This is a genomic window from Streptomyces sp. ACA25 (assembly GCF_028200735.1).
GTDB lineage: Bacteria > Actinomycetota > Actinomycetes > Streptomycetales > Streptomycetaceae > Streptomyces.
Genome location: NZ_JAQKPV010000007.1, coordinates 113,478 through 227,799, shown reverse-complemented (window position 1 = coordinate 227,799; position 114,322 = coordinate 113,478). Strand labels below are relative to the sequence as shown.

The following is a 114,322-nucleotide window of genomic DNA, read 5'->3' as shown; positions in this document are numbered from 1 at the left end:
CCTGGACGCCGACGGCGACTGGGACGGCAAGTTCGGCGTCATGCCGGTACCCGGCCCGTCGGGCGGCGTCAGCCCGTCCTTCATGGGCGGCTCCCTCGCCGGAGTCATCGAGGGCACCGACGAACCCGACCTCAGCTGGGAACTCGTCAAGCTCATGACCACCGGTGACTTCGCCGACCGCTGGTCCACGGAGACCGGCTTCTTCCCCGGCCAGCAGACCCTCCTGGAGACCTACACCGAGCGGGACGACCCCTACATCGCGCCGTTCGCCGAGCAGATGGCCGAGGGCGGCAAACTCCTCCCCATCACCGACCGGTTCGGCACCGTGCAGGCCGAGGAGATCCCCCAGCAGATGATGCTGTCCATCCTCACCGGCAGCAAGGACGTCCAGACCGCCGCCGACGACGCCGCAGCGGCCATGGACCGGATCTTCCAGGACTGACGGCGGGCATCCGTCTCATGAGCACCGACACCCGTGCCGGGGCGGCCTCCGCACAGAGGCCGCCCCGCGCCCCGCACACCCCGGACCCCGGAAGCGGCCACGACCGCGCCGCCCGCCGCGCGGCCATCGGCCGACGGCTGCGGCCGCTGCGTCCCTGGCTGCTGCTCGCCCCCGCCCTGACAGTCCTCGCGGTCCTGCTGCTCTGGCCCCTCGTGCGCGTCGTCCTGCTGTCCTTCCAGGACTACGGACTGCGCGAGATCCGCTCCGGCGAATCCCACTACACCGGACTGGACAACTACCGGACCCTGCTCGGCGACTCCTACCTGTGGACCACGGTGCTCCCCAACACCGTGCTGTTCGCCTTCGCGTGCGTCTCGCTCACCGTCATCCTCGGCACCCTGGTCGCACTGCTGCTCCAGCGGCTCGGCCCGGTATGGCGGGTGGTGTGCTCCACCGCCCTCATGATGGCCTGGGCCATGCCCGCAGTGACCGGCACCTACGTCTGGATCTGGATCTTCGACCCGCTGAACGGCGTGGTCAGCGGCGGACTGGACACCCTGGGGCTCATCGAACCGCGGGAGACCAACTGGTTCACCGACCGCTGGTCGTTCTACGCCATCGCCACCCTGAACGTCGTCCACCACGGCTTCCCGTTCGTCGCCATCACCGTCTTCGCCGGGCTGCTGACCATCCCCAGGGAGCTGACCGAGGCAGCCGTCGTGGACGGCGCGAACGCCTGGCAGCGCTTCTGGCAGGTCACCGTCCCCAGCATCAAACCGGTCTTCACGGTCGTCACCATCCTGTCGACCATCTGGGACTTCAAGGTCTTCGTGCAGATCTACCTGATGCCGGGCGGCAGCGGCTCCAACCGCGACGTGCTCAACCTCGGCGTCTGGTCCTACGTGCGCTCCTTCGGGCGCAACGACTACGGCTCCGGCGCGGCCATCGCCGTCCTCCTCACCGTGCTGCTGCTGACGATCACCCTCGTCTACGTCCGCACCCTGTTCCGAGAGAAGGACGAGCTGTGACCCGCACCACCCCCCTGCGCCGGGCCGGCCTCGCTCTCGCGGTCACCGCCCTGCTCGTCTTCGCCCTCTTCCCCGTCTACTGGATGATCAGCTCAGCCGTCGACCCCGGGGCCTCCGCCCGCGGCTCCTCCGTGCTGCCCAGTGGCTTCACCTGGGACCACTTCCGCTTCGTCCTCGACCGGGGCGGCTTCGCCCGCTACCTCGGCAACTCCGCGCTCGTCGGCCTCGGCACCGTCCTGGCGGCCGGCGCCCTGTCCCTGTTCGCCGCCGTCGCCGTCGCCCGGTTCCGCTTCAAGCTGCGCACCAAGGTGCTCATCATGATCCTGGTGGTCCAGATGGTGCCTCTGGAAGCCCTGGTCATCCCCCTTTTCCTGCAGATGCGCAGCCTGCAGATGCTCAACACCCTGCTCGGCCTGACCATCGTCTACGTCGCGCTGTCCCTGCCCTTCGCGATCTGGACGCTGCGCGGCTTCGTCGCGGCCGTCCCCCAGGAGGTCGAGGAGGCCGCCTACCTCGACGGCTGCGGCTGGTGGCGGATGTTCCGCTCCGTCCTGCTGCCCCTGGTGGCCCCGGGACTGGTCGCCACCAGCATCTTCGCGTTCATCGTCGCCTGGAACGAGTTCATCTTCGCGTTCGTCTTCATGCAGGACCAGAGCAAGTACACCGCCGCCGTCGGACTGCGGTACTTCTCCGGCCCCTACGCCACCGACTGGGGCGCCATCATGGCCGGCTCCACCCTCATCACCCTGCCGGTGCTGATCTTCTTCGTCCTCGTCCAGCGCCGCCTCGCCACCGGCCTCGCCGCCGGCGCCGTCAAGGGCTGACGGCACGTCAGCGAGGCGGCGTGCTCAGGTGTCGCAGTCCAGCTCGGTCCGGCACAGCCCGCACCGGGCCCGGACCCGGCCCCGCACCGGAACCCGGATCCGCTGGAAGCACACCGGGCAGGGAAACGTCACCCTCGGCGGTGTCCCCGCCTCGAAGACACAGTGACCCGGCTGCACCGAGGACGGCGCGCCCCGGACCGCCAGCGCCCGCTGCACCGCGTAGCGCTGCCTGCTCGCCCAGCCGCCCCCGGCCAGCGGCGGGCGCGTCTCGTCCTCCTCGGCGAGCCGCAGGCCCTTGGCGTACGCGTCGTACGCCTGCGGGCTGGTGAACCACACCCGCGGGTCCTCCCCGAACACCGCGGCCCGCTTCGCCAGCACATAGCCGTATTCCTCCGGCGTCAGGTACCCGAGCTTCTGCGAGGACACCGCGTCCTGCCGGAACGCGTCCAGCAGCAGCCAGCCGGCCCCCAGATACGCGGCCGCGGTGTCCGTGAGAATCTCGTTCGCCGCCGTTCCCTCCAGAGCCAGCCCCGCCCGGTGCAGGAACACGTGCATCACCTCGTGCGCCAGTACCGCGCCGATGTCCCGCCGGTGTCCGTCGAACCGCGGATGCAGCTCCACGTGGTACTCCGGGCCGTCCGTCAGCTCCACCCACGCCGCCTCGTCCATCCGGCGGAAACTCACCACGATCCGTGCCTCGGGCAGCCCCAGGTGCCGCACCATGACCCGGGCGATGCGCTGCACCCCGGCCGACAGCTCCTCGTCGTCCCCGAACCCGACGTCCACCGGCAGCACGCTCAGCGGGAAACCCCGCACGGTGGCCGGGGAGAGCCCCCGGTACAGCGCGGTGACCGACGCCCGGACCTCCGCCAGCCGGGGAAACCCCCGCTCGACCGTTCCGCCCGCCGCCATCGCCGCCCCCGCTCCGCGTTGCCGCGCTCCGTTCCGCCTCACCGCGGACCCGTGGTCACTCTACGGGCGCCCGGGAACGGGACCGGCCCGGCCGCCTAGAGTCTGAAGCGTGACGAACAGGGAGATCGACGAGTCCGTCCGCGCGGAACTCACCCGGCTGCGGGAGAGCATCGACAACATCGACGCGGCGGTGGTGCACATGCTCGCGGAACGCTTCAAGTGCACTCAGCAGGTCGGGCGCCTCAAGGCCCGGCATCAGCTGCCCCCGGCCGACCCGGCCCGCGAAGCCCGGCAGATCGACCGGCTCCGGCAGCTCGCCGAGAGCGCCAACCTCGATCCGGCCTTCGCGGAGAAGCTGCTGAACTTCATCATCGCCGAGGTGATCCGCCACCACGAGACCATCGCCAACGGCACCGCGTCCGGCGAGGGCAGCGGCACGACCCCGGCGGACCCTTCACCCGAGCACGACTGATGCCGGGCAGGGCTGCGTACCCTGCCCGGCATCAGCGCACCGGCGGCGGCCCGGCACCCCTGCACCGGCCACCTGCCCGGCCGAGCGCCCCCACAGCACTCCACCGGGCCTGTGCTCCCACCTCCCGGGTGGCCCCGGCCGTCCCCGGGAGACGGCGGAGCGCCCCCACAGCACTCCACCGTCTCCCGGAACCGGCCGGGCCGTCCGTCAGGCGGCGGACCCGAATCCCGCCCGCACCGCTGCCCGCCATACCTCGTACAGCTTCTGCAGCTCCGCGCGCTCTTTCGCGCCCCACGGCCGGGTGCCGTGGGCGCGTACGTAGACGCGGATCGCCTGGTTCGCCTGCCCGGCGTCCAGGCCCGGTGGTTCCTCTTCGAGCGGGTTGGACATGGTCTGCAGCTTACGGCGAGCCACTGACAGTCACGCAGGGCCATTCGGCCCTCACTTCCGTCCCGCCCGGCCCGGCCCGCTCCCCGCCCCTCCGCACGCGCCCCGGCCGCCCCGGCCGGGCCATGAGGCAGCATGGGGATCATGGCCACCCTGACGCGCGACGAGGCGCGGACCCGCGCTCGCCTCCTCGACATCCACCAGTACACGATCGCCCTCGACTTCACCCGTGGCGAAACGGTCTTCGGGTCCCGCACCACCGTCGGCTTCACCGCGCGCCACGAGGGCGACACCTTCATCGAACTGCGCCCCACCACACTCCACCGGGCCGTCCTCGACGGCCGGGACCTCGCCCCCGCCGACCTGGCGGACGGGCGGCTGCCGCTGCCCGGCCTCACCGCCGGAGAGCACGAGCTGCACCTCGAGGCCGACATGCCGTACTCGAGAACCGGCGAGGGCATGCACCGCTTCACCGACCCCGCCGACGGCCTCACCTACCTCTACAGCATGTGCTGCATGACCGAGGGTCCCCTCGTCTACGCGGCCTTCGACCAGCCTGACCTCAAGGCGACGTTCTCCGTCTCCGTCACCGCCCCCGAGGGCTGGACGGTCCTCGGCAACGGCATCGCCACCGAAACCGAGGGCAGGCCCGGGCACTGGAAGTGCGCCACCACCCCGCCGCTCAGCACCTACCTGATGGCCGTCGCCGCCGGCCCCTGGCACTCGGTCCGCACCGAACACGCCGGGCTGCCCTTCGGCCTCCACGTACGGCGCTCTCTCGCCGAACACCTCGACCACGACGCGGACGAGATCCTCGACATCACCCGCCGCTGCTTCGACCGCTACCACGAGATCTTCGACGAGCCGTACCCGTTCGACTCCTACGACCAGGCGTTCGTCCCCGAGTTCAACGCCGGCGCGATGGAGAACCCCGGCCTCGTCACCTTCCGCGACGAGTTCATCCACCGCTCCGCCGTCACCGACACCCAGCGCCAGGTCCGCGGAATGGTCATCGCCCACGAAATGGCCCACATGTGGTTCGGCGACCTCGTCACCCTCCAGTGGTGGGACGACATCTGGCTGAACGAGTCGTTCGCCGAGTACATGGGCTACCAGGTCCTCACCGAAGCGACCGGTTTCCAGCCCTGGACCGAGTTCTCCGTGTCCCGCAAGGCCTGGGGTTACGACGCCGACCAGCGTCCCTCCACCCACCCGGTGGCACCGGCCGCCGACGCCGTCCCCGACACCGCCTCCGCCTGGCTCAACTTTGACGGAATCTCCTACGCCAAGGGCGCCTCCGCCCTCCGGCAGCTCGTCACCTGGCTCGGTGAGGAAGCGTTCCTTGCGGGCATCAACGACCACTTCGCCCGCCACCGCTTCGGCAACGCCACGCTCGCCGACTTCATCGACTCCCTCGGCCGGGCCTCCGCCGACCGCGACGTGCACGCCTGGGCCGACCAGTGGCTGCGCACCTCCGGCCCCGACACCCTCACCCCCGAGCTGCGCACCGCGGACGGCGAGTGGGAGCTGCACCTCACCCACACCGGCGGCCGGCCCCACCGCATCGGCGTGGGCGTCTATGACCGGGCGCCCTCCGACCCGGACACCGCCGTCCTGCGCGAACGCCCCGAGCTCGACGTCCCCGCCGGGGAAGGCACCAGCACCTACCTCTTCGACGGCTCCCGTCCCGACCTCCTCGTCCTCAACGACGGTGACCTCAGCTACGCCAAGGTCCGCCTGGACGCCCGCTCCTGGGACACCGCCCAGCACGTGCTGGGCAGCCTCCCGGAGCCGCAGAGCCGCGCGGTCGTGTGGAACGCCGCCCGCGACATGGTCCGGGACACCGAACTCGACCCCCTCGGCTACCTCCAGGCGGCCCGCCGCCACCTGCCCGCCGAGACCGACAACGCGATCCTCGAAGGAGTCCTCGGCTTCTGCCGCTCCCAGATCGCCGACCGCTACCTCAACGACCGGGAACGCGACGACGCGCTGGCCACCCTCACCGGCCTGGCCCGCGTCCTCCTGGAACGGACCGACGACGGCGAGCACCCCACCCTCCGCCTGACCGCAGTCCGCTGCCTCATCAGCAGCGCCACCGCCCCCTTCGAGCTGCGCGGCTGGTGGGACGCCGGCACCGTCCCCGGCGGCCCCGAACTCGACCCCGAACTGCGCTGGCGGCTTCTGCTGCGCCTCGCTGTCCTGGGCGACGCGAGCGAGGACGACATCCGCGCCGAGGCCGAACGCGACCCCGGCTCCACCGGCCAGGAGGGCGCGGCCCGCTGCCGCGCCGCGCTGCCTGACGCCGCCGTCAAGGCAGCCGTCTGGGAGGACATGTTCGGCAAGGGCTCCGAACTCTCCAATTACCTGTTCATCGCCTCGGCCCAGGGCTTCTGGCAGCCCGAGCAGCGCACCCTTCTTGAGCCGTACCAACAGCGGTACTTCCCCGCCGCCGTCGACCTGGCGGCCCGCCGGGGGCACGCCCTGACCGAGGCCGCCTGCCGGCATGCCTTCCCGCGCGCCACCGTCGACAGCGCCACGCTGCGCGCGGGCGAGGACTGCCTCGCCCGCGAGGACCTCACCCCCACGCTGCGGCGCGGACTCACCGACCAGCTCGACGACCTGCGCCGGGCCCTCCGCATTCACGAGGCCACCGACCTCGGCACCGCCGGCAGCTGACCGCCGGGGGCGGGGGCGGCGACGGGTTTCGTCACCGCCCCCACCGGCGCCCGCCCCGCGGGCGTCCGGTGGGAGCGGCCCCCGGGCAGGGCGGGGGCCGGCGGGCACCGCCGAGCGGTGGAGGGACACCGGGCCGGGCACGCGAGCGTCCGGCCCTTGCGTCGCCGAACGTCAGGAGGTGGGGAACCAGGCCAGGAGGCGCTTGGCGATGACCGGTACATCGACGAGGTCCTGCGCGACGTCCTCGACGAACGGGCCGGCGAGGGAGGCGGGCGGCGGGGCGGTACCGGAGCTGACGCCGTTGAGGCGCAGGAAGACGCGCATGGCGAGCCAGGCGGAGGGCTTGTTGCCGTCGATCAGTGCGTGATGGCGGGCCACGGAGTGCAGTAGTGCCGCCGCCTTCTCGTGCAGCGTGGGATACAGCTCGGTTCCGAACACGTGGGTTCGGGGCCGTTCGATCGCTGACACCATGAGTCCCAAGTCACGCACGCTGTGCTCGGCACCGTTGACCTTGCGGGCGATGGTCAGGATTTCGTCGATCTGGATGTACCGCACGTCGGTCACTTCAGGTGGTCCAGGATCTCCGCATCGCTGTCCATGAGTTCGGCCAGGACGTCATCGACTTTCGGCTCGGCCCGATCCTGAGCGTCGCGGATGGCCTCAATGGCGAGTTCCTGCTTGCTGCGGCCCTCACGACGCGCACGTTCGGTGAGCTTCGCGTCAACATCGTCGGGGAGCCGGAGTGTCATCGCCATACCGCGATGATGCCTGACTGGTATCTGGTGGGCGAGGCGATACCAGCCCTGGGGCCCAGGACCAGGATGCCGCCCCCTCAGATCCGCTCAGGTTGCCTCCCGGGACAGTACTCCGCGGCAGCCGCACCGGCGGCACCTCCATGGCCCACAACAGACTCACCAGAAGCACCACAGCCTACAGCGCCCAACTCAACCAGCAGCGCATGAACGACAAAGCCAAAGCTGTCGCAGCCGCCGAGAAACGATGCCAAGCAGACAAGCCCAGCAACAGAAAGCCCAGACCGAGAAAGAAGAATCTTCCTTCTTCGGGCGACAGCTCAGCAAACTCGGCGACGTCCTCGACTTCAACAAGGTCGGGTGTTGTGTGAACCTCTCCGGCTGCGGGTGAGGGCTGAAGCAACAGAAGCTTACTATCTGGCCGTCCACGCTTCCTACGAGTTTGCATATCAGATGTTGGCTCTATACAGATGGCAATAGGTGCGGGATGGGGCGCCGAGGCTGCTGTCATTGCAAGTGAGACATGCGTTACTAGATTTTTCACCCTCGGCAGGTACAGGAGAAGTACCAGCAACAACTCTAGGGCGACAAAGAAAAGGAATGGACAATGATCATGCTTAAAATCGCACTTTCTCTCTTCTTGGCAATCGGATTCGGGTTGGCGGCAATGGATTACCGCGGATCAATAGAGCGCTTCGCGAGCGTGATATCATTCGCAGCTTTTGTTGACAAGGACAATATACACAGGGGGGTCGTGAAACAAATAGCAGTCGTTGCCTGTCTAATTTTTTGTGTCATAACTCTAGCGTCTATCGCGGCTTGGCTATTCCCAGATAGATAGCAACCTCAGTTGATTGTGCCTGTCCAGATTTCTTGTTGGCCGCCTCGGTTGTTTCATCTGCCCGAGCCGCCCAGCAGGAGATGGAGGTCCTTCACAACCGGCTTGCGCCGATAGTCCTGGAAGAGTCCGATGGCTTCAAGCGCGCGAAATGTGCCGGAACCCGCCAGTGGCCAGGCTGTCGTCACGAATAGTGCTATAGGGCCTCATTCTCAATCGTTCCAGGCCGGGAGCAGGAGAGCGCAAGGAAAAAATATCTCGACCATCAAATGTTTGATGGCCTTCTCGAGCTCGTCGGAGGCAACAACCCCCGAGGAATCTGCATGTCTGGTCGGGGAGGAAAAGGTACCGGTGTAAACTTCTCTGGCTGCTATTTGGAAATCCGGCTCAGGGCTGGTTCGGTGCCGGCTAACGTGGGTGAGTAATGCATATAGAAGACATTGTACTCTTTCTTCTTTCCCTTGTTGTGATTTGGGTAGGATTGAAGGTGCTTTTTAATGTCGGAGGAATGGCTGATCGATGGAATGAAAGCCAACGTCGTAGTCTTGCTGGTCTGATGCCACCCCACTTGCTAGCTAGGATCAATGTACGATTTTATGTGGCAGGGATTACGCTTATCGGTTTCGGCATGTTTCTGATGAGTGTTCTTAGGATTTTGGGTATCGCAGAGGCCAAGAGGCGTGGGATGGGGTGAGCATGCGAAGCGTCAACAATGTCCTGGCGCAGGAACCGCATTGATCGCCCTCGGGTGACCTGTTCAAGAGGAGAGTCGTCAGAAACAATTGCAGGCATGAGCCAACTGGGTTTTTTGCCTGACGCTCTTGCTTACCTTGGTTTGGCCACCCCCCGAGGACACTGACCTCCATCTTTCGTGATGGGCCACCGACCGAAGTCGGTGGCCCATCACGTTGAGGGGGCAGGGTGAAGGCTGGTAGTGGCGGTTGCGCTGGCGCCGGACTTCGTCACCCGCTCTGGAAATTTTCACCGGGTGGTCATCGGCTGAGGGCTGAGGGCTGAGGGCGGTTCGATGTGCGGCTCATGTGCGCATCCTTGAATCACGTTACTTCATGCAGATCATCTCGCTGAAATTCTCAGTGGTAGGCGCAGAACAAGAGAGAGCAAGTACGTGAATGAAAGAGGGATGCATTATGGCCGTATTTGAGATCGCATTTTTTCTGTACTTGCCAGTGTGGCCGGGCTCACGGTCAGGGACTACCGCAATTCACTTGACCGATTCAGTAGGATCATTGCCTTCATGGCGCTTATTGCCCCCGAAAAGGTGGACCGAGCCGTCGTGAGAGTGATGGCGGGAGGAGCAATGGTCACCTTCAGTGTTTGGGCTCTACTAGCTGTCGTGCGGTTGATATCCCCTGGCGCCATGAGCATTGACTGAGGCTACGGTGGAATGATATGCAACCAGTGGTGTGAGCTATACATGCGCGAAACGGTCCAGGCTCGTGAAATGGCGCCGCTATTGTGCCGAGACATCGGGGGCGTCATTTTCGGTGCGGCGGTTCGTTGTGCTGGTCGTGCAGGACGACATGCGGCCTGTGTGTGGTCGGTGGAGCTGGAAGGTGCTTGTGCGGGTCGGTCACACCGGCCGGCTCGACCTGCGGCGGCGGATGCGTGCCTACGTGCGGGGTCTGCTCGGCCAGGTGGGCAGGAAGAACAGCTCCCAGTTGGCTGAGTACGCGGGGCACAGCACGCCTACGGGGTTGCAACACTTACTCGACCGGGCTTGCTGGACCCCTGACGAGTTACGCGATCTGTGGGGATATGTCGCCAAGAGGCTCGGGCCACCGCTGGCGTGCTGATCATCCATGACACGGGCTGCATGTAGAAGGACCGGTCGAGAGATGACCCCGATCGGCTCTCGCGCAGCCGGTCACCGGGTGAACGTGTCCGCCCGGACCGCGCGGAGGAAGGCGGTCCAGGCGCCGGGGGAGCAGTGCTGGACGGCAGAGGCGCTGCACTTGCTGTCCCGCACTGCCCGCCCCCCGTCCGACGTCCGAGCCACCTCAACGCAGTCGTTGACCGCCCCGCCGGAGTAGGAGGACTTACGGAAAGCCGAGACTATGCATGGCGGGTTCATGGCGTCGTGTCTCCCGAAGCAAGTTGGGCCCTCGCCTGTTCGAGGAATGCGGTGGTGTCGTTGGGTGTAAGAGCTGCTGACCTCAGGGCGTCAAACGCGTGCGCGTAGTTTGTGACCTCGTCAGGATCCTCGATCATGGCGGTGTTCGACAGAGTGTCGCTGGCCACTACCTCAGGTGCGTGATCCCTGCCGAAGGAGAAGGCCACGAAGGCAGGGGACACCCGGGCGGCGGCCCACTCGTGCAGAGGAAGCACCTGCACGGTGACGGTCTGCTCGTCGGCTGCATGCAGCAGATGCGTCAGCTGGTCGCGGTGCACGCGGGCGGACGGCATCGGCGTGGTGATCGCCGGCTCCCAGATGACAGCGGCGTAGCGGATACCCCCTTCCACCAGCGCCTGTCGGCGTTCCTGTCGTACGCGGACCACCTCTTCGGCTGCCTCCGGCGGCGGTGACGCGGGGTTCGTCGCGAGAAGAGCCCGGGTGTAGTCGGGAGTCTGTAGCGGGCCGGGGATGACGGCGTGCTGCCACGTACGGATGTATGTTGCGTCAGCTTCCATCGAGATGAAGTCACCGAGCTGGGTCCAGCTGTTGGTCTCGTAGTCCAGCCACCAGCCGCGCTTGTTGCTCTCCCGGGCCAGTTTCTCCAACCAGCGGCGCCTGTCGGGGTCGGTGACCCCGTAGAGGTCGAGCAGGATCCGAACATCTCCCACCCGGGCCTTCACTGCCCCCGATTCGACGCGGCTGATCTTCGGTACCGAGCAGTCAACCGCCCGGGCGGCAGCCTCCTGCTCCAGTTGAGCCGCCAGTCGTAGTCGCCGGAGGGTGGCGCCGAGGCGCCTGCTGCGCGCCGTCGGCATCCCGCCTGGGGGCATCGAGCCTCCTCAATCCATGCGTTTCTTGGAGCAGTCTCCTGCCGCAAGGGTAACTGTACCGGGTTGCTAAATCGAAAATGATTAGGACAGAATCACTTTCTAAGTGCAAGACTTGCACAGATTGGAGAGAGGTGACTAGCGTCCGTCACAGATGGTCGCTGGAGCGCTACGGGAAATAAGTGCCTCACTTCGGCCGTCCCCGACAGAAGAGAGGGTCTTTGTGTCCGGTTGCAGTCATGTCATCCGCCTGCCGATCGAGTCGGCGTCCGTGCCCACTGCCCGCCGCCATGTGCGGACGCTGCTGCAGGTGTGGCGGCTGGGCCACCTGACCGAGGCGGCCGTGCTCATCACCAGCGAACTCGTCACGAACGCCGTCCAGCACACCGCCGACGGAATCGGTGACCTGCTGGAACTGACGGTGCGCAGCGACGGTGAGGCGCTGAGTATCGAAGTGGCGGACTCCTACCAGTGGGCGATGCCGCTGCTGGGCAAGCCGGGGCCGGAGGACATCGGTGGCCGGGGCCTGGTCCTCGTCGACCTTCTCTCGGACGCCTGGGGGGTCTGTCCACGCCGGATCGGCAAGACGGTGTGGGTCCGGCTGCTGATCGCCGGCCGGGCGGTTCCTTCATGCTGACCGTCGCGCCGAGCTTTCCCTCGCCCGTTCCCCTGGTCCACCGTCGCTTCGCGTGCGAAGGCGTCGCCTATGACCTCCCCACCCGGAAGCTGTTCCTGCTGAGCAGTGGCCGCACCGACTCCGCCTGGAGCACTGTGTTGTGGCTGTCCTGGCGGGCCGCGCACGTTGCCGATCAGCTCGACGCGCCGGTCGCCCGTCCGGTCCGCGCGTGGCTCGCGGACCGGGACGAACGCTGCCGGATCCTTGCCCGGCTCGAACGAGGGGCTCCCTGCTCCCTGGTGATTCGTGACGGCCCCGTCCGCTACGTCCTTTCTGCCACCCCCCTCACCGCTTCGGGCGGGACAGCGCGGTGTCGCCCTACGGCGTCTCCTTCTCCGGGGCCACTTCGTCCAGGTGGCTGAGGAACTCCTCCGCCGCCCGGCTCGCCTGCCGGGCGAGACGGGCCAGTTCGCCGGCGTCGAGGACGTAGGTGACGGAGGGCGCCATGCGGTTCTCGTCACTGACGGAGGACAGGCCCATCCGGGCGTGCAGCGCGGCCGTCTGGGTCGACGCGGCCGTGGCGAGCAGCGCGTGCGTGAAGTGCCGCAACGCCCCCAGTGTCTCCTGGCGTTCCCGGCCGCCGGGCAGCGGGCCGTACAGCGCGTGCAAGTACTGCACCGACAGGCCCAGGTGCGTGAGCAGGTGCTGGTGGACCGGCTCGTACGGATCGTCGGGGCGGCCTTCCACCTCCTGCACCGCGTCCGCGAACACCGCCGGTTGCCCGCAGACCGCCGGATCCGCGGCACTGTCCACGTACGGCTCCATGGCCGCTGCCAGCAGCAGCGCCTGCTGTGCCCGGCAGTCCTCCTGCGGGTCCACGTCCCGCTGCGGGGTGTGCCCCAGCATCACCAGCACGGCGGCCAGCTGATCCGCCCGGGCCCGTGGATGCTGCTCATGGTGGGAAGCATTCATGCCATCAGCCTAGGAGTGAGGAAGTGGGCACGGGGAGTGTTCGCCGGGATTGCGCAGGGCGCATTCCCTTCCTTTCCACGCCGGTGTGCAGGGTGTGGGCATGCCGGAGCAGCACGGGTGCGCGGGAGTGCCCGGTAGCCGGTGGTCGACCGCGCCGAAGTCCTCAAGGGTGCTCATTCGAGCAGAGCTCCGCCCATTTATTAAATGTCAACAAGGTGCAGGGTGAAAGACACTGCAATGACATGTAGGCGTTGTTCCGTACCCATCGGTAAGACTTAGGGTCTACGCCATGCGCCGAGCCAAAATCGTCTGCACACTTGGTCCCGCCACTGACTCGTACGAGCAGATCACCGGGCTTGTAGCGGCCGGGATGGACGTCGCGCGCCTCAATCTCAGCCACGGTACGCACGCCGATCACGAGCGCCGCTACGGGCATGTCCGCCGCGCCGCGGAAGGATGCGGGCGCTCGATCGGGATTCTCGCCGACCTTCAAGGCCCGAAGATTCGCCTCGGCAGATTCCGTGAGGGCCCGGTTCTCCTCGAACCCGGCGATGCCTTCACTCTCACCACGGAGGAAGTCGCCGGGGACCAGCACCGCTGCTCCACCGGCTATGCCGGGCTGCCCGGCGACCTCACACCTGGTGAACGCATTCTCATTGACGACGGACGTGTCGCCCTCGACGTGACCGCGATCGAGGGCACGGAGATCCGCACCCTCGTGGTCGAGGGCGGCGTGGTCTCCGACCACAAGGGGCTCAACCTCCCCGGCGTCGCGGTGTCCGTCCCCGCGCTGTCCGAGAAGGACGCCGGTGACCTCCGCTGGGCGCTGCGTACCGGCGTGGACATCATCGCGCTGTCCTTCGTGCGCACGGGCGACGACATCAAGGCCATCCACCGGATCATGGCCGAGGAGGGCTGTTTCCGTCCCGTCATCGCCAAGATCGAGAAGCCGCAGGCCGAGGCCAACCTCCAGGACATCGTCGACGCCTTCGACGGCATCATGGTCGCCCGGGGCGATCTGGGTGTCGAAGTGCCGCTGGAGGACGTGCCGTTCGTCCAGAAGCGGGCGGTCGCGCTCGCCAAACGCAACGCCAAGCCGGTCATCGTCGCCACGCAGATGCTCGACTCCATGATCGACTCCTCCCGTCCGACCCGCGCCGAGGCCTCCGATGTCGCCAACGCGGTCCTGGACGGCACCGACGCCCTCATGCTCTCCGGGGAGACCAGCGTCGGCCGGTACCCGGCCGAAACCGTCCGCACCATGAGCAGGATCATCACCGCGGCCGAGGACGATGTGCTCGCGGCCGGACTGCCGGGACTTCCCGACGGCACCAAGCCCCGCACCCAGAGCGGGGCGGTGGCCCGGGCTGCCGCCGAGATCGGCGACTTCCTCGAAGCCACGCTCCTCGTCGCCTTCACGCAGTCCGGTGACACTGCCCGCCGGCTCTCCCGGTACCGTTCACCGATCCCCATCCAGGCCTTCACCCCGGATCCCGCCACCTGCAACCAGCTGAGCCTCACCTGGGGCGTGCATGCCCAGGTGGTGCCGATGGTGGAGTCCACCGACGCCATGACCGCGCTGCTCGACGAGCAGTTGCGGAAAGTCCGGGACTGCTCGGACGGCGAGACCGTGGTGATGACCGCGGGGTCACCGCCCGGCACAGCGGGCACCACCAACCTGGTGCGCGTCCACCACATCGGCGAGAGCTGACCCACCGGGCTCCGTCCCCGGACGGGTGACAACGGGGTGCCGTCGGCGGCCATCGGCCGCGGTGGCACCCCTCTTGCGTGTCGGCGACCGGGCGTGATTGGGTCGGGGAGAAAGCGCTTACTCCGTTCTCTCCGTTGCCTCCACCCGCTGCACGTCACCCGTCCGGCCCGCTGCTCCGGCCCCGCGCCGCCGGTCGCCCCACGCACTCGGGAGCCGCCCTCATGACCGCACCACCCACTCGCCTGCGGACCGCCGTCGTGGGCACCGGTGCCATCGTCACCGGCGGTCATCTTCCCGCCCTCGCCGCACACTCCGACGACCTCGCACTCGTCGCCGCGGTGGACATCGACGAAGCCCGCCTCGACGCCTTCCGTACCACCGCTGCCGCCCAGCACCCGGAGCTCGGCAAGCCCACCGGATACACCAGCCTGTCCGCCATGCTGGCGGCCGAACGCCCCGACCTCGTCCTGCTCGGCACCCCGCCCGCCCTGCACCGCGAGCAGGCCCTCACCGCCTTGCGGGCCGGCGCCTGGGTGTGGTGCGAGAAGCCCCTCTGCCTCAGCCTCGCGGAGTTCGACGACATCGCAGCCGAGGAACGCCCCGGCGGCCCGTACGCCGCCGTCGTCGCCCAGCACCGCTACGGCTCCGGGACGACGCACGCCCGCGCCCTGCTGCACGCCGGGGAGCTCGGCCCGCCCCGCGTCGCCCACTGCCAGACGACCTGGCACCGGGACGCCGCCTACTACGCAGTGCCCTGGCGCGGACGCTGGGCCACCGAGGGCGGCGGCCCCACCATGGGGCACGGCATCCACCAGACCGACCTGCTGCTGCACCTGCTCGGCGACTGGACCGAGATCCGTGCCATGGCCGCCCGCCTCATCCACGACGTGGAGAGCGAGGACGTCTCCACCGCCCTGGTGCGCTTCGCGGACGGAACGCTCGCCACCGTCGTGAACAGCGTCCTCTCCCCGGACGAGGTCAGCCGTGTGCGCATCGACTGTGCCGAGGCCACCGTCGAGCTCACCCACCTGTACGGGCACCGCAACGAGGACTGGACCTACACCCCGCGCCCCGGCCTGGAGGACACCGCCCGCGTCACCCGCTGGCGCACGCCCTCCGCTGACGTCCCCAGCTCCCACTCCGCTCAGCTCACCGGCCTCATCACCGCGCTGCGGGCCGGCACCCGTCCGCCCGGCAGCGGCCATGACGCACGCCGCACCCTGGAGTTCAACGCCGCCCTCTACAAAGCCGCCTTCACCGGCCTGCCCGTCTGCGCCGGCGAGATCGTCCCGGGTGACCCCTACTACGACGCCATGCACGGCGGTCATCCCGACTGGGCCCCCGAGGAGAGCCAGTGACATTCCCCCTCACCGTCACCCACACCCATGGCGCACGCGTCACCGTCGCCGCCGGCGGCACGGAGATCCTCTCCTACGTGTACCGTCCGGACCCGGAGGCCTACGAGTCCCGGAAGCCCTACGCGCACCCGGTCCGGACCCTGAGCGGACGCACCGTCACCGGCTACCGGCCCAACGACCACCGGTGGCACAAGGGCATCCAGATGACGGCCAGTCATCTTTCCGGACAGAACTTCTGGGGCGGCAGCTCCTACCTGACCGGGACGGGATACCAGCGCGTGCCGGAGCGCATCGGTTCGATGCGGCACGACGGTTTCTCCCGGGTGGACGCCTCCGACGACCGCGCCGACATCGCCGAGGATCTCACCTGGCTCAGCCACGGCGGCGAGGAGTGGGCGCGCGAACGGCGCACCCTCTCCGTTCACTCCGCGGACCCGGAGGAAGGTGCCTGGACGCTCGACTGGTCCCTCCACCTCACCAATGTGCGGGGCGAGCCGCTGCACTTCGGCAGTCCCACCACGGCCGGCCGGGAGATGGCCGGCTACACCGGACTCCAGTGGCGCGGCCCGCGGGACTTCACCGGCGGTCAGGTCCTCACCCCCGAAGGGCCCGGTGAGGACTCCGACATCATGGGAACCCCCGCCGCCCGTGCCCCGTGGCTGGCCTTCGTCGCCGAACACGACGACGTGGACGCGCACTCCACCCTGGTCTTCGCCCACGCCCCGGCGAATCTCGAGGAATCGGCGATCCACCCCTCGCACTGGTTCGTCCGGTCCCGGCCGGTGCCCGTCGCCGCTCTCTCCTGGGCCTTCTTCGAGGAGTTCGAGCTGCCCCCGGGGGAGTCCTTCGCCTACGACTACCGGGTGATCGTCGCCGACGGTGCCTGGGACGGCGAGCGCATCGCCCGCTATCTGCAAGCCCACCCCAGGGAATGGTGACCATGTCCGCACCGCAGCCCGGACCGCCCTCCGGCTCACTCCCGGAGCCGCTCCCCGGAGCCGTCGGCCTCTCCCACATCAGTGCCTACGACTGGCTCGCCACCGACGGCGTGTGCGGGGGGAGCCCGCACATTCATCTCGCCTGCACGGAGGCGTACGTCGTCACCGCCGGCGAGGGAGCGGTGCAGACCCTCACCCCGGAAGGCTTCACCGAGACGCCGCTGGAGCCGGGCACGATCGCCTGGTTCACCCCGGGCACCGTGCACCGCATGGTGAACGGCCGGGACCTGCGCGTCACCGTCCTCATGCAGAACAGCGGCCTGCCGGAGGCCGGTGACGCGGTGTTCACGTTCCCGCCCGAGATCCTCGCAGACCCCGCCCGCTACGCCGAGGCCGCCGCGCTTCCCGCACGGGAGGGCCCGGAGGCCGAAGCCGCCACCCGGCGCCGCCGTGACCTGGCCGTCGAGGGATACCTGGTGCTCCGCGCCGCGCTGCGGGCCGGGGACGCCGATCCGCTGCGGGCCTTCCACGAGGCGGCGGCCCGGCTGGTGGCACCGAAGGTCGCGCTCTGGCGCGAACGCTGGCGGGAGGGGCCGCTGGCCGCGGCGGAGGCCACCGGGCGTCATCTGGACGCCCTGGCCCGAGCCGACGGCTCGCATCTGGCGGAGGCCGCGGTGCGCAGCGCGGGGCCGACCCGTCAGGCCGGGTACGGCATGTGCGGACGCCGGCAGGAGTACGAGCTGCCCGGCACCACGCTGCCCCGTACCAGCGGGTAGCCGCGCTTCGCGGGAAGGAAACGGCAACCGGGCGGGGGATGCCCGGTTGCACTCGAAAGAGAACCAGGTGCCGGGTGCGGGACTCGAACCCGCATGTCCTTTCGGACAGATGTGTTTGAGACATCCGCGTCTGCCTGTTGCGCCAACCCGGCCGGTGTCGCCGGGAGCAGTGTACCGGTTCTCTGCCGGTAGTAGGGAGTGGGTACCCTCAGGGGTGCCCCGCCTGGCAAGAACCAAGGAGCCCCGTGAGCAGCGCCGATGTCCCCGAGGAGCCGACACCGACCGACCCGGCCGGTGCTGTGAGTGCAGCCCACACACCCCCGCAGGTCACCCGGGTGGTCATCGCCGAGGACGAGGCGCTCATCCGTCTCGACCTGAAGGAGATGCTCGAGGAGGAGGGCTATGCCGTGGTGGGTGAGGCGGGGGACGGCCAGCGGGCCGTGGAGCTGGCCCGTGAACACCGCCCCGACCTGGTCGTACTCGATGTGAAGATGCCGGTGATGGACGGCATCTCGGCAGCCGAGAAGATCGCCGCGGACCAGATCGCTCCGGTGCTGATGCTGACCGCCTTTTCGCAGCGCGACCTGGTGGAGCGGGCGCGGGACGCCGGCGCCATGGCCTACCTGGTGAAGCCGTTCAGCAAGAGTGACGTGATCCCGGCGATCGAGATCGCCGTGTCCCGGTTCGCCGAGCTGCGCACGCTGTCCGAAGAGGTCTCCGACCTCGCGCAGCGGCTGGAGACCCGGAAGCTGGTCGACCGGGCGAAGAGCGTGCTGCAGACCCAGTACGGGCTGACCGAGCCCGCCGCCTTCCGCTGGATCCAGAAGACCTCGATGGACCGGCGGCTGTCGATGCAGCAGGTGGCGGAGGCCGTGATCCAGGACGCCGAGGAGAAGAAGCAGAAGTAGCGAGGGCGGCGCCGGCGGCCGGGCTTCTGCCCCGGTTGTCCGGTTGTGCTGGTTGTCCCGGTGGGGGTGAGAGTCCTCCCTGACCCGCCCGGACGGGCCTTCCGGACAGCCGGCCGACGGGAATCAGCGGGGCGCGGGGAACGCCGCAGCGGACGCGTGCGGCGGCTGCTTGAGGGCGTGGAGGCGTTCGGCCAGCGGTCCAGCACGTTCTGTTTCCGGAGCGTGACCCAGGTTACGAGGCCATCACACTTGGCCCAGGCGTCTATCTGCGCAGCTCGGAGGGCAATAGATTCCGCTGCACGCCGCACCCGTGTCCGTCCGAGCACGAGTCCTGTGCGGTGACGCAAAGAACTGGGCTCGCTCCAGGGGGTTTACGAAGTGCTCAACAAGACAATCATGAGACTCGCGATACCCATCGCTGTCGGCGCACTCGCTCTCACTGCCTGTGGCAGTGACGACGGCGGTGGCGGCGGCAACGGGGCCGACGGTCCAACTTACAAGATCGCTTTTCAGGGACCGCTGTCGGGGCCGAACGCGGCTCTGGGCGAGAACATGGGAAATGCCGTCGAGCTCGCCATCGATGAGGCGAACGAATCCGGTGACTACGAGTTCACCCTGGAGTACATGCGCAGTGACGACCGGGGCGAGGAGGGCGAAGCCAGCTCGGCCGCCCAGCTCGTGATCGATGACGAGGACGTCATCGCGGTCGTGGGCCCGGCCTTCTCGGGAGCGGCGGCCGTCGCCGCACCGCGCTACGGGCAGGCGGGCATTCCGGCGGTCACCTCCTCCGCCACCCGGGCCGACCTGACGCAGCAGGGCTGGCCGACGTTCCTGCGCGCGGTGCCCAACGACAGCGCCCAGGGCGCCGGTATGGCGGCCTACCTCGCGGCGCAGGCCGGGGTGGAAAAGGTCGTCGTGATCGACGACACCCAGCCCTACGGTGTGGGTCTCGCGGACGTGGCCCAGGAGGGTCTGGAGGACGCGGGTCTGGAGGTCGTGCGGCAGAGCGTGCCGAACGAGACGCCGGACTACACCAGCGCGGCCCGCAACGTGGTCACGGAGGACGCGGACGCCCTGATCTACGCGGGCTACTACTCCGACGCCGGCCCCTTCGCGGTGAAGCTGGAGGAGCAGGGCTTCGAGGGTATCCAGCTGGCCGGTGACGGCGTGATGGACGGGGAGTTCCTGGACCTGGCCGGATCCTCGGCCGCCAACTGGTTCTTCACCTGCCCCTGCACCTCTGCCGAGGACGACGAGGCCACCCAGGGCTTCGCCGAGCGGTTCGAGGACAAGTACAGCCAGGCCCCGGGCGTGTACTCGGCCGAGTCCTACGACGTGACCTCGATGATCATCGCGGCCATCGCGGCGCTGGGCGACGACGCGGAGAGCGGCGCGCTCTACGACCACCTGGTCGCCAACGAGTACGAGGGTCTGACGAAGACCTTCGCCTTCGACGAGCAGGGGGAGTTCACCAACCAGACGATCTTCCTCTACGAGGCCGAGGGCGAGGGCTTCGACTACCTGGGCAGCGTTGAGGACCTGACCACGGGCTGACACCAAGTCCGGGCACGTTCGGTGCACCATCGGCGGGGCGCGGTGATTCCGCGCCCCGCCCCATGCCTACCTGTCGCCCTGCTCCGGTGAACGCGGATCGCGCACCGCGGCGGCCTGTTCCCACAAGGAAGACTGCTCGATGTCCATCAATGATGTCTGGGACGTATCTGTCCTGGGTCTGATTCTCGGCTCGCTGTACGCCGTGATCGCGATTGGATACACGCTCGTCTACGGTGTGCTCCAGTTGCTGAACTTCGCACACAGCGAAGTGTTCATGATCGGTGGCTTCGGCGGACTGATCATCCTCACCATCGTGGTTCCGGTCGCCGCCCCGTCGGGTATGCAGTCGGCCGGATACGTGCTTCTCGGCCTGACCGCCGGCGCGCTGCTCGGCGGTGTGCTGGCCTACTTCCTGGAGAAAGTGGCCTACCGGCCCCTGCGTAAACGCAACGCTCCACGGCTCGTCTATCTGATCGCCGCGATCGGTGCCTCGTTCTTCCTCTACAACCTGGTGGGGAAGATCTTCGGGCGGAACCATTCGCGGATGCCGAGCATGTACGAGAACAAGGTGCTGTTCACCGTCTTCGACACGCGGGTCCGGGTGACCGAACTCCTCATCGTGGTCTCGGCCGTGGTCATGCTGGTCGGCGTCGACTACGTGGTGAACCGCACCAAGCTCGGTTCGGGCATCCGTGCGGTGGCGCAGGATCCCGAGGTCGCCTCCCTGATGGGCGTGAACATCGACAAGGTCGTGTCCCGCACGTTCATCATCGGCGGTGTGCTGGGCGGTGCGGCGGGGTTCCTCTACGGAACCTACGTGCAGGTGTGGTTCACGATGGGCTTCCTGCCGGGCATCACGGCGTTCGCCGCGGCGGTCCTCGGCGGGATCGGAAACGTCCGCGGGGCGATGCTGGGCGGGCTCGTGCTCGGCCTGGTGGAGGCGTTCACCGTGGAGATCTGGGGTGATGCCTGGCGGTACGTCGGGGCGTTCGCGGTGCTGGTGCTGGTGCTCATGTTCCGGCCCACCGGCATCCTCGGTGAGCGGGTTGCGAGGACGGCATGAGTACACAGACTTCGATTCAGCGGGCTGCGATGCTGCGCAAGGTCGCCTGGTACCAGCAGCCGCGGTTCAAGCGCCTGGTGGCGCTCCTGGCGACCGCGGTGGTCCTGGCGCAGGTGACGGGGGCGGATCCCAGCCGCCGCGACATCTTCCACGCGCTGCGGGAGAACTTCACGGGTGTGGCCATCTGGGTCTGGCTCGCGCTCGCCCTGCTGATCTGGGTGGTGCGGGAGTTCGCCCACGAGCAGGCGCGCACCGTCTGGGGCAGTACCCGGTCGGCGGCCGGGCGACCGGTGGGCGTCGTGCGCCGCACCTGGGAGTCGGACGCCCGGCTGCGGTACGGCGCGCTCGCGGTGCTGCTGGTCTTCGTGCTGGCGGTGCCCTTCCTGGTGTCCAATCACTGGCAGACCGTGATGGTGCACAAGATCGCCATCTTCATGCTGCTGGCGATCGGGCTCAACGTGGTCGTCGGCTGGGCCGGCATGCTCGACCTCGGCTTCATCGCGTTCTTCGCGATCGGCGCCTACTCGGCGGCATTCTGGACGGGAGCGCTGCCGGTGCAGCCTCCCGTGGAGCTCAACAACTTCCTCGTCATCCCGCTCGCGATCGTCGCCTGTCTGGTCGCCGGGGTGCTCCTGGGAGCGCCTACTCTGCGGCTGCGGGGTGACTACCTGGCGATCGTGACCCTGGGCTTCCACGAGATCGTCTACCTGACGGCGAAGAACTGGACCGCGGTCACCAACGGTTCCTCGGGCGCGGTGGTCGACGGGTTCGAGATATCGCTGAGTTTCTGGCAGTACGAGTTCGGCCTCGACAACAAGCCGTACTACTACTTCCTCGTGGCCAGCATCTGCCTGGTGGTCTTCCTGTTCCTGCGGCTGGAGCACTCCCGGGTGGGACGTGCCTGGACCGCGATCCGGGAGGACGAGGTGGCCGCCGCGGCCACCGGCATCAACACGGTCCGGATGAAGCTGCTGGCCTTCGCCATCGGCGCCTCGACCTCCGGGGTGGCGGGCGTGGTGTACGTGAGCGCGCTCGGTCACATCGGTTCCGAGCTGTTCATCATCCTGACGTCCGTCCTGGTCCTGTCCTATGTGATCTTCGGCGGTATGGGATCCATCCCCGGCGTGCTGGTCGGGTCGGCCCTGCTGCTGTGGCTGCCGGAGCGGCTGCGCGGCATGGTGAGCGAGGAGGACCGGTACATGTACCTCGGAGCACTGCTGGTGATCATGATGATTTACCGGCCCCAGGGCATGCTGCCGTCCAAGCGCCGGCAGCGCGAGCTGCGGCTGGCGGAGGAAGGGATCGTCGAGGGCGACGGAACCGGTTCGCAGCCGGGAGGTAAGCAGGCATGACGACCGAAATGCAGCAGACCGGCGGAGAGCCGCCGGCCACGGCGGACGAGCATGTGCTGGAGACCTCGGGGGTGACCCTCCGGTTCGGCGGGCTGACCAGTCTCGACCGGATCGCCCTGCGCATGCGGCGCGGTGAGATCCTGGCCATCATCGGCCCGAACGGTGCGGGCAAGACCTCACTGTTCAACTCGCTGACCGGGGCCTATGTGCCGCAGGAGGGCACCATCACGTTCCGGCCCCGGGCCGGGGGCGAACACGAGCTGCGGGGCCGCAAACCGCACGTGGTGAGCAGGCTGGGGCTGGCCCGCACCTTCCAGAACATCCGGCTCTTCGGCGCGCTGACCGCTCTGGAGAACGTCAAGATCGCGGTGGAGACCCGGCAGAAGACGGACGCCGTCTCGATCATGCTGGGGCTGCCGAACGCCCGGCGGGACGAGCGGGAGAGCGACCGCAGGGCGCACGAGGTGCTCGCGTTCGTCGGGCTGGAGCACCGGCTGAACGAGCTGGCCGCTTCGCTGAGCTATGGCGAGCAGCGGCGGCTGGAGATCGCCCGAGGGCTGGCGACCGCGCCGGAGCTGCTGCTGCTGGACGAGCCGGCGGCGGGCACCAACCCGACGGAGAAGCACGACCTGGAGGAGCTGATCCGGCGGATCAACGAGGACCTCGGTGTCAGCGTGCTGCTGATCGAGCACGACATGCGGCTGGTGATGTCGGTGGCCCACCGGGTGGTGGTGCTGAACTTCGGTCAGAAGATTGCCGAGGGCACACCGGCCCAGGTGCAGCGGGAACCTGCCGTCATCGAGGCATATCTGGGGGCGTCGCCCGAGGAGGACTCCGCGGCGGTGGAGGAAGCGGCCGCGGTACAGGCCGAACACCGGGAGCGGGAGGAGCGGGCATGAGCGCGCCGCAGGTGGAGAAGGAGCCGGCCGGCGCCGTTGTGGCGGGCGGGGAACCGGCGCTGCTGGAGCTGAGGGACCTCCGGGTGTCGTACGGGGCGATCGAGGCGCTCAAGGGCATCGATCTCACGGTGGGCCGGGGTGAAGTGGTGGCACTGCTCGGGGCCAACGGCGCCGGGAAGTCCACGACCCTGAAGACGGTGTCGGGGATGCTGACGCCGAACACCGGTCAGGTGCTGCTGCACGGCGAGCGCATCGACGGCATCAAGTCGCACGAGCTCGTGCAGTTCGGGCTCGGTCACGTGCCGGAGGGGCGCCGGGTGTTCGCCCGGATGACCATCCTGGAGAACCTCCACATGGGGGCCTACCGGCTGCGGCGCCCCGATCCGGCGGACGTGGAGCGGGTGTTCACCCTGTTCCCGGTGCTCGCGGAGCGCCGCAAGCAGATCGCCGGGACGCTGTCCGGCGGTGAGCAGCAGATGCTGGCGATCGGCCGTGCCCTGATGGGCAAACCGGAGCTGCTGCTGCTGGACGAGCCGTCGATGGGGCTGGCGCCGCTGATCGTGCAGCAGATCTTCGAGATCCTCCGCGAGGTCAACGAGCAGGGGACGACGCTGCTGCTGGTCGAACAGAACGCCTCTCAGGCCCTGCAGCTGGCGAACCGCGGCTATGTGCTGGAGACCGGTTCGGTGGTGATGTCGGACGCTGCGTCGTCGCTGCTGTCGGATCCGCGGATCAGGGCGGCGTACCTCGGGGAGCATGTCGAGGCGGAGTGACGCGTGGGCCCCCGTGCTTCGGCACGGGGGCCCCGCCACGCAGGACCTGCGGGGTTCAGCCGGGCTGGTTCTCGCGGAGGGCGCAGGTGAGGCGGGCGGTGCAGACGCGGCGGTCGTTGTCGTCCGTGATGGTGATGTCGTAGGTCGCGGAGGTGCGGCCGGTGTGCAGGGGGGTGGCGGTGCCGGTGATGAGACCGGAACGCAGCCCCCGGTGATGGGTGCAGTTGAGATCGACCCCGACGGCCAGCTTGCCGGGGCCGCCGTGCAGCATGGCGCCGATGGACCCCAGGGTCTCGGCCAGGACGGCGGAGGCACCGCCGTGCAGCAGGCCGTAGGGCTGGGTGTTGCCCTCGACGGGCAGGGTGCCGGTCACCTTGTCGGGGGCGGCGTGCAGGACCCGCAGGCCCATCCTGGTGCCCAGGTTCCCCGCGGAGAACAGCGCGGGCAGGTCGATGCCGAGCCCGGACCACTGGTCGAGGATCTCCTGCGGGAAATGCGTGCTGGCCTGCTCGCCCATGAGGCTCCGGCTCCGATCGTGCTCAGTCGGGAGGATGACACCGTTCCTATCACCGGCCGGGTGGCCACCGGTGCTCAGGCGGGCGTGAGGCGGATCACCACGGACTTGCCGGCGGGGGTGTTGCTGGTATCGGCGGTCGCGTCGAGCGGGACGAGGACGTTGGCTTCGGGAAAGTAGGCGGCGGCGCAGCCACGGGCGGTGGGGTAGTGGACGACGCGGAATCCGGGGGCGGTGCGCGTCGTGCCGTCCGTCCACTCGCTGGTGAGGTCCGCGTAGGCGCCGTCGGCGAACCCGAGAGCCCGGGCGTCCTCGGGGTGCACGAGGACGACCCGGCGGCCGCCCTTGATGCCTCGGTAGCGGTCGTCGAGCCCGTACACGGTGGTGTTGTACTGGTCGTGGGAGCGCAGCGTCTGCAGCAGCAGCCGGCCCTCGGGCACATGGGGGTGTTCCACGGGGGCGGCGGTGAAGTGGGCCCTGCCGCTGGGGGTGGGGAAGCTCCGGCTGTCGCGCGGGGCATGCGGCAGGGCGAATCCGCCGGGGGCGGTGATGCGGTGGTTGAAGTCCTCGAAGCCGGGGATGACCCGGGCGATCCGGTCGCGGATGGTGGCGTAGTCCCGTTCGAACTGCTCCCAGGGGGTGCGCGAGGCCGGGAGCACGCGGCGGGCGAGGCGGCAGACGATGGCGGTCTCGGAGAGCAGGCCGGGGTCGGCCGGTGCCAGGCGCCCGCGCGAGGCGTGCACCATGCCCATGGAGTCCTCGACGGTGACCACCTGGTCGCCGCTCGCCTGGGTGTCGCGTTCGGTGCGGCCGAGGGTCGGCAGGATGAGGGCGCGGGTGCCGGTGACGCAGTGCGAGCGGTTGAGCTTGGTGGAGACGTGGACGGTGAGCCGGGCCCGGCGCATGGCGTCCTCGGTCACGGCGGTGTCGGGGGAGGCCGCGACGAAGTTGCCTCCCATGGCGAAGAAGACCTTCACCCGGCCGTCGCGCAGGGCGCGGATGGAGCGGACGGTGTCGAGCCCGTGCTCGCGCGGCGGGTCGAAGCCGAACTCCGCCCCCAGGGCGTCGAGGAAGGCGGCGGCCGGCCGTTCGAAGATGCCCATGGTGCGGTCACCCTGCACGTTGCTGTGGCCCCGGACGGGACATACTCCGGCGCCGGGGCGGCCGATGTTGCCGCGCAGCAGGAGGAAGTTGACCACTTCCTTGACGGTGGGCACGGCGTGCTTGTGCTGTGTGAGGCCCATGGCCCAGCAGACGATGGTCCGCTCCGAGGCCAGGATCATCGCCAGGGCCTGCTCGATCGCCTCGCGGTCCAGGCCGGTGGCGCGCAGGGTCTCGTCCCAGCCGGTGGCACGGGCGGCGTCCGCGAGAGTCTCGTAGCCGAGGGTGTGGTCGCGGACGAAGTCCTCGTCGACGGCGCCCGGGGTGTCGATGAGGAGCTTGTTGAGCATCCGGAAGAGGGCCTGGTCGCCGCCGAGCCGGATCTGCAGGAAGAGATCGGTCAGGGCGGTGCCGCCGCCGGCGAGGCCGCGGGCCGTCTGCGGGTTCTTGAACCGCTCCATGCCCGCCTCGGGGAGCGGGTTGACCGTGATGATCCTCGCCCCGGACTGCTTGGCCCGTTCCAGGGCGCTGAGCATGCGCGGGTGGTTGGTGCCGGGGTTCTGCCCGGCGACGATGATCAGATCCGCCCGGTGGAGGTCCTCCAGGAGCACGCTGCCCTTGCCGACGCCGAGGGTCTCGGTCAGGGCCGATCCGGAGGACTCGTGACACATGTTGGAGCAGTCGGGCAGGTTGTTGGTGCCGAACTCGCGTGCGAACAGCTGGTACAGGAAAGCGGCCTCGTTGGACGTGCGCCCGGAGGTGTAGAAGACCGCCTCGTCGGGGCCGGACAGGCTCCGCAGCTCCTCGGCGATCAGGTCCAGTGCCGCGGACCAGCCGATCGGCCGGTAGTGGTCGTCGCCCTCGGCCAGGTACATGGGGTGGGTGAGACGGCCCTGCCGGCCCAGCCAGTATCCGGAGCGGCCGGCCAGGTCCGGCAGCGGGTGCTCCTCGAAGAAGGCGGGGGTCACCCGCAGCCGGGTGGCTTCCTCGGCGACCGCCTTGGCGCCGTTCTCGCAGAACTCCGCGGTGTGCGGCTTGCCGGGCTCGGGCCACGCGCAGCCGGGACAGTCGAAGCCGTCGGGCTGGTTGACCCGCAGGAGGGTGCGCGCGGCGCGGGTGACGCCCATCTGCTCGCGGACCATGCGCAGGGTGTGGCCGACGGCGGCCGGCCCGGCCGCGGCGTGCTGGGGCCCGGAGACCTCGGGGGCGTCCTGCACGGGGTCCCCGGAAGGCGGTTTGCTCGGCATGGGGCGGTACTCCTTCGGGTGCACGGCACTCCTGGCATCGTCGCACGGGGCGCCCTGCCACGGCACGAGCCGGACTGTCGGAGGTCCGTGAAAGGATCGCCCCGTGGCTGACAACGCACCGAAGACGACGACCGCGCCCCGCCTGATGCTGCTCGACGGGCACTCCCTGGCCTACCGGGCCTTCTTCGCACTGCCCGCGGAGAACTTCACCACCGCGGGGGGCCAGACGACCAACGCCGTCTACGGCTTCACCTCCATGCTGGTGAACACTTTGCGCGACGAGGCTCCCACCCACCTGGCGGTCGCCTTCGACGTCTCGCGCAAGACCTGGCGTTCGGAGCGCTTCTCCGACTACAAGGCCACGCGTTCCAAGACCCCTGACGAGTTCAAGGGGCAGGTCGAGCGGCTGGGCGAGCTGCTGGACGCGATGAACGTGCGGCGTTTCGCGGTCGACGGGTTCGAGGCGGACGATGTGATCGCCACCCTGGCCACCCGGGCGGCTGCCGAGGGCTTCGAGGTGCTGATCGTCACCGGTGACCGGGACTCCTTCCAGTTGGTGAGTGACCGGGTGACCGTGCTCTACCCGACGAAAGGCGTCTCGGAGCTGACCCGCTTCACCCCGGAGAAGGTCACCGAGAAGTACGGCCTCTCGCCCGAGCGGTACCCCGACTTCGCCGCGCTCCGGGGGGACCCCTCGGACAACCTTCCCGGGATCCCCGGCGTCGGGGAGAAGACCGCAGCGAAGTGGCTCAACCAGTTCGGCACGCTGGAGGAACTGCTCTCCCGGGCCGATGAGGTCAAGGGCAAAGCCGGACAGAACCTCCGCGACCACCTGGAGTCGGTCCGCCTCAACCGGGTGCTGACCGAGATGGTGCGGGACATGGACCTGGAGGCCGGCCCCGCGGACCTGGAGCGGGCCGCCTACGACCGGGAGGCACTGGCCGGGCTGCTGGACACGCTGGAGTTCCGGAACCAGAGCCTGCGGGACCGGCTGTTCGCGGTCGACCCCGGCTCCGCCGCCGAGGAGGCCGCGGCCCCGGCGGAAGGGGTGCGCGTCGAGGGAGTGGTGCTGGCCCCGGGTGCCCTGACACCCTGGCTCGCCGAGCACGGCAACGGGCCGCTGGGCCTGGCCTGCCGTGACACCTGGGCGCTGGGCTCCGGGAGTGTGCAGTCCCTCGCGCTGGCCACCGGCGAAGGGCCCGCCGTGTGGTTCGACCCCTCCCGGCTGGACTCCGACGACGAGCAGGCGTTCGCCGCCTGGGTGGCCGACCCGGCCCGACCGAAGACGCTGCACGGCGCGAAGGGTGCCATGCGGGTCTTCGCCGAGCACGGCTGGACCGTCGACGGCGTGACCATGGACACCGCGCTGGCCGCGTACCTGGTGCAGCCCGGGCGCCGCTCGTTCGCCCTGGAAGGGCTGAGCGTGGAGTTCCTGGGCCGCGAGCTCCCCACGGCCGCCGACCCCGGCGGCCAGCTGACCCTCGGGGTGGACGAGGAGTCCGAAGCGGCCGAGGCCGATGCCCTGATGGCCGAGGCCCGCACGGTCCTCGACCTCGGGGAGGCGTTCGAGGGCCGGCTGGCGGACGTGGGCGCGTCGGATCTGCTGCGCGACATCGAGCTGCCCGTCTCGGCGCTGCTGGCCCGGATGGAGCGGGCCGGTATCGCTGCCGACCGCGGCTGGCTGGAAGGGCTGGAACAGCAGTTCGCCGCAGCCGTCCAGCAGGCGGTCAAGGAGGCGCACGCCTCGGTGGGGCACGAGTTCAACCTCGGTTCCCCCAAGCAACTGCAGGAAGTCCTCTTCAACGAGCTGGGCCTGCCGAGAACGAAGAAGACCAAGACGGGGTTCACCACGGACGCCGACGCGCTGGCCTGGCTGGCGGGGCAGACCGAGCACGACCTGCCGGTCATCATGCTGCGCCACCGCGAGCAGGCCAGGCTGCGCAGCACGGTCGAAGGGCTCATCAAGACGATTGCGACCGGCGGGCGGATCCACACCACCTTCCAGCAGACGGTCGCCGCCACCGGCCGGCTGTCCTCCACCGACCCCAATCTGCAGAACATCCCGGTGCGCACCGACGAGGGGCGGGCGATCCGGCGCGGCTTCGTCGTCGGTGAGGGCTTCGAGTCGCTGATGACCGCCGACTACAGCCAGATCGAGCTGCGAGTCATGGCCCACCTGTCCGAGGACGCCGGGCTGCTCGAGGCCTTCACCTCCGGTGAGGACCTGCACGACACGGTCGCCTCCCAGGTCTTCGGGGTGCACCGTGAGCAGGTCGACCCGGAGATGCGGCGGAAGACCAAGGCGATGAGTTACGGGCTGGCCTACGGTCTCTCGGCGTTCGGGCTCTCCCAGCAGCTGTCGGTCACCCCTGACGAGGCGCGCAAGCTGATGGACACCTACTTCGAGCGCTTCGGCGGGGTGCGGGACTACCTGCGCCGGGTCGTGGTCGAGGCCGGCTCCCTCGGTTACACCCAGACGATGCTGGGCCGCCGCCGGTATCTCCCCGACCTCACCAGCTCGAACCGTCAGCGCCGCGAAATGGCCGAGCGGATGGCCCTGAACGCGCCCATCCAGGGCACCGCCGCGGACATCGTGAAGCTGGCGATGCTGCGGGTGGACGAGGCCCTGCGCAGGGAGCAGCTCTCCACCCGCCTGCTGCTCCAGGTGCATGACGAGATCGTGCTGGAGGTCGCACCCGGGGAGCGGCCACGGGTCGAGGAACTGGTGCGCCGCGAAATGGCCGGGGCGGTGTCGTTGCGCGCGCCGTTGGATGTGTCGGTCGGCTCCGGCGACAGCTGGGAGACCGCCGCCCACTGACGCCTGCCCGGTGAATGTTCGGCGGAGATCCGGCGGGGAGGGTGAGGAAGCGCCGATCAGCCTTCTGCGGAACCCTGACGTGTCGTAATGTCTTCCAAGCTGCCGCCGGTTGAAGCCATCGGCGGCACCGGGCGGCTGACGAAGGGGAGCGCGCAGGTGGCATTGCGTCGAGGCAGGGTTCGCAGGGGAATCTCAGGGTCCGCGGTCGCCGCAGTGGCGATGGCGGCGCTCACTGCCTCGCAGGCTTCCGAGCTGGTGGCCGGCGATCCCTCGGGACAGCGGGACGCCCGGGAGTCCGTCGCCCGGCAGGAGCCGACTCCGCCTGACCGCCCCCACCACACCGAGCTGCCGCCGCTGGACACCGGGCAGGACCCGGCCGAGGACGGTCCCGGTGAGCCGGCGGAGGGCGGATCGGACGTCGTCACGGGCCCGGCCGAGGCCGGCATACCCGCCACGGTGCTCGACGCCTACCGCAAGGCCGAGGCGGCGCTCGCGCAGTCGACCCCGGGGTGCAATCTGGAGTGGGAGCTGCTGGCGGCCATCGGCAAGGTGGAGTCGGGGCACGCCCGGGGTGGGGCGGTGGACGGGAACGGGACCACCCACCGGCCGATTCTCGGCCCCGCGCTGGACGGCAACGGGTTCGCCCTGATCAAGGACACCGACGGGGGCCGCTGGGACGGGGACCGGACCTTCGACCGGGCCGTGGGACCGATGCAGTTCATCCCGTCCACCTGGGCGGTGTGGGGCGCGGACGGCAACGGGGACGGGAAGAAGGACCCCAACAACGTCTACGACGCCACGCTGGCCGCAGGCAACTACCTCTGTGCCGCCGGCCGTGACCTCTCCCGGGCCGGCGACCTCGACCGGGCCCTGCTGAGCTACAACCCGTCGCGCGAGTACGTGCGGACGGTGACGGCCTGGCTGGACTACTACCGCAAGAGCAGCCATGAGGTGCCGGACGGCACCGGGCAGCTGCCCGGCAGCCCGGGGGCAGGCAGCGGCACCGGCGGCGGGCACCAGGCGGACAGGAACGGCAAGGACAGCAGCAAGGACCGAAGCAGGGACAGCGTCCAGGCCGGGGAGAAGCCCGGACACCGGGACCGGGCGGACCAGGACCCGGCGGGCGGTCCGGACCGGGACCGGGGCCGTTCCCCCGGGGCGGTGCCGGCGGAGCCCACCCCCACGCGGCCCGGACCCGGCCGGTCCGAGCCGGGCGCCCCGAAGCCCACCCCCAGCCCCGCCCCCACGCCCAGCGCCCCGGCGCCCTCTCCCACACCCACTCCGGAGCCGACGGAGCCCGAGCCCTCGCCGACGGAGCCCAGCCCGGAGCCGACGGAGCCCGAGCCCTCGCCGACGGAGCCCAGCCCGGAGCCGACGGAGCCCGAGCCCTCGCCGACGCCTCCGGACTGCCCGGTGGAGCCCGAGCCGGAGCCGAGTGGGACACCCGGCCCGAGCGAGTCGCCGGACCCGACCCCGTCGGGATCCCCCTCGCCGTCGTCCACGCCTTCTGCCACCGCTTCGCCCTCACCGTCCGCCGGCAGCAGCTCCGGCGCAGCCGGGGACGAGGAGGCAGGGGACGAGGAGGCAGGGGATGAGGGGGAGGAGCCGGGCGAGGTCTGTCCGGACCCGGACGACCCGGACGACCCGGACGAGGGTGAGAGCGAGGAGAAGGGCAGCACCGGGGACGCGCCGGAGGACGAGAAGGATTCGGCTTCCGGTGCGGCCGTGCTGTCCCGGCGCACCGGCTGAGGGCTGAGCAGCGCCTCCAGCCCTCGAGGGCTCCGCGGACGCAGGTACGCGGGGCTCTCGGGCGGCCAGGAGACATGAGGCACGTGCCGGCTGTTGCCCGGTTTGGGTGGATTGGGTTGGTGCTGGGGGGAAGCGCGCATTGACCCGGCTCCGAACCCCCCGTATGCTATAAGACGCGTTGCGGGCCTGCGCGCCTCGGACGGAGTAGGTCGCGCTCGCATCTGTTGTATGTCCCCTCGGTTCTCGGGGCGCCCCGCTTTCCGCACGGCAACGTGAGGGTCGGGCGAGCGTCTCTCAGGCTGTCCGGCTTCGGCGGTGCGACTCAGGTCTGTGGCGTGGTAGTGCCTACGACAACTGTCCGTTACCGGAGCCCTTTACCACATGACGAGCAGCACCGAGACCCCTGTGACCACCCCGCAGGTTGCGGTCAATGACATCGGTTCCGAGGAAGACTTCCTCGCCGCGATCGACGAGACGATCAAGTATTTCAACGACGGCGACATCGTCGACGGCGTCATCGTGAAGGTCGACCGGGACGAGGTCCTGCTCGACATCGGCTACAAGACCGAGGGTGTCATCCCCTCGCGAGAGTTGTCGATCAAGCACGATGTCGACCCCAACGAGGTCGTCGCTGTTGGCGACGAGATCGAGGCCCTGGTCCTCCAGAAGGAGGATAAGGAAGGCCGGCTGATTCTCTCGAAGAAGCGTGCCCAGTACGAACGTGCCTGGGGCACCATCGAGAAGATCAAGGACGAGGACGGCATCGTCACAGGGACGGTCATCGAGGTCGTCAAGGGCGGCCTCATCCTCGACATCGGTCTCCGTGGCTTCCTCCCCGCCTCCCTCGTGGAGATGCGCCGGGTCCGCGACCTTCAGCCGTACGTCGGCAAGGAGCTGGAAGCCAAGATCATCGAGCTGGACAAGAACCGCAACAACGTGGTCCTGTCCCGCCGCGCCTGGCTGGAGCAGACCCAGAGCGAGGTCCGTCAGACCTTCCTCACCACCCTGCAGAAGGGTCAGGTGCGCTCCGGCGTCGTCTCCTCCATCGTCAACTTCGGCGCCTTCGTCGACCTGGGCGGCGTGGACGGTCTGGTTCACGTCTCCGAGCTGTCCTGGAAGCACATCGACCACCCCTCCGAGGTCGTCGAGGTCGGCCAGGAGGTCACGGTCGAGGTCCTGGACGTCGACATGGACCGCGAGCGCGTCTCGCTGTCGCTGAAGGCCACGCAGGAAGACCCGTGGCAGCAGTTCGCGCGGACCCACCAGATCGGACAGGTCGTTCCCGGCAAGGTCACCAAGCTGGTGCCGTTCGGTGCGTTCGTCCGGGTGGACGAGGGCATCGAGGGCCTGGTCCACATCTCCGAGCTGGCCGAGCGCCACGTGGAGATCCCCGAGCAGGTCGTCCAGGTCAACGACGAGATCTTCGTCAAGGTCATCGACATCGACCTGGAGCGTCGTCGGATCAGCCTCTCGCTGAAGCAGGCGAACGAGAACTTCGGCGGCGACCCGATGGCCGTCGACTTCGACCCGACCCTGTACGGCATGGCGGCGTCCTACGACGACCAGGGCAACTACATCTACCCCGAGGGCTTCGACCCCGAGGCCAACGACTGGCTCGAGGGGTACGACAAGCAGCGCGAGGAGTGGGAGCGCCAGTACGCCGAGGCGCAGACGCGCTTCGAGCAGCACCAGGCGCAGGTCATCAAGTCGCGTGAGGCGGATGCCGAGGCCGAGGCCGAGGGTCCCGCAGCCAGCCCGGCAGCCCAGTCCGGCGGGGGCTCCGGTTCCGGCGGCGGTGGCGGTGGCGGCTCGTACTCCTCCGAGTCGACCGAGGACTCGGGGGCCCTGGCTTCCGACGAGGCGCTGGCAGCGCTTCGCGAGAAGCTGGCCGGTGGCCAGAGCTGATCGCTCGCTCGATGCCCGGGTTGGCGCCCGGGTGACCGGTGGAAGTTGTCGACCGAAGGCCCGTCCCTGCGAAGGGGCGGGCCTTCGGGCTGTGCCGGTGCTGCGGCCCGGGAGGGAAAGCACCCGTGCGGAGGTCAGGACCGGGGTACTCGTCATGGTGCGCGCGGCTCCCGCCGCGGGCCGTCCGGGGCCGTCGGCGAAACATGTCCGACCTCACGGTGTCCGGAGCGAGTCGGGACGCGGGGAGCGGGCACCGGACACAGCGGAGGACGGTTGTGCAGGGCAGGAAGCGTGAGCAGGCGCGAGAAGTTGGACCGGCCGGGGAATGTCTTGATCACTTCGGGCGTTGACAACGCTGCACACCAAACGGCGGAAGGGGTGCGTCAGTGGTACACAACACGCAGGGCATGTACGAGTGGGAGCCGGAAGGGCTGGCGGAGGCCGAGGCGATCGCCGACGGAGCCGGCGGCACGGGTCCGGTGCTTCTCTACCACTTCGAGGGCTTCATCGATTCCGGCGAGACCGGGACCCAGCTCGTGGAGCAGTTGCTGGAGAGCAGCCCTTCCACCCTGGTCGCGCGCTTCGACCACGACCGGCTCGTCGACTACCGGGCCCGCCGCCCGACGATGACCTTCCAGCAGGACCGCTGGGCGGACTACGAGACGCCGCTGCTGGAGCTGCGGTTGCTGCACGACGCGACCCACCAGCCGTTCCTCCTGCTCTCCGGCCCGGAGCCCGACGTGGAGTGGGACCGCTTCGCACGGGCGGTGCAGGAGATCGTGGAACGGCTGCGGGTCCGCATCTCGATGAATTTCCATGGAATTCCCATGGGCGTTCCGCACACCCGCCCCGTGGGGCTCACTCCGCACGGCACCCGCACCGACCTGGTGCCGGGTGACCACCGGGGGATGTTCGACGAGGCGCAGGTGCCCGGCAGCGCTGCCGCACTCACCGAGCTGCGGCTCGTCGAGGCGGGCCACGAGGTACTGGGCGTCGCCGCTCATGTGCCGCACTACATCGCCCGCTCCCGGTACCCGGACGCGGCGCTGGTCGTGCTCGAAACCATCACGGCCGTCACCGGGCTGGTGCTGCCCGAGGCGGCACATGCTCTGCGGGTCGAGGCCCTGAAGACGCAGACCGAGATCGAGCGGGAGCTGGCCGAGGGGGATGCGGAGCTGGTCGCCGTGGTGCGAGGGCTGGAGCAGCAGTACGACGCTCTCGCCGGTGCCGCCAGTCGCGGCAGCCTGGTGGCCGAGGCGGCGGAGCTCCCCTCGGCGGAGGAGCTGGGCGCGGTGTTCGAGCGCTTTCTGGCCGAGCGTGAGGACGGCGACGGCTCGAAGTGACCGGTGTCCGTCCGGTCGCCTCCGCAGCCACCGAGGGCCCTCCGGGAGCCCTGGAGGTGACGGAGGTGACCGGACGGGAGAACGGGTGCCCGTCGACCGCGGCGCCGGCGATACCACTGCGGAGGCGGGCCGTCGCGTGGCACCGGGGCGGTGCACGGTAGCCTGCCCGCATGCTCACTGTGGGACTGACCGGCGGGATCGGCTCGGGGAAGAGCGAGGTGGCCCGGCAGCTGGCCGCGCTGGGAGCGGTGATCATCGACGCCGACCTGATCGCCCGCGAGGTCGTCGAGCCCGGTACTTCCGGGCTGGCAGCGGTCGTCGCCGAGTTCGGCGAGGGCGTTCTGACGCCGGAGGGAGCCCTGGACCGGGAGCGGCTCGGCCGGATCGTGTTCGCCGACTCCGAGCGGCTCGGGGCGCTGAACGCGATCGTCCATCCGCTGGTCGCCGAGCGGGCCGCCGAGCGGCAGGCCGCGGCGGCGGAGGACCCCGCGGCGGTCGTCGTGCACGATGTGCCGCTGCTGGCGGAGAACGGCCTCATGGACCGGTACGACACGGTGGTCGTCGTCGATGCGCGGCCCGGGACGCAGCTGGACCGGCTGGTCCGGCTGCGCGGGATGGCGGAGGACGAGGCCCGGGCCCGGATGGCCGCCCAGGCCTCCCGGGAGGACCGGTTGGCCGTCGCCGAGGAGGTGCTGCACAACGACGGCTCGCGGGAGGAGCTGGCCAGTCAGGTCGAACAGTTGTGGCACCGGTTGCGCGGGCGGGCTGCGGCCGGAATGCGCGGATAGCCCACGGCCCCCTGCCCCGGAACGGTCACATGTCCTTCTGGGCCCGGCGGATCTCGCCCTCAGGGTCCTGGAGGTACCGCCGGGTCTCCCGCGCGACGAGGGGTGCGAGCACGAACAGGCCGACCAGGTTCGGCAGGGCCATCATCCCGTTTGCCGCGTCGGAGAAGGTCCACACCAGGCCGAGGTCCGCAGTCGCACCGATGTAGATCATCACCACGAAGGCCAGCCGGTAGACGGTGGTGGTGTTGAGGTCGAATCTCCCGATCGAAAAGAAATGGCGAATGCCGAACAGGCTTTCCACGCATCGGTCGCCGTAGTAACTCCAGCCGATCAGGGTGGACACCGCGAAGAACACGATGGCGAGTACGACCAGGTGGGTGGCCCAGCCGCCGAGACCCTCCTCGAAGGCGGCCAGCGTCATCGTCGCGCCCTCCAGCGCCTCGTCGCCGGTGTCCCAGACGCCGGTGACGACGATGGTGAGGCCGGTGAAGGTCACCACGACCAGGGTGTCGAGGAAAGTCTGGGTCATGGACACCAGGCCTTGCCGGGTGGGGTGGGTGGACTTGGCGGCCGCCGCGGCGATGCCGCCGGTGCCCAGGCCTGACTCGTTGGAGAAGATGCCCCGGGCCACGCCGTAGCGGATCGCCGTCATGATGCCCGCGCCCGCGAAGCCGCCGACGACCGCGTCGGTGCCGGTGAAGGCATCGGTGAAAATCAGCCGGAAGGCACCGGGGAGTTCTCCGACGTTCAGGGCGAGCAGGGCCGTCGCGCCGAGGACGTAACCGACGGCCATGACGGGTACCACCGCGGCCGTCACCCGGCCGATCACCTTGATGCCGCCCAGGATGACCGCTCCGGCGACCAGCACCAGCACCAGGCCGGTCAGCCAGGTGGGAATGCCCCATCGGTCGTCGGCGGAGTTCGCCACGGTGTTGGCCTGCACGCCGTTGCCGATGCCGAAGGCGGCGATGGCCCCGGCGATGGCGAAGAAGACGCCGAGCACCATGCCCCAGTGGATGCCCCAGCGGGCCGGGATGTGGCGCAGATAGCGCTGCGGCCCGCCGCTCATCAGCCCGCTGGCGTCGGTGAGGCGGAAGCGGACCCCGAGGAACGCCTCGGAGTACTTGGTGGCCATCCCCAGCAGTCCGGTCACCCACATCCAGAACAGGGCGCCCGGCCCGCCCAGGAAGAAGGCCGTGGCCACGCCGGCGATGTTGCCGACGCCGATGGTGGCGGCCAGCGCGGTGGTCAGCGCCTGGTAGTGCGTGATGTCCCCCTGGACCCGGGGGTCCGTCTCCTTGCGCTGGATGAGCGCCAGGTGCAGGGCGGGCCCGAGCTTGCGGAACTGCAGCCCGCGCAGCATCACGGTCAGGTACAGGCCGGCCGCCAGCAGCAGCGGAATCAGCAGGTAGGGACCCCAGATGAAGTCGTTGGCCTCCGACAGGCCGTCGTCGAGCCAGTCCACGGTCTTCCTCCTCAAGGTCCGCGAAAGCGGCAGGCCGGGCACCGGAGGGAGCCCGAAATAAATGAGATGAGAGAAAAGTAGTCTTATGGTGTTCCGTGTTCCACTACCGCGTCAGCCGTGGCGGGTCCGTCTCACCGGGGGCGTGAGTGGTGCGTCAGATCTCGGCGTCAGATCTCGACCCTGCGGTCGATGGGGGCCATCAACCGCTGCATGGCGCGCCGCGGCAGCGAGGGGTGCTTCGCCTGCTCGCGGGAGTGCCGGTCCAGCTCGTCCGCCAGGCGCATGGACCGTCGCTCGACGTCGAGCTCCGCAAGCATCCGGTCGATGTCGGAGAGCAGCGAGCCGTGCAGCTGCCACTGGCGGGGGTGCCGTTGCACGTTGGCCAGCAGCAGCCGGGCGACCCTTTCCCGGCCCGCGTGGCCGGCGTCCAGCTCTTCGAGCAGCCGCTTCTCCGCCGCGTCGGCACTGGAGCTGACCTGTGTGGTGATCAGGACGGCGAAGCTGTCGAGGGCTCCGGCCAGGTGGGTGAACAGGGCCTGCAGCGCGTCGGCCAGCTCCGGGGTGTACAGGGATTCCTCGGTCCGTTTTCCGGCGAGGTCGGTGAGGGTCCGGGAAGTCGTGCGCAGGATCACGGCGCAGATCTCCAGGGTGTCGAGCCCGGTGCGCAGCACGATCCTCGTCAGCAGCCCTTCCTTGACGCGGGGATTGAACCGCAGACTCTCCTCCGCCTCGGAGAGGGAGGCGTCCACCTGGGTGATGTCGCGGTCCAGCTCCCGGGCCTCGTACAGCTTCGCGGCGGCGCGTTCCACCGGGGTGTGTCCGATGACCTCGTCACCCATCCGCTGCAGGAGTCGCTGCATCCGCCGCCCCAGATCCTCGATGGCCTCCTCGGCCGGGCGCACCCGGACCGGAGGAACGAAGATGACGTTGAAAAGCAGCCCGACAGCGGCACCGATGAGGGTTTCCACCACCCTCGCGACCCCGACCTCCGCCGCCCGGGTCACGCTGAGCACGAGCATCGCGCTGATCGCGACCTCGGGCACGAACTGCCCGGCCCGCACCACATGCCCCAGCGTGAGAGAGGCGAAGATGAGCAGCGCGAGGCTCCACCAGCTGAGGCCGACCAGCGCGCTGAATCCGACGGCGAGAGTCACCCCCGCCACCACCGCGTTGACCCGGCGCAGGCCGCTGGTGAGCGTGGCGTAGAGCGTGACCTGGACAACGAGGAGCGCTGTCAGCGGCGCCAGCAGCGGCGCCTGGGAGTCGGTCAGCCAGAGCGCGGCGAGGTAGGCGAGGGTGGCGGCAACCGTGGAGCGCAGCGTCTGCGTGACCACGCGTTCACGCCGCTTGGCCAGGTCGACCATCTGTTCTGGAACAGCGGGCACGGAGAGGCCTTCCCGTCGGGCCGGAGCCGGAACACGGAGGAGCCGCGGTGGTACCCGAGTGGCCCACCGTCCGGTTCTCACACCCCGGGTCGTTCCGCCGGGCTCCCGCAGCCACGGGTCGGCGGGCCGGGCCGGCCGGTGCGACCCGGTGCGGGCGCGGGGCACTCCGGTACTTCGGCCACTGGCTGCCGCGGATGCGCTGTTCTCGTTTTGGCACGGGCACCCCAAGATCCATAAGATCCGCCAATGATCATAGGAAGATGGCCCGCGGCCGCCCTGTGCGGTGTGCTCGCGGCCCTGATGACCGGCGCTCTCCCGGCGACCACCGCCGCGGCCGAACCAGTGGGTGAACAACGGGAAACCGAACCGCCGAAGGTGCAGCTGGTCCTCGATGTCAGCGGCTCCATGCGGGAGCGGGACATCGACGGCGGCTCCCGCATGGCCGCCGCGAAGCAGGCCTTCAACGAGGTCATCGACGCCATGCCGGAGGAGGTCCATCTGGGCATCCGCACGCTGGGCGCCAACTACCCCGGTGACGATCTGGCCAAGGGCTGCGTCGACAGCGAACAGCTCTACCCGGTCGGGAAGGTCGACCGGACGGAGGCCAAGACCGCGGTGGCCACGCTGAGCCCCACCGGCTGGACCCCCATCGGTTACGCGCTGCGCGGGGCGGTCGAGGACCTCGGGGAGGGGGACGGGACCCGCCGTATCGTACTCATCACCGATGGTGAGGACTCCTGTGGGCAGCCCGACCCCTGCGATGTGGCCCGTGAACTGGCCGCCCAGGGAACCCACCTGACGGTCGACACGCTCGGTCTGACGCCCGCCGATGCCAAGGTCCGCGACCAGCTCAGCTGTATCGCCGAGGCCACCGGCGGCACCTACACGGCGGTCCAGGACACCGACCAGCTCACCGCCCGCCTCAAGCAGCTCGTGGACCGCACGGCCGAGGTCCAGGTGGAGAACCCCACCGTCATCGAGGGCTCCGCGGCGGACTGCGCCGACGCGCCGCAGCTCGGCGCCGGGGTCTACCGCGACCGTGAGGAATTCGACGAGCACCGCTGGTACCGGGTCCAGGTCGCCCCGGGACGCGAACTGCGCGCCTCGGTCAGCATCGCCGACGACCGGGCCGTGGACCGGGACTACGGGGTGCTGCTGCGCGCACTGGACGAGGACGGGCGGGAGCTCGTCCGGGGCAGCGAGGCCGGGCACGGCCGTACCGATGTCATCTCCACCGGGCTGCGCTACCCCTCGGACGCCGAGGAGGAACGCCTCGTGTGCCTGGAGGTGAGCAACTCCTTCTCCGCGCCCGACTCCGTCCAGCGCACCCCGGGGATGCCCCTGGAGCTCACCGTCGACCTGGTGGCCGCCCCCGACACACCCCCGGATGTGGCGGCCTTCGGGCTGGCCCGCGGATGGGTGCCGCTGGGGCTGCTGACCTTGACCGGTCTGCTGGCCGGCCTGCTGTGGGGCGCTATCCGGAGGATGGTCTGATGCCGAACCGTACGACACGCCTGTTCACCACCACGCTGCTGGCCGGCGCGCTGCTGCTCGCCGGTGCCGGCTCCGCCGCTGCCGAGGACCCCGAGGAGCAGGGCTCCGGGGAGCAGGACTCCGCTGCCGAGCCGACCGAGGCCGGCACCACCTTCCGTACCGCCACCGCGCTGGAGCAGGAGCGCCATGCCTCCGCGGCCGCCGCCGTGGGCGACTACCTGTACTGGGTCGTCCCCGTGGGCGCCGGTCAGGACGCGACCGCGGAGGCCACCGTCACGCTCCCGGACAGCGGCAGCCGCAGCGGCCCGTCCACCTGGCAGCTGGACCTTTACGACGGGCTGCGCCGCCGGCAGGCGTGCGTCGCGGGGGAGGCCACAGCCGTCGCCGAACGGGAGGCCGAGTCCGTCACGCTCAGCTGCACCCTGCGGACCGTCCGGCCCTGGGCCGAGCCCTGGGCGGACGACCCGCTGCCCGGTGCCTATTACGTCCGGCTGACCTCGGTCGAGCTGGCGGAAGAGGACCTGGGCCTGCCGCTGCGGGCCGAGGTGATGGTGACTGCCGCTCCGGCCGGCGGCGCACGCGCGGCCGGCGGCGAGCTGGCGGCGCCGCTCGTGCCCACCTCCCGGGCCGGCAGCCTCGAGACCGGGGCCGGGACCGCCACGGATGCGGATGCCGGCACCGAGGACGACGCGGACGGTGAGGCGGCGGCCGGCGCGCTGTCCGCTCCCGAGGGCGGTTGGACGGACGGCTGGTGGTCCGACCGCTGGCTCTGGACGGCGGCCGGGGGCATCCTCGCCTCCCTGGCCGCGATCGGCGGCTACTCCCTCACGCGCCGCCGCACCTAGGCGCACTCTTCCTCCCCATCCTTCACCCCGGCCAAATGTCGTTATTGCGGTGATGTGACTGTTTGGCCGGGGTTCGGGGGGGTCACCCGGCAGTCAGGTGAACAGACAGCGGAACCGGCTCCGGAGCGGAGCCGGTCCCGCACGGTGCGAGGAGGCCCCCGGTGAAAGCCGTCGTATACCAAGAGCCGTTTTCCGTCGCGGTGGAGGATGTCGAAGACCCACGTGTCCAGAACCCCACCGATGTCGTCATCAAAGTCACCACCTCGGCGATCTGCGGGTCGGACCTGCACATGTACGAGGGCAGGACGGGCGCCGAGCCGGGCATCGTCTTCGGTCACGAGAACATGGGCGTCGTGGAGGAGGTCGGCAGCGGCGTCGCCACCGTGAAGAAGGGCGACCGGGTCGTGCTGCCCTTCAACGTGGCCTGCGGCTTCTGCAAGAACTGTCTCGCGGGGAGGACCGGCTTCTGCCTCACGGTGAACAAGGGATTCGCGGGCGGCGCCTACGGCTACGTCTCCATGGGCCCCTACACCGGTGGCCAGGCCGAGTACCTGCGTGTTCCCTTCGCAGATTTCAACTGCCTGCAACTGCCCCGGGGGGAGGAGCACGAGGACGATTTCGCCCTGCTCGCGGACATCTTCCCCACCGGCTACCACGCCACCGAGCTCGCTCAGGTCAGCCCGGGGGAGAGCGTGTGCGTCTACGGCGCCGGACCGGTCGGTCTGATGGCCGCGTATTCCGCCATGCTTCGGGGCGCCTCTCAGGTCTTCGTCGTCGACCGGCAGCCGGACCGTCTGCGGCTGGCCGAGCACATCGGCGCCGTGGCGATCGACTACAGCCAGGGCAGCGCCGCCGATCAGATCAAGGACCGCACCGATGGTGAGGGCACCGACAAGGGCATCGACGCGGTCGGCTACCAGGCCACGGTGCAGGAAGGAGAGGAGCAGCCGGCGATTGTCCTCAACAATCTCATCGACTCGGTGCGTCCCACCGGCATGCTGGGGGTCGTGGGCCTGTACGTCCCGGAGGACCCCGGCGGCCCTTCGGAGTCGGCGCAGAAGGGCGAGCTGCTCATCAAGATCGGCAAGTTCTTCGAGAAGGGCCTGCGGATGGGCACCGGCCAGGCCAACGTGAAGGCCTACAACCGGCATCTGCGTGATCTGATCATCGCCGACCGGGCGGAGCCGAGTTTCGTGGTCTCCCAGCGTCTCCCGCTCGATGACGCCGCGGACGCCTACGAGCGCTTCGACAAGCGTGAGGACGGCTGGACCAAGGTGCTCCTCAAGCCCGCCATGGCCGCCGCCTGACGGACGGTTCGGGGCACCGCCGCCGGGGCGGGAGGTGTCTCCCGCCCCGGCGGGCCGATCCGCCCCGTGCCTCGCGTGCCCAGGAGCGGACCGGCCGGGACCTCCTGCGCAACGTCAGCCGGGAAGGCGCCTGAACTTGAGGGTGTAATCCGTGTGGATGACCGTCCGTCCGTCGCGACAGGCCCGGCTGCGCTCGTGCCCCTCGTTCACGAGAAGTTCCCACTCCCGGGAGTGCAGGCCGAGGGTGTGGACGACTTCCCCGGCGGTGCGCAACGGCATGTCCGGGCGCGGACCGGTGTCCCAGGGCGGGGGGCCGGAGTGCCCCACCACCAGCAGCACCCCGCCCGGGGAGACGGCCGCCGCCGCGGTCCGCAGGATCCGCTCTCCGGGCAGGTCGACAGGGGAGTGCAGGAAGTGCGCGGACACCAGGTCGAAGCGGCCGGGAGGGAAGGACTCGGCCAGGTCGTGGCGCTGCCAGTCGATCCGGTCGGCCACACCCGCCGCCCGTGCCTGTGCGGCGCCGCGGGTGAGGGCGGTCCGGGAGATGTCGACCGCGGTGACGTGCCAGCCCTGTTCCGCGAGCCAGATGGCGTCCGCTCCTTCACCGCAGCCCAGGTCCAGCGCCCTTCCCGGAAGCAGTCCGGTGGCCTCACGGAGAAGGTCGGCATTGGGCCTTCCGCTCCAGACCCGCTCGTCCGAGCGATAGCGGTCCTCCCAGAACTCCTCGGCCGTCCCCCTGCGCGTCGCTTCGCCGGTCAGCAGCGTTTCCCCCTGCTCCTGGTTTTCTCCCGTGTCGCGCCGTGGCAGCTCTGGTCCCTCCTCGGCCGCGTGCGGTGCCGGGGCAGCGCGCCGGGCGGCGACGGCCCGGCGGACGTCCTCGGCGGTCAGGTCGGCGTTGATCGCCGCACCCGCACGTACCCCCGCGGCGGCCGCACCGATGACCTGATCGGTCACATTGGAGACGTTGCCGGCCACCCACACTCCGGGCACCGATGTCGCGCCGGCCGGATCGGCAGCGACACAGCTGCCGATCACCTGACCGTTCCGCTCCTGCTCGGTGGCGTGCAGGCCGAGGCCGGCGAGCAGGCCGGTGCGTGCGGTGAACCGGGGAGCGACCACCACGGCTTCGACGGGAACGACCCGGCCACCGGCCGACACCACGCCGGTGAGGCGGCCCCCGGTCACGTCCAGGCGGGCCACCTCTCCTCCAACAATGGCGACCCCCCGGGCGGTGAGCTGCTCGTACTCCTCGTCGGTCGGTTCCGGCGCGGTGTGCAGGAAGAGAGTCACGTCCTCGCTCCACTGCCGCCACATCAGGGCCTGGTGAACAGCGAGAGGGGTGGTCGCGAGTACGCCGATTGCCCGGTCCCGCACCTCCCAGCCGTGGCAGTACGGGCAGTGCAGCACCTCGCGTCCCCACCGCTCGGCCACGCCGGGTACCTCGGGCAGCTCGTCGGCCAGGCCGGTGGTCACCAGCAGCCGGCCGGCCAGGACGACTGTCCCGTCCTCGAGACGCACCCGGAAGCCTCCGTCCTGGCAGCGCTCGGCGGCCACGGCAGTGCCGGCCAGAACCTCACCACCGTAGCCCGTCACCTCCGCCCGGCCCGCGGCAAGGAGTTCACCGGGCGGCATGCCCTCCCGCGTCAGATACGTGTGGACGCCGGCCGCCGGCGCGTTGCGCGGCTGCCCGGCGTCGATCACTGTCACCGAACGGCGCGCCCTCGCCAGGGTCAGTGCCCCGCTGAGTCCCGCTGCGCCACCGCCGATGACCACCACCTCGCAGCGCCGCTCCTCGAGCGGGACGGCGACGGCCGGAATCTGCCGGTTCTGTGTCGTCATAGCGCTTACCTCCTTTTCCGGAGATCATCCTCCCGCGCACCTCAGCTTGACAAAGTTTCTTGCTGAGGTGGCAAATAGAAACATGGCAGACGACGACATCACGGGTGTGCTGACCTCCGTGGGCCCGCGCCTGCGGGCTCTGCGCCGGGACCGTGGCACCACCCTGGCCCAGCTGAGCGCGACGACCGGTATCTCGCTCAGCACACTCTCGCGTCTGGAGTCCGGTCAGCGGAAGCCGACGCTGGAGCTTCTCCTGCCGCTGGCGAAGGCCCATGGCGTCCAGTTGGACGAGCTGGTCGGCGCGCCGCCCACCGGAGATCCGCGCATCCACCCGCGCCCCTTCAAGCGGCACGGCCAGACCTTTGTCCCCCTCACCCGCCACCTCGGCGGCCTCCACGCGTACAAGCAGATCTTCCCTGCCTCGCCGAGCCCGGACACACGCCCGGAACAACGAGTGCACGAGGGCTACGAATGGCTCTACGTACTGTCCGGCCGCCTGCGCCTGGTCCTGGGGGAGCACGACCTCGTCCTGACCGCCGGTGAGGCTGCCGAGTTCGACACCCGCACGCCGCACGGATTCGCCAACGCCGGGGCCGGGCCGGTCGAGTTTCTCAGCCTGTTCGGGGCGCAGGGCGAGCGGATGCACGTCCGGGCCCGCCCGGCCGGCAGCTGACGCCGAACCGCCGCTCACGCCGCAGGCCGCTCCACGGGTTTGCGAGGTACGCGGCCGCACCGGTGTCAGCCGTCAGCGGTGCCGGAAAGCCGACAGCGCTCCCCGGTACCGCGGAATCTGCTTCGGTGGCAGGGTGGCAGCCCGTTCGATGCGCCGGAGGCCGTACCCAGCGGCGGTCCGGCCCTTCTGGAGGTGGCCCGGATGCTACGTGGCCGGATCCCCGTACCGACACTGCTCGCGGGCGCGGCGGTCCTGATCACCGCCGTGGTCGCACTGTGGCTGGCGAACGCGGGCACCGCGGAGGGGCCGGAGACCCCTCCGGGCGGTCCCGTCCTTCAGGAGCAGAGCCAGGACCCCGGGAGCGGCCACGGAACGGACCAGCGCGGGGAGGGCGCCGACCCGGCTCCCGCGTCCCCCGGCGACTGACCGCCGTCCCGGCCGCCGGCCCCTGACCAGTTCCTGCCGTGTCGGAACGCCCGGCAGCACAGATCGAGCAAGTGACAAACCCACATTGCTCGTTGTGACAGACGAGAGAACCATCACACCGCCGGTGCCCGCGGCCCCGCGATCAGGAGACGAGTCCCTGCCCGGTTGCAGAGGCGATGCGGCCGGGCCATGCCGCCGGAGCAGGCGCCTGAGTCGGCGTGTGCGGTCGCCAACTCACCGAGGCAACGCGCGGTGTGTGATGCGCGCGTGCGCCGGTGCGCCCCGATGTGCGCCATGGCCCTGACGACCGTTGCTCAACACGCTGGGTCACGGCTCCCTTCCCCGGTTGTCCCCACACCGGTAAAGGGAGCCGTCCACGTGCGGAACCTCTGCACGCAGACAACAAAGGGAGCACTCAGTGAAGAAGAAGCTGACCGGTCTGGTCGCGGCTCTGTCGGCCGTGCTGTTCATGCTGGGCACGGCGACGCCCGCGAACGCGGTTCCGCCCTCGGCCGCCTGGCAGCAGATCGTCACCCTGCAGACAGGCATGTGTGCCACCGCCGGCGGCAACGGTGAGCTGATCCAGTACCGGTGCGACAACAAGCGGAACAAACAGTTCTCCTCGGCCTGGGCCGGCACCGACGCGTACTTCCTGCGGGTCTACTCCAGCTTCCAGTGCGTGGCCCCCAGTTCGGCCGCTGAGTACGCCAACATCGTCCAGGTGACCTGCTCCAACACCGACCTGCAGGTGTGGGAGGCCGAGTTCCAGGGCAACGACAGTTACCGGCTGCGGAACCGGGCCACCGGAATGTGCCTGACGGTCGCCTGGGACGTGACCGCCAGTGGCCAGCCACTGAACCAGTCCCGCTGCGGCGCGTTCGCCGCGCAGACCTGGCGCTTCCGGAACATGTGACCCCCGCCTGGTGAGGCGCCGCGGGGAGGGCACCGCCCCTCTCCGCGGCACCTGGACCCGCCCGCGGTGCCCCTCCCTCAGCCGCGCGGCCGCCGGGGCTCAGGCCAGCCCCAGGTCGGGGCCGAAGACCTCGTAGTGAATGTCCTGGGCGGGCACTCCGGAGCGCAGCAGAGACTCCCGCGCAGACTTGAGGAAGGGAACCGGACCGCAGAGATAGGCGACCAGTCCGGCCGGCAGAGCGCCCAGCTGGGAGAGGTCGCAGAGACCGGGGCGAGCGGTTGCGCCGGGCGCGCACTCTTCATACCAGACGTGCAGTTCTCCGCGGGGGAGCGTGGCGACGAGCCGGGCCTGGTCGTCCCGCAGGGCGTGGACGGACTCGTGGCGGTCGGCGTGCGCGGCGATGACGCGGCGGCGGGAGCCGGTCTCCGCCAGGTGCTCCAGCATGCCGATCATGGGGGTCACACCGATGCCCGCCGAGGCCAGCAGGACCGGCCCGGGACCGTCCTCCAGAGCGACATCGCCGAAGGGCGGCGAGAGTTCGAGTACATCACCCTCGGCGACGTTGCGGTGGAGGTGGTCGGACACCTCGCCGACCGGCTGCCCGCCGCCGTGCACCCGCTTGACCGTGATGCGGCGCTGTGTGGCCTGCGGTCCGCCGGAGAGGCTGTACTGGCGCAGCTGACGGATACCGTCGGGAAGGTCCACAGCGACGCTGACATACTGTCCGGCCCGGTAGGCAGGCGCCGGGGCGCCGTCTGCGGGGGTCAGGACGAAAGACACGGTCTCGGCCGTCTCGGCGACCCGGCGCTCCACCCGCCAGGTCCGCCAGTGGCCGTAAGCGTCGACCTCGGCCTCCTCGTACAGCCGCTGCTCCAGGGCGATGAGAGAGTTCGCCATCAGCCAGTAGACCTCGTCCCAGGCGGCCTCCACCTCGGGGGTCACCGCGTCTCCGAGTACGTCCTTGAGCGCGGCGAAGAGGTAGCGGCGGACCAGGGGGTACTGGTCGGCGCGGACGCCGAGTGACGCGTGCTTGTGGGCGATCCGGCCGAGGATGGCGTCCGGTCGCTCGTCGGGCCGTTCCAGCAGCACGGTGGCGAAGGTCGCGATCGATCCGGCCAGTGCTTTGCGCTGCTCACCGTTGGCCTGGTTGCCGCGGTTGAACAGGCCGTCGAGCAGCTTCGGGTGGTCGGCGAACATCTGCTGGTAGAAGACCCGGGTCACGTCCTCGATGGCCGCGCCCACGGCGGGGAGTGTCGCGCGGACTGTGGTGGCGGAGCGGGCGGACAACATGTGATCTCCTTTAATGCGATTGTGAGATGCCACTTTTGGTGCGGGTTGAAGGCGGCTCGGAGCGGTGTTCGTCAGTCGGGAAGGGTGGTGGGGGGTCCGGTGGCGGCGGGTCGGGTGACGGTGGGTTCGAGGGAGAGCAGTACCGCACCGGTCGGCGGGGCGGCCAGGTCGGCGAGGGTCAGTGGATCCAGGGATGCGAAGAAGGCTTCCTGGGCGCCGCGGAGGGCGCCGCGCAGCCGGCAGGCGCGGCGCAACGGGCAGGGTGGGTCGTCGTCGCAGCCGACGACCTCACCGCTTCCTTCCAGTTCGCGGACGAGCCAGCCCACGGAGATGCCTTCACCGCCCGCGCCGAGGGACAGTCCGCCGCCCCGGCCGCGCCGGGCCTCGACAACGCCGAGGTGCTGGAGCCGGCTGACGACCTTGGCTGTGTGTGAGTGCGGTACCGCCAGCGCCTCGGCCATCTCGCGGGTGCGCAGCACCTCCGCGGCGCCGGGACGGGCGGCGAGCAGCATGGCCACCCGCAGGGCAAGGTCGGTGAACTTCGTCAGGCGCACGGGAGCACATTATCAAAGTGGCATTTGGTATGCCTATTAGGGTGTCGTGTGCCGACGCGCGGGACGCCGGGCGGGCAGGCCGGACTGCCACCCGGCGCGCCCTCTCACCGGTCCGACACGGGTTCTGACGTACCGGCGGGGCCGGTGGCCCCGGCCCCGCCGGGCCCGGGAAAGGCGGCCGGTGCGAGATCACTCGGCCGGCCGGGCGGACGCGGTGGTGTCGCGGTGCTGCCGGCCGAAAGAGCGCGCCGCAGCAGCCGGAGGCCGTTGCCGGTCCGACGCGCCTCTTCCGAGTCCTGCCGGAAATACTGGACGAGGCCCACCTGCCGTCCCGTGACCCTGATGGGGACATCATGGCGGGCGAGCGCGGCGCGGTTGAGTGCCTGCACCTCGGGACCGCGCAGCCGTATCACCCGTTCCCCGCGCTGCAACTCCACCCCCGGGCCCTCGGGCAGGCCGGGAACCTGGAGACTCGGCAGGAAGCGCGCCTCACCCAGGGTGGCGCCGCTCTCCTCGATCGGGACCCTGGTCCGCACGGCGAAGGCGAGCTGAGCCGCTTCCAGTTCCGGCCGGCGCAGCCAGGCCGTCGTACGGAAGCCGGCCGGCGGCGCGGGCTCCTGGGCAATTCCCCGGGCTGCGGAGGCGGCCGGAGCCCTGCCGGCCGACCGCCGCCGCTCGGCCGCACGGCGCCGGTACCCGCCCCCTGTTCCGGCGCTCTCCGGCTGCTCCGGCGCCCGCGCCGCGTTCTCCCCGGCGCCCGCGCCCGCCCGGCGGCCGGTCGTCCCGTGCCGTTCGCCCCCGGCCACCTCGACCGGGCCGGACCCGTCCAGACCCTTGGCGATGTCGAGGAAGCCGACGGAAGGGCCGAACAGGTCGCGGCGGAAAGCGGGGAGGGCGCTCAGCTGACGGTTCCGCAGCCGGCGGAAGTCCCCGTGCTCCCGATCCGTGGTCACCGCTGACTTCTTCCGGTCGTCACCGATGACCACGATCTGCGCGCCCAGCCAGGCCAGTAGCAGCGCTTCGGGGCCCGACCGGTCCGCCTCGTCGAGGATGACGACATCGAACCGGCCCGGCTCGTCCATCGGCACCGTCTCCACCACCTGGTGCATCGGCATGATCCACGCCGGGAGCACGCTCTGACACGCCTGCAGCCCGGGGCCCCGGGAGGACGGAGCCCCTGCCTCGCCCTCGGCCAGGCGCCGCACACAGCTGTCCCGGGCCCGATCCGCGGCGAGCTGCGCCAGCAGCACCGGGATGTCGCGGTCCGCCTCCTCCAGCAACCTGCGCTGTTTCTCCTCGGCGGCCGGGTCGGTGACGTCCTGGATCCAGGCCCGGCACGCCGACCAGGCCCACGCGCGCTCAACATCCGGAAGCCGCTGCTCCCAGGAGGGGTCCTGGGGCGAGGCACTGAGGGCACCGGCGAGGCCCGGGACCACAGCGGCCACCGCGCCGTGCGCCTCCTCGTACTCTGCCTGGAGCCGCAAAGCCTCCCGCACGGCGCCGAGCTCACGGTAGGCGGCGGCATACGCCCCCGGGTCCCGGTCCGCGACGGCGCGGTGAGCCCGCCGCAGCGCGGGGGAGTTCCCGCCAGGGGCCTCCCCGCAGGAGCGAAGCGTTTCTGCAAGCCGGGAGAGCAGGACTCGGGGCTCCTCGGCGGTACCCGCCTGGGTCTGCGCCCGCAGCAGTCTCAGCGCGCCGGAGCACACCCCGGCGTCCTGCCACGCGAGGGCTGCCAGCGCCGGAACGCCGGAGGCGGCTTCGCGCAGCTGTTCCAGGCGGTCGGCGAGGGCGGTGAGCACCTGCAGCACATGGGACTCCTCCCGCAGCCGGGCCAGCCGCCGCACGGGCGACTGCCAGCGCTCCGCCCCGGCGCCCCATTCCTCCTCCATGTCGTGCAGGTGGCGCTCCAGCGTGACCCGGTGCACCACCGCCGCCGCAGCCGTGATGTCCTCCGGCGGCCGGCCGTTCACCCGCACCGTCTCCACGAGCTCCCCGACGGACTTGCACAGCCCGGTCCGCAGGCCCAGCGGCCCGCGGAGTTTCTGTCCGTCGAGCAGCCCTTGGTAGAGAGTCCAGGCCTGTCCCATGGCGGTGCTCAGCCGGTAGCCCTCCAGGCCGGTGACCACCGCGCCCTCGAGGGACCGGTGAGCGAGCGCGGCACCTCCGAGCGCGGAGGTGCAGGCCGCCAGCCGGCTGTTCAGCGTCCGCGTCCGCCCGGCCAGCACCTCTGTCCGCAGCCCGGCGACCCAGTCACCGCACTCCGCGTCCGCCCTGGCACGTGCGGTCAGGCAGGCTTCGAGCGCCTCGGTGAGCCGCAGCCGGTCACCGGGCGGTACCTCGTCGAGCGCCTCCCCGAGGCCGCCACCCGGACCCGGGGTTCCCGCACGGCGCCCATCGACAGCCGTCTCGGCGTCCCGGACCGCCCGCACCGCCTCGGCGAACACCGCAGGGGCGGGCAGTCCGGCAGCCGGGGGCACCCGGGTGACGTCCTGTGCCAGCCGGCGCCGCGCAGCGGTGAACGCCCGAGCCGCGTCCCGCAGCGCCCGCAGCCCGGCTGCCGTCACCATCGGCTCGGGCCCGGGCACCGGCCCCAGCCAGTCCAGCCGGGCACGTTCCTCCGCCAGCCGCTGCGTGATCTCCCGCAGGGTGCCCCGGTAGTCCCCGGGGCCCTCGAAGTGCTGGAACGTCTCCGGCTCCCGGAGCGCCTCCAGCGTGTCCAGAGCGCTCTGCCGTGCCGCGCGAGCGGTCGTCAGCCGCTGTTCCCACTGCCGGATGCGCCGAGCCTGGGCCTGCGGCGGGTCCGCGGTCTGCCACTGCACGACTGCCCGCAGCACGCCGTCCAGTTCCCGGCAGGCCGCCGCCACGCCGCCGGTACCACTGACACACAGCTCCCGGACCGGCGGCGGAAGCCGCTTCTCGAGGGCTTTCAGCGCGCTCGTGCTCCGGCTGGTGACCAGCACCCGCTTCCCGTGGGCCAGCAGATCGGTCACGAGATTCGCGAGGAGAAGCGTCCTTCCCGTGCCGGGCGGCCCCTGGACGGTCACCAGGCCACTGGTGCGCAGCCGCTCGGCGAGCGTGTGCTGCTCCCGGCCTGCGGGCAGCGCGAAGTGCCGCTCGTCGCTGCCCCGGACCGGCTGCCCGACAGGGCCGGAGTGCTCCGGTGACGAGCACGTGGCAGGTCCACCGCCAGAGCTGCTCGCGGCGATCGCCCGCAGCAGGGCATGCGGCTCGGCACCCTGCTCGACGCGGTCCGCGATGCGGTGCAGCGCGGCGACGGTGCGGCACCGGGAGCGTGCGGGGGCCGGGCGCGGCCCCCGCAGCCAGGTTCCCGGAACGTCGTCCCGCTCCGCGTCGTCCGCCGTTTGCCCGCCGGGAACGGCCACCGGCCCGGGGGGCACTTCGGACAGCCACAGTAAGTCCTGTGTGCGCTCCGGCTCACTGCGGGGTTCTGCCGCTTCCGCCAGGAAGCGGAACAGTTGCCGGACCCCGGCAGCCTCTTGCGCGGACGGCTTCTGCCGCACCTCGCAGCAGGTGCGCGGAAGCGGTTCTATTGGTCCAACCATTGGTGATGAGACCCCCAAGAGCGGTACGGAAAGAGTGAGTTGCGGTGTGACGGGCGCCACGGGGGCGCGGAAGCGGCATCGTAGTACGGGTGTCACCCTGTGACGCACGGATCGGACGGAGTGTGGCCGAACCAGAACACCACGGAGAAATGGCCACGGGCCCCAGCACCTGAGGTCCCGTTCCCGGCCCGGTACCTCCCTCCCGGGCCTCCCGGTCAACCGTTCCAGGCAGGACGCCGGGGATCGTCCATGCGGACCACCACGTCGGCGGTCTCCCCCGGCCCGATCTCCTCCCGGTAGCGGGCGAAGGCGGGCAGGGTCCAGCGCTCCGCCGGGGGAGTGCGACGGGCCAGTGCCCCGGAGCTCAGGCTCAGGTGCACGGCAAGGTCCACCGGGAACCAGCGGCCCAGCAGCAGCGCCCCGTGCAGCAGGAGGACGCCTCCGGGCGGCAGTGCCTCCCGGGGGGAACGGGTGGCCCGGTCCCGCACCGGGTCCCACAGGTCCGGCAGCACCTGACCGCTGCCACCGGGATCCAGCGGCGCGAAGACCTCACGCCACAGAGCTCCGGTGTCCAGCCACCGGTCGTAGTAGGCGTCCGGGTCCTCTCGCCCGTACTCGAACCGCAGCGAGGCCGCCCGCAGAAAGTCGTGTGCCGCCACCACCCGGGTCGGACGGCCGCGCACCCGCAGAGCCTCCGCCACATCACGCGCCAGCTCACCCGGAAGGGCGGCGGGAGCTCCGTCGAGCACGACCCGCAGCCACGGGCTGCCGTCCTCGGCCCGGCTGCTCGCCACGCGCTCCGCGAGTGCCTCCGGCAGCCGCGACGGGCTGATGGCCTGGAGCTGCATGCGTTCATCATGCCCGGAACGGGAGTCTTCGCGCGCACGGCGGCGCGCTCACCGTTCCCGTACCTCCCTGGCCAGCCGCTGGGTGAGGTCGACGAAGCGTTTCGGGTCCCCTACCGGCACGGACTCGTGGGCCCTCTTGTCACAGGTGACGAACAGCCGCGCCGCCCAGGCTCCGCACTCCCGGGTGAGGAGCGCCAGGACCTCGGACCGGTCGAGCGGGCGGTCCCTGCCCAGAGCCAGGGAAGCCCGTGGGGTGAGCCGCTTGGCCTGGGCGAGCTCCCGCTCGGCGGCGGCGTGTTCCAGGCCGCTGCGCAGCAGTCTCCGACGCGCGGCCTCACCGAAAGCGGCCTCCAGGACGGTACGGCACAGGCCGGGGAGGACTCTGTTCATCACTTCCGCGGGAACCTGGCGGTCAAGGGCCACAGCGCGGGCGTCCTCCAGAGCCCGTGTGACCGGGCTGTGCACCTCTCCCACCCGGACGCCCGAGTGCGTGTGCCTCCGCACCTCCAGCACGGTGGCGGGGAAGCGCAGGTAGGTGAGGGCCTGCTGCAGCCTGCTGTCGTGGGTGAAGACCACGACCTGGCGGTCCAGGGCGAGCACCGACAGCACCCGCGCCAGGCCGTCGACCTTCGCCGGGTCCCTCGACCGCACCGGGTCGTCGATGACCACGAAGCGGAAGGGGTTGTCCGGCAGGAGGGCGCGGGGGAGTGCCAGTGCCATGGCCAGCGCGTGCAGTTCGCTCCGGCTCAGCGCTGCGGCGGTGGGCGAGCCGGGGCCGTCGCCGGGGAGGTCCAGTACCACTCTGCGGCGGGTTGCCGAGCCGTCCAGCTGCACCGGTCCCAGGGAAACGCTGCTCTGCTGCCGCAGCGTGCTCCATATGGTCTGCGCATGCTCGGCGATGGGCCGCAGTCGCTCCGTACGCAGCTCCGCGTGCAGGTCCAGCAGCCAGCGGCGGGCAGCCTCGGCCCTGGCCCGCTGCCGCCGGCCGGCCTCGGCGGGAGCGGTGCCCGGCCCGTCCGACCGGGTGAGCTCTTCCGGCGGGGAGAGCGGCTCTCCGGTGCACCGCCGGGCCGGGTCGGATGCCTCCCCGGCACGCTCGAGGAGCTTCTTGCCGGCCGCCGTGAGCTCTCCGAGCCCCAGGGCACCGGAGACCGCGTCGCACCCCCGGCCGGGCCGGCCCTCGGGCAGATCCCTCAGCCCGGCGCAGGGGAGGAAAGGCCGGTAGGTGGTGAGTGCCGGTTCCCACCCCGGCAGGTCGAACGGCTGCGGCTCCTGGCCCGGACGGCGCAACTCCGCCCGGGACTCGTGGAACTCCGGGCCGCTCCAGGTGCGCACCAGGGTGCTGGGGGCCTCGTCCCCCTCGATCAGGAGCTCGACCGCGACCTGCGGGGCACCGCCGCCGTCCCGGTTGTGCCAGTGCTGCCGCCGGCCGGCGTGGCCACCGGTGAGAGCGGCCTCAAGACCCTCCGCAAAACTCGACTTGCCCGCGCCCTCGCGCCCGATGACCAGGGTGAGCCCCGGGCCCGGGGCAAGCGGAAGCCCGGCGGCCGGCCCGATCCCCCGGAACCCCCGGACGGTGACGGACTGCAGATAGAGGGAGGGCACCTGGAAAGGAGAGCCGTGCGCGGGGCCTTCGCCCAGGCAGTCCCGTACCAGTGCCTGGGTCTCCCCGTCCAGTGCTGAGGCGCTGAGCCGCTCCTCCACCACCTGCCATAAGGCCGCGGGCCCGCAGCTGCGGCGGCCGGAAGCGGGTCCGGGGGTGCCGGGAGCGGGGGACTCCGGCTGAGACAGGGTCACATGGGCCTCCTGCGCGGGGACGGGCTCGGAACGAGCCGGACACTGAGCACCGCCCGTGTGCTCAGGCGGCACGGGCGAAGAGAACACCACGATCGGTGAACACGGTCAACCAGAACCCGTGAAGAAGGTGCGGCATGGTACAGGGGAGTTGCTGGAGGGGCGTGGGACGTGTCCCTCCAGCGAGGCGGCAGGGCTCAGGAGGAGGGTTCGGGCTCCGCTGCCACCGGCCGGACGGCTACCCTGCGGCGAGCTCGCGGACCGTCGCCATGTCGCTGAACGGAAGCAGCCGTTCGCCGACGATCTGGTACGTCTCGCTGCCCTTGCCCGCCACCAGAACGATATCGTCCGGGCCGGCGGCGGCCAGTGCGCAGGCGATGGCCCGGCGCCGGTCGGCGAACCGTTCGACCGGGGTGCCGGTCGAGGCGATGCCCGGGGCGATCTGGTCCAGAATCTTCTCCGGGTCCTCGTCCCGCGGGTTGTCCGAGGTGAGAACGACCAGATCGGAGTGGGTGCCGGCGAGCTCGCCCATCTCCACGCGCTTGGTGGTGTCGCGGTCCCCGCCGCAGCCGAACACGGTGATGATCCGGCCCGTGGCGAAGCCCTTGATGGTGCTGAGCGCTTTCTCCAGGGAGTCCGGGGAGTGGGCATAGTCGACGATCACCGAGGTACCGCTCGGGGTACGGAAGCGCTCGAACCGTCCGGGAACCGGGGGCATTCGCTCGAGTGCGGCGACCAGCCCTGCCAGGTCGTGACCGAGGAGGTGGCAGGCTGCCACGGTGGCCAGTGCGTTGGACACCGCGAACCGGCCCGGTACGGGAATCGCGGCCGCGTACTTCCGGCCGCCATGGTGCAGGACGAACCGGGTGCCGGAGGCGTCCACCGACAGGTCGGTCGCGCGGTAGTCCGCCTCGGCGTCGACGGCGTAGGTGGTGACCGCGCCGGGCATCAGCGCCGGAATCGTGGCCCCCACCGGGTCGTCGGCGTTGACCACAGCCAGCCGGCACCGGCCCTGGAAGAGACGCAGTTTGGCGTCCCGGTAGCTCTCCATGGTGCCGTGGTCGTCCAGATGGTCCTGCGTCAGGTTGGTGAACACGCCGACATCGATGAAGGACCGTTCCAGCCGGTGGTTGAGCAGGCCCATCGACGTGGCCTCCAGCACCACCGTGCGGGCACCCTGATCGCGCATGCGGGCCAGCAAGTACTGCAGGTCCGGTGCCTCGGGTGTGCTCAGCCCGGTCCTCGGCATCGGGAGCTGTTCGTCCCCGATCCGGCTGCCGGACGTTCCGATCACGCCGACGTCGGCGCCCTCGGCGAGCCGCAGGACGGCTTCGACCATGTACGACACCGAGGTCTTCCCGTTGGTTCCGGTGACCGCCACCATGTCCAGCCCACGGCCCGGCTCCCCGTGGCAGCGGGACGCGGCGACCGCTCCCGCGATGCGCGCGTCCGGTACCCGCAGCACGCACGCCCGGGGGTCCACGGCCCACACCTGGGCGGGTAGCTCCGGTTCCCGTGCATCGACCAGCACCGCCACCGCGCCCCGGGCGAGCGCGGGCCCGACTGCCTCGGGGCCGCCTTCCCGGTGACCGGGCACCGCGACGTACAGCGATCCGGGAGACACCCGGTGGGCGTCGAAACACACGCCCGAGGTGATGCGCGTCGCCGCGCTGCCCAGCAGTACCTCGTAGGGATGTCCGGCCAGCAGCTCGCTGAGTTTCACAGTGGTCCTCTCGAAGGCGGGTCGGGCCGAGGGGAGGCCGTCGCCGCAGCGGCAGCGCCGACGGCGTGCCGGAAGCTGCGATGGTGAGCGAAAAGGGCGGGACGCCGGGCCGGGGGCGGAACGCGCCGACTCACGCGCGGTGGTCAGCGGTTCCGGGGTACCCGGGCGGGAAACGGATGCGGAGCAGGTCCGGGCAGATCGAGAGCTACGGGTACGGCGGCTGAGCTCGTCAACCGTGGCCGTGCAGGGCCTTGCGGCCGGTCTCGGGCGCTTCGGCATCGGCCGCGGTGGACGGGCCGACCGCAGCCGGAGCCCCGGCCGCCGCCCGCGGGGCGCGGGTAGCCTGCCGCAAACCCTCCCTCATCGCACGCGTACAACCCATGTACCGAGTGTACGGCCGTCCCGGCGCTCGCGGTCCCGCTGCCCGTCCGGCCCTCGCCGCCCGGCGACAACGGCCCGCGCCGACTCAGGCGGAAGGGGCGGGGGCCGGGGCCTGCACGGGGTTGCGGCGGAGTGCCAGGACGGCGATGTCGTCGCGGGCCTCGCCCCCGGTGTGGTGGTGCAGATCCGAACGGATCTGCGAGGCCAGCCGACCGGGCGAGGTGTTGCCCCACGCGGTCAGGCGCTCGGCCAGCGGGTAGAAGCTGCCCGAGGCGTCGCGCGCCTCGGTGATGCCGTCGGTGCAGAGCAGAAGGGTGGCGCCTTCGGGGAGCATGAACCAGCCCGAGAAGCGTGATTCGGAGGTGAGGTGGTCCAGGCCCAGCGGCACGCTCGGATGAGCGAGCACGACAGCCTCCACCCGGTCGTCGGCGAGCAGGTACGGCGGGACGTGTCCGCAGTCGACAGCCTGCACCTCACCGTCGTCACCGAAGCCCAGGACCAGCGCAGTGACGAAGCGTTCCGGTTCCCCGCTCTGCCGTGCGAACTCGTTGTGCCGCACGACGGCATTCTCCAGCGAAGCCACCACCGAGGTGAGAGCGGGTTCCCGGTGGGCAGCCTCCCGGAAGGCTCCCAGAACGGCGAACGCCGTACCCATGGCCGGCAGCCCCTTGCCCTGCACATCCGCGATCAGCACCCGGGTCCCATAAGCAGAGGTCACGACCTCGTAGATGTCCCCGCCGACCATGCCGTCCTCCTCCACCGGCTCGTAGATGCCGTGCACCGTGAGCTGGTCGGTGAGCATCGGCAGCGGACGCAGGATCTGCCGTTGCAGAGCGGCGGCCGCGGAGCGCAGCCTGGTGATCTCCGACTCCCGGCGGATCCGCAGCACGCACCCCACGATGCTGAGCGCACCGAGCAGAGCGGTGAAGGTGATCAGCGTGACGTTGGACGTCACGTCGTCCAGCGGATTCGCGATCAGCGACCCGGTGGCGACGGCGGTGACCCACACGGCGGCGAACGCGGTCTGCCGGACCGTTCCCACACCGGCGGCGAAGGCCGGGAGAAAGATCAGCAGGGGCACCAGTCGCCACTCCCGGTCGGTCACGAGGCCGGTCACGACGATGGCTGCGGTGAGCCCGATCAGCCCGTACAGCAGCGCGCGTCCGGTGAACTTGGCGGGCGCCCTCCTTCCCGCCGGCCGTCCACCGGGCGTTTCCGTACTGTCAGGACTCTCAGAGCCGTGCACCGCGTCGCTCCATATCGTTCCTTGCCTGCCGAGCGCTGTCCGCGCCCGCTCTCCGTCGCCTGCCGTGCAGGCTCCCACCCGTACCCTGGAACGGCTCCGCGCCCGGGCGGGTTCCAGCGCGCCGGACCCTGACCTTCGGGTGTCCTCGTCCGCCTGCCGGACGGGCGCGGGCGGCGCTCAGAGCCGGATGACGACCAGCGCGACGTCGTCCGGCGCGCCACTGGCGACGCCCAGACGGTCGAGCAGGGTGTCGGCCAGGGCCTGGGCGCCGAGCCGGCGGTGCTCCGTGAGCACCTCCGTAAGCCGTTTCAGCCCGAGGTCGATGTCCTCGCCGCGTCGTTCGACCAGGCCGTCGGTGTACACCACCAGCACATCTCCCGCACTGCAGGGCAGGCTCACCTCCGGGCTGGGGGACGGCTCCGGGCTCGTCCCCAGCGGCGGGGAGGTGGCCTGGTCCAGCCGCTCACTGCTCCCGTCGGCGCGCACCAGGATGGGCGGGAGGTGGCCGGCACTGCTGTACGTGATCCTGCGGGTCTTCTTGTCGACCACCACTTTGGTGACCGTGGTGGCTGTGGCCTCCTCGATGGTGCGGGCGTACCGTTCCAGTACGTCCAGCGCGGCGGCCGGGCCCTCCACCGCCCGGATGGCGGCGCTCGAGGCGCTCCGCAGCATCCCCATGATGCTGGCGGCCTCCAGCCCGTGGCCGACCACGTCACCCACCGCGACGGTGAACCGGCCCTCGGACAGGTCCACCACGTCGTACCAGTCGCCGCACACGTTCAGTGTCCCCACAGCGGGCAGGTAGCGCACGGCGATGTCCTCGTGCGCTTCGAGGTCCGGCGAGCGCAGCATCGCGCTCTGCAGGGTGAGGGCCACGTGGCGCTCCTTCGCGTGAGCGTCGCGCAGCCCTTCGTTCAGCCGGTGCACCTCGACGGTGCGGGCAAACAGCTCCGCTTCCAGCGCTTCGTTCGGGCCTTCCAGCACGGCCTCCGCTGTTCCGTCCGGGGCGAGCGGGCGGGAGCGGCGGGCCCGGACGAACTGGGTGGCGTCCTTCACCCGGTGGATGATCCACGCGAGGGTGCCGTCCGCGCGCACGACGGGCGCGTTGACAGCGGCCCACCAGCGTTCCTGGAACTCGCCCGGACGCTGCGTGTCCGGGATGTCGTAGCGCTGCAGGGCCACGGCGTCGCGTTTCCCCGTTTCCAGAACCCGTTGCAGGGAGGCGCTCAGCACGCGTGCCCCGTCACCTCCGGAGAGAGTGGGACCGGCCGGGAAGGCATCGAATATGTGGCGCCCGATCAGCCCGTCCCGGGTCTGCCCGGTCGCCCCCAGGTATGCCTGATTGACATCCGCGATGATGAGGTCCGTGCCCAGCAGCAGGTGCGCGCTCGGAGTGGCGTCGAACACCGATGCGTAATCGATCTCCGAAGTGCTCACCGGCTGTCTGCCTGCCTCTCCTCGACTCGAGAGTCCCTTATGTGTAATTTTACGAGATCCTGGGTGGTGCTGCAGAAAGAGATCAGTCCGAGGACAGGTCGTTCGAAAGCCCGTGGTGTGCCGGGGTTCCGCCGCGCTTGCCGGCCGGCGGCACGGCGGTGTGCAGTGGAGTCGGTCCCCGGACAGGAGGCGATGACCTTTGACGCAGATGGAGATCGTTCCGCTCGGTGACCGGGAGTTCCGGGTCCGGCTGCGGGAGAGCGGGCAGGAGACGGTGCACCGGGTCACTGTCCCGGGCGGCTTGGGCGACGGGAGCGAGGCGCCGCACGACCTTGAACGAGTGGTCCGGGAATCCTTCCGCTTCCTCCTTGAGCGGGAGCCGCCCTCCGCCATCCTGGCGCGCTTCTCACTCAGTGACATTTCCCGGTACTTCCCCGAGTACCCCGACGAACTGGAGCGGCGGCTCCCCTGAGCGGGCCGTCCCGTGCCCGCCCTGCCGAGGGACCGGATCCGTGGACGAAGCGGTCAGCCGGAAGGTATCGACCGGGGCCGTCCGGCTGTGTCGCTGGAGCTCAACCCCTAGAGTGAGAAGGTGTGTTGTCACATCCGACGGTGGGGGGACGGCTTTCATGGCAGCAGAAGTGGCCGCGCTGGCGGCGGCCGGGGCGAGCACCTTGGTCAGTGTGATGGCCACGGACGGATGGGCGGCTCTGAAAGCGAGAGTGGCGCAGCTGCTCGGGCGTGGTGACGGGGGCGCCGAGGCGGTCGAAGCCGAGCTGGAACAGTCGAGTCGCGAACTGGCCGCGGCACGTCAGCACGGGGAGGAAGCGCTCGTCGTGGACATCGAGACCGAATGGCGCATGCGATTCCGGCGCCTGATCCAGGAGGACCCGGCGGCCAGGAACGCACTGCGTGAACTGCTCGCCGAGGAGCATTCCGCCCAGCAGGGGACGACCACGACACACAACACCGTGAGCGGAACCGTCGACGGACCGGTTGTGCAGACCGGCAGTATCCAGGGCGGCCTGCACTTCCAATGACGCGGCGGGAGCGCCCGAAGGGAGAACGAATGGCAGGCTTCCCCCTCTCGGTGAATGAACAACGGAAAGGGGGAGCCGTGCCCCACACTGGCCGCTGCACCCCCTGCCGTACATGGCGCACGCCAGGGCGCACCGATGCACACCGACCGGACTCGGGCGCAGAACCTGTCCTCAGGCCGGAAAGCGGAGTACAGCGGCCCCATTGACGCGGTCGGCGGCGAGGTCGTCGAGGGCATCGGCCGCACGGTCGAACGGGTAGAGGGTCACCGTCGCCGTGACGCGAAGGTCGGCGGCCAGGGCAAGGAACCGCCGTCCGTCGTCCCGCGTGTTCGCGGTGACACTGCGCAGCGTGCGCTCCCGGAACAGGTGCCGGTGGTAGTCGAGCGCCGGGACGGTGGACAGGTGGATGCCGGCGACACTGAGCGTCCCGCCCGCGTCCAGCGCTTCCAGAGCCACCGGCACCAGATCACCGACGGGAGCGAACAGGATCGCCGCGTCCAGCGGTTCGGGCGGTGTGCCGTAGGCGTCGCCGGCCGAGGCGGCACCCAGCCGGAGCGCGAGTGCCCGCGCCGCCGCCGAGCGAGTGAGCACATGCACGACCGCTCCGCCGCCCAGGGCGGTCTGCGCGGTCAGGTGGGCGGAGCCTCCGAACCCGTAGATGCCCAGCCGCCCACCCGGTGGCAGTTCGGCGCGCCGCAGCGCCCGGTGACCGATGATCCCGGCACACAGCAGCGGCGCGGCGTGGACGTCGCTCAGCGCGGCGGGCAGCGGGTAGGCGTAGGACGCGGGGACGGTGAGGTACTCGGCGTAACCGCCGTCCGCGTCCCACCCCGTGTACTCGGAGGCGGGGCAGAGGTTTTCGTCACCCCGCAGGCAGTAACGGCAGGTCCCGCAGGTGCGACGCAGCCACGGGACTCCCACCCGGGTGCCGACGGGATGGATGCCGGCCTGGGATCCGGCGGCGACCACCACGCCGACAGCCTCGTGGCCGGGGACCACCGGCGAGCGGTGAGGTGCGAGATCGCCGTCACGGACGTGCAGGTCCGTGCGGCACACACCGCAGGCCCGTACCCGGACGAGCAGCTCATCCGGCGCCGGGCGCGGCACCGGCAGCTCCACGGCGTCCAACTGCCCCGGTGCCCGCACCACCCAGGCCCGCATGGCGCGGGGAATGTCCTCCTTCATGCTGACAAGCTATCGGTGCCGGACGCCGGATGCCTCAGAAGGCGGGCATCCCTTTGGCGTCCTTGGTGTGCGGCTCGGAAGCTCCTTCCGGCAGCCGCGTGCAGGGTGAGGAAACGGTCAGCCCGATGCGATTCATGTGCGTGATCGTCTCGACATCCACGGAGTATCCGTCGGTATGGTTGCTGGCCCGGAGAGTGGACCAACCGCTTGACCACTCCTTCCTTGGCAGTAGTTCGGCTCTGTCGATGTCCCAGCCCTGACTCCTGAGGTAGTCGTGCAGGCGATGCACCGCCAGATGCTGTTCGCTCAGTTCGACCTCATCGAGCATCCACAGGAGCGTCAGGGAATAGACACTCTTGTTATTCCAGTCGCCGCCGCAGGGGGAGGCAAGAATCCGATCGTGTCCCCCGCTTCTTCCCTGCGTGGCCAGACCGTCGTATATGCGACTGGCATAGATATAGAGCTCTTCCTCGACCTGCTGGGGATGAACGACAGGAACGATCTTGCCTGAGAGGTTGCGCTCACTATCCATGGCTTTCTCCGTCCCGCAACCAGTCGCTATCAGAAGGATAACGACCAGGAGAGCCTTTGACCGGTGCCTCTTCACTGCGCTGCCTTCCACTGGAGGCGTACCATGTCGTGCTGGCCGGTGATGATTTTTGCTTGATTCTTGAGATCTACGGTGTCCTCTTCCCAGTAGTTGCTGTGTCCGGTGGTTTCTGTCGTGATGCGGTTCGCGCCGAATCCTTCGACGGCCGGATGGTTGACTTCCCATCGGCCCCACCCCTTGTACTCGCTGCCTGCGTGGAAGGACTGGCCTGCGGCCGGGACGTGGTCGCCGTCCGCCTGGGCCGCCCACACCCGATCCGGTGCCATGTTGAGCTCCGAGGCATGGTTGACCTGCATGCCGGGGCTGCCTGCCACGATGATGTCGTCCACCGGAATACCGGTGCCGGTGCGTGCGGCATTGCCGAGCACCGTGGATCCGTAACTGTGGGCGACCGCTGTGAGGTGGGCGTCTCCCGCCTCGTGGGAGATGCGCAGTCCCTCGACGTACGACGCCAGAGCAGGGCCGCCACGGTTGGCGTAGCTCCTTTCCGTCGCGTGGGGAACGACGCTGTCCGGTGCGTCATAGCCGAGCCACATGACTCCTGCTGTCTCCCCGGCAGGTGCGTACAGGGCACCGGCGTTCACCAGGTTTTCCACCCGGTCGATGTCTCCGCTGACGCTGCCGAGGCGGGCGCCGGTGCCGGGAATGAAGACGGCGGTGTTCCTCGCTGTGTCCGGGTTGCCGAGGGAGACGATGGCCTTGCCGTCGCCTTCGGTGTCCAGCCCGATGAGGTAAGGGCGAAGGTGCTCGCCGCTGCCGTGGCTGCGGTCCATCCGGTCACGGAGTCGGGTGAGGTCGGCAAGTTCCTCCGCCGTCCCCGCAGCACCGCTGCGTGCCAGCTCGGCGATCCTGCCGTCGAGCACGGATCGGTTGGCGTGGTCGCGGGCCGCGACCGGTAGTCCGTCGGCCCGGCCGATCTCTTCCGGGTACGCCGCCAGGTGCAGTGCCTGGTCCTCCTCGGAGAGAGAAGCCCACCACTTTGCCGCTCGTGCCGGGGACATGCTGTCCGGCAACAGGGTGCAGACGGATCTGGCCTCCAGCACGGCCCGGGCATCCGCCAGCGCGTCCGCCGCCGCGCCGCGCCTGTCGAACTGAGCGGGCACGAACTCGCGCAGCAGCCGGGCGGCGGTGTCACTGGCCAGCTCGGCCTGTGCCACCGCGCTGTCGATGCGTGACTGGTAGCCGGTGCGCTGAGCCCCGATGGTGACGGCATAGTCCGGGTCGTGCTGTGCGGCTGGTCCGTAATCCGCGGTGACCCGACCGCTGTCGTGCACTGTGAAGCCGCTGCTCTCGGCCTCGCGCACGACGGCCCGTAGGAGTTTTCCGGCTTGCTGCATCGCGGTGCTCAGGGTCTCCACGACCGCGGCGATGGAGGTGGCCTGGGAACGGATCACCCCGAGTTGAGCCTCCGTGGCGTCGAGGGCCGCCAGCCCGGCGTCGGCCGCTCTGCCCTGCCACTCCGCTGCCCGAAGTGCGCCGGTGATGCTGCTGCCGTGCCGCTCCTGTTCGCTGTCGCACTGTCCGGCCAGCGCGCGCCACGCGGCCGCTGCACTCTCCAGGTCGGTGCACGGCTGCCGGAGCAGCGTGAGGAAATCAGCCATGAAGGCGGATCCGGCGGAAGGCTTCGGCGATGTCTGCGTCAGTGGCCTCGCTACTGCTGCCGGTGATGCGCAGCGCCTCGGCATGTGCGGTCATGCGCCGGTGGAGGGCATGGAGAGCCCCGCTCCATTCGTGGGCTACGGCGGCCAGGGCGGCGCCGGCGCTCCAGTTGCGCACTTCGAGGGCGGCTCGGGTGGTGTCCCGCGCAACGGTGATCACTCGCGGTGACAGCTCCGAGTCGACCTCCTCCACGACCCCTGCGGCGACTCGCAGCACTCTCCCTGAGACATGCAGGTCTGCGGACATTGCTCCCGCCCTCTGTGATCGGTGCGATGGTGCTCTCGGTGACGGTAACAGTGCGGAAAGTGAGGGCGCCTGAGTACTCGTACTCAGGAGGCGAAGGCAGGCAGGTGGGGTTCCGGGGCGCGGGGAGGGCCCGAGATTGCGCTCCGCCCCGGCACGGAGCGAGCAGGGCCGATCCGGGCCGGGGTGGAGGCACGTCCACCTGCGCCCCGGGATCTCACTCCATCAGGTGAAGCGCTGCGGCCGGTGTCACGCGGGCGCCACAATGCGTGCATGAGTGATGACAACGAGCAGCATCCGGTGTCGCACCCGGGCGTTCGGGGGCAGCGGTCGGAGGGTCCGGGATCAGCTGCTGCCGAGGCGTGGGAGGTCAGGGCCGCCTATCCCGAGGTGAGGGGGTACGGGCCGATGTTCGCGCTGGTCGGTAAGGAGCCCGCCGGCCGCTGGCGGGTGTGGTCGGCGGAGGGCGAGACCCCGCAGGCGTGCCGGGAGGAGCTGGCCCGGCAGTGCCGGTTACGTGCGCAGCGCGGAGCGTACGCGGGCGAGCGGGCGGCGCAGCTGCAGTGGCTGGCCGGGGCGGACCGGGCGGAGGCGGAGGTGCTCAGTGAACTCTTCGTCGAAGGCTGCCGGTTCCGCGTGGCCCGCGGAGACTTGTTGCTGCGGATGGGGCCCGACGGTCCGGAGCCGCCTCGCTCCGGGGACCCGGACCCGGACCCGGTGCTCGGGGCCTGTGGCGGTGCGGTGCCGGTGTCCTCGCGGACCGTCGGCTTCCTCCTTGACCCGGCCGCCGGGAAGGGAAGCTCCGCCGGCATCCTCCTGGCGGATCTGCTGAGCTTCATCCCCCCGGTTTCCGTTGCCCCGCCCGAAGTCCGGGCGGAAGCCCGGCTTGCCCTCCATACCCACCCCGGTGGTGTGCTGCTGCCTCCGCTGTTCGTGGCGGCCGAGGAGGTGGACGGCGGGGGATGGACCCCGATCACCGGAGGTTCGGAGGAGCCTCAGGGCAGCCGGAACAGCCTGGCGACCCATCTGCGGCTGGGTGTTCGGCGGACGCAGGAACTCTCCGGCAACGCGGTCGCTCTGCTGGCGCAGGCCGCCGACCTGCTGGCCCGGGAGCGCCGCAACGAGATCAGTGTGCTCGGTCGCCGGTACCGGGTGATGCGCGTGGAGCGTCTCCTTCGGGTGGGCCCGGACGGTCCGGAGTCTCCGCGCCCCTCCGAAGCGGAGCCGGAGTTGCCCGCCGGTGTGCAGGGGTAGGGGGACGGCCAGGACGGCACCGGGTGACCGGCCTCGTGTGCCGGAGACAACGACGAGCCTTCTTGTGGGCTGGACCGGGGAGGGGTGTGCGGCGGGCGGTTTCTCCGGTCCGTATGCTCGGGGCGGGCCCTGGGACCGTTCCGGAGTCGGCTTGCGGGGGTGCTCTCCCGCCCCGTTGCGTACACCGGAGTCATTCACCAGCACGGCGGTTGTACCGAAAGGAATCACAAGATGGGCAGCACCACCACGGTTGTCGAGCAGCCTGCCGGGACGGGGAGCCGGCTGTTGCGCTGGTTCACCGTTGTCGCGGTCTTCGAGGCTTTCACCTGGGCAGGGCTGCTGATCGGGATGTACTTCAAGTACATCCCGGAGACAACCGAGCTAGGGGTCCGCATCTTCGGAAGCCTCCACGGTGCTGCCTTCATCGCCTACCTTGCGGTGACCTGCCTGGTCGCGTTTCGCCTGCGCTGGCCGATCCGCTGGACGGTGCTGTTCGCCCTTGCCGCCTCGGTGCCCCCGTTCATGACCGTGGTGTTCGAGATGTGGGCGCGGCGTAAGGGCTACCTCGACGCGCGCCGGGCCGTGCGCGAGCCTTCACCCGCCTCCTGACCGACGCCGCGCCGCCTGGCCTCTCCGTGCCGGCTTCGTCAGGTCCAGGCGGTGCGGAGGGTGGTGGTGAGATCCAGCGGGGAGTGACCGGTCTGGGCGGCTAGCAGGCCGACGCCCTCCGGGCTGCGGGTGAAGACCGGGCGCCCGGTGCTGACCCGGGCGTTCCAGGCGCGGACGAAGGAGTTCACCCGGCGCCGGTTCTCGCCGAGCACCGTGGGGACCGCGTGGTACACCACCGGATTGGGGGCGGGGTGCCGGGCCGCCCGCCGGGTGGTGTCGGTCAGGACGTACCTCGGCAGGAGGTAGCGGGGGTCGGTCAGCGGGGAGACGACTTCGTCGAGGGCGGTGGCGAAGCAATGCGACGCCGCCACGGGTACGCCGTCCAGCTCGGCCCGGTACGCGCCGGTCTCGTCCGGCTCGAAGGAGACCGCTTCCGCCCCGCGCGGCACCAGTCCTGCGGAGTGCAGACCGTCGGCCACCGCCCAGGCGAGGGCGGGCAGTACCGGTTCGGCAGCCACGGTGCGCAGGTGGCGCGCGGCAGCGGAGGTCCGGGCCCAGCGGTACGCCGCCCAGCCCCCCGCGCCCGCGACGAGCAGCGGGAGTGGCCACAGTTCGAGGGGTGACAGGGCTGCGCCCGGGAGCAGCGCCCCCGCCGCAGCGATGCCGGGCTCCCGGCCGACGGGGACCCCGTCGGGGAGGTAACCCCGGGCGGCGGGAACCGCCACGGGGAGCCGGGCCGAACCCTGCGGCCGGCGCAGGTCCCCGCGGGAGGCGGTGGGCGGGCCGGTCAACCGGAGGGTGTGGACCAGGCGGTCCTCGTACGGCGTACCTACGCGCCACAGCGCGCGCACGTGGTCCCGGTCCGCTGCCCGGCGCAGCATCAGGGCGTTGAACCGGTCGAAGTCCGCTTCCGGTGGTGGCGCGTAGGGGGAGAGCTCCGGGTGGACGTGGGCGACGCCGGACATGATCTCGCCGGCCTCGGTGATCCCGAGGTGGCCCTCGTGTTTGCGGACGAAGCGGTCCCAGTCCCCGTTTCCTCTGGGGTGGCTTTCCGCGACGCACACCACCGACCAGGTGTGGGCGACCTTGCCGGGCCAGGAAGGGCTGGTCCGCAGCCCTCGGCCGCGGATCTGTACGACGGCGGTGGCGGTGGTGGCCTCGGTGAGGTCGACAAGCGTGTTGACCGTGCGGGCGTCCCATCCCTCGCCCAGCATGCCGCGGGTGCCGATCAGCGTCCGGCAGCCGCCGGACTCGAAGAACCGGGTGGCCAGCGCAACCCAGCGGCGGCTTGTCCACCGTCCGGTGATCTCGACGGTGTGCCCCGATCCGGGCGGACCCGGCGGGGGGTCCGGGGGAACGGGGTCGAGCAGCAGGTCAGGGGCCGACGCGGTGCAGAAGGCGACGAAACGCCGGGCCGTGTCCGGTGCGGCGGCCACTGTGCGGCCGGTGACCAGCAGCGGCCCCAGAGACGCGGTCCTGGGGTCGGCGGCCAGTTCCTCGAGCACCAGCCGGGCGGATCCCGCCTGCTCGCCCAGGACACCGGTGAGCCGTGCGGGCAGGGTCGCGGACGCCCGCTCGTGGTCGCAGAGGACGACGGCTCGCAGCTGGTCGCCGAGGGTGGAGTCCTCGGCTGCGAGGATCTCCCGGACCGCGGTCGTCTTGGCCGCGCTGCGAGCCAGTACCCGGTCCACGGGGGAACGGCCGCCCCGGATGCCGCGGGCGGTCAGCTGATACCCGACGGAGGGCAACGCGGCCCGGATGCCCGCTAGAGCGGGCACGTCGCGCGGATCACCGCTGTGCCGGAGGCACCGGCGGATGTAGTCGTCCAGCAGGCACACCCAGTCGGCAGCGTCCGGCGGGCGGCGGTGCTCCTCCTGGAGCCGCGCCCCTTCGGGCAGCTCCAGCAGGCCGGCGTGGTGGAACCGGAGACCGGCGGTGGCGAGGCCGGGCCGCTCACGGGCGAAGCGTGACCAGGGCAGTGGTGTCTCGTCCGAGTGCTGTCCGCGGCGCTGCACGATGCGCCGGTCGAGCCAGTGCAGGAAGGGGACGGAGGCGAAGCCGGGGTCGAGGAGACCGGTGGTCAGCTCGGTGAACCGGACGCTTTCGGAGGCCAGCCACTCCGACTCCACCGTGGTCGGCGCGGTCAGCCAGGACAGTTCCGCGTAAGGGGCGAGATACCCCTCCCGCACGGCAGCCGGTATCGAGGGGCCGCGGACCGCCGGGCCGAACAGCTCCCCGACCAGCTCCGCCTGGGCCGACGTGAGTCGTTCGGGCGGGGTGGCGGTGAGGCCGATGACGGTGGCTTCGGGGAGTTCCCGCAGCAGCTCGGCGAGCAGTTCGCCCCAGGTGTCGAGCAGGTGATGGCACTCGTCGAGGAGCAGCGTGACCTCTCCGGCCTTCCGCAGCGCACCGACCAGCTCTCGCCCCCGGGGGCGCAGCCGGTGGAGGTGCCGGGTGCCGTCCCCCTCACCCGTCGCCGGTTCGCCGTCCTCCGCCACTTCGGCTTCCGGATCGAACGAGGCCAGTGCCTGGTAGGTCAGCACGGTGACGGGAGACCGCAGGGAGCGGCCGGTGCCGGCGGGCAGGGGGTCGGGGCCGAAGCCCGCCCATTCCCGCAGCCACTGCCCCTGGATCGCGGTGTTCGGGCCGAACACCACCACCTTCCGGCCGCGTCGCCGGGCGGCCTCCAGCCCGGTCACGGTCTTGCCGGCGCCCGGCGGCAGCACGACCCAGGCGCGCCGGTGTCCGTGCGCCTGCACCTCGGCCAGCCCGGCGAGCGCCGCTTCCTGATGCGCGCGCAGCTTCACGGGCGGCCGGAGCCGCGCCATCCCCTGCGCGGTGTCCGTATCGGCTGAGGGCCCCGTCATCGTCACACCGTAGCGTCGGCCGGGAGAGGGGGGACCGGCAGTCCTCGTTCCCGCCGGACGGGAAGCCATCCCGGTGGCAAGCGGTGCGGGAAGGCATGCGGCGCGCTCCTCTGTGGCAGTGGTGGTCACGGGTGCGACGGCCGGTCAGTACGCGGACTGTCCGGCCAACGGACCCATGGAGGGGTGGACGGACCGGCGTGGAGCGATGAGTTCCGCCGGTGTGACCGGTCCACCGGAGACAGACCCCGGCCGGCTCCGAGCGAGGAGAAAGACGTCGTGCAGAAAATCAGGACCTGCCTGTGGTTCGCCCACGAGGCGGAAGAAGCGGTGCGGCACTACACCTCCGTCTTCGAGGGCTCCCGAGTCCTCGACGTCCAGAGGTACGGAGAGGCCGGGCCGGGAGAGCCGGGGTCGGTCATGACTCTCACCTTCGAGCTCGCGGGCCAGCAGTTCATCGCACTCAACGGCGGTGTGGACTTCCCGTTCAGCGAGGCGGTCTCGCTCTCCGTGGACTGTGCCTCGCAGGAAGAGGTGGACGAGCTCTGGGCGAAGCTCGGCGCCGGCGGGGAGGAGCAGGAGTGCGGCTGGCTGAAGGACAGGTTCGGGCTGTCGTGGCAGATCATTCCCGTGCAGCTGAACGAGCTGCTGAACGACCCCGATCCCGCGCGGGTCAAGCGGGTGACCGAAGCCATGCTCACGATGAAGAAGATCGACGTCCAGGGACTGGTGGACGCATACGAGCAGTGAGCGTGGTCTCAGTGCAGCGGCCCGTCCCCACACCAGCCTTGGCCCGGGCCGTAGGTGCGGGTGTGGCGGGGCGGCCGACCGGGGGAGACAATGGGACCATTGGTCATTATTAGCCGTAGATGTCGATTTCGTGTGTGCGACATGATCACGGTGCGCGGAAGCGTGCCCTTTGGTGGGTCAGATGGAAGCTATGGACAGCGGAGAGGCCGCCCGCGACGGCCTGTCCCTGGCCCTGCTCGACTCCGCCCCGGTGGCGATGGCGGTCACCTGGGGCAGCAACCACGTTCTCGCGTACCGGAACATCCTGTACGGCCGCATCCTCCCCGGCCCCCTGCCGGGCAGCCCGATCGCCGAGGGATTCACCGGCCAGGTACGCGAGGACGCCGAGAAGTGGTTCGGTCACGTCTACCGCACCGGCGAGACGGTGCTGCTCAAGGGCTACCCGATCGCCGCGACGACCCCGGGGGAGGGGCCGGAGGACCGGTCCTTCGACTTCCGTCTCACGCCGATCAATGCGGAGAGCCGCGGCCGCGGAGTGCTGGTCGTCGGTGTGGAAGTGACCGAACAGGTCCTCTCCGAGGAGCGGAACCGTGCTCTCTCCGAGGAACGCCGGCGCATCCTGCACCGCTACGAAAGTCTGCTCTCCACTGCCGAACAGAAAATGTGGGTGACCGATCCGGAGGGCCGCGTCATCGAGCGGAGCCCCGCGTGGGAGAAGGAGACCGGGCAGACCTGGGAGGAGGCCCGCGGACACGGGTGGCTGAACACCGCGCATCCCGCGGACCGCGGACCACTCGCCGAAGCCTGGCTCGAAGCCGTCCGGAACACCCCCGATCTCTTCGAGTACGGCTACCGGCTGCGCCGCCGGGACGGTGTCTACCGGCACAGCCTCGTCCGGGCGGTGCCGATCCGGGAAGCCGGGGAGGTGGTCGAGTGGGTGGTCGTGTACACCGATGTGGAGTCCAAATGGATTCACGACCGGCGCACCGAGCTGCTCGCCCGGGCCGCGACGGTCGTCACCGACTCGCAGGACGTGCTGGAGGCATGTGACTCGCTGAGCTGGGTGATCGTTCCCGCGCTCGCTGACGCGTGCGCCATCTACCTCCTGCCGAATTACCCGAGCACCGCCACCCCCGGAAGACCGGTGTCCGTGGACCGGGTCGCCAACGCCGTGCGGGCGGGACTGCCGCCCGGCCTGGCGCCCCGCCGGGAAGAACGGTTCACCGCGGACAGCGCCTTCGCGCAGGTCATGCGGGACCGCCGCCCGATCTTCGCCTCCTTCCACCCCGACGACCTGACGGAGGAGGAAACGCCACCGGGGACCCTCGACTGGCTCCGGGAGTCCGAGGCGCACAGTGCCGCGATTCTGCCGGTGGTGGTCGACGGTGTGGTGGCCGCCATTGTGACGGCCGTGGTGTGTGGAGAGCGCGACCCGATCAGCCCCGCGGACATCACCCTGATGCGTGAGCTGGTCGAGCACGCCCCGCTCGCCCACGCCCTGCAGCTGTACCGCACCCAGCGCCTGGCCCTGGCGCTGCAGCACAGCCTGCTGACCGACCCGCCGCAGTTCGAGGACCTGGAGATCGAGGCCCGCTACCTGGCCAGCCCGACGGCCGCCGAGGTCGGCGGCGACTGGTACGACTCCTTCGTGCTGCCGGACGGCCACCTGGTGGTCGCGATCGGAGATGTCGCCGGTCACGACCTCGAAGCCGCGGTCACGATGAGCAAGATGCGCAACATGCTCCGCGGGCTGGCGGCGGACCGGCTGGAGCCGCCGGGGGACATCTTGCGGCGCCTGGACGGGGCCACCCAGCTCCTCGACCCTGAGGAGCCCACGGCGACCTGCGTTCTCGGCCGCCTGGAGCGCGCCGTCGGCGGCGGGTGGCAGTTCTACTACTCCATTGCGGGGCACCCCCCGCCGCTCCTGGTGAGCCCCGAGGGTGAGGCGCGTTTCCTGGAGGAGGCGCACAATCCGCTGATCGGCCTCGGTCTCTCCGATTTCCGCGTCGACGCGATCGAACCGCTCCCGGCGGGAAGCACGCTGATGCTCTACACCGACGGTCTTGTGGAACGTCCGGGGGAGCACCTCGACGACGGCCTGGACCGGCTGCGCCGTCATGCCGCCGAGGTGGTGGAGATGCCACTGGCGCTGTTCTGCGACGACCTGCTCAGTGAACCCGCGGGCATCGGCCGGGACGACATCGCGATCATCGCGGTTCGCCTGCCCCCGGCGGAGGCCGGGCCCGGCCCGGCGGCCCCGGGGCCCGGCTGACCCGGCCCCGGCCGCCTGCCGCCGGAGCGGGCGGGCGGCCGGGGCCGGCATCCGGGGTCAGCAGATGCGGGGCAGCTGCTCGCCGAGCGGCAGGTCCACCACCCGGGTGCCGGCGAGGGCGGTACGCGCCACCACCATGCCGGGGTGGTCCGCGACGCACTCCCCGATGACGGCCGCGCCGGCTCCCTGCGGATGCCGCCGCATCGCCTCGAGCACGGCGTCGGCCCGGTCCCGGGGAACGAAGGCGATGAGCCGGCCCTCGTTGGCCACGTACAGCGGGTCCAGTCCGAGGAAGGAACAGGCCGAGGCCACCGGCTCCGGCACGGGCACGTCGCGTTCGTGGAGAACCACCCCGGTGCCCGAAGCGGCAGCGATCTCGTTCAGCGCGGCGGCCACCCCGCCGCGGGTCGGGTCCCGCAGCGCGTGCAGATCGGGGGTGACCGCCAGCATGGCCTCGACCAGCCCGCCCAGCGGAGCGGTGTCGCTGGAGATCCCGGTGCCGAACTCCAGGCCCTCCCGGACGCTCATGATGGCGATCCCGTGCAGACCGATCGGACCGCTGACGACCACCACGTCACCGACGGCTGCCCGCTGCGGCCGGATGTCGACGCCGTCCGGGATCAGGCCGATGCCGGCGGTGTTCACGTATACGCCGTCCCCGTGCCCGGCGTCGACGACCTTGGTGTCCCCGGTGGCGACCGTGACGCCCGCTGCGGTGGCTGCCGCGCCGATCGCCTGCGCCACACGCCCCAGGACGGTGAGCTCCGTGCCCTCCTCGAGGATGAAGGCACAGGACAGGAAGGCGGGACGGGCACCGCTCATGGCAAGGTCGTTGACCGTGCCGTTGACCGCCAGGTCCCCGATGCTGCCGCCGGGGAAGAACAGCGGGCGCACCACGTACGAGTCGGTGGTGAAGGCCAGCCGCGCGCCGCCGAGGGTGACCGCGGCGGAGTCACCCATCGCGGCCATGAGCGCGCCGCCGTAGGCGGGTGCGAAGAGGTGCCGGACGAGCTCGGCGGACAGCGCACCGCCGCCGCCGTGCCCCATCACCACCACGGGGTGGTCGCGCAGCGGGGCCGGGCAGGTCCACTGTGCCGGGTCGGGCGGGGCGGTGGGCAGCTCGGTGATGTCAGCCAACGGGGGTCGCCTCCCTGGGCGTGGCGGCGTCGAGCCGCCGGTAGAGGTAGTAGGCGGCGCAGGCCCCTTCGCTGGAGACCATGGTGGCGCCGAGCGGTTTGCGGGGGGTGCAGGCGGTGCCGAACGCCTCGCACTCGTGCGGTTTGAGCAGCCCTTGCAGTACTTCGCCGCTCCGGCACAGCGGGGACTCGACGGTGTGCACGCCGGTGACGTCGAACCGGTACTCGGCGTCGTAGGAGCGGAATCCTTCGGACAGCCGCCAGCCGCTGTCCGGGATCACCCCGATGCCGCGCCACGGCCGGTCGGTGACCTCGAACACCTCCTCGAGCATGCGCAGCGCCGCCGGGTTGCCCTCCTCGCGGACGGCCCGCGGGTAGGCGTTCTCGACGCGGTGCTCTCCGCGCTCGAGCTGCCGCACGGTGCGCCGGACGCCCTCGAGGATGTCCAGGGGCTCGAAACCGGTCACCACGATGGGTACCCCGAACCGCTCGGCGAGGGTGGGGTATTCCTCGGTGCCCATGACGCTGCACACGTGCCCGGCGGCCAGGAAGGCCTGCACCCGGCAGTCCGGGGCGCGCATGATGGCGTCGATGGCGGGCGGGACGCGTACGTGGGAGACCAGCAGGCTGAAGTTCTCGATGCCGAGCCTGCGGGCCTGATGCACCGTCATGGCGTTGGCGGGGGCGGTGGTCTCGAATCCGATGCCGAAGAACACGACCTGCCGGCCGGGGTTGCGGCGGGCGATGTCCAGGGCGTCCAGCGGGGAGTAGACCACCCGGACGTCACCGCCCGCGCTCTTGACCCGGAACAGGTCACGGTCGGTGCCGGGAACGCGGAGCATGTCGCCGAAGGAACAGAAGATGACCTCCGGGCGGGAGGCGATCTCCAGTGCTTTGTCGATCATCTCCAGCGGGGTGACGCACACCGGGCAGCCCGGCCCGTGGATCAGCTCGATCTCGTCGGGCAGCAGCTGGTCGATGCCGTGCCGGATGATCGAGTGCGTCTGGCCGCCGCAGACCTCCATCATCGCCCAGGGGCGGGTGGTGGTGGCGCGGATGTCGTCCAGCAGGCGGGTGGCCAGCTCCGGGTCGTTGAACTCTGCCAGGTACTTCATCGTGCTTCCTCCACTGCGGTGTCGGTCCCGGTTTCCGGCGGCAGGGTTCCTCCGCTCTCCTCGGCCGCGAGGGCCCAGGCGTCGCCGAACTCCTCGTCGAGCGCCCCGATCTGCTCGAAGAGCTTCAGCGTGGCCAGCGCCGACTCCTCGTCCAGGCGTTGCAGGGCGAAGCCGACGTGGACGATGGCGTAGTCGCCGACGGCGACCTCCGGCAGGTAGGCGAGGCACACGTCCTTCACCACGCCGCCGAAGTCCACCTCCGCCATGCGGTTGCCGTCCCGTTCACTGATGGCGATCACTTTGCCGGGCACTGCCAGGCACATGGCTGTTCTCCGTTTCCTGTCCGGATGGCGCGGTCTGTACGGCGGCGACGACGAGTTGCCCGAGGGCCAGGCCGCCGTCGCCCGGCGGTACGTGGTGGTGCCGCAGGACGGTGAAGCCGTCCGCGGTGAGCTGCCGGGTGCAGGACTCCTCCAGCAGCGCGTTGCCGAAGACGCCGCCGGACAGGGCGACCGTGCGGATCCCGTGGTCGCGGCGGGCGGTGCGGCAGACCCGGGTGACGGCACCGGCCACCGCGTGGTGGAACCGTGCGGCGATCACCGGGACCGGGGTGCCTGCCCGCAGGTCGGTGATGACGGCCCGCAGAACCGGTGCGGGGTCCAGCCGGTGGGGGGCCGCGTCTCCGTCACCGGCCGGTGGCGGGTGCAGGAGAGCGAAAGCGCAGGGCGGCCGGGCCCGGCCACGTCCGCCCGGAGCTTCCGTCGCGGGATCCTGTCCGGTGGCGTGGCCGGCCTCCCGGGCCGCCGCTTCGAGAGCGACCGCTGCCTGGGCCTCGTGGTCGACGCGGTGCCGGATGCCGAGGAGGGAGGAGACCGCGTCGAACAGCCGGCCCATGCTCGACGTGGGTACGCAGGCGATGCCGCGTTCCAGTTGTCGTTCCAGGACGCGCCGTTCGCCGGCCGGGCAGGCAGCGACGCAGGGCAGGTCGGGGTCCCAGGGCAGGCCGGCGGCCCGTAGATGTGACAGCGCCATCCGGTACGGGTTGCGGACCGCGGCGTCTCCGCCGGGCAGCGGTACGTACCCCAGGTGGGCCAGCCGGCGGTATCCGCGGTAGTCGGCGAGCAGGACCTCACCGCCCCACACCGCGCCGTCGTCCCCGTAACCGGTGCCGTCGAAGGCGATGCCGATGACCGGGGCGCTGCCGTCCAGTCCGTTGTCCGCCATGACGGCGGCGATGTGGGCGTGGTGGTGCTGCACCAGGTGCGGTGCCGGCCCGTCCGGCCGCTCCCGGGCCCAGCGGGTGGATCGGTAGCCGGGGTGGCGGTCGGCGGCCACCAGGACGGGACGGACCCCGGTGAGCGCGCGCAGGTGGCCGAGCGCCCCGGTGAAGGCGCGCTGGGTGGCCAAGCCGTCCAGGTCGCCGATGTGGGCGGAGAGCCAGGCGGAGCGGCCCTCGCCGAGGCAGAAGGTGTTCTTCAGGTCGCCTCCGACGGCCAGGGAGGGTGGTACGGGCACCGGCAGGTCGAGGGGCACCGGGGCCCAGCCGCGGGAGCGGCGCAGCGGCACTTCGCTGCCGTCGGCCCGGACCCGGATCACCGAGTCGTCGCAGGGCACTGCGATCTCCCGGTCGTGCCGGAGCCAGGCGTCGGCCAGCCCGGCGAGCCGCTCGCGGGCCTCCGCGTCGCCGATGGCCAGCGGCTCCCCGGAGCGGTTGCCACTGGTCATGACGAGCACGCGGGGCCCGGGCGGGTCGCCGGGCAGGCCGAACAGCAGGTGGTGCAGGGGTGTGTACGGGAGCATGACCCCGACGTCCGGGCTGCCGGGGCAGACCGCCCCGGCCAGCAGCGGGCTCCCGGTGCCCGGTGCGCGCGGGTGGCGGGGGAGCAGGACGATGGGGCGGCGGCGGCCGGTGAGCGCGGCGCGCTCGGCGGGGCCCGCCTGCGCGAGCTGCTCGGCGGTCCGCAGATCGGCTGCCATGACCGCGAACGGTTTGGCGCCGCGGCCCTTGCGCTCCCGCAGCCGTTGCACGGCCTCGGGAGAGCCCGCGTCGCAGGCCAGGTGGTAGCCGCCGATGCCCTTGACCGCGAGGACGGCGCCGTCCGCCAGCAGCGCTCGGGCCCGCGCCACGGCGGCGTCGCCGGCCGGCGGCCCGTCCGGCTCCGGGCCGTCGGCCGGAACGTCCAGGACCAGGCGGGGGCCGCAGGACCGGCAGGACACCGGCTGGGCGTGGAAGCGCCGGTCGGCCGGGTCGCGGTACTCCCTTTCGCAGGCGGCGCACAGGGGGAAGCCGGCCATGGTCGTGGTGGCGCGGTCGTAGGGCATCGCGGTGGTCAGGGTGAAGCGCGGGCCGCAGTGCGTGCAGGTGATGAACGGGTGCCGGTGGCGGCGGTCCGCCGGGTCGGCGAGCTCGGCGAGACAGTCCGCGCAGACCGCGGTGTCCGGTGGCACCAGGGTGCGGCCCGCCCCGCCCTCGGAGGGGCGGATGGCGAAGCCGGTGCCACCCCGGACCGGTACGTCCTGGTGGGCGACGGCGGTCACGGTGGCCAGCGGGGGGGCATGGGCGGTGAGGCGTGCGCAGAAGTCAGCGACCCGGGTGGGCTCGCCCTCGACCTCGGCGAGCACCCCCCGCGCGCTGTTGGTCACATGGCCGGACAGACCGAGCTCGACGGCGAGGGCGTGCACGAAGGGGCGGAAGCCCACGCCCTGCACGATGCCCCGCACCGTGACGCGCCGCCGCACCGCCGCGGCCGGAGAGAGAGCCGCGGCGGTGCCGTGCGGCACCGCGGCGGTGGCGCTGTCGTTCCCGGGGTGCGGCACGTTCAGGGGGCCGGCGTGGCAGGTGGGGCCGCCGCCGGGATGTCGTGGTCATGGGCATGGTCGCGCAGGTGCCGGCCGGCGAGCGGCGGCCGGTGCACCGGCGCACCGTCCCGGACGGCGAGGACGTGCTCGACGAAGGTGCCGACTCCCTGCCCGGTTCTGGCCGAGGTGCGCAGCACGGGCACGCCCGGGTTGACCCGGGCGACGTTGTCCAGGAACGCCGACCGGGCGAAGCCGGCGGGGCCCGCGAGGTCGTCCTTGGTGAGGACGACGAGATGGGCCAGACCGAAGGCCGTCGGGTACTTCAGCGGCTTGTCCTCGCCCTCGGTGACCGACATGAGCGTCACCCGCAGGGTCTCGCCCAGGTCGTAGGAGGCGGGGCAGACCAGGTTGCCGATGTTCTCCACGAACAACACCCGGGTGTCCTGCGGGAGCCAGCCTTCCAGGTGGCCGCGCAGCTGGCCGGCCTCCAGGTGGCAGAGGCCGTCGGTGAGGACCTGTTTCACCGGCGCGCCCGCTCCGGCCAGTCTCCGGGCGTCGTTCTCGGTGGCGAGGTCGGCGGTGAGCGCGGCCACCGGCATGCCGAGCGAGACCGTTCGGGTGAGGACGCGTTCCAGCAGGGCGGTCTTGCCGCTGCCGGGGCTCGACAGCATGTTGACCATGGTGACCCGGTCGGCCGCCAGTTTCTCGCGCAGCTGCCCGGCCAGTCCGTCGTTCTTGGCCAGTACCGCCTGCCGCAGATCCGTTACCCGGCACATCATCGGATCACCCTTTCGTCCCGGCGCGCGCCGCCGGCTGTGTCGTGGTAGGTGAGGTCCACCTCGGTGAGCTCGAGTTCGCGGCCCGACAGCAGCTCGGTCGCCGGGCTGTCGCACCGGGGGCACCACAGCTCCGGTGGGGTGCCCACCGCGAACTCGGCGGGGCACGCGGTGCACCGGGCGCGGGCCGGAACCTCCTCGATCAGCAGCCGCGCCCCGTGCAGTGCGGTGTCCTCGCGGGCCACCTCGAAGGCGAACCGCAGGGACTCGGCGACCACTCCGGCCAGCGCACCGACCCGCAGCCGCACCGACTCGACTCCCGTGGCCCCGTGTTCCCGGGCGGTGTCCTCGGCACGTTCGATGACGGCCACCGCGATGGACAGCTCGTGCATGGACCTTCCTCGCTGTCCGCGACCGCGGTCCCCGCACCGCGGCCTCATCCATGGGCACATCCATGGGGCTGATTCATGGGCAATTCCGGACAATAGGCTGAGTCGGCCGGGGTGGTGGGGGAGGAGTCGCCCGGACGCGCCCCGGTGTCCCACCGATGGGGGAGTGCGACGCGCGCACCACTCGATCAGCTCATCTGCTTTGCGTAGTTTCTGTTGTTATGTGAGGTTGACTGGGCACAGGCGACCGGACGGGGTCGGTCCGCGACGCACGGCCGCGAGAAGGGAATCCGCATGGAGGTCGAACCGACTCAGGGTTTCGAGGAGATCCATATCCTGTGGACCTCGGAAGCCCTGAGCTGCGACGGCGACACCGTCTCGATGACCAACGCCACGTTGCCGAGCCTGGAGGACGTCGTCCTCGGCGCGATCCCCGGCCTGCCGAAGGTGCACCTGCACAACAAGGTGCTCGCCTACGAGAACGCCGACGAGTTCATGGCCGCCTTCCATCAGGCTGCCCGGGGTGAGCTGGGGCCGTTCATCTTCGTCGTGGAGGGCTCCATCCCCAACGAGAAGATCAACGGCGACGGTTACTGGACGTCGATGGGGAACGACCCGGACACCGGTGAACCGATCACCGTCAACGAGTGGATCGACCGGCTCGCGCCCAAGGCCTGGGCCGTGGTGGCGGCCGGAACCTGCGCGACCTACGGCGGCATCCACGCCATGGCGGGAAACCCCACCGGCTGCATGGGGCTGGCCGACTATCTCGGCTGGGACTTCCGTTCGGCCGGCGGGCTCCCCATTGTCAATGTCCCGGGCTGCCCGGTGCAGCCCGACAACTTCATGGAGACCCTCCTCTGGGTGCTGCACCAGGCCGCCGGCCTCGCGCCGCCCATCCCGCTGGACGAACAGCTGCGGCCCACCTGGCTGTTCGGCAAGACGGTGCATGAGGGCTGCGACCGTGCGGCCTACTACGAACAGGGCGATTTCGCCAAGGACTACAACTCCCCCAAGTGCATCGTGAAGGTGGGCTGCTGGGGGCCGGTCGTCAACTGCAACGTCACCAAGCGCGGCTGGATGGACGGCGTCGGCGGCTGCCCCAACGTCGGCGGCATCTGCATCGGGTGCACCATGCCGGGCTTCCCCGACAAGTTCATGCCGTTCATGGACGAGCCGCCCGGCGGAACCCTGTCGACCGGAATGTCGAGCGTCTACGGGCCGCTTCTGCGGACCCTGCGGTCCATCACCAACCGCACCGTGAACAAGGAACCCAGGTGGCACCACAACCGTGACGAGCTGACCAGCGGGTACGAGCCGCGCTGGACCGGCCGCGAGTACAGCGCGAGAGGAAGCGATCAGTAGTGGCGACCAGCCAGGACGTCGGCGCCGGCCGGCGGGACCTCACCGAGGTGGCGTTCGACCCCATCACCCGCATCGTCGGGAACCTCGGCATCTATACCAAGATCGACTTTCCCAACCGGCAGGTCGCGGAATGCCGGAGCACGTCCTCCATCTTCCGCGGCTACAGCGTCTTCATGAAGGGTAAGGATCCCCGGGACGCGCACTTCATCACCAGCCGGATCTGCGGCATCTGCGGGGACAACCACGCCACCTGCTCGATCTACGCTCAGAACATGGCCTACGGGGTGAAGCCGCCGCCGCTCGCCGACTGGATCATCAACCTGGGCGAAGCGGCCGAGTTCATGTTCGACCACACGATCTTCCAGGACAACATGGTCTTCGTCGACTTCTGCGAACGCATGGTCAAGGAGACCAACCCCGGCGTCCTGGAGCAGGCCGAACGCACCCCCTCGCCGCGCGGTGACGCACACGGCTACCGCACGATCGCCGACATCATGCGCGCCTTCAACCCGTTCGAGGGCGAGATGTACAAGGCGGCCCTGCAGATGAGCAGGCTGACGCGCGAGATGTGCTGCCTGATGGAAGGCCGGCACGTCCACCCCTCCACCCTCTACCCGGGCGGGGTCGGAACCGTCGCCACCCCGCAGGTCTTCACCGACTACCTGGTACGCCTCACCCGCTGCCTCGACTTCATCAAGCGCGCCGTCGCGATGAACGACGACGTGCTGGACTTCTTCTACGAAGCGCTCCCCGGCTACGAGGAAGTCGGCCGGCGGCGCACCCTGCTGGGCTGCTGGGGCTGCTTCCAGGACCCGGAGGTCGTCGACTACGACTACCGGACGATGAACGAGTGGGGCAACCGCATGTTCGTCACCCCCGGCATCATCGTCGACGGGGAGCTGGTGACCACCGACCTCGTCGACATCAACCTGGGCATGCGCATCCTGGTCAGCAGCTCCTACTACGACGACTGGACGGGCGAGGAGACCTACGTCTCCCACGACCCGCTGGGCAACCCCGTCGACCAGCGGCACCCGTGGAACCAGACCACCCTCCCGGTGCCGCAGAAGCGGGACCTGGACGGCGGCAAGTACAGCTGGGTCATGAGCCCGCGCTGGCTGGACAAACGGACCGGCGACCACCTCGCCCTGGACACCGGCGGCGGGCCGCTGGCCAGGCTGTGGGCCACCGCCCTCGCCAACAAGGTCCACACCCCCTACGTGCGCTCCACCGGACGCAGCGTCGAGATCGACCTGCCCCGCACCCCCGGGACGCCGGAGACCCGCCTGGAGTGGACCCCGCCGCCCTTCCCCAACACCATCGAACGCAACCGCGCCCGGATGTACTTCGTGGCCTACGCCGCCGCCATGGCACTGCACTTCGTCGACCGGGCGATGGACGAGGTACGGGCCGGCCGCACCAAGGTGTTCCAGGAGTTCACCGTTCCGGAGGAGGCCATCGGCGTCGGCTTCCACGAGGCGGTCCGCGGGGTGCTCTCCCACCACCTGGTGATCCGCGACCGGAAGATCGCGAACTACCACCCCTACCCGCCCACCCCCTGGAACGCCAGCCCCCGCGACTCCTACGGCACCCCCGGACCGTACGAGGACGCCGTCGTCAACACCCCGATCTTCGAGGAGAACGGGCCGGACAACTTCAAGGGCATCGACATCATGCGCACCGTCCGCAGCTTCGACCCGTGCCTGCCCTGCGGTGTGCACATGTACCTCGGCGACGGCCGCACCCTGCGCACGCAGCACTCCCCGACCTTCGGAGCCCTGGCATGAGGGCCCCCGGCGCGACCGCGGAGGCACCGGCGACAGGTCCTTCCGAGGGCCCGGCAGGCCCGGTGGACGCGGCGGACGCCGGGAGCGCCGTCCGGGCGGAGGTCGTGCGGGCCGAGCAGCTGCTGGCCGGGCTGGACAGCCTGCCGGACACCGCCGCGCGCTCCCGCGCCCTGGCCGCCGTCCAGGCGCTGATGGGCCTCTACGGTGACTGCCTGGCCCGGATCCTGGAGCAGGCCGGCGACGAACTGACCCGGACCCTGGCCGCCGACGAGCTCGTCGGTCACCTGCTGCTGGCGCACGGCCTCCACCCCGAGCCCGTCGCGAACCGGGTACGCACCGCCCTGCGAGAGGTGCGTCCCCTGCTGAAGACGCACGGCGGCGATGTCGAACTGCTCGGCATCGACGGACCCGTGGTCCGGGTACGACTGCACGGTTCCTGCGGCTGCCCGTCGTCGGCGGCCGGCCCGGAACAGGCCGTGCGGGACGCCGTCACCCGGTACGCCCCCGAGATCGAACACCTGGAGGCCGAAAGCACTGCCGGGGACGGCGGAATCTCGGCCCCCGCGCCCCCGCTGATCCCGGTGGACGCGCTCTTCCAGGGACGGCCCCGCCCCGCCCCGGTGGCGCCCCCGCCCGCTCCGGCCGGTGTCCCGGTGGCCGCCGCGAGCGCGGCTCGCAACGGGACGGTGTGAGCGGGATGCCCGCCCCCTTCCCCGCCCCCACCCTCGCCAGGCTGGCCCGGCAGCCGGGCCCGCCCGGTGCCACGGCCCGACGGACGGCCGCCGCACAGGAACGCTGCGACCTGTGTGCCGAACCGCTGCCCGGCGCCGAACACCGTCACCTGCTCGACCTCCGGGGCGGCGGCCCGGCCTGCGCCTGCCGCGCCTGCACCGTGCTCTTCGACCGCGAGGCCGCGGGCGGCGGCCGCTACCGGCTGCTTCCGGAACGGCGCCTGCGGCTTGACCACTGCACGATCGACGACCTGCTGTGGGCCTCCCTCGGAATCCCCGTCGACCTGGCGTTCTTCCTGCGCGAGGGGGAAACCGGGGAGGTGAGCGCCGGCTACCCCAGCCCGCTGGGCGTCATGCGGGCGGCCGTCCACCCCGAGAGCTGGCAGGCGATCACCGCCGGCCGGCCGGACCTCACCGGGATGGCCGACGACGTGGAAGCGCTGCTGGTCAACCGGGCCGGCACCGCGCACGAGCACTGGATCGTCCCGCTGGACGACTGCTACCGGCTGGCGGCCCTGGTGCGCACCCACTGGAAAGGGCTGTCCGGCGGGGCCGAGGTACGGGAGCGGGTCGGCGCGTTCTTCACCGGGCTGACCGGGCACTCCTGACCCGGTCCCCGGGCCGAACTCCCCCCTCACACCCCCGAGCCCATGGAGGCGACATGGCCAAGATCCGCACCGGCACCCCCGACGTCAAGCCCGACACGGTGGCGCACATCCGCGGTGTCCGCCAGGGCAACGCACCGGGCATGTACGAGCGTCAGCCCGGCCACCTGCCCGACGACCGCTCCAACGCCCGCCGCTCCACCGGGATCTCCCCGGAGACGAAGGAACCGATCATGCCCGGCATGCCGAGCCTCTCCCCGGCCTGAGATGAGCGACCGTCCCGCCCCCGCGCCCCCGGGCGCCCGCCCGTCCCGGGCCGGCGCCCTCGCCGACCTGGCCTTCGCCGTCACCGACGCCCGGCCCCAGCCGTTCGCCGCCGTGCCCACGGTGCTGTTCCGGCTGGCCCTCACCCGCACCAGCGGAGGCCCGGTCCGCTCGGTCAGTCTGACGACGGCCGTGCGCATCGCCGTGGCAGGCCGCCGCTACGACCCCCGGGCCCAGCTCGCCATGGCCGAACTGTTCGGCACCCCGGAGCGCTGGGCCACCACCCTGCACCCCCTGGCCTGGACCCAGGCCACCACGGTGGTCCCGGCATTCGACGAGACGACCACCGTGGACCTCCCCGTGCCGGTCACCACCGACGTGGAACTCGCGGTCACCAAGTACTTCCACGCCGTCCGGGAGGGCGACGTCCCGCTGGACTTCCTGTTCAGCGGGACGGTCTTCCACACCGGTCCCGACGGACGGCTCCGCACCACCCAGATCTCCTGGGCCAAGGACACCACCTACCGGCTGCCCGCCCGCGTCTGGCACGACCTCATCGACCGCTACCACGCCGGCGGGACGTGGCTGAGGCTGTCGGGCGACGTCCACGACCGGCTCAGCGCGTACCGCACCCGGCACGCGCTCGGCGACTGGAACGAGACCATCCGTGACCTGCTCGACGAAGCACAGGGAGCCACCGCATGACCACCGAGCAGACGGCCACCGACCCGGCGGCCGGGACGACCGGCACGACGGGCCGGTCCGGGACGGCCGAGGAGCAGGCGCACGCCGCCGAGCTGGCCGTGGAGCGGATCACCCGGACCTGCCTCTACGAGGGATACCTGCTCTGGCCCTACCGCAGGTCCGCCCTGAAGAACGCCAAGAGATGGACCTTCGGCGGCGTCTTCCCCGGCAACGCGATCGGGGAACCCACCCGCATGCGCACCGAGGTCCTGCACAGCCAAGCCCTCAGCACCGGGCCCGGCCCGCAGCACCCCCGGCCCCCCGCCCCGCCCGCCGCCGAGGTGGCGGTACGGGTCCGCTTCCTGCAGATCGTCGACCGGCAGGTCCTCCGCCACGGGCCACGCGGCCCGGAACGCGTGGACCAGCTCACCGTGGACGACCGGCGCTACGTCACCTGGCAGGAGGCGACCGAACGCGAGATCACCGCCGACGGGCGGCTCACCCCCGTCGACATCCCCGCCGGCACCGAACGTGAGCCGGTCCTCGACGCCTCCGGCCGGCACGTCGGGACCCTGGAACGCAGCTGGCAGCACCTCACCGGGACGGTGGAGATCAGCGAGACGCACGCAGCCCCGGACACCACCCGGATCAGGGTGCAGGTCACCAACACCACGCCCGCCCCCCGCGACGGCACCCGCGAAGACCTCTGCCGCTACGCCTTCGCCTCCACCCACACCGTGCTGCGCGCCCGCTCCGGACACTTCGTGTCCCTCATCGATCCACCCGAACGGCTCCGCCCGGCCGCCGCGGCCTGCGAGAACCAGGGCGCCTGGCCGGTCCTGGTCAACGACGAAGCCACCGTGCTGTCCTCACCCGTGACCCTCTACGACTACCCGGCCGTCGCGCCGGAGAGCCCCGGCGACCTCTACGACGGCACCGAGATCGACCGCCTGCTCATCCTCAGTGTGCTGAGCATGACGGACGAGGAACAGGCCGAGGCCCGGGCGTCCGACCCCAGAGCCCGGGAGATCCTGGACCGCTGCGCCGCCCTCGGCCCGCAGGAACTGCTCGCGCTGCACGGCACCATCCGGGAATTCCGGCCCGCGGAGCGGTCATGATCTCCGACGTCCCTCCCGTCGTCATCAACGGAACGCGGCTGTGCCGAGGCACCCGGGTACGGCTCCGCCCCTCCCGCCGTGCCGACATCTTCGATCTGGCCCTGGCCGGCCGGATCGCGGAAGTCGCCGCCGTCCAGGAGGACATGGACGGCCGGGTGCACGTGGTGGTCACCCTGGAGGGCGACGTGGGCCGGGACTTCGAAACCGGCCTGGGGCACCGCTTCTACTTCGCCCCGGAAGAGCTGGAGCCCGTCGCGGAGACCGGGTCCCGGGCCCCGGCGCGCCCGCGCATCCTGGTCGCGGGCATCGGCAACGTCTTTCTCGCGGACGACGGCTTCGGCCCCGAGGTCATCACCGCCCTGCGCGACCGCCCGCTGCCCGGCGGCGTCGAGATCGCCGACTTCGGCATCCGGGGCATGGACCTCGCCTACCGCCTCGGGAACGGCTACGACGTCGCCCTCCTGATCGACGCCGCCCCCCGCGGCGGCCCGCCCGGCAGCCTCTACGTCCTCGAGCCGGAACCGGCCCCGGCCGGGCCGGACACCCCCGCTCCGGGCAACCCTGGCGGACGCGAGCCCGTCGACCTGCCCGACCTGCACGCCATGGACCCCGTCCGGGTCCTCCGCCTCGCCCGCAGCCTCGGCAGTGAGCAGGACCTCCCGCGCGTCCTCGTCCTGGGCTGTGAACCCCAGGTACGCATGACCGGCGAGGAACCGGACGTCGTCGTCGGCCTCAGCCCTCCCGTGCGGGCAGCCGTCACCGAGGCCCTCCCGCTGCTCGACGACCTGCTGGCGAACCTGCTGCGCGACCCCGTGGGAGGGAGGTGATCCTTGTGAAGAACGGCATTCGCATCCCCGCCGCGGCCGTACGCACCGCCGTACTCGCCCTGGCCGCGCTGACCCTCACCGCGGCCGTGCTGAACGCCCCCGACGTCCGGCGCTACCTCACCATCCGCAAGCTGTGACCCGTACGCACCCGCACCCGCCGCCCAGCCTTCGCACGGTGCTGCGAGGAGCGGGCCGTCAGGCCTCCCGGCCGGGAGCGTGGTCAGGCCGCTGCTCCCGGTACAGGCCGCGCGCCCGGGCGACGGTGGCCTCCAGGCTGCCGTGGTGGGCTCCCCGCCAGTAGACCCGGCCGCAGTCCGGGCAGCGCAGAAAGCTCTCGTAGTTCCGCCGGGTGCCCGGCCGCAGAAGTGCGTCGACCGCCGCCTTGGGTACGGGAACCGGCCTGCCGTTGCACGCCAGGCAGCGCGTCCACGGTGCCAGCGGGGGAGCGAAGCGCCGGAGTACGTCGACGAGCTGCTCGTCCGGCCGGGAGCCCCGCACGTACGCGCCGCTCCACAGCGCCCGCCGGCGCAGCAGCCCCCGGTCCTGCGTGAGGAGCGTCCGGCGCTCGGCATTGGCCTGCTCCAGCAGAACCTCATCCTCCGCGTCATTGTGGTAGGCGGTGTCCACCCCCACCAGCCGGAGCCGCCGTGCCAGCGTGCCCAGGTGCACGTCGAGCAGGAACGCGGGCGGTCCCGGCAGCGCCTGCGGTCTCGGGACGGGCCGCACGTCCACCCTCGCCCCATCGGCCGGCCGGTGCGACGCCGCCACCGCCCGCCCGTCGGCGCGCAGGCATCCGACCTCCGTCAGCGGCACGCCCAGGGACTCCACGACGTGCCCCAGAGAGGACGTCCCGTCGTAGGCCGTCCGTACCACCTCCGTGCGGTGGCGGGCGGACAGGAAGAACCGGAGTTCCGGGGGGAAGCGCAGGCTGAGCTCGATGATCGCCGCCTTCCGGGCTCGACGGGCACACGTGCGTCTCGCACCCCCGAGGATCCGTCACCACGGACGGAACTCCAAGCAGCCGCCACCGGACGGGTGGCGGGAGAAAGCCCAGGAGAACCGGCATCCGCGTCCACTCCGTGTGCGGCTGTCACCCGTGCGGGTGTCGCTTGCCGGGAACGCCTACAGGACACCGGATGCCCTGCTGACAATGCGCGCATGAGGGATCACTCTTCGGAACTTCCGGAATCGCACCGCGTCATCAACGTGGCCCGGTTCGACGACCCGGTGTCGGTGATCACCGACACGGAAGCCTGGCTTGCCAGGGACAAGTACGCGGACATGGCGGGTCGTGGCCCGATGTTCGCGGTCACCGAGCAGGAGCCGGACGGCCGCTGGCGCATCCTGGTCACGGACGAGATCCAGCCCCAGGGCTGCCGGGACGAGCTGGCCCGTGTCTGCCGGCTGCGGGCCAAGGACGCCGAGGACGCCGGAGACGCCGAGGCCGAGCGCGACTGGATGGCCGGTGCACACCGGATGGAATGGGAGAAGACCGACGACCTTCGGGTCCGGGACTGCCGGTTCCGGATCGCCCGCGCCGACATGGTCCTGCGCATCGGCCCCGACGGTCCGGAGCCGCCGCGCCCCAGCGACCCCGATCCGCTGCCGACCCGGGGGAAACGCTCCGCACCCTCGCGGACCCTCGGATTTCTCATCGACCCCACCGCCGCGATCGGCCTGTCCGAGGGCATTCTTCGGCTGGATCTGCTTCGTTCCGCCTTCGCTCCCTCCTCCGTGCCGGAGAAAGTCCGCAGGGACTCCCTGCGCGCGCGGCGCGACTACCCCGGCGGCGTACTGCTGCCGCCGGTGTTCGCCGTCTACGAACACGTACAGGGCCACTGGCTGCCGACCGCACAGGCCTGTGACTCCCCGCAGGGCGCCCGGAACCAGCTCGCCGGCCGGTTCGCGGCAATGCTCCCGGCCCGCATCCGGCAGTGGCACCCCCACATGCGGGAGCTGCCCGAGGAACTGCGCCACTCGATGGCCGCCCGGGACGGCTTCCTGGAACCGGGAGCGGAGTCACTGACCGAGCGGCAGTTGCGGGCCCTGGCCAAGGCCGCCAAACGGCTGGAGCGCGAACGGCTGGACGACATCGAAGTGCTGGGCCACCCGTACCGCGTCGTCCGCCTGGAGTGCCTGATGCGGCTCGGACCGGACGGCCCCGAGCCGCCCCGTCCCTCCGACCCCGACCCGGACCTCCCCGTCTCCGTGCAGGTCGCCCAGGACCGGGCCAACGGCCTCTACGACGACGAGGAGTGAGACCCGGGCCGGATGGCACGGCCCGGTGTCCGCGCAGAACGGCCCCGCTCCCGGCACCGGCCGGGAGCGGGGCAGGTCGCAGGGACGGTACGGGTCAGCCGCGGGCGGTGTGCGTGACGAACGCCGTCCAGGCGGCGGGGGAGAGGGCGAGCTGCGGCCCCTGCTCCTCCTTGGAATCCCGGACGCGCACCACCCCCGGAAGGGCGGAGGCCACCTCGACGCAACTGTCACCGTCGGGGCCGCTGTAGCTGCTCTTTCGCCATGCCGGCTTGTCGGTACTCATAGGTCTCCTCGCAGTCGCTTCAACAGGCCTACGGAGTCCGCGGAAGTGAGAGCCTGTGAGCGCATCCTGGCATACCGTTGAAGCATCCTCCCGACCTGTTTCGGACTGCTGGTGAGGTGGCTGTTGAAGTAGCCCTCGGTGTAGCCCAGCCATTGGTTGTCCGGCGTCTCCAGAAGCTGCAACGGCCCGCCCAGCCCCGCGTGGTCCTCCTGCCGCAGTGGCATGACCTGCAACTCGACGTTGCGGAGATCCGCTTGCGCAAGCATGTGGTCGATGAGCCCGCGCGTCACCTCCACGCCACCCGTGCGGCGCAGGATCACCGCCTCCTCAACAATGAAGCTGTAGGCGGTATTCGGATTCTCCCGCAGCAGGTGCTGCCGGTCCATGCGGGCCGAGACCTGATTCTCGACCTGCGCATCGGCCAAAGGCGGCATGCGGCTTTGGAAGACGGCGCGGGCGTAGGCCTCGGACTGGAGCAGGCCGGGGACGACCCGGCATTCGTACGTCCAGAGGTTGAGTGCCTCCTCCTCCAGTTGCGCCCAGTGGCGGAACCAGGAAGCGATCCCGGGACGCCGGGCCAGATGGCGTCCGGAGGTCTTGAGCACCTCGTCCGCCTCCAGGATCTGATCCGCCTGAAGGATGAACTGCCGTTGCGGGAAGCGGCGGCCCTGCTCGATCGACGAGACAGCCGCGGCCGAGTACCCGACGAGTGGCGCGAACTGTTCCTGTGTCAGTCCCGCCCGTTTGCGGAACAGCGCGAGCAGCGCTCCGAACCCTTGCAGGCTCTCCGACGGTTCCGGCTCGCTGCCGACAGCCATGTTCGGCCACCTCCCGCACCTCGTTCTTGTCCGCACCCACTGGCGGACCTCACCCTGCGCAACGAGAGGGGCCGGTCCGGGTTCTCGTACGCCGCCCGGCGTACGAGTCACCGGGTTCGTGACCGGCTGCCGGATATCCGACAGCCGGTGAGGCGGCAGCCTTTTACAAGGACTCCGGGGAGAAAGGACCTTCCCACCCACCCACCTGAGAAGTGCTCACTCGAACGGGTGACTTCGGCGCCGCGGGTGTTCCCGGCGGGGTTATGGTCGCTTCCTGCAACCACACAAATAATTCGGCCCCCGGCCGGGACTGCAATCCCGATCGAGGGCCTGACCGATCAGGAAGAACAGGACTTCCCGATGGCTGATCCTCAGCGTATCGCGCCCTCTCCCGGCCTGCTCCATGTTCGGGCCCGGCACACCAAGAACTTCACGATTCTTCCCAACCACCTCATCCAGCGCACCGGCAGCGCCGTCACCGCGGGTGTCGCCGCGTACCTGTTCTCCCAGCGGGACGGCACGGTCGTCAGCATCGACCGGCTGTGCGCCCACTTCGCCGAGGGCCGCGTCCGTATCAGCCGGGCACTCACCGAACTGGAGGCGGCCGGTTACCTGGAGCGCCGCCTCGAACGAGCCCCGGACGGCACCCTGCGCACCCGCGTCATCCTGCATGACCAGCCCGCTGCCAAGAAGCGCGAGCCCGCACCCCGCTCCGGTCCGCGCCCGGTCCGTGCCACGTCCACCCGGGGCGCTCGGCCTGCGCCGCGGGACTCCGGGGCGCCGGACACCGGTCCGGCGGGTGACCGACGTCCCGCAGCGCCGATTCCCCCCGTGCATCCCGCGCCCGCCGTCCCCGCTCCGCCGCCCGCCCCGGAGCCGACGCGGAGCAGCCCGGAGGCCGACCGGTTCCTGGCTTCGCTGCGGGTCCGCGAACCACGGCTGTTCCTGTCCGAGGACGAGAGCCGGCGCCTCGCCCCCGAGGTGGACGTGTGGCTGTGCAGAGGGGCCACGTTCTCCGAGATCGCCAGGGCCCTCACCACCGGCCTGCCGGTGCGCTTCACCGGGCGCCCCTATCACCTTCTGCGCTACCGGCTGCGGGCGTTCCTCCCGGCCCGGTGGGGCGCGCAGGCCGGGGCACCCCGGCCGGGGGGTGACGGCCCTGCCCCGCCCCCGGCCGGGGTGGTCCCCCTGCGTACCTGTGCCCGGTGCGACAACGTCGCCTTCCGGAGCACGGTGCACAGCCACTGTCCGGCCTGCCGTGCGCCGGTGTCCGGGCCCTCCAGCCGGTCACCGGCGCAGGTGGGGGAGTGACCGGCGGGAAACCCGGCTGCTGTCGGGGCCGGCGTCGGGTATGTTGCCCGCGTGGCGAAACTCAATCAGATCATCGCAGTGGAGAAGGGCGTCAAGTCCAAGTCCCAGCAGGACCTGGCGGCTGTCCAGCAGGGCCTGGCCAAGCCGGCGCTGCTGGCCGGTATCTCGCGCACCTACCAGCCGAAGGACGAGGAGGGCGAGCAACTTCCCCCGGAGTCCACCCGCGTGCAGGTGAAGACCGAGGACGTGCTGCGGGACACCGCCAGGACGCTCACCCGGCTGTTCGATGTCACCGCCACCAAGGACTGGGCGAACTGCGACGCCCGCGCCGATGTGACGGTGGAGGGCCGGACGCTGCTGCGCGACGTGCCGGTGACGTACCTGCTCTTCCTGGAGAAGCAACTCGCCGGGCTGGGTACCTTCCTCCGCAGGCTGCCGGTACTGGACGCCGCCGAGTCCTGGGCGCCGGACCCGTCCACGGACTGCTGGAAGACCGAGCCGGTGCGCACCCTGCGGACGAAGAAGGTCCCGCGCAACCACGTCAAGGCGGAGCCGACGGAGAAGCACCCGGCCCAGGTCGAGGTGTACTACGAGGACGTTCCGGTCGGCTACTGGACGACCGTCAAGTTCTCGGGGGCGCTTCCCGCCCGCCGGGTCAACGAACTGCTGGAGCGGATGGAGAAGCTCCAGGAGGCCGTGAAGTTCGCCCGGGAGGAAGCCAACAGCGGAGAGGTCACCGACCAGCGGGCCGGTGAAGCCGTCTTCGGCTACCTCTTCGGGTAGCCTCATGAACTCCCCGGTAGCGCGCGTGACGTGTTGTCCGGGGTGCGCCAGGAGCGCAAAGCTGAAGGTGAAGCTTGTCGTCAGTGCGCGGGATCAGCACCACAGCGTGCGGTTCCGCGGTCAGTCTCAGACTCTTGCTCCAGACTCAGCATTCGCCACCCATCGCCCGGGCAACCGGACGCGGGCGAGGTCGTCGAGATTGCCGGTTCGACTCCGGCCCGCGCAGCTCGGTGCGCGGTGGCCTAAAGGTAGGGCGCGACGCCATCACCGTGACCCGCGACCTGCACCGTCCGGGCGTGCCAAGCGGGTGGCTCCACGGGGCCCGGGGGCAGGCTACGCCCCCGGGCACCCATCCCGTGCTTTCCGGCCGTCGGCCGCGGTCCTCCGCGGGTGGGTCCGGGGTCAGAGCAGCCGGCGGATCTCGCCGCGGACCCGGTAGAAGCCACCGGCCGCCGGGTGCAGGCCGTCGACCAGGTACCTGGCCCCGTGCACACGGGCGTGGCGGGGGAACTGCACGTTCCACGACGGCTCGTAGCCCTCGCTGACCACCCGCACCCGCATCCGGGAGCCCTCCTGGACGCACTCCACGGTCACGCCGCCTGCCCCGCCCGCCTGTTCCGCGCTGGACACCGCCGGGATCGTCTCCACCGCCGTGGACGGGGTGTACGTGGGCAGCGCCGCCGCCATCTTCACGTCCACCGGCTGCGGCACCCGGCCGTCCTCGGCCGCGGTGATCGCCGCCTCGCTCGCGTCGATGCAGACCAGGGAACCGTGGGTGGTCACGATGTACAGCCGCTCGTCCAGATACTGCATCGACAGCGCCGAACCGACACCGCCGGTGCCGAGCTTCCACAGCCGCGTGCCGTCAGCGGCGAAGCAGTAGACGGACGAGGCGGAGTCCCCGGCGAAGACGTACTGCCCGCCCGGAGCCGTCGCGCAGGAGTAGACGGCGGCGTCACAGCGGTAGTCCGCCTGCACGGCGCCGGTGGCCTTCGACAGGCGCCTCACGAGTTTCCGGGCGGTGCCGGCGTAGACCGCGTCCGCCTCCTGCCAGCCGAAGAGCACCGCACCCTCGGTCGGGGTGTGCCACCGCTCTCCGGAGCCGTCGAGCGCGTAGGCCGTCACCCCCTTCTCGTGTCCGTGGTAGACGGCGTGCTCGTCACGACGGACCATCCAGGCGTGCCCGCCGGCGCTCTTGCGGGACCACTGGAACTCGTCCTCGTGGTCGATGACGGCCAGCCCGCCGTCCCGGTCGGCGACGTTGAGAACACCCCCGTGGATGTCCAGCCAGAAGATGTCCACATCGGCGCTGATCTCGTAGGCCGCGAACGGCAGTTTGGCGGACAGGTCGTAGACCGTGCCGTCGTCACAGCCGGCGTAGATCCAGAAGTCGTCCGCCACCAGGCACTTGACGCCGTCCGGCAGCTGGTACCGGGCCAGTACCTCGCCGTCGTGGCCGACCGTGTGCACCTCGCCGGCCTGGTTGCCGACCCAGCAGCGGTCCTGGTCGATGTGAATACCGAAGGCCGAGGTGCCCGTGCGGAACCGCCACAGGACCGGGGCCACCGCCCGGGCGGTGGAAGGAGCGGAGGTCACCTGGCGGCGGGTGACCGCACGGGCCGCACGCACACCCGGCACCGCGGGGGCGTAACCCTTGCGGGCCTTCTCCCCGATCTTCTTCGCCGCGGCTGCCTGCGCTTTGGCCGGGGTCGGAAAGGCCGAGGTCTTGAGCTGACCCGCGGTGCCTATGCGCCCGTAGCGGACGGTCACGGTGACCCCGTCCACCGTGACCTCGTAGAACTTGTGTGCTCCTTCGCCTTCCTGGGACAGCTCCAGGTAGGTCGTGGTTCCGGACACGGCAGGGCTCCTTCCCGCCCGGCCACGGTGACCGGACGATCATTGAGCCGCACTCTAGGACGAGGTGGTGACAGGACGCTCCTATGGTTCGTCAGCCGAGGACGAGGAACACGAGCACTCCGCCGAGCACGACGAGCAGCAGAGCCAGCTTCCAGCCCAGGCGTGCACGACGGCGGTTGTCGGTGACCTGGGTGACCTGGACCCGGTTGTCCTGCGTGCGCCGGTCGGTGTAGTGCTGCGTGCGCTGGTCCTGGGCGCGCTGGTCCTGGAGGCGGCGGTCCTGGACCCGGTTGTCCTGCGCCCGGTTGTCCTGGAAGCGCCGGTCCTGGACCCGGTTGTCCTGCGTGCGGTTGTCCTGCGTGCGCTGGTCCTGGAAACGCCGGTCCTGCGTGCGGTTGTCCTGGGTGCGCTGGTCCCGGTGGTCGCCGCCCCGGCCCCCCTGGTGTCCCTTGCCCTGCCGACCTCTGCCGCGCTGTCCGGCCACGCCTGTGCCCCCTCGTGAGTCCTGCTTGATCGACAAGCCTCCATCCTGCGGGACGGAACGGGACTCCGGGGGGAGCGCGTGCCCGGCGCGTTGATGCGGAGAGGCGCAGGCCCGCCGCCGGACGGACACCAGTGCCCCGGACTACCGCAGGCAGTCCGAGAGGGAACCCGTTTCGGCAGAACTGTCTCCGGATCGTGATCTCGATTTCCCGCTCCCCAGGATCGCTTCTGCCTCAAGCTGCCTAACATCTGTGGATCACGTGTTCGGTGGGTACGAGAGGGGCAGGCTGTGCTTTCAGCCGTTGAGGTAACGACCGACGGATTCACCTACGGGTTGATCACCCCCGTCCTCGGTTTTCTGCTGGCTGTGCTCGGCAGCGCACTCGGGCTGCGCTGCACTGTACGCGCGCTGAGTGTGGAGCGCAGAAAGCGCGCGGGGTGGCTCGTGCTCGGAGCGGTGTCCATCGGCACCGGCATCTTCACCATGCACTTCATCGCCATGATGGGCTTCACCGCCTCCTCGGTGCCGATCGACTACGACCTCGGGGTCACTTACATCAGCCTGGGCGTTGCCGTCCTGGTCACCGGTGTGGGGCTCTTCCTCGTCGGCTACACCCGGCACACCGCGAGGCTGCTGCCGGTGGCCGGCGTGGTCACCGGCCTCGGAGTGGCGTCCATGCACTACATGGGCATGGCCAGCATGCGCATGACCGGTGAGATCGTCTACAACTCCGTGCTGGTGGGTCTCTCCCTGGTGGTCGCGGTGGCCGCGGCGACCGCCGCCCTGTGGTTCGCCATCTCCGTCCGCCGGTTCTCCGCAGCCGTCGTGGCGAGTCTCCTGATGGGCGTGGCGGTCACCGGAATGCACTACACGGGCATGGCCGCCGTCTCCGTTCACGCGCACAGCACGAGCATGATGTACACCCGGGTGCCGCTGGAGACCCTGCTGCCCGCGCTGGCGGTGCCGATGCTGCTCCTGGTGATCGTCGGCCTCTTCGTCGGGCTCGACCCGATGGCGGAGGAGGAGCTGGGCCGGCCTGACGAAGAACAGCGCGGTGCCCGCCAATTCGGGGTTCTCCAGCGGTAGCCTTGCGGAACATGACGGACACCCTGACCGCTGTGCCCACCGACTGGCAGCGCGCACTCGCCATCGTCGCCCACCCCGATGACCTGGAGTACGGCGCAGCCGCGGCGATCGCCGAATGGACCGAGGCCGGCAAGGAGGTGTCGTATCTCCTGGTGACCCGGGGGGAGGCCGGGATCGACGGGCTGCCGCCCGAGGAATCGGCGCGGGTCCGGGAAGCCGAGCAGGTCGCGAGCGCAGCGGCCGTCGGCGTGGAGACCGTGGAGTTCCTCGCCCACCGGGACGGTGTGATCGAGGCGGGCCTGCCGCTGCGACGAGACCTGGCGGGGGCCGTCCGGGCCCGTCAGCCGGAACTGCTGATCACCATCAACCACCACGACACCTGGGGCGGGGCGTACTGGAACACCCCGGACCACCGGACCGTGGGCAGGGCCGTACTCGACGCCGCCGGTGACGCGGGCAACCGCTGGGTCTTCCCGGAACAGCTGGGCGGCACCGGCCTGAAGCCCTGGGACGGTGTGCGCTGGGTCGCGGTGGCGGCCTCCCCCCGGGCCACCCATGCCCAGCAGGTCAGCGACTGGGCGGTGGAAAAGGCGATCGCCTCGCTCACGGAGCACCGGGCCTACCTCGAAGGGCTCGGAGAGGATCCCGCGGCGTACGCCCGCTCGCTGATCACCCGTGGCGTCGACGAGGCCGCAGAGCGATTCGACGGCCGGCGCTGTGTGCCGTTCGAGCTCTTCGCACGCTGAGCCGTACGGCTGCCGCTCCGGCCGACCCTGACTGGCCCGGCACTATGTCCGGCGTGCGCCGAGGGCGGTGCGCAGGGCGAGCAGCGCGGCCGGGAGCAGCAGGGCGGCACCCAGGGCGTTCAGCCAGCCGTAGCCGGCCTGGGCCACGACCAGGCCGGCCACGGCGCCGCCGATCGCCGCACTCGCGTTCATGACCAGGTCGGAGAGCCCTTGAGCGGCCGCCCGGCCGGCCTGCGGCACGGAGTCGGTGAGCAGCGTCGAGCCGCCGACCAGGCCGGCCGACCAGCCGAGGCCCAGGAGGAACAGCCCGGCAGCGGTCTGGCCGTGGTGTCCGTGCGCTGTGCCCGCCAGCGCCGCGGCCACCGCCAGCAGAGCGAAGGCGGAGAAGATGAGGGCCAGCCGGCCGATGCGGTCGGCCAGTCTGCCCATCAGGGGGGAGAAGGCGTACATCCCGGCCACATGGCCGCTGATCACCAGGCCGATCAGCTCGATGCCCGCGCCGTGGTGGTCCAGGTCGATCGGCGTCATCACCATGATCCCGACCATCACGGTGTGCGACACGGCCAGCGTGACCAGCGCGAGCCTGGCCCGTGCGGAGGCCGAGACGGCGGCCAGGCCGGCCCGCAGGGAACGGCCGCCCGGAGTCTGTGTGCCGGGAGAGGCCGCCTCCGCCAGCTTGCGCGCGGTGAGCAGTGGGTCGGGGCGCAGCAGGACCTGCACGGTGCCGGCGGCGAGCAGGAATATCGCCGCCGCCCACAGGAAGGGCCCCGCCGTCACCGGTATGCGCTCGTCGAGAGCCGCAGCGGTGCGGCCCGCGGGAGCGGCGATGTTGGGGCCGAGGACGGCGCCGAGGGTGGTGGCCCACATCACCGCGGCGATGGCGCGCCCCCGCCGGGCGGGTGGTGCCAGGTCGGCCGCGGCGAACCGGGCCTGCAGGTTGGCGGAGGAACCCGCCCCGAAGACGGTCATGCCGGCGAGCAGCAGCGGAAAGCTGCCGAGCACGGAGGCCAGGACGACCACCGCGCCGCCCACCGCACCGATCAGATAGCCGAGCACCAGGCCGGGGCGGCGCCCGCGCCGGGCCATCAGGGCGGCCAGCGGGAGAGAGAGCACGGCGGTCCCGAGCACCGAGGCGGTCATGGCGAGGCCGGACAGTCCTGCCGACCCGCTGACCTCCGCAGCCAGCAGGGCTGCCAGCGCGATGCCGACCGCCACCCCGAAGCCGCCCAGTACCTGGCTGGCGACGAGCACCGCCGTGGTGCGCCGGCGCAGCGTGTCCAGCTCCGCCCCGGTCGGTGAGAGTGCGTCCGCCGACGCGGGCGAGGGGTCCGGGGGACTGGTGGAACGCGTGGTCTCCGTCACGGACGGCAGTCTGCCAGGTGAGGTGACCCACATGTCTGTGAGGGCCTACGAAAGGCAATAGTGCAAGGCCGGGACAAAGGGCCGGGACTTTGGTCCCGGCAGGTCCGGGAATTTCGGCCGGCGCAGTCGGACTTCTGCCGGGAAGCGGAAAGGGGGCGCGGGCTGGGATGCGGCGGCGCGCGCAATGGAAGGGAGGGTGGGAGATTACTTCTGCCTTCCGGGCAGTGGTTGGTAAGGGACTTTCTGCCTTCCTTTTCACTACGAGGTTTCCTCGTAGTGCGGCGTTTTTGTCCTGCGGGAGATTGCCGTTACCAAGGAGTAGCGCCCCGGTGAATCACCGGAAAGCGTCCACTCATTCCGGAGGTATCACCCGCATGTCGCACCGCATCGCTCTCCGCACTCGCAGTGCTCTGATCGCTGCCGCGCTGTCCGCCACGATGGTGGCGGGGACGGGCGTGGCGCAGGCCTCGGAGAGCACCGCGTCCCCGGACGTGTTCGCTCTCAACTCCGCCGAGGAGCTCGCCGGTCATGCCAGGGGCCAGGCGGACATCCAGCAGCAGGCGGGGGAGGCCGTGAAGGCCGCGGTGGAGAAGAAGGCGGCCGAGGCCGAGAAGGCGGCGGCGGCCGAGCAGGCCGAGGCCGCGAAGCAGGCTGAGGCCGCGAAGCAGACGGCGAACGGCTGGGTCGCTCCGATCGACGGCGACTACACCGTGTCCGCCACGTACGGGAACAACGGCAGCCGCTGGGCCTCGAACCACAGCGGACAGGACTTCGCGGTACCGACCGGCACCCCGGTCAAGAGCGTGGCAAAGGGCACGGTGGTGAAGGCCGGGGCCAACGGAGCCGGGGACGGCGCGGCGTACGGAAACGCCGTCGTCGTCAAGCACGAGGACAGCACGTACTCGCAGTACGCGCACCTGTCGAGCGTCCAGGTGAGCGTCGGCCAGTCGGTGGATGCCGGTCAGCGGATCGCCCTGTCCGGCAACACCGGCAACAGCAGCGGGCCGCACCTGCACCTCGAGATCCGCACGACCCCGGAGTTCGGTACCTCCGTCGACCCCGGCAGCTTCCTGCGTGCCAAGGGCGTCTCCCTGTGAGGTGTCATCCCGCCCGTGCCGCCGGCAGCCGCCGGCGGCACTCGCGTTGCAGCCCCGGGTACGCGGCAATGATCGCGTCACTCATGCGCCGGCGCAGCAGCCGGTCGCCCTCCTCCCGGGCGGTCCCCGGGGGCAGCGCCTCCAGCAGGCGCCGGTGCCCCGCGAGCAGATCGCACAGATAGTCGACCTCCCAGCGGGCCAGTTCGGCAGCGGAACTTCCGCCGACCGTGACCGGCCGCGGCCGGTGTCCCCAGGAGCGCGCGGCCCGATGGGCGTCCCGCAGATTGCGGTGGCGTACCGCCCGTGCCGCCAGCTCCCCGGCAGGCAGCTCGGGCAGATCCAGCGGGACGGAGCGGACGGCCTCCATCGCCAGCTCCCTGCGCCGGCCGGTCGCGGCCCGCAGTGCGTCGGCCCGCCGCCTTCGCACGGCCACCGCCCGGCCGAAAGCGTCACCGGCCTCCGCGGCGGCCACTCGCGGAGCCAGGTACAGCGGCACAGGCTCGGTGCGGTCCGGGTCACCCAGCAGGGTGCGCACGAGATACGGTGTCCAGCCACGGGTCAGCAGCTCCGCCACCGAGCAGTGGGCGGGGGCGTGGAGCTCCCCGGGAACAGCCATGAAGCCCTCCTTCGGCGGGGAGGAACGGGCACAGGGACAGTCCCGTGAGTCTCCCCTCCCCGGCGCCGCGTCATACGTGCCGGGGTCTTCCGCCGCTCGGAACAGCGGCTGAGGGAAGCACCCCCCGCAAGGGAGAGCAGTGCCCGCCCGGTCACGGCCCCCCGCGTCCGTACCCGCGTCAGCTCAGCGGGTACGGAGTGCCTCCAGGATCCGTCCCGGGTAGTCGGTGATGATGCCGTCCACTCCCAGCTCCGCCATCCGCACAGCCGTCCCGGGGTCGTTCACTGTCCAGGTGAGGACCTCCAGCGGCTTCCCCCCGGCGCCCTTCAGCGCCTGCACCTCTGCCACGTACGCCTCGGTCACCGTGGTGTACCGGGGGTTGATCCGGTCGGCGAATGCGGCGTAGGCGGGGAGCTCGGGCACTGCCGGGTTGCCCAGGAATCCGGTGACGACCCGGGGATCCAGCTCCCGGACGGTACGGACCGAGTCCGCGTGGAAGCTCTGGATGACGAGATCCTCGTCCAGCCGCGAGGGTTCCAGCCAGCCCTGCTTCTCCAGCACCGTCAGCACCTCCTCCTCGATACCCGGGTACCGCTCGGGTGCCTTGATCTCGAGCAGCAGCCGCTGACGGTTCGCCGTGAGCCGGTCCAGGGCCTGCTCCAGGGTGGGGACCGGCTCGCCCGCGAAGCGCGCGTCGAACCAGCTGCCCGCGTCGAGTCGGGAGATCTCCTCCAGGGTGAACCCGGCCACGTCCCACGGCTCGCGGTCGGGGAACACCTCCTGCGCATCGGTGGTGCGCCGCAGGTGCGTGTCGTGCAGGAGAACGAGCTCACCGTCCCGGGTGCGCTGCACGTCCGTCTCCACCCACCGGGCTCCCTCGGCGGCTGCGGCGTCGACCGCCGCCAGGGTGTTCTCCGGGGCATGCCCGGAGGCCCCGCGGTGGGCGATCACCTGCGGCGTTCCGGTGTGCTCCGCGCTCCCCGTGCCGGGCTCCGGTGAGGTCACCGTGGAGCCGGCCGTGGGCGCCTGCTGCTCGAGCGTGCCGGTCATGGCCAGGGAGAACACCCCCAGCACGGAACCGAGAGCGATGACGAGGGAGTGCGCGGAGGGAACGGGCATGAAGACTCCTCAGTTCGGGACCCGGCGCGTCGGGTGCTCGCGCCGGGCGCCCGGGTAACCTCCCCACGCCGAGTTGCACCCGTTTGCCGGACAGTGAGCCACAGCCGCACGGAAAGCGAAGGAGCGGGCACCTCCGGTCACCACGGGCGATGCCGGCCACAGCGGCCGGGCCGGTTGTCGGCGGCGGGTCGTACCGTGGGTGCATGCGGCCTGCTTCTCAGATCGAACGCACTGTGGCGCCCTTCGAGGTCGTCAGTCCTTACCGGCCCAGCGGTGACCAGCCGACGGCGATCGCCGACCTGGAGAAGCGCGTCACGGCAGGTGAGAAGGATGTGGTTCTGCTCGGTGCCACCGGCACGGGCAAGTCGGCGACCACCGCGTGGATGATCGAGCGGCTCCAGCGGCCGACGCTGGTCATGGCCCCCAACAAGACCCTCGCCGCTCAGCTGGCGAACGAGTTCCGGGAGCTGCTGCCGAACAACGCTGTCGAGTACTTCGTCTCGTACTACGACTACTACCAGCCTGAGGCGTACGTCCCGCAGACGGACACCTACATCGAGAAGGACTCCTCGGTCAACGACGAGGTCGAGCGGCTGCGGCACAGCGCCACGAACTCGCTGCTCACCCGGCGGGACGTGGTGGTGGTCGCCTCGGTGTCCTGCATCTACGGCCTGGGCACCCCCCAGGAGTACGTCGACCGGATGGTGACGCTCAAGGTCGGTGAGGAGATCGACCGGGACACCCTGCTGCGCCGGTTCGTCGACATCCAGTACAGCCGCAACGACATCGCCTTCACCCGCGGCACGTTCCGGGTGCGCGGTGACACCATCGAGATCTTCCCGGTGTACGAGGAGCTCGCCGTCCGCATCGAGATGTTCGGCGACGAGATCGAGGCGCTCTCCACACTCCACCCGCTCACCGGCGAGGTCATCACCGACGACCGGCAGCTCTACGTCTTCCCCGCCTCGCACTACGTGGCCGGTCCCGAGCGGATGGAGAAGGCGGTCGCCGGGATCGAGGCCGAGCTCGAGGAGACGCTGGCCGCGATGGAGCGGCAGGGAAAGCTGCTGGAAGCCCAGCGGCTCCGCATGCGCACCACCTACGACCTCGAGATGATGCGGCAGATCGGCACCTGCTCAGGCATCGAGAACTACTCCCTGCACATCGACGGCCGGGAGCGCGGCACTGCTCCGCACACCCTGCTGGACTACTTCCCGGAGGACTTCCTCCTGGTCATCGACGAGTCCCACGTCACCGTGCCCCAGATCGGCGCGATGTTCGAGGGGGACGCCTCCCGTAAGCGCACCCTGGTCGACCACGGCTTCCGGCTGCCCTCGGCCATGGACAACCGCCCGCTGAAGTGGGAGGAGTTCCAGAAGCGCGTCGGCCAGACCGTTTACCTGTCGGCGACCCCCGGCCCCTACGAGCTGGCCCGCGGGGACGGCGTGGTGGAGCAGATCATCCGGCCCACCGGCCTGGTCGACCCGGAGGTCGTGGTCAAGCCCACCGAGGGCCAGATCGACGACCTGGTGCACGAGATCCGCACCCGTACCGAGAAGGACGAGCGGGTTCTGGTCACCACGCTGACCAAGAAGATGTCGGAGGATCTCACCGACTACTTCCTGGAGCTCGGCATCCGGGTCCGTTACCTGCACAGCGACGTCGACACGCTGCGCCGGGTCGAGCTGCTGCGCGAGCTGCGCTCCGGTGAGTACGACGTCCTGGTCGGCATCAACCTGCTGCGGGAGGGCCTCGACCTCCCGGAGGTCTCGCTGGTGGCCATCCTCGATGCCGACAAGGAGGGTTTCCTGCGCTCGGGCACCTCGCTCATCCAGACCATCGGCCGCGCCGCGCGGAACGTCTCCGGCCAGGTGCACATGTACGCGGACCGGATCACCCCCTCCATGGAGCGGGCGATCGACGAGACCAACCGGCGGCGCGCCAAGCAGATCGCCTACAACCAGGAACGCGGCATCGACCCGCAGCCGCTGCGGAAGAAGATCGGGGACATCGTGTCCGCGATCGCCCGTGAGGATGTCGACACCGAGGAACTGCTGGGCACCGGCTTCCGCCAGGGCGTGCAGGACGGCAAGGGCAAGGCACCGGTGCCGGTGAAGAGGGGGAAGGCCGCCGCGGGCACCCTCACGGACCGGCCCGCCGCCGACCTCGCCGACACCATCGAGCAGCTGACCGCGCGGATGCGGGCAGCGGCTGCCGAGCTCCAGTTCGAGGTGGCCGCCCGGCTGCGTGACGAAGTCTCCGAGCTGAAGAAGGAGCTGCGTCAGATGCGGGAGGCAGGCCTCCGCTGACACGCCGTACCACCCTGGTCGCCGGGCGAGCCGCTGACGTAGGGTCGGGGGCGCCGGGTGGTGTACGCGCGGCGGTACGAGCAGTCGGAACAGCCGAGGGGGAGCAACGTGGGCGTCAACTTGTCCAAGGGACAGGGCATCAGCCTGGAGAAGGCCGGCGGCGGTCTGACGTCGGTCCGCATGGGACTGGGATGGCAGGCGGTGCAGCGCAAGGGGCTGCTGAGCAAGATGTTCGGCACCCGGGAGATCGACCTGGACGCCTCCGCCGTGCTGTTCTCCGGCCAGGAGGCCGTGGACGTCGTCTACTTCAACAAGCTCGTCGGTGACGACGGCTCCGTCACGCACACCGGTGACAACCTGACCGGCGGGGAAGGGCAGGGCGGCGACGACGAGTCGATCATCGTCGATCTCTCCCGGGTTCCGCAGAAGGTCGACCAGATCGTCTTCACGGTCAACTCCTTCACCGGGCAGACCTTCGCCGAGGTGGAGAACGCCTTCTGCCGCCTGGTGGACGAGGCCGGCGGTGAAGAGCTGGCCCGGTACACCCTGACCGGCGGCGGCTCTTCCACCGCGCAGATCATGGCCAAGGTGCACCGCAGCCCCACCGGCTGGACGATGACCGCCATCGGAGCACCGGCCGGCGGCCGTACCTTCAAGGACCTTCTCCCGGCGGTCGTTCCGCACCTGTGACGCCGGGCGGCCGGAAGGGGTCGGTTCCCCCGGCCGCCGCCACCCGCGCCGGGTTCAGCCGGTGATCCGGATCTCCGTCTCCCGGCTCTCGCCGCTGACCGTCACCCGGAGCGTCACCGTCCCCGGGCGCAGCGCCCGGAGTTCCCCGGTGGCCGGGTCGAACGTGGCGCTGTGCCGGGGTCCGGCGTTCCCCGGGTCGCCGAGGTGCAGGCCGGCCGAGCCGGACCAGTCGGCGCTGACCGGATGCGCCACCGGTACCTCCCGCGGGCCCGCCCCGCCGGCCTCCTGCCGCACGGTGGCGGTGAACTCGGCGGCGGCCCCCGCGGCCAGCTGCCCGGGCCCGCGCAGTACCAGAGTGTCGACATGGGGCCTGGTCTGCACCGAGATCCAGTCAGGCAGGCCCAGATGCGGGGCGCTGCGGCTCCTGGCCCGGTCGCCGGCGGACACCTGGTCGACGCCCACCATCGCCCAGCCGGTGAATCCGCCCCGCTCCGGCGCAGCGGCCGGGGCCTGGCCCGCGTGGCCGCCGAGGAGGTACGGCACCCCGCGCAGCCGGTAGGAGTCGAAGATCCCGGCGTGCGCGCCCAGGTGGGCGGCGCCCTTGCCGCTGCTCTCCCGGAACTCCGCCAGCAGCCGTTCCAGCAGCACGGCGTCCATCCGGTCGGTCAGCCGGCTGTCGGGGCGGGCATGGGTGCCACGTGCGGGGACGTGCCCCACCACGATTACCGAGCCGATGCTCCGGTCCTCCGCGGCTGCCTCCAGCTGGTCGTGCAGTTCCCTCCACTGGGCGTAGCCGCCGCCGCTGATCGTCCGGGAGGAGGTGTCCAGGGTGAGGAACCGTGTCCCCCGGTGATCGAAGGTGGTCCGGCGGTCACCGAAAACCTGCTCCCACCGGTCGGGGGAGCCGTCCGTCACCTCGCGGTCGCCCGGCACGTGGATCCGGGGAAGGTGCCCGCCGAGCTCCTGCTCCAGCAGAGCGCGGGCGAACTCCAGGTCCGCCACTGAACCTTCCCCTGCCCAGTCCCCGTTGATGATGACGAAGTCCGGCTCGGCGGCGGCGACTTCGCGCAGTGTGCGGCGGGCCGCCCCGGCCGGCCCGCCGTCCGGGTCACGGGCGGTGAGGCCGGCGTCGGAGACCACCGCGAACCGCCAGTCCCGGGCTGCGGTGCCGGCCTGTGAGGTGATGAGCGGATCCGCCGGCGCGGAGGTCTCCGGCAGCTCGATGTCCGGGGGGATCCGCGCGGTCAGCTCGTCGATGACGATCTCACCGGAGTACTGGGCGTCCGGCCGGGTCTCCACCAGGTAGAAGCGGTGCACCGCCACCGGGTAAGCGGTGTCCTCCGGTAGCGCGAAGACGACCTGCTGCCAGCCTGCGTGGTCGAGCGGGCCCGCGCGCAGCACCTGGCTGGTGCCGGTGGCGTCGAGGAGGTGCAAGGAGGGCCGGGCACCGGACGCGTCGCCGTGCACCCAGAGCGAGAAGCTGTGCGGCTTGCCGGGCACCGGAATGTCCTCGGGCGGGGTGGCGTAGGCGGCCCGGGTGGCGGTGGACCGGGCGAAGTCGTACCGCATGCGCAGCGCCATGCCGTCCATTCCGTCCGGCTCCGGGGCGAGCGACCCTGCCGCCCGCGCATGGCTGAACGTCCATGCGCCGGCGTCGTCGAAGCCGGCCACGGGGGCGTCCCGCAGCCCGGTGCTCACGGCGAGGGCGGTGGAGACGCCGCCTGCTGTGGCGGTCACCAGCCCGGCGGTGGCCGCCTCGGTGACCGCCGTGACGGTGAAGCCGGCGCGCTCCGGCTCCGCGGCGATGTCGAACAGCGCACGGTCGTACTCCAGCGTGACGTCGGCCGGTTCCACCGGGGCGCTGGTGCCGGCCGCGTCGTAGCCGAGCAGACCGAAACGTCCCTGGTCCGCCGGGTCGGCGAGTCCCACCCGCCGGGCGGTCGGCTGCAGCCGGGTCAACTCACCGATGACCGTCAGTTCGGTGCTCCCACGGGCTCGCCCGCCCGCCGCCAGGACCTCGGTGCGGCCGGGGCGCCGCGCGGTGAAGGTGCCGTCCGTGCTCACCGTTCCGACCCCGGGGCGGGAGGCCGACCAGTGGGGCGTGCCCCCCGCCGGGGCGTAGGTCTCGTCGTAGCCGTCGGCCGTCAGCTTGCGGGTCAGCCCGGGGAAGACCCGCTCCGGGCTGCCGCCGCCCACGGCTTCTCCGGTGGGGGACCGGGCCGGGTCGGCGGTGGTGTGCACCCGGAAGCCGTGCAGCGCGCCGCTGCCGGCCGGAGCGGTGACGGCCAGCCCGTTGGGGACCGGCCGGTCCCAGCCGTCGGACGGTGAGTTGACCAGGGTGGTGCCGGTACCGCCCTGGTCGCGGGCCAGCAGCGTCGTGGAGCCGCCGCCGTCGAGGTTGAGCGCGGTGTGCGAGCCCAGCCGGGCCATCAGGATCGCGAGCTCGGTGAGGGTGGTGCCCCCGGACTGCGCCTGCCTGCCGTCCACGGTCAGGATGTGCATCTCCCGGCCGTCCTCGGAGAAGCCCACCGCGGTGCGCGGCGCGGTCGCGTTGTTCGGCCGCCCCTCCCAGTTCTGCGGCTCCCCGTCGCGCACCAGCAGCCCGTTCCCGCCCACCGCGGTCCGCGGCAGCTCGCTGCCGTCGGCGGTGCGAGGGCCGTAAACCAGTTCCACCCGGTCGCCCGCCTCCAGCCTGGACAGCACCCCGGACCCGGCTTCCCGGCCCAGCAGCGCGACGGTGTTCTCGGGGACGCGGCCGGAGCCCGGCTTCTCCGTGACGGAGACGACGGCGCCGTCCTCGACGAGCACCTCGGTGACCTGCTCCGAGCCGAGCACCGGCAGCGCCCGGTCGGCCTCTCCCCACTGCGGGGTGTAGACCCCGATTCCGTCCACGGGCACGAGGGCGGCGTTGTAGGAGTGCATGGTCTCCTCACCGTCCGGCAGGGTGAGCTTTCCTTCGAAGAGGATGTCGAGGAGACGGCCCGCGTTGTCGGTGCCGAACCCGACGACCTGGGTGCGGCCGAGGCTTCCCGACTGGGTGAGCTCACCGTTGCGGATGCCGGGTGCGAGCGGGGCGTCGGTGGCGTTGATGTCGAAGAAGTCGGCGTTGAGGGCGGCCACCGTGGTCCGGCCGTTCCCGGGGTCGTGGGCGGCGGCCAGTTCCCCGACCGTGGCCCGCTGGGCGACATCCGGGGGCGCGAGGTAGTCGAGCCGGATGTCCTCGGTGAGGTCGAGCGTCAGCACCTGGGCGCTCAGCCACTTGTCCGACTCCAGTCGCTGGGTGGTGGTGAGTGCCGCTCCAGGTGCCACGGGCCGGTGGACACGGGAGAGCTCCGTGCCGTCCCCGTCGGCGATGGCGAGCGGAACCGGTGCGCTCCCGGCCGTTGCCGGGGAGAGCAGCCCCAGAGCCAGGGCGGTGACCGTGCCGACGACGAGCAGCGGGCGCGCCCGTGGCCGGTCGCGCAGGGGGGATGCCGGCAAGGCTTCTCCTTGAACGTGTGCCTGGTGTGCGCACTGTGCGCACCCGGCAGCTCAGCGTTCCAAGGAAGGCCGGTCCGCACCAGCCAGAATTGCCGACATTCAGGTGGCGAACCCGTAACGAAAGCAGGGCTGTTGATGTATTTGTGGTGATATGCCCGAATGAAGTGTCCGTACAAGTACGGTTATTCAGGCCGCCGGTCCGGCGATGAGCCGGCCGTTCTCGGAGCGGAGCGGGATCTCCGGAAGCGATTCGTGGGCGGGCCCCTGCAGCACCCGGCCGGTGGCGCTGTCGAACCGGCTTCCGTGGCAGGCGCAGTCCGCCTCGAGGTCACGGGTCCCGCTCAGGACGCAGCCCGCGTGTGTGCACACCGCGCTGTAGGCCCGGTAGTCCTCTTCGGAGGGCCGGGAGACCAGCACCTTGTGCTCCGGATAGATCCGCGCGCCGCCCACCGGCACCTCCGAAGCGGGGCCGAGCTCGACCGGCTCCGTGGGCAGTTCGGGGTCTCCGGGGTCCCGGGTCTCGCAGCCGGTCAGGCCGAGTCCGGCTGCGGTGGCCGAGGCGAGAGCCGCTCCGCGCAGCAGCGTGCGGCGGGTGGCGGGCGGAATGTCATTCGATGTCACGGACCGCACCCTACGTGCCTCGACCGAGCGGCCGGCCGGTGGGTCCCCCGGCCGGCCGGCCGGTCACGGCCTCAGCGGGAGGACGTCCTGGAGGAACTTGCCCGTGTGGCTGGCCGGTACCGTGGCGAGGTGCTCGGGAGTGCCCTCGGCCACCACCAGCCCTCCACCGCTGCCGCCCTCGGGGCCCATGTCCACGAGCCAGTCCGCGGTCTTGATCACGTCGAGGTTGTGCTCGATGACGATCACCGTGTTGCCCTTGTCCACCAGGCCCGAGAGCACCGCCAGCAGCTTGCGGATGTCCTCGAAGTGCAGACCGGTGGTCGGCTCGTCGAGCACGTAGACGGTGCTGCCCGTGGAGCGCTTCTGCAGCTCCGAGGCGAGCTTGACCCGCTGTGCCTCACCGCCGGACAGCGTCGGTGCGGGCTGGCCCAGGCGGACATAACCGAGACCGACGTCCTTCAGCGTGCGCAGATGGCGGCTGATCCCCGGCACGGCCTCGAAGAAGTCCAGCGCCTCCTCGATCGGCATGTCCAGCACCTCGGCGATGGACTTGCCCTTGTAATGCACCTCCAGTGTCTCGCGGTTGTAGCGGGCACCGTGACAGACCTCGCACGGGACGTAGACGTCCGGCAGGAAGTTCATCTCGATCTTGATGGTGCCGTCCCCGGAGCAGTTCTCGCAGCGGCCCCCCTTGACGTTGAAGGAGAACCGGCCCTGCAGGTAACCGCGGACCTTCGCCTCCATCGTCTCCGCGAACAGCTTGCGCACCCGGTCGAAGACCCCGGTGTACGTGGCCGGGTTGGAACGCGGGGTACGGCCGATCGGCGACTGGTCGACATGGACGACCTTGTCCACCAGCTGGTCGCCCTCGACCCGGGTGTGCCGCCCCGGCACCGACTTCGCGCCGTTCAGCTCGCGGGCCAGGTGGGTGTAGAGGATGTCGTTCACCAGCGTCGACTTACCCGAGCCGGACACGCCGGTGACCGCCGTGAGCACGCCGAGCGGGAAGGCGACATCGATGCCCTGCAGATTGTGCTCCCGCGCGCCGATCACGGTCAGCTGCCGGGCAGGGTCCGTGGGCCGCCGCTCGGCCGGCAGCGGGATCGACTTCCGACCGGTCAGATACTGCCCGGTGACCGACTTCTTGTTGTCGAGCAGCTCCCGCAACGGGCCGCTGTGCACCACCTTGCCGCCGTGCTCGCCCGCGCCGGGACCGATGTCCACCACCCAGTCCGACGCCTTGATGGTGTCCTCGTCGTGCTCCACGACGATCAGCGTGTTGCCCATGTCACGCAGCCGCACCAGGGTCTCGATGAGGCGGTGGTTGTCCCGTTGGTGGAGGCCGATCGACGGTTCGTCCAGGACGTAGAGGACGCCCACGAGACCGGAGCCGATCTGAGTGGCGAGCCGGATCCGCTGCGCCTCACCGCCGGACAGCGATCCCGCCGCGCGGTTGAGGGAGAGGTAGTCGAGGCCGACGTCGACCAGGAACCGCAGCCGTTCGTTGACCTCCTTCAGCACCCGCTCGGCGATCTTCTTCTCGCGGGCGGTCAGCTTCATGTCCCGCAGGAAGTCGGCGCACTCGCTGATCGACATCGCGGAGATGTCCGCGATCGACCGGTCCTTCACCGTGACCGCGAGAACGACCGGTTTGAGGCGGGTGCCGCCGCAGGTGGGACACGGGACCTCGCGCATGTAGCCCTCGAAGCGCTCCCGGCTGGAATCCGTCTCCGACTCGGCGTGCCGCCGCCGGACGAACGGGATCACTCCCTCGAAAGCGGTGGTGTAAGCCCGCTCCCGGCCGTGCCGGTTCTCGTAGCGGACCTCGATCCGGGTGCGGTGGCCGTACAGCAGCGCTTTGCGGGCCCGCTGGGGCAGCCCTTCCCAGGCGATGTCGGTGCGGAAGCTCAGCGCCTCGCCCAGCGCGCTGAGCAGATGGTTGAAGTACCCCTTGGTGTGACCGTGTGACCAGGGGTGCAGCGCCCCGTCGTCGAGTGATTTCGACGGGTCGGGGACGACCAGCTCGGGATCGACCTCCATCCGGCTGCCGAGCCCGGAGCAGTCGGGGCAGGCGCCGAACGGGGAGTTGAAGGAGAACGACCGGGGCTCGAGCTCCTCGAAGGAGAGATCGTCGTACGGGCAGTACAGGTGTTCCGAGTACATCCGCTCGCGCTGCGGGTCGTCCTCGGGGAGGTCGACGAAGTCCAGCACCACCATGCCGCCGGAGAGGCCGAGGGCGGTCTCGACCGAGTCGGTCAGCCGGCGTTTCGCACTGTCCTTGACGGTCAGGCGGTCGACGACCACCTCGATGGTGTGCTTCTCCTGCTTCTTCAGCTTCGGCGGATCACTCAGCTGGACGGTGGCGCCGTCCACCCGGGCCCGGCTGTACCCCTTGGTCTGCAGCTCCGCGAAGAGGTCGACGAACTCACCCTTGCGCTCCCGGGCCAGCGGGGAGAGTACCTGGAAGCGGCTGCCCTCGGCCAGGCCGAGCACCTTGTCGACGATGGCCTGCGGTGACTGCCGGGCGATCGGACGGGAGCACACGGGGCAGTGCGGCTTGCCGATCCGGGCGAAGAGCAGCCGGAGGTAGTCGTAGACCTCGGTGATCGTGCCGACGGTGGAGCGCGGGTTGCGGGAGGTGGACTTCTGGTCGATCGAGACGGCCGGGGAAAGCCCTTCGATGAAGTCCACATCGGGCTTGTCCATCTGACCGAGGAACTGCCGCGCGTAGGAGGACAGCGACTCCACGTAGCGGCGCTGGCCCTCGGCGAAGATCGTGTCGAACGCGAGAGAGGACTTGCCCGATCCCGAGAGCCCGGTGAAGACGATGAGCGAGTCGCGGGGAAGATCGAGCGAGACGTTCTTGAGGTTGTGCTCGCGAGCGCCACGAACGATGAGTCGGTCGGCCACGCCGGTTGGACCTTTCCTGGGGAAACGGGAGCCCGCGGGATACGGGGGACCCTTTACAAGACTATGGGCGGGCTCTGACAAGCAGCGCCGCGGTGAGCCGGGAGCACCCGGCGACCTCCGTCATAGTACGTCTGTTCGAATTAGTTTTCTCCAGGCCCGGGCTTCCTCTGCCTCCCGTTGCGGCGCCGGGCCCCTCACGGCGGTGCCGGGGCCGTGGCGGCCGGCATGACGGCGGAGATAGCGTGTGACGATGACCGCACCGACAGCTGAGCTGACCGCCCTCCAGGACGCCACCGACAGGCTCCTGACCACCGCCGGCGCCCTGGACGATGCCGCGCTCGCGGAGCCGTCCCTGCTGCCCGGCTGGACCCGTGGCCATGTGCTCGCACACGTCAGCCGGAACGCCGACGCCCTGGTGAACGTGCTGACCGGCCGCCCGATGTACCCGAGCGCACAGGCCCGCGAAGCCGATATCGAGCGCGACGCGGACCGGCCCCTCGCGGCGCACCTCACCGACCTGCGGGAGAGCGCCGCCCGGCTGGCCGCGACAACCGGCGGCCTCACCGAGGAGCAGTGGCGGGGCACCGTCACCCTGCGCAACGGGGTCACCGACGTCGCCGCCGCCATCCCCTTCCGTCGCCGGATGGAGGTCGAGCTGCACCACGTCGACCTCGACGCCGGCCACACCGTGGCAGACCTGCCCGGGACCTTCACCGACGGTGCACTGGACTACCTGACCCGGCGCTTCAGCGGGTATCCCGGCCTCCGGCCGGTGGAGATCCGGGCCGAGGACGGCCGCAGCCGGCGCATCGGTCAGGCCGACGGCAAGCCCCTGGTCGTGGCCGGCAGCCCCACCGCACTGGTCGGCTGGCTGGCCGGACGCACCACCGGCAGCGGGCTGACCGCGGACGGCGAACTGCCCGCCCTCCCCCCGCTCTGACGCCCCCGCGCGGCCCGGCCGCGGTCCCGGAGGAAAACCGCGAAGTCTTCTGGCAGATTGGGGACCATGGCGTACTCCGGAAGGGTCACTGTCGGCGGACCGGCCGACGTGCACGAGCTGTCCGATCTCCTCATCTCCAAGGCCGCGGTCGGGCCGATGGAGAACAACACCTACCTGCTGCGCTGCCGGGCGACCGGCGAACAGCTGCTGATCGACGCGGCGAACGAGCCGGACACCCTGCTGCGACTGATCGGTGACGACGGGATCGCCTCCGTCGTCACCACTCACCGGCACGGGGACCACTGGCAGGCGCTGGACGACGTGGTGCGGGCGACCGGCGCGCGCACGTACGCGGGCCGCCTCGACACCGAAGGCATCCCGGTCCTCACCGATGTGCCGCTGGACGACGGCGACGAGGTCGCGGTCGGCGACTGCCGGCTTGCGGTCCGGCACCTCGCCGGGCACACCGAGGGCTCCGTCGCCCTCGTCTACGACGACCCTCGCGGACATCCGCACGTCTTCACCGGGGACTGTCTCTTCCCCGGCGGCGTCGGCAACACCTTCGGTGACACGGACGCCTTCGGCCGGCTGCTGCACGACGTGGAGACCAAGCTCTTCGCCGAGCTGCCCGACGAGACCTGGGTGTACCCCGGGCACGGCGCCGACACCACGCTCGGAGCCGAGCGCCCGCACCTGGCCGAGTGGCGCGAACGCGGCTGGTGAGAGCCCGGGAGGGGGCCCGCCCGGCGGGCGGGCCCCGGATCCCGCCCCGCACCGGGCGTCCGCCCGTCTGAGTAGGGTTGCCTCATGGCCGACCCTTCCAGCTACCGCCCCGGTCCCGGTGAGATTCCCGACTCCCCGGGTGTCTACCGCTTCCGGGACGAGCACCGCCGGGTGATCTACGTCGGAAAGGCGAACAGCCTGCGCCAGCGGCTGTCGTCGTACTTCCAGGACGTCTCGGGCCTGCACCCCCGCACCGCCACCATGGTCACCACGGCCACCTCGCTGGAGTGGACCGTGGTCTCCACCGAGGTGGAGGCCCTGCAGCTGGAGTACTCCTGGATCAAGGAGTTCGCACCCCGCTTCAACGTGAAGTACCGGGACGACAAGAGCTATCCCTCGCTGGCCGTCACGATGAACGAGGAGTTCCCCCGCGTCCAGGTCATGCGTGGCCCCCGGCGCAAGGGCGTGCGCTACTTCGGTCCCTACGCGCACGCCTGGGCGATCCGGGAGACCGTCGACCTCCTGCTGCGTGTCTTCCCCGTCCGGACCTGCTCCGCCGGCGTCTTCAAGCGCGCGGAGGCCGTGGGCCGGCCCTGCCTGCTCGGATACATCGACAAGTGCTCCGCCCCCTGCGTGGGGCGGGTCACCCCCGAGCAGCACCGCGCGCTCGCCGAGGAGTTCTGCGACTTCATGGCCGGGCGCACCGGCACCCACCTGCGCCGCGTCGAACAGCGGATGCACGAGGCCGCCGAGGCGATGGAGTACGAGCGGGCCGGCCGGCTGCGCGACGATCTCGCCACGCTCCGCCGTGCGATGGAGAAGAACGCGGTCGTCTTCGACGACGGGACCGACGCCGATGTGATCGCCGTGGCCGAGGACGAACTCGAGGCCGCCGTACAGATCTTCCACGTCCGCGGGGGCCGGGTGCGCGGTCAGCGCGGCTGGATCACCGACAAGGTCGAGGACGTCGGCATCCCGGAGCTCGCCGAGCACGCCCTCCAGCAGCTCTACGGCGAGGAACGGGGGGACGCGGGCGGCCCGGGCGGCAGCGGCGGCGTCCCCAAGGAAGTCCTGGTGCCCGCCCTCCCCGAGCCGGCCGAGCCCCTGGCCCGCTGGCTCGCCGGCCGCCGCGGCTCCCGGGTCGATCTGCGCGTGCCGCAGCGCGGCGACAAGAAGGACCTGCTGGCCACCGTCCAGCGGAACGCCCAGAACGCCCTGGCGCTGCACAAGACCAAGCGCGCTTCCGATCTCACCACCCGCTCCCGGGCCCTGGAGGAGATCACCGAGGCGCTCGGGCTGGAGTCCGCGCCCCTGCGCATCGAGTGCTACGACATCTCCCACCTCCAGGGGGAGGACGTGGTCGCCTCCATGGTGGTCTTCGAGGACGGGCTGGCCCGCAAGAGCGAGTACCGCCGCTTCCAGATCAGGGGATTCGCCGGCCAGGACGACGTGCGGGCCATGCACGAGGTCGTCTCCCGGCGCTTCCGCCGCTACCTGCGGGAACAGGAGAAGCACGGGGAGTGGGACGGCGCCGCCGCTGCCGGGGAGAGCGGCGCGGAGGAGGGCGGCCCGTCGGAGGCGTCCGCGCTGACGGAGGACGGCCGTCCCCGGCGGTTCGCCTATCCGCCGCAGCTCCTCGTCGTGGACGGCGGGCAGCCCCAGGTGGCCGCGGCCCGCCGCGCCATGGACGAGCTGGGCATCGACGACGTGGCCGTCTGCGGGCTCGCCAAACGCCTGGAGGAGGTCTGGCTGCCCGGCGAGGACGACCCGGTGATCCTGCCCCGTTCCAGCGAGGGCCTGTACCTGCTGCAACGGGTGCGGGACGAGGCGCACCGCTTCGCGATCCGCTATCAGCGCGGGAAGCGTTCCCGGTCACTGCGCAGGAGCCCGCTCGACGACGTGCCGGGCCTCGGACAGACCCGGCGGACAGCACTGCTCAAACACTTCGGCTCGGTCAAGCGGCTGCGCGCCGCAACCGTGGAAGAGATCTGCGAGGTTCCGGGCATAGGACGCAGGACCGCCGAGACGGTTGCCGCCGCCCTGGCGGGGGCCGCCCCGGCCGCCCCCGCGGTCAACACCGCCACCGGCGAGATCATGGAGGAACACCAGGAGACCGGCAGCCGTTCCGGAGGATGACCACGCAGCGCACCGACCGACTGCGCACCGACCGACAGACGGGGGCACCCGGACATGACCGAGCACAGCAGAGACAGCAGAGAGGACCCGCAGGTGGAAACCGGCACGGCGGCGCAGGCCCAGGAGACCCCGGCCATGCCCGAACTGGTCATCATCTCCGGCATGTCGGGTGCCGGGCGCAGCACGGCCGCCAAGTGCCTGGAGGACCTGGGCTGGTTCGTGGTGGACAATCTCCCGCCCTCCCTGATCACCACCATGGTGGACCTCGGCGCGCGCTCGCAGGGCAACGTCGCCCGCATCGCGGTCGTGGTCGACGTGCGGGGCCGCAGCTTCTTCGACAGCCTCCGGCAATCCCTCACCGACCTCCGGGCCCAGGGCGTCACCCGCCGGATCGTGTTCCTCGAGGCCTCCGACAACGCCCTCGTCCAGCGGTTCGAATCCGTGCGCCGCCCACACCCCCTGCAGGGCGACGGGCGGATCGTCGACGGGATCGCCGCCGAACGCGACCTGCTGCGCGAGCTGCGCGGCGACGCCGACCTGGTGATCGACACCTCGAACCTCAACGTGCACGAGCTGCGCGGCAAAATGGACGCCCAGTTCGCCAGCGACGACGAGCCGGAGCTGCGGGCCACCGTGATGTCCTTCGGCTACAAGTACGGACTCCCCGTCGACGCCGACCACGTGGTGGACTGCCGCTTCCTGCCCAACCCCCACTGGGTGCCCGAGCTGCGGCCCTTCACCGGCACCAGCCAGGAGGTGTCCGACTACGTACTGGAGCAGCCCGGCGCCAAGGAGTTCCTCGACCGCTACGCCGAGCTGCTCGAGCTGATCGCGGCCGGCTACCGGCGCGAGGGCAAGCGGTACGTCACCATCGCGGTCGGGTGCACCGGCGGTAAGCACCGCAGTGTCGCGATGTCCGAGAAACTGGCCCGCAGACTGGCCACCGAGGGCGTGGAGACCGTTGTCGTGCACCGGGACATGGGACGCGAGTAATGCCGCGCAAGCCCGCCCGGCAGGTCCGGGCCGGCATCATCCGTCCCGCGCGTTCGCTGCGCACCCTCCGCGGACGGCGCAGCGCCCAGCCCAAGGTGGTGGCGCTGGGCGGCGGGCACGGCCTGTCCGCCTCCCTCACCGCGCTGCGCCGGATCACCGGTGACCTCACCGCCGTGGTCACCGTCGCCGACGACGGCGGATCCAGCGGGCGGTTGAGGGAGGAGCTCGGGGTGCTGCCCCCCGGGGACCTGCGCAAGGCGCTGGCCGCCCTGTGCGGGGACGACGAGTGGGGCCGGACCTGGTCGGAGGTGGTGCAGCACCGCTTCAAGAGCGAGGGAGAGCTGCACGGCCACGCGGTGGGCAACTTGCTCATCGTCGCCCTCTGGGAACAGCTCGGCGACCATGTGCAGGCTCTGGACCTGGTCGGCAAGCTGCTCGGGGCGCACGGCCGGGTGCTGCCCATGTCCGCGGTGCCGCTGGAGCTCCAGGCGCGGGTGCGCGGGCACGACCCGGAGCGGCCCGGGCTGGTCAGTACGGTCCGCGGGCAGGCCACGGTGGCGCTGACCCCCGGTGAGGTGCAGGAGGTGCGGCTGGTCCCCGGAGCGCCGCCGGCCGTCCCGGAAGCCGTCGCGGCCGTGCGGGACGCCGACTGGGTGGTGCTCGGCCCCGGCTCCTGGTTCTCCTCCGTGATCCCCCATCTGCTGGTGCCCGAGCTGCTCGACGCGCTCACCGCCACGAGGGCGCGGCGGATCCTGTC

Annotated in this window: 98 protein-coding genes, 1 tRNA gene and 1 pseudogene (2 of these 100 only partly in view); 56 read left to right on the top strand and 44 right to left on the bottom strand. The window is 70.8% G+C overall.

Going from position 1 to position 114,322, the window contains the following annotated elements; genetic code table 11:
* The 3 genes in view from PJ985_RS13595 to PJ985_RS13585 are tightly spaced (at most 17 nt apart) and all read left to right on the top strand, a layout consistent with a single transcriptional unit that may run on beyond the window.
* On the top strand, positions 1–442 hold the 3' end of the coding sequence (locus PJ985_RS13595) for a sugar ABC transporter substrate-binding protein (RefSeq protein ID WP_271683971.1). It extends 845 nt beyond the left edge of the window; only the last 442 of its 1,287 coding nucleotides appear in the window; its start codon lies off the left edge, out of view; the stop codon is at positions 440–442.
* Positions 443–459: 17 nt separating this feature from the next.
* Positions 460–1,470 (top strand): carbohydrate ABC transporter permease, encoded by a 1,011-nt coding sequence (locus PJ985_RS13590; RefSeq protein WP_271683970.1) that lies wholly within the window; start codon positions 460–462, stop codon positions 1,468–1,470.
* On the top strand, positions 1,467–2,294 hold the full coding sequence (locus PJ985_RS13585; RefSeq protein WP_271683969.1) for a carbohydrate ABC transporter permease: 828 nt from the start codon (positions 1,467–1,469) through the stop codon (positions 2,292–2,294). Before PJ985_RS13590 ends, PJ985_RS13585 begins: the two co-directional genes overlap by 4 nt.
* Before the next feature lie 24 nt (positions 2,295–2,318).
* Here the strand turns inward: PJ985_RS13585 and PJ985_RS13580 are convergent, their stop codons facing one another.
* Complete coding sequence (locus PJ985_RS13580) at positions 2,319–3,206, bottom strand: hypothetical protein (protein ID WP_271683968.1); 888 nt, start codon at positions 3,204–3,206, stop codon at positions 2,319–2,321.
* 109 nt (positions 3,207–3,315) lie between these two features.
* On the opposite strand from PJ985_RS13580, the gene PJ985_RS13575 reads away from it, so the two are divergent.
* Positions 3,316–3,678: a chorismate mutase gene (locus PJ985_RS13575; protein WP_271683967.1), complete on the top strand. Its 363-nt coding sequence runs from the start codon at positions 3,316–3,318 to the stop codon at positions 3,676–3,678.
* Between the two features lie 207 nt (positions 3,679–3,885).
* On the opposite strand, the gene PJ985_RS13570 is transcribed toward PJ985_RS13575, so the two are convergent.
* Complete coding sequence (locus PJ985_RS13570) at positions 3,886–4,068, bottom strand: hypothetical protein (protein WP_271683966.1); 183 nt, start codon at positions 4,066–4,068, stop codon at positions 3,886–3,888.
* Positions 4,069–4,209: 141 nt separating this feature from the next.
* Between PJ985_RS13570 and pepN the strand changes: the two genes are divergently transcribed.
* The gene (gene pepN, locus PJ985_RS13565; protein WP_271683965.1) at positions 4,210–6,741 is read left to right on the top strand and encodes an aminopeptidase N; all 2,532 of its coding nucleotides are present in this window, start codon (positions 4,210–4,212) and stop codon (positions 6,739–6,741) included.
* Between the two features lie 171 nt (positions 6,742–6,912).
* Here the strand turns inward: pepN and PJ985_RS13560 are convergent, their stop codons facing one another.
* Positions 6,913–7,305, bottom strand: a complete 393-nt coding sequence (locus PJ985_RS13560; protein ID WP_271683964.1) for a type II toxin-antitoxin system death-on-curing family toxin — start codon at positions 7,303–7,305, stop codon at positions 6,913–6,915.
* Positions 7,302–7,496, bottom strand: a complete 195-nt coding sequence (locus tag PJ985_RS13555; protein ID WP_271683963.1) for a ribbon-helix-helix protein, CopG family — start codon at positions 7,494–7,496, stop codon at positions 7,302–7,304. Before PJ985_RS13555 ends, PJ985_RS13560 begins: the two co-directional genes overlap by 4 nt.
* Positions 7,497–9,883: 2,387 nt before the next feature.
* On the opposite strand from PJ985_RS13555, the pseudogene PJ985_RS23460 reads away from it, so the two are divergent.
* A pseudogene (locus PJ985_RS23460) lies at positions 9,884–10,162 on the top strand (transposase); the annotation flags it as partial.
* Positions 10,163–10,216: 54 nt separating this feature from the next.
* Here PJ985_RS23460 and PJ985_RS13550 read toward each other — a convergent pair.
* Together PJ985_RS13550 and PJ985_RS13545 are read right to left on the bottom strand one after the other, a co-directional pair.
* Complete coding sequence (locus PJ985_RS13550) at positions 10,217–10,423, bottom strand: DUF397 domain-containing protein (protein ID WP_271683962.1); 207 nt, start codon at positions 10,421–10,423, stop codon at positions 10,217–10,219.
* The gene (locus tag PJ985_RS13545) at positions 10,420–11,295 is read right to left on the bottom strand and encodes a helix-turn-helix domain-containing protein (protein ID WP_271683961.1); all 876 of its coding nucleotides are present in this window, start codon (positions 11,293–11,295) and stop codon (positions 10,420–10,422) included. The genes PJ985_RS13550 and PJ985_RS13545 overlap by 4 nt, the downstream gene beginning before the upstream one ends.
* A gap of 268 nt (positions 11,296–11,563) precedes the next feature.
* On the opposite strand from PJ985_RS13545, the gene PJ985_RS13540 reads away from it, so the two are divergent.
* A complete protein-coding gene (locus tag PJ985_RS13540) occupies positions 11,564–11,929 on the top strand; it encodes an ATP-binding protein (RefSeq protein ID WP_271683960.1) in 366 nt (121 codons plus the stop codon).
* Between the two features lie 357 nt (positions 11,930–12,286).
* Here the strand turns inward: PJ985_RS13540 and PJ985_RS13535 are convergent, their stop codons facing one another.
* Positions 12,287–12,880, bottom strand: a complete 594-nt coding sequence (locus PJ985_RS13535; protein WP_271683959.1) for a hypothetical protein — start codon at positions 12,878–12,880, stop codon at positions 12,287–12,289.
* Positions 12,881–13,169: 289 nt separating this feature from the next.
* Here PJ985_RS13535 and pyk point away from each other — a divergent pair, with 289 nt between their 5' ends.
* The 4 genes from pyk (at position 13,170) to PJ985_RS13515 (ending at position 17,663) form a co-directional block, all read left to right on the top strand.
* Entirely contained in the window at positions 13,170–14,591 is a 1,422-nt protein-coding gene (gene pyk / locus PJ985_RS13530) for a pyruvate kinase (protein ID WP_271683958.1), read from the top strand.
* 221 nt (positions 14,592–14,812) lie between these two features.
* Entirely contained in the window at positions 14,813–15,949 is a 1,137-nt protein-coding gene (locus tag PJ985_RS13525; protein ID WP_271683957.1) for a Gfo/Idh/MocA family protein, read from the top strand.
* Entirely contained in the window at positions 15,946–16,887 is a 942-nt protein-coding gene (locus tag PJ985_RS13520; protein ID WP_271683956.1) for a PmoA family protein, read from the top strand. The genes PJ985_RS13525 and PJ985_RS13520 overlap by 4 nt, the downstream gene beginning before the upstream one ends.
* Complete coding sequence (locus PJ985_RS13515) at positions 16,881–17,663, top strand: cupin domain-containing protein (protein WP_271683955.1); 783 nt, start codon at positions 16,881–16,883, stop codon at positions 17,661–17,663. Before PJ985_RS13520 ends, PJ985_RS13515 begins: the two co-directional genes overlap by 7 nt.
* A 68-nt stretch (positions 17,664–17,731) precedes the next feature.
* On the opposite strand, the gene PJ985_RS13510 is transcribed toward PJ985_RS13515, so the two are convergent.
* Positions 17,732–17,815: transfer RNA gene (locus tag PJ985_RS13510), tRNA-Leu, on the bottom strand.
* A 93-nt stretch (positions 17,816–17,908) separates the two neighbouring features.
* Here PJ985_RS13510 and PJ985_RS13505 point away from each other — a divergent pair.
* The 6 genes from PJ985_RS13505 to PJ985_RS13480 all read left to right on the top strand — a co-directional run bounded on the left by PJ985_RS13505 (position 17,909) and on the right by PJ985_RS13480 (position 24,212).
* On the top strand, positions 17,909–18,571 hold the full coding sequence (locus tag PJ985_RS13505) for an ANTAR domain-containing response regulator (RefSeq protein ID WP_443033479.1): 663 nt from the start codon (positions 17,909–17,911) through the stop codon (positions 18,569–18,571).
* Between the two features lie 396 nt (positions 18,572–18,967).
* Positions 18,968–20,125: a branched-chain amino acid ABC transporter substrate-binding protein gene (locus PJ985_RS13500; RefSeq protein ID WP_271683954.1), complete on the top strand. Its 1,158-nt coding sequence runs from the start codon at positions 18,968–18,970 to the stop codon at positions 20,123–20,125.
* Between the two features lie 139 nt (positions 20,126–20,264).
* Entirely contained in the window at positions 20,265–21,188 is a 924-nt protein-coding gene (locus tag PJ985_RS13495) for a branched-chain amino acid ABC transporter permease (protein WP_271683953.1), read from the top strand.
* Complete coding sequence (locus tag PJ985_RS13490; protein ID WP_271683952.1) at positions 21,185–22,540, top strand: branched-chain amino acid ABC transporter permease; 1,356 nt, start codon at positions 21,185–21,187, stop codon at positions 22,538–22,540. The genes PJ985_RS13495 and PJ985_RS13490 overlap by 4 nt, the downstream gene beginning before the upstream one ends.
* Positions 22,537–23,439, top strand: a complete 903-nt coding sequence (locus tag PJ985_RS13485) for an ABC transporter ATP-binding protein (protein WP_271683951.1) — start codon at positions 22,537–22,539, stop codon at positions 23,437–23,439. The genes PJ985_RS13490 and PJ985_RS13485 overlap by 4 nt, the downstream gene beginning before the upstream one ends.
* Positions 23,436–24,212, top strand: a complete 777-nt coding sequence (locus PJ985_RS13480) for an ABC transporter ATP-binding protein (RefSeq protein ID WP_271683950.1) — start codon at positions 23,436–23,438, stop codon at positions 24,210–24,212. Before PJ985_RS13485 ends, PJ985_RS13480 begins: the two co-directional genes overlap by 4 nt.
* 55 nt (positions 24,213–24,267) lie before the next feature.
* Here PJ985_RS13480 and PJ985_RS13475 read toward each other — a convergent pair whose 3' ends face one another.
* On the bottom strand, positions 24,268–24,729 hold the full coding sequence (locus PJ985_RS13475) for a PaaI family thioesterase (protein WP_271683949.1): 462 nt from the start codon (positions 24,727–24,729) through the stop codon (positions 24,268–24,270).
* Positions 24,730–24,803: 74 nt separating this feature from the next.
* On the bottom strand, positions 24,804–27,074 hold the full coding sequence (locus tag PJ985_RS13470) for an FdhF/YdeP family oxidoreductase (RefSeq protein WP_271683948.1): 2,271 nt from the start codon (positions 27,072–27,074) through the stop codon (positions 24,804–24,806).
* A 145-nt stretch (positions 27,075–27,219) separates the two neighbouring features.
* Between PJ985_RS13470 and polA the strand changes: the two genes are divergently transcribed.
* The 5 genes from polA (at position 27,220) to coaE (ending at position 35,677) form a co-directional block, all read left to right on the top strand.
* Positions 27,220–29,892 (top strand): DNA polymerase I, encoded by a 2,673-nt coding sequence (gene polA / locus PJ985_RS13465; protein ID WP_271684045.1) that lies wholly within the window; start codon positions 27,220–27,222, stop codon positions 29,890–29,892.
* Positions 29,893–29,979: 87 nt separating this feature from the next.
* Positions 29,980–31,641, top strand: coding sequence for a lytic transglycosylase domain-containing protein (locus PJ985_RS13460; protein WP_333909851.1), 1,662 nt, complete (start codon positions 29,980–29,982; stop codon positions 31,639–31,641).
* 381 nt (positions 31,642–32,022) lie between these two features.
* Entirely contained in the window at positions 32,023–33,546 is a 1,524-nt protein-coding gene (rpsA, locus tag PJ985_RS13455) for a 30S ribosomal protein S1 (protein ID WP_271683947.1), read from the top strand.
* 407 nt (positions 33,547–33,953) lie between these two features.
* Positions 33,954–34,889: a proteasome assembly chaperone family protein gene (locus tag PJ985_RS13450; RefSeq protein WP_271684044.1), complete on the top strand. Its 936-nt coding sequence runs from the start codon at positions 33,954–33,956 to the stop codon at positions 34,887–34,889.
* A gap of 170 nt (positions 34,890–35,059) precedes the next feature.
* Positions 35,060–35,677, top strand: coding sequence for a dephospho-CoA kinase (gene coaE / locus PJ985_RS13445; protein ID WP_271683946.1), 618 nt, complete (start codon positions 35,060–35,062; stop codon positions 35,675–35,677).
* 25 nt (positions 35,678–35,702) lie between these two features.
* Here the strand turns inward: coaE and PJ985_RS13440 are convergent, their stop codons facing one another.
* Entirely contained in the window at positions 35,703–37,142 is a 1,440-nt protein-coding gene (locus PJ985_RS13440) for an alanine/glycine:cation symporter family protein (RefSeq protein ID WP_271683945.1), read from the bottom strand.
* A 167-nt stretch (positions 37,143–37,309) separates the two neighbouring features.
* The gene (locus PJ985_RS13435; RefSeq protein WP_271684043.1) at positions 37,310–38,506 is read right to left on the bottom strand and encodes an FUSC family protein; all 1,197 of its coding nucleotides are present in this window, start codon (positions 38,504–38,506) and stop codon (positions 37,310–37,312) included.
* A 267-nt stretch (positions 38,507–38,773) separates the two neighbouring features.
* Here PJ985_RS13435 and PJ985_RS13430 point away from each other — a divergent pair, with 267 nt between their 5' ends.
* The 3 genes from PJ985_RS13430 to PJ985_RS13420 all read left to right on the top strand — a co-directional run bounded on the left by PJ985_RS13430 (position 38,774) and on the right by PJ985_RS13420 (position 42,173).
* Positions 38,774–40,021, top strand: coding sequence for a VWA domain-containing protein (locus PJ985_RS13430; RefSeq protein ID WP_271683944.1), 1,248 nt, complete (start codon positions 38,774–38,776; stop codon positions 40,019–40,021).
* Complete coding sequence (locus PJ985_RS13425; protein ID WP_271683943.1) at positions 40,021–40,866, top strand: hypothetical protein; 846 nt, start codon at positions 40,021–40,023, stop codon at positions 40,864–40,866. The genes PJ985_RS13430 and PJ985_RS13425 overlap by 1 nt, the downstream gene beginning before the upstream one ends.
* A gap of 161 nt (positions 40,867–41,027) precedes the next feature.
* Positions 41,028–42,173, top strand: a complete 1,146-nt coding sequence (locus PJ985_RS13420; protein WP_271683942.1) for a glutathione-independent formaldehyde dehydrogenase — start codon at positions 41,028–41,030, stop codon at positions 42,171–42,173.
* A 114-nt stretch (positions 42,174–42,287) separates the two neighbouring features.
* Here PJ985_RS13420 and PJ985_RS13415 read toward each other — a convergent pair whose 3' ends face one another.
* Complete coding sequence (locus tag PJ985_RS13415; protein ID WP_271683941.1) at positions 42,288–44,012, bottom strand: FAD-dependent oxidoreductase; 1,725 nt, start codon at positions 44,010–44,012, stop codon at positions 42,288–42,290.
* A gap of 82 nt (positions 44,013–44,094) precedes the next feature.
* On the opposite strand from PJ985_RS13415, the gene PJ985_RS13410 reads away from it, so the two are divergent.
* The 3 genes from PJ985_RS13410 (at position 44,095) to PJ985_RS13400 (ending at position 46,024) form a co-directional block, all read left to right on the top strand.
* On the top strand, positions 44,095–44,685 hold the full coding sequence (locus tag PJ985_RS13410; RefSeq protein ID WP_271683940.1) for a helix-turn-helix domain-containing protein: 591 nt from the start codon (positions 44,095–44,097) through the stop codon (positions 44,683–44,685).
* A 201-nt stretch (positions 44,686–44,886) separates the two neighbouring features.
* Entirely contained in the window at positions 44,887–45,111 is a 225-nt protein-coding gene (locus PJ985_RS13405; RefSeq protein ID WP_271683939.1) for a hypothetical protein, read from the top strand.
* A gap of 418 nt (positions 45,112–45,529) precedes the next feature.
* Positions 45,530–46,024: an RICIN domain-containing protein gene (locus tag PJ985_RS13400; protein WP_271683938.1), complete on the top strand. Its 495-nt coding sequence runs from the start codon at positions 45,530–45,532 to the stop codon at positions 46,022–46,024.
* Between the two features lie 99 nt (positions 46,025–46,123).
* Here PJ985_RS13400 and PJ985_RS13395 read toward each other — a convergent pair whose 3' ends face one another.
* The 9 genes from PJ985_RS13395 to PJ985_RS13355 form a co-directional block, all read right to left on the bottom strand.
* Positions 46,124–47,314, bottom strand: a complete 1,191-nt coding sequence (locus tag PJ985_RS13395; protein ID WP_271683937.1) for a globin domain-containing protein — start codon at positions 47,312–47,314, stop codon at positions 46,124–46,126.
* A gap of 71 nt (positions 47,315–47,385) precedes the next feature.
* Positions 47,386–47,868, bottom strand: a complete 483-nt coding sequence (locus PJ985_RS13390) for an RrF2 family transcriptional regulator (RefSeq protein ID WP_271683936.1) — start codon at positions 47,866–47,868, stop codon at positions 47,386–47,388.
* 104 nt (positions 47,869–47,972) lie between these two features.
* A complete protein-coding gene (locus tag PJ985_RS13385; protein ID WP_271683935.1) occupies positions 47,973–51,266 on the bottom strand; it encodes an AAA family ATPase in 3,294 nt (1,097 codons plus the stop codon).
* A gap of 380 nt (positions 51,267–51,646) precedes the next feature.
* Positions 51,647–52,279 carry a uridine kinase gene (locus tag PJ985_RS13380; protein ID WP_271683934.1) on the bottom strand — a complete coding sequence of 211 codons (633 nt, stop codon included), beginning with the start codon at positions 52,277–52,279 and terminating at the stop codon, positions 51,647–51,649.
* Between the two features lie 48 nt (positions 52,280–52,327).
* A complete protein-coding gene (locus tag PJ985_RS13375; RefSeq protein ID WP_271683933.1) occupies positions 52,328–54,076 on the bottom strand; it encodes an AAA family ATPase in 1,749 nt (582 codons plus the stop codon).
* A gap of 235 nt (positions 54,077–54,311) precedes the next feature.
* Positions 54,312–55,796, bottom strand: a complete 1,485-nt coding sequence (locus PJ985_RS13370; protein ID WP_271683932.1) for a UDP-N-acetylmuramoyl-L-alanyl-D-glutamate--2,6-diaminopimelate ligase — start codon at positions 55,794–55,796, stop codon at positions 54,312–54,314.
* Between the two features lie 229 nt (positions 55,797–56,025).
* Positions 56,026–56,178, bottom strand: coding sequence for a hypothetical protein (locus PJ985_RS13365; RefSeq protein WP_271683931.1), 153 nt, complete (start codon positions 56,176–56,178; stop codon positions 56,026–56,028).
* Positions 56,179–56,262: 84 nt separating this feature from the next.
* Complete coding sequence (locus PJ985_RS13360) at positions 56,263–57,423, bottom strand: PP2C family protein-serine/threonine phosphatase (RefSeq protein ID WP_271683930.1); 1,161 nt, start codon at positions 57,421–57,423, stop codon at positions 56,263–56,265.
* Positions 57,424–57,600: 177 nt separating this feature from the next.
* Positions 57,601–58,860, bottom strand: coding sequence for a PP2C family protein-serine/threonine phosphatase (locus PJ985_RS13355; protein ID WP_271683929.1), 1,260 nt, complete (start codon positions 58,858–58,860; stop codon positions 57,601–57,603).
* A gap of 199 nt (positions 58,861–59,059) precedes the next feature.
* Here PJ985_RS13355 and PJ985_RS13350 point away from each other — a divergent pair, with 199 nt between their 5' ends.
* Both PJ985_RS13350 and PJ985_RS13345 read left to right on the top strand, forming a co-directional pair.
* The gene (locus PJ985_RS13350) at positions 59,060–59,332 is read left to right on the top strand and encodes a hypothetical protein (RefSeq protein ID WP_271683928.1); all 273 of its coding nucleotides are present in this window, start codon (positions 59,060–59,062) and stop codon (positions 59,330–59,332) included.
* 157 nt (positions 59,333–59,489) lie between these two features.
* On the top strand, positions 59,490–59,900 hold the full coding sequence (locus tag PJ985_RS13345) for a hypothetical protein (RefSeq protein ID WP_271683927.1): 411 nt from the start codon (positions 59,490–59,492) through the stop codon (positions 59,898–59,900).
* A 171-nt stretch (positions 59,901–60,071) separates the two neighbouring features.
* Here the strand turns inward: PJ985_RS13345 and PJ985_RS13340 are convergent, their stop codons facing one another.
* The 4 genes from PJ985_RS13340 to PJ985_RS13325 form a co-directional block, all read right to left on the bottom strand.
* Positions 60,072–61,061 carry a zinc-binding alcohol dehydrogenase family protein gene (locus tag PJ985_RS13340; protein ID WP_271684042.1) on the bottom strand — a complete coding sequence of 330 codons (990 nt, stop codon included), beginning with the start codon at positions 61,059–61,061 and terminating at the stop codon, positions 60,072–60,074.
* Positions 61,062–61,119: 58 nt separating this feature from the next.
* On the bottom strand, positions 61,120–61,617 hold the full coding sequence (locus PJ985_RS13335; protein ID WP_271683926.1) for a hypothetical protein: 498 nt from the start codon (positions 61,615–61,617) through the stop codon (positions 61,120–61,122).
* 71 nt (positions 61,618–61,688) lie between these two features.
* Positions 61,689–63,296 carry an alpha/beta hydrolase gene (locus PJ985_RS13330; protein ID WP_271683925.1) on the bottom strand — a complete coding sequence of 536 codons (1,608 nt, stop codon included), beginning with the start codon at positions 63,294–63,296 and terminating at the stop codon, positions 61,689–61,691.
* On the bottom strand, positions 63,289–63,600 hold the full coding sequence (locus PJ985_RS13325; RefSeq protein WP_271683924.1) for a hypothetical protein: 312 nt from the start codon (positions 63,598–63,600) through the stop codon (positions 63,289–63,291). Before PJ985_RS13325 ends, PJ985_RS13330 begins: the two co-directional genes overlap by 8 nt.
* Positions 63,601–63,870: 270 nt before the next feature.
* Here PJ985_RS13325 and PJ985_RS13320 point away from each other — a divergent pair, with 270 nt between their 5' ends.
* Both PJ985_RS13320 and PJ985_RS13315 read left to right on the top strand, forming a co-directional pair.
* A complete protein-coding gene (locus PJ985_RS13320; protein WP_271683923.1) occupies positions 63,871–64,851 on the top strand; it encodes a DUF5954 family protein in 981 nt (326 codons plus the stop codon).
* Positions 64,852–65,082: 231 nt separating this feature from the next.
* Complete coding sequence (locus tag PJ985_RS13315; protein WP_271683922.1) at positions 65,083–65,460, top strand: DUF3817 domain-containing protein; 378 nt, start codon at positions 65,083–65,085, stop codon at positions 65,458–65,460.
* Positions 65,461–65,498: 38 nt separating this feature from the next.
* Here the strand turns inward: PJ985_RS13315 and PJ985_RS13310 are convergent, their stop codons facing one another.
* The gene (locus PJ985_RS13310) at positions 65,499–68,327 is read right to left on the bottom strand and encodes a DEAD/DEAH box helicase family protein (RefSeq protein WP_271683921.1); all 2,829 of its coding nucleotides are present in this window, start codon (positions 68,325–68,327) and stop codon (positions 65,499–65,501) included.
* Between the two features lie 276 nt (positions 68,328–68,603).
* Here PJ985_RS13310 and PJ985_RS13305 point away from each other — a divergent pair, with 276 nt between their 5' ends.
* Complete coding sequence (locus PJ985_RS13305) at positions 68,604–69,074, top strand: VOC family protein (protein ID WP_271683920.1); 471 nt, start codon at positions 68,604–68,606, stop codon at positions 69,072–69,074.
* Positions 69,075–69,264: 190 nt separating this feature from the next.
* On the top strand, positions 69,265–71,346 hold the full coding sequence (locus tag PJ985_RS13300; protein WP_271683919.1) for a SpoIIE family protein phosphatase: 2,082 nt from the start codon (positions 69,265–69,267) through the stop codon (positions 71,344–71,346).
* 57 nt (positions 71,347–71,403) lie between these two features.
* On the opposite strand, the gene hypE is transcribed toward PJ985_RS13300, so the two are convergent.
* From hypE to hypA, 6 genes are all read right to left on the bottom strand, one after another.
* Entirely contained in the window at positions 71,404–72,393 is a 990-nt protein-coding gene (gene hypE / locus PJ985_RS13295) for a hydrogenase expression/formation protein HypE (protein WP_443033487.1), read from the bottom strand.
* Between the two features lie 82 nt (positions 72,394–72,475).
* Positions 72,476–73,597, bottom strand: coding sequence for a hydrogenase formation protein HypD (gene hypD, locus PJ985_RS13290; RefSeq protein ID WP_271683917.1), 1,122 nt, complete (start codon positions 73,595–73,597; stop codon positions 72,476–72,478).
* Positions 73,594–73,920 (bottom strand): HypC/HybG/HupF family hydrogenase formation chaperone, encoded by a 327-nt coding sequence (locus tag PJ985_RS13285; protein ID WP_271683916.1) that lies wholly within the window; start codon positions 73,918–73,920, stop codon positions 73,594–73,596. The genes hypD and PJ985_RS13285 overlap by 4 nt, the downstream gene beginning before the upstream one ends.
* Entirely contained in the window at positions 73,880–76,378 is a 2,499-nt protein-coding gene (gene hypF, locus PJ985_RS13280) for a carbamoyltransferase HypF (protein ID WP_443033486.1), read from the bottom strand. The genes PJ985_RS13285 and hypF overlap by 41 nt, the downstream gene beginning before the upstream one ends.
* A 38-nt stretch (positions 76,379–76,416) precedes the next feature.
* Positions 76,417–77,172: a hydrogenase nickel incorporation protein HypB gene (hypB, locus tag PJ985_RS13275; protein ID WP_271684040.1), complete on the bottom strand. Its 756-nt coding sequence runs from the start codon at positions 77,170–77,172 to the stop codon at positions 76,417–76,419.
* Complete coding sequence (hypA, locus tag PJ985_RS13270; protein ID WP_271683915.1) at positions 77,172–77,564, bottom strand: hydrogenase maturation nickel metallochaperone HypA; 393 nt, start codon at positions 77,562–77,564, stop codon at positions 77,172–77,174. The genes hypB and hypA overlap by 1 nt, the downstream gene beginning before the upstream one ends.
* A 291-nt stretch (positions 77,565–77,855) precedes the next feature.
* Between hypA and PJ985_RS13265 the strand changes: the two genes are divergently transcribed.
* Genes PJ985_RS13265 through PJ985_RS13225 form a run of 9 tightly spaced genes read left to right on the top strand, consistent with a single transcriptional unit; the run spans position 77,856 to position 85,079 of the window.
* Positions 77,856–78,926: a hydrogenase expression protein HypE gene (locus tag PJ985_RS13265; RefSeq protein WP_271683914.1), complete on the top strand. Its 1,071-nt coding sequence runs from the start codon at positions 77,856–77,858 to the stop codon at positions 78,924–78,926.
* Entirely contained in the window at positions 78,926–80,713 is a 1,788-nt protein-coding gene (locus tag PJ985_RS13260; protein ID WP_271683913.1) for a nickel-dependent hydrogenase large subunit, read from the top strand. Before PJ985_RS13265 ends, PJ985_RS13260 begins: the two co-directional genes overlap by 1 nt.
* Complete coding sequence (locus tag PJ985_RS13255; RefSeq protein ID WP_271683912.1) at positions 80,710–81,405, top strand: NifU family protein; 696 nt, start codon at positions 80,710–80,712, stop codon at positions 81,403–81,405. The genes PJ985_RS13260 and PJ985_RS13255 overlap by 4 nt, the downstream gene beginning before the upstream one ends.
* Before the next feature lie 5 nt (positions 81,406–81,410).
* A complete protein-coding gene (locus tag PJ985_RS13250; RefSeq protein ID WP_271683911.1) occupies positions 81,411–82,052 on the top strand; it encodes a DUF5947 family protein in 642 nt (213 codons plus the stop codon).
* A gap of 53 nt (positions 82,053–82,105) precedes the next feature.
* Positions 82,106–82,315: a hypothetical protein gene (locus PJ985_RS13245; protein ID WP_271683910.1), complete on the top strand. Its 210-nt coding sequence runs from the start codon at positions 82,106–82,108 to the stop codon at positions 82,313–82,315.
* A gap of 1 nt (position 82,316) precedes the next feature.
* Entirely contained in the window at positions 82,317–83,018 is a 702-nt protein-coding gene (locus PJ985_RS13240; RefSeq protein WP_271683909.1) for a DUF6084 family protein, read from the top strand.
* A complete protein-coding gene (locus tag PJ985_RS13235; RefSeq protein WP_271683908.1) occupies positions 83,015–84,115 on the top strand; it encodes a hypothetical protein in 1,101 nt (366 codons plus the stop codon). The genes PJ985_RS13240 and PJ985_RS13235 overlap by 4 nt, the downstream gene beginning before the upstream one ends.
* Entirely contained in the window at positions 84,112–84,942 is an 831-nt protein-coding gene (locus PJ985_RS13230; RefSeq protein WP_271683907.1) for a hydrogenase maturation protease, read from the top strand. Before PJ985_RS13235 ends, PJ985_RS13230 begins: the two co-directional genes overlap by 4 nt.
* A gap of 5 nt (positions 84,943–84,947) precedes the next feature.
* Positions 84,948–85,079 carry a hypothetical protein gene (locus PJ985_RS13225; RefSeq protein ID WP_271683906.1) on the top strand — a complete coding sequence of 44 codons (132 nt, stop codon included), beginning with the start codon at positions 84,948–84,950 and terminating at the stop codon, positions 85,077–85,079.
* 58 nt (positions 85,080–85,137) lie between these two features.
* Here PJ985_RS13225 and PJ985_RS13220 read toward each other — a convergent pair whose 3' ends face one another.
* Positions 85,138–85,884, bottom strand: a complete 747-nt coding sequence (locus PJ985_RS13220; RefSeq protein ID WP_271684039.1) for a Mut7-C RNAse domain-containing protein — start codon at positions 85,882–85,884, stop codon at positions 85,138–85,140.
* A gap of 216 nt (positions 85,885–86,100) precedes the next feature.
* Here PJ985_RS13220 and PJ985_RS13215 point away from each other — a divergent pair, with 216 nt between their 5' ends.
* Positions 86,101–87,201: a DUF5954 family protein gene (locus PJ985_RS13215; RefSeq protein ID WP_271683905.1), complete on the top strand. Its 1,101-nt coding sequence runs from the start codon at positions 86,101–86,103 to the stop codon at positions 87,199–87,201.
* Between the two features lie 94 nt (positions 87,202–87,295).
* Here the strand turns inward: PJ985_RS13215 and PJ985_RS13210 are convergent, their stop codons facing one another.
* Together PJ985_RS13210 and PJ985_RS13205 are read right to left on the bottom strand one after the other, a co-directional pair.
* Positions 87,296–87,484 carry a DUF397 domain-containing protein gene (locus tag PJ985_RS13210; protein WP_271683904.1) on the bottom strand — a complete coding sequence of 63 codons (189 nt, stop codon included), beginning with the start codon at positions 87,482–87,484 and terminating at the stop codon, positions 87,296–87,298.
* On the bottom strand, positions 87,481–88,302 hold the full coding sequence (locus PJ985_RS13205; RefSeq protein ID WP_271683903.1) for a helix-turn-helix domain-containing protein: 822 nt from the start codon (positions 88,300–88,302) through the stop codon (positions 87,481–87,483). The genes PJ985_RS13210 and PJ985_RS13205 overlap by 4 nt, the downstream gene beginning before the upstream one ends.
* A gap of 360 nt (positions 88,303–88,662) precedes the next feature.
* On the opposite strand from PJ985_RS13205, the gene PJ985_RS13200 reads away from it, so the two are divergent.
* Both PJ985_RS13200 and PJ985_RS13195 read left to right on the top strand, forming a co-directional pair.
* Positions 88,663–89,613, top strand: coding sequence for a translation initiation factor IF-2 (locus PJ985_RS13200; RefSeq protein WP_271683902.1), 951 nt, complete (start codon positions 88,663–88,665; stop codon positions 89,611–89,613).
* 51 nt (positions 89,614–89,664) lie between these two features.
* Entirely contained in the window at positions 89,665–90,396 is a 732-nt protein-coding gene (locus PJ985_RS13195; protein ID WP_271683901.1) for a DUF7873 family protein, read from the top strand.
* A gap of 402 nt (positions 90,397–90,798) precedes the next feature.
* Here the strand turns inward: PJ985_RS13195 and PJ985_RS13190 are convergent, their stop codons facing one another.
* Positions 90,799–92,253, bottom strand: coding sequence for a WGR domain-containing protein (locus PJ985_RS13190; protein ID WP_271683900.1), 1,455 nt, complete (start codon positions 92,251–92,253; stop codon positions 90,799–90,801).
* 91 nt (positions 92,254–92,344) lie between these two features.
* Positions 92,345–92,773: a hypothetical protein gene (locus tag PJ985_RS13185; RefSeq protein ID WP_271683899.1), complete on the bottom strand. Its 429-nt coding sequence runs from the start codon at positions 92,771–92,773 to the stop codon at positions 92,345–92,347.
* A 252-nt stretch (positions 92,774–93,025) separates the two neighbouring features.
* Here PJ985_RS13185 and PJ985_RS13180 point away from each other — a divergent pair, with 252 nt between their 5' ends.
* Both PJ985_RS13180 and PJ985_RS13175 read left to right on the top strand, forming a co-directional pair.
* Positions 93,026–93,823: an MHYT domain-containing protein gene (locus tag PJ985_RS13180; RefSeq protein ID WP_271683898.1), complete on the top strand. Its 798-nt coding sequence runs from the start codon at positions 93,026–93,028 to the stop codon at positions 93,821–93,823.
* Between the two features lie 11 nt (positions 93,824–93,834).
* Positions 93,835–94,569 carry a PIG-L deacetylase family protein gene (locus tag PJ985_RS13175; RefSeq protein WP_271683897.1) on the top strand — a complete coding sequence of 245 codons (735 nt, stop codon included), beginning with the start codon at positions 93,835–93,837 and terminating at the stop codon, positions 94,567–94,569.
* 42 nt (positions 94,570–94,611) lie between these two features.
* Here the strand turns inward: PJ985_RS13175 and PJ985_RS13170 are convergent, their stop codons facing one another.
* Complete coding sequence (locus PJ985_RS13170) at positions 94,612–95,931, bottom strand: MFS transporter (protein ID WP_443033478.1); 1,320 nt, start codon at positions 95,929–95,931, stop codon at positions 94,612–94,614.
* Positions 95,932–96,305: 374 nt separating this feature from the next.
* On the opposite strand from PJ985_RS13170, the gene PJ985_RS13165 reads away from it, so the two are divergent.
* Positions 96,306–97,028, top strand: coding sequence for a M23 family metallopeptidase (locus tag PJ985_RS13165; protein ID WP_271683896.1), 723 nt, complete (start codon positions 96,306–96,308; stop codon positions 97,026–97,028).
* 4 nt (positions 97,029–97,032) lie between these two features.
* Here the strand turns inward: PJ985_RS13165 and PJ985_RS13160 are convergent, their stop codons facing one another.
* On the bottom strand, positions 97,033–97,644 hold the full coding sequence (locus PJ985_RS13160) for a hypothetical protein (protein ID WP_271683895.1): 612 nt from the start codon (positions 97,642–97,644) through the stop codon (positions 97,033–97,035).
* Positions 97,645–97,827: 183 nt separating this feature from the next.
* The gene (locus PJ985_RS13155) at positions 97,828–98,763 is read right to left on the bottom strand and encodes a glycerophosphodiester phosphodiesterase (RefSeq protein ID WP_271683894.1); all 936 of its coding nucleotides are present in this window, start codon (positions 98,761–98,763) and stop codon (positions 97,828–97,830) included.
* A gap of 203 nt (positions 98,764–98,966) precedes the next feature.
* On the opposite strand from PJ985_RS13155, the gene uvrB reads away from it, so the two are divergent.
* Positions 98,967–101,072 carry an excinuclease ABC subunit UvrB gene (uvrB, locus tag PJ985_RS13150; RefSeq protein ID WP_271683893.1) on the top strand — a complete coding sequence of 702 codons (2,106 nt, stop codon included), beginning with the start codon at positions 98,967–98,969 and terminating at the stop codon, positions 101,070–101,072.
* A gap of 108 nt (positions 101,073–101,180) precedes the next feature.
* Positions 101,181–101,762 (top strand): TerD family protein, encoded by a 582-nt coding sequence (locus tag PJ985_RS13145; protein ID WP_271683892.1) that lies wholly within the window; start codon positions 101,181–101,183, stop codon positions 101,760–101,762.
* 54 nt (positions 101,763–101,816) lie between these two features.
* On the opposite strand, the gene PJ985_RS13140 is transcribed toward PJ985_RS13145, so the two are convergent.
* The 3 genes from PJ985_RS13140 to uvrA form a co-directional block, all read right to left on the bottom strand.
* Positions 101,817–105,242, bottom strand: coding sequence for a phosphodiester glycosidase family protein (locus tag PJ985_RS13140; protein ID WP_271683891.1), 3,426 nt, complete (start codon positions 105,240–105,242; stop codon positions 101,817–101,819).
* 186 nt (positions 105,243–105,428) lie between these two features.
* The gene (locus tag PJ985_RS13135; RefSeq protein WP_443033477.1) at positions 105,429–105,863 is read right to left on the bottom strand and encodes a ubiquinol-cytochrome c reductase iron-sulfur subunit; all 435 of its coding nucleotides are present in this window, start codon (positions 105,861–105,863) and stop codon (positions 105,429–105,431) included.
* Positions 105,864–105,926: 63 nt separating this feature from the next.
* Entirely contained in the window at positions 105,927–108,773 is a 2,847-nt protein-coding gene (uvrA, locus tag PJ985_RS13130) for an excinuclease ABC subunit UvrA (protein ID WP_271683890.1), read from the bottom strand.
* A gap of 250 nt (positions 108,774–109,023) precedes the next feature.
* Here uvrA and PJ985_RS13125 point away from each other — a divergent pair, with 250 nt between their 5' ends.
* The 5 genes from PJ985_RS13125 to PJ985_RS13105 all read left to right on the top strand — a co-directional run.
* On the top strand, positions 109,024–109,713 hold the full coding sequence (locus PJ985_RS13125; protein ID WP_271683889.1) for a maleylpyruvate isomerase family mycothiol-dependent enzyme: 690 nt from the start codon (positions 109,024–109,026) through the stop codon (positions 109,711–109,713).
* Between the two features lie 66 nt (positions 109,714–109,779).
* Complete coding sequence (locus PJ985_RS13120) at positions 109,780–110,436, top strand: MBL fold metallo-hydrolase (RefSeq protein WP_271683888.1); 657 nt, start codon at positions 109,780–109,782, stop codon at positions 110,434–110,436.
* Positions 110,437–110,520: 84 nt separating this feature from the next.
* Positions 110,521–112,572 carry an excinuclease ABC subunit UvrC gene (uvrC, locus tag PJ985_RS13115; RefSeq protein WP_271683887.1) on the top strand — a complete coding sequence of 684 codons (2,052 nt, stop codon included), beginning with the start codon at positions 110,521–110,523 and terminating at the stop codon, positions 112,570–112,572.
* A 54-nt stretch (positions 112,573–112,626) separates the two neighbouring features.
* A complete protein-coding gene (rapZ, locus tag PJ985_RS13110) occupies positions 112,627–113,565 on the top strand; it encodes an RNase adapter RapZ (protein WP_271683886.1) in 939 nt (312 codons plus the stop codon).
* Positions 113,565–114,322, top strand: the 5' portion of a protein-coding gene (locus PJ985_RS13105; RefSeq protein WP_271683885.1) for a gluconeogenesis factor YvcK family protein. Its footprint extends 289 nt past the window's final position; only the first 758 of its 1,047 coding nucleotides appear in the window; its start codon is at positions 113,565–113,567; the stop codon falls past the right edge of the window. Before rapZ ends, PJ985_RS13105 begins: the two co-directional genes overlap by 1 nt.

Excerpts from the sequence above, each read along its gene's own strand:
- PJ985_RS13590 (WP_271683970.1), top strand. The coding sequence starts at position 460 with ATGAGCACCGACACCCGTGCCGGGGCGGCCTCCGCACAGAGGCCGCCC.
- PJ985_RS13580 (WP_271683968.1), bottom strand. The coding sequence starts at position 3,206 with ATGGCGGCGGGCGGAACGGTCGAGCGGGGGTTTCCCCGGCTGGCGGAG.
- PJ985_RS13570 (WP_271683966.1), bottom strand. The coding sequence starts at position 4,068 with ATGTCCAACCCGCTCGAAGAGGAACCACCGGGCCTGGACGCCGGGCAG.
- pepN (WP_271683965.1), top strand. The coding sequence starts at position 4,210 with ATGGCCACCCTGACGCGCGACGAGGCGCGGACCCGCGCTCGCCTCCTC.
- PJ985_RS13555 (WP_271683963.1), bottom strand. The coding sequence starts at position 7,496 with ATGGCGATGACACTCCGGCTCCCCGACGATGTTGACGCGAAGCTCACC.
- PJ985_RS13550 (WP_271683962.1), bottom strand. The coding sequence starts at position 10,423 with ATGAACCCGCCATGCATAGTCTCGGCTTTCCGTAAGTCCTCCTACTCC.
- PJ985_RS13545 (WP_271683961.1), bottom strand. The coding sequence starts at position 11,295 with ATGCCCCCAGGCGGGATGCCGACGGCGCGCAGCAGGCGCCTCGGCGCC.
- PJ985_RS13535 (WP_271683959.1), bottom strand. The coding sequence starts at position 12,880 with ATGAATGCTTCCCACCATGAGCAGCATCCACGGGCCCGGGCGGATCAG.
- pyk (WP_271683958.1), top strand. The coding sequence starts at position 13,170 with ATGCGCCGAGCCAAAATCGTCTGCACACTTGGTCCCGCCACTGACTCG.
- PJ985_RS13525 (WP_271683957.1), top strand. The coding sequence starts at position 14,813 with ATGACCGCACCACCCACTCGCCTGCGGACCGCCGTCGTGGGCACCGGT.
- PJ985_RS13515 (WP_271683955.1), top strand. The coding sequence starts at position 16,881 with ATGGTGACCATGTCCGCACCGCAGCCCGGACCGCCCTCCGGCTCACTC.
- PJ985_RS13500 (WP_271683954.1), top strand. The coding sequence starts at position 18,968 with ATGAGACTCGCGATACCCATCGCTGTCGGCGCACTCGCTCTCACTGCC.
- PJ985_RS13495 (WP_271683953.1), top strand. The coding sequence starts at position 20,265 with ATGTCCATCAATGATGTCTGGGACGTATCTGTCCTGGGTCTGATTCTC.
- PJ985_RS13490 (WP_271683952.1), top strand. The coding sequence starts at position 21,185 with ATGAGTACACAGACTTCGATTCAGCGGGCTGCGATGCTGCGCAAGGTC.
- PJ985_RS13485 (WP_271683951.1), top strand. The coding sequence starts at position 22,537 with ATGACGACCGAAATGCAGCAGACCGGCGGAGAGCCGCCGGCCACGGCG.
- PJ985_RS13480 (WP_271683950.1), top strand. The coding sequence starts at position 23,436 with ATGAGCGCGCCGCAGGTGGAGAAGGAGCCGGCCGGCGCCGTTGTGGCG.
- PJ985_RS13475 (WP_271683949.1), bottom strand. The coding sequence starts at position 24,729 with ATGGGCGAGCAGGCCAGCACGCATTTCCCGCAGGAGATCCTCGACCAG.
- PJ985_RS13470 (WP_271683948.1), bottom strand. The coding sequence starts at position 27,074 with ATGCCGAGCAAACCGCCTTCCGGGGACCCCGTGCAGGACGCCCCCGAG.
- polA (WP_271684045.1), top strand. The coding sequence starts at position 27,220 with ATGCTGCTCGACGGGCACTCCCTGGCCTACCGGGCCTTCTTCGCACTG.
- PJ985_RS13460 (WP_333909851.1), top strand. The coding sequence starts at position 29,980 with ATGTCTTCCAAGCTGCCGCCGGTTGAAGCCATCGGCGGCACCGGGCGG.
- rpsA (WP_271683947.1), top strand. The coding sequence starts at position 32,023 with ATGACGAGCAGCACCGAGACCCCTGTGACCACCCCGCAGGTTGCGGTC.
- PJ985_RS13450 (WP_271684044.1), top strand. The coding sequence starts at position 33,954 with ATGTACGAGTGGGAGCCGGAAGGGCTGGCGGAGGCCGAGGCGATCGCC.
- coaE (WP_271683946.1), top strand. The coding sequence starts at position 35,060 with ATGCTCACTGTGGGACTGACCGGCGGGATCGGCTCGGGGAAGAGCGAG.
- PJ985_RS13435 (WP_271684043.1), bottom strand. The coding sequence starts at position 38,506 with ATGGTCGACCTGGCCAAGCGGCGTGAACGCGTGGTCACGCAGACGCTG.
- PJ985_RS13430 (WP_271683944.1), top strand. The coding sequence starts at position 38,774 with ATGATCATAGGAAGATGGCCCGCGGCCGCCCTGTGCGGTGTGCTCGCG.
- PJ985_RS13425 (WP_271683943.1), top strand. The coding sequence starts at position 40,021 with ATGCCGAACCGTACGACACGCCTGTTCACCACCACGCTGCTGGCCGGC.
- PJ985_RS13415 (WP_271683941.1), bottom strand. The coding sequence starts at position 44,012 with ATGACGACACAGAACCGGCAGATTCCGGCCGTCGCCGTCCCGCTCGAG.
- PJ985_RS13410 (WP_271683940.1), top strand. The coding sequence starts at position 44,095 with ATGGCAGACGACGACATCACGGGTGTGCTGACCTCCGTGGGCCCGCGC.
- PJ985_RS13405 (WP_271683939.1), top strand. The coding sequence starts at position 44,887 with ATGCTACGTGGCCGGATCCCCGTACCGACACTGCTCGCGGGCGCGGCG.
- PJ985_RS13395 (WP_271683937.1), bottom strand. The coding sequence starts at position 47,314 with ATGTTGTCCGCCCGCTCCGCCACCACAGTCCGCGCGACACTCCCCGCC.
- PJ985_RS13380 (WP_271683934.1), bottom strand. The coding sequence starts at position 52,279 with ATGCAGCTCCAGGCCATCAGCCCGTCGCGGCTGCCGGAGGCACTCGCG.
- PJ985_RS13365 (WP_271683931.1), bottom strand. The coding sequence starts at position 56,178 with ATGGGTTGTACGCGTGCGATGAGGGAGGGTTTGCGGCAGGCTACCCGC.
- PJ985_RS13345 (WP_271683927.1), top strand. The coding sequence starts at position 59,490 with ATGGCAGCAGAAGTGGCCGCGCTGGCGGCGGCCGGGGCGAGCACCTTG.
- PJ985_RS13340 (WP_271684042.1), bottom strand. The coding sequence starts at position 61,061 with ATGCGGGCCTGGGTGGTGCGGGCACCGGGGCAGTTGGACGCCGTGGAG.
- PJ985_RS13335 (WP_271683926.1), bottom strand. The coding sequence starts at position 61,617 with ATGGATAGTGAGCGCAACCTCTCAGGCAAGATCGTTCCTGTCGTTCAT.
- PJ985_RS13330 (WP_271683925.1), bottom strand. The coding sequence starts at position 63,296 with ATGGCTGATTTCCTCACGCTGCTCCGGCAGCCGTGCACCGACCTGGAG.
- PJ985_RS13325 (WP_271683924.1), bottom strand. The coding sequence starts at position 63,600 with ATGTCCGCAGACCTGCATGTCTCAGGGAGAGTGCTGCGAGTCGCCGCA.
- PJ985_RS13320 (WP_271683923.1), top strand. The coding sequence starts at position 63,871 with ATGAGTGATGACAACGAGCAGCATCCGGTGTCGCACCCGGGCGTTCGG.
- PJ985_RS13315 (WP_271683922.1), top strand. The coding sequence starts at position 65,083 with ATGGGCAGCACCACCACGGTTGTCGAGCAGCCTGCCGGGACGGGGAGC.
- PJ985_RS13310 (WP_271683921.1), bottom strand. The coding sequence starts at position 68,327 with ATGACGGGGCCCTCAGCCGATACGGACACCGCGCAGGGGATGGCGCGG.
- PJ985_RS13300 (WP_271683919.1), top strand. The coding sequence starts at position 69,265 with ATGGACAGCGGAGAGGCCGCCCGCGACGGCCTGTCCCTGGCCCTGCTC.
- hypE (WP_443033487.1), bottom strand. The coding sequence starts at position 72,393 with ATGGGGCACGGCGGCGGCGGTGCGCTGTCCGCCGAGCTCGTCCGGCAC.
- hypD (WP_271683917.1), bottom strand. The coding sequence starts at position 73,597 with ATGAAGTACCTGGCAGAGTTCAACGACCCGGAGCTGGCCACCCGCCTG.
- PJ985_RS13285 (WP_271683916.1), bottom strand. The coding sequence starts at position 73,920 with ATGTGCCTGGCAGTGCCCGGCAAAGTGATCGCCATCAGTGAACGGGAC.
- hypB (WP_271684040.1), bottom strand. The coding sequence starts at position 77,172 with ATGTGCCGGGTAACGGATCTGCGGCAGGCGGTACTGGCCAAGAACGAC.
- hypA (WP_271683915.1), bottom strand. The coding sequence starts at position 77,564 with ATGCACGAGCTGTCCATCGCGGTGGCCGTCATCGAACGTGCCGAGGAC.
- PJ985_RS13265 (WP_271683914.1), top strand. The coding sequence starts at position 77,856 with ATGGAGGTCGAACCGACTCAGGGTTTCGAGGAGATCCATATCCTGTGG.
- PJ985_RS13255 (WP_271683912.1), top strand. The coding sequence starts at position 80,710 with ATGAGGGCCCCCGGCGCGACCGCGGAGGCACCGGCGACAGGTCCTTCC.
- PJ985_RS13250 (WP_271683911.1), top strand. The coding sequence starts at position 81,411 with ATGCCCGCCCCCTTCCCCGCCCCCACCCTCGCCAGGCTGGCCCGGCAG.
- PJ985_RS13245 (WP_271683910.1), top strand. The coding sequence starts at position 82,106 with ATGGCCAAGATCCGCACCGGCACCCCCGACGTCAAGCCCGACACGGTG.
- PJ985_RS13240 (WP_271683909.1), top strand. The coding sequence starts at position 82,317 with ATGAGCGACCGTCCCGCCCCCGCGCCCCCGGGCGCCCGCCCGTCCCGG.
- PJ985_RS13235 (WP_271683908.1), top strand. The coding sequence starts at position 83,015 with ATGACCACCGAGCAGACGGCCACCGACCCGGCGGCCGGGACGACCGGC.
- PJ985_RS13230 (WP_271683907.1), top strand. The coding sequence starts at position 84,112 with ATGATCTCCGACGTCCCTCCCGTCGTCATCAACGGAACGCGGCTGTGC.
- PJ985_RS13215 (WP_271683905.1), top strand. The coding sequence starts at position 86,101 with ATGAGGGATCACTCTTCGGAACTTCCGGAATCGCACCGCGTCATCAAC.
- PJ985_RS13210 (WP_271683904.1), bottom strand. The coding sequence starts at position 87,484 with ATGAGTACCGACAAGCCGGCATGGCGAAAGAGCAGCTACAGCGGCCCC.
- PJ985_RS13205 (WP_271683903.1), bottom strand. The coding sequence starts at position 88,302 with ATGGCTGTCGGCAGCGAGCCGGAACCGTCGGAGAGCCTGCAAGGGTTC.
- PJ985_RS13200 (WP_271683902.1), top strand. The coding sequence starts at position 88,663 with ATGGCTGATCCTCAGCGTATCGCGCCCTCTCCCGGCCTGCTCCATGTT.
- PJ985_RS13175 (WP_271683897.1), top strand. The coding sequence starts at position 93,835 with ATGACGGACACCCTGACCGCTGTGCCCACCGACTGGCAGCGCGCACTC.
- PJ985_RS13165 (WP_271683896.1), top strand. The coding sequence starts at position 96,306 with ATGTCGCACCGCATCGCTCTCCGCACTCGCAGTGCTCTGATCGCTGCC.
- PJ985_RS13160 (WP_271683895.1), bottom strand. The coding sequence starts at position 97,644 with ATGGCTGTTCCCGGGGAGCTCCACGCCCCCGCCCACTGCTCGGTGGCG.
- PJ985_RS13155 (WP_271683894.1), bottom strand. The coding sequence starts at position 98,763 with ATGCCCGTTCCCTCCGCGCACTCCCTCGTCATCGCTCTCGGTTCCGTG.
- uvrB (WP_271683893.1), top strand. The coding sequence starts at position 98,967 with ATGCGGCCTGCTTCTCAGATCGAACGCACTGTGGCGCCCTTCGAGGTC.
- PJ985_RS13125 (WP_271683889.1), top strand. The coding sequence starts at position 109,024 with ATGACCGCACCGACAGCTGAGCTGACCGCCCTCCAGGACGCCACCGAC.
- PJ985_RS13120 (WP_271683888.1), top strand. The coding sequence starts at position 109,780 with ATGGCGTACTCCGGAAGGGTCACTGTCGGCGGACCGGCCGACGTGCAC.
- uvrC (WP_271683887.1), top strand. The coding sequence starts at position 110,521 with ATGGCCGACCCTTCCAGCTACCGCCCCGGTCCCGGTGAGATTCCCGAC.
- rapZ (WP_271683886.1), top strand. The coding sequence starts at position 112,627 with ATGACCGAGCACAGCAGAGACAGCAGAGAGGACCCGCAGGTGGAAACC.